This is a genomic window from Enterococcus malodoratus ATCC 43197 (genome assembly GCF_000407185.1).
GTDB lineage: Bacteria > Bacillota > Bacilli > Lactobacillales > Enterococcaceae > Enterococcus_A > Enterococcus_A malodoratus.
The window spans coordinates 634,387-749,729 of sequence record NZ_KE136483.1 but is presented as its reverse complement, the minus strand read 5'-3'; the positions used below and the strand labels follow the sequence as shown (position 1 = coordinate 749,729).

At 38.4% G+C, this 115,343-nt stretch carries 103 protein-coding genes, 1 tRNA gene and 1 other annotated feature (2 of these 105 only partly in view); of the genes, 12 read left to right on the top strand and 92 right to left on the bottom strand.

Translation table 11 applies throughout. The annotated features are described in order from the left end of the window. Together ptsP and I585_RS18985 are read right to left on the bottom strand one after the other, a co-directional pair. Positions 1–604, bottom strand: the beginning of a protein-coding gene (gene ptsP, locus I585_RS18990) for a phosphoenolpyruvate--protein phosphotransferase (protein ID WP_010740407.1). 1,124 nt of this gene lie to the left of the window's left edge; the window shows 604 of its 1,728 coding nt (coding positions 1–604); the start codon lies at positions 602–604; its stop codon lies off the left edge, out of view. After that, complete coding sequence (locus tag I585_RS18985; RefSeq protein WP_010740408.1) at positions 604–870, bottom strand: phosphocarrier protein HPr; 267 nt, start codon at positions 868–870, stop codon at positions 604–606. The genes ptsP and I585_RS18985 overlap by 1 nt, the downstream gene beginning before the upstream one ends. Positions 871–1,306: 436 nt before the next feature. On the opposite strand from I585_RS18985, the gene I585_RS18980 reads away from it, so the two are divergent. Together I585_RS18980 and I585_RS18975 are read left to right on the top strand one after the other, a co-directional pair. Then, entirely contained in the window at positions 1,307–3,529 is a 2,223-nt protein-coding gene (locus tag I585_RS18980) for an ATP-dependent Clp protease ATP-binding subunit (protein ID WP_010740409.1), read from the top strand. Between the two features lie 152 nt (positions 3,530–3,681). Next, entirely contained in the window at positions 3,682–3,978 is a 297-nt protein-coding gene (locus I585_RS18975; protein ID WP_010740410.1) for a DUF1827 family protein, read from the top strand. A 15-nt stretch (positions 3,979–3,993) separates the two neighbouring features. Here the strand turns inward: I585_RS18975 and I585_RS18970 are convergent, their stop codons facing one another. The 4 genes from I585_RS18970 to I585_RS18955 all read right to left on the bottom strand — a co-directional run bounded on the left by I585_RS18970 (position 3,994) and on the right by I585_RS18955 (position 10,299). Next, a complete protein-coding gene (locus I585_RS18970) occupies positions 3,994–5,778 on the bottom strand; it encodes a hypothetical protein (protein WP_010740411.1) in 1,785 nt (594 codons plus the stop codon). Positions 5,779–5,800: 22 nt separating this feature from the next. Further along, positions 5,801–7,378, bottom strand: a complete 1,578-nt coding sequence (locus I585_RS18965; RefSeq protein WP_010740412.1) for a peptide chain release factor 3 — start codon at positions 7,376–7,378, stop codon at positions 5,801–5,803. A gap of 306 nt (positions 7,379–7,684) precedes the next feature. Next, on the bottom strand, positions 7,685–9,061 hold the full coding sequence (locus I585_RS18960; RefSeq protein ID WP_010740413.1) for a hemolysin family protein: 1,377 nt from the start codon (positions 9,059–9,061) through the stop codon (positions 7,685–7,687). 113 nt (positions 9,062–9,174) lie between these two features. Beyond that, complete coding sequence (locus I585_RS18955) at positions 9,175–10,299, bottom strand: AI-2E family transporter (protein WP_010740414.1); 1,125 nt, start codon at positions 10,297–10,299, stop codon at positions 9,175–9,177. Positions 10,300–10,375: 76 nt separating this feature from the next. Here I585_RS18955 and I585_RS18950 point away from each other — a divergent pair, with 76 nt between their 5' ends. Beyond that, the gene (locus I585_RS18950; protein WP_010740415.1) at positions 10,376–10,810 is read left to right on the top strand and encodes a GNAT family N-acetyltransferase; all 435 of its coding nucleotides are present in this window, start codon (positions 10,376–10,378) and stop codon (positions 10,808–10,810) included. Between the two features lie 71 nt (positions 10,811–10,881). On the opposite strand, the gene ntdP is transcribed toward I585_RS18950, so the two are convergent. From ntdP to recX, 3 genes are all read right to left on the bottom strand, one after another. Beyond that, the gene (gene ntdP, locus I585_RS18945) at positions 10,882–11,415 is read right to left on the bottom strand and encodes a nucleoside tri-diphosphate phosphatase (RefSeq protein WP_010740416.1); all 534 of its coding nucleotides are present in this window, start codon (positions 11,413–11,415) and stop codon (positions 10,882–10,884) included. Between the two features lie 97 nt (positions 11,416–11,512). After that, positions 11,513–12,664, bottom strand: a complete 1,152-nt coding sequence (gene mutY, locus I585_RS18940) for an A/G-specific adenine glycosylase (RefSeq protein ID WP_010740417.1) — start codon at positions 12,662–12,664, stop codon at positions 11,513–11,515. Continuing rightward, positions 12,657–13,454: a recombination regulator RecX gene (gene recX / locus I585_RS18935; protein ID WP_010740418.1), complete on the bottom strand. Its 798-nt coding sequence runs from the start codon at positions 13,452–13,454 to the stop codon at positions 12,657–12,659. Before recX ends, mutY begins: the two co-directional genes overlap by 8 nt. 141 nt (positions 13,455–13,595) lie before the next feature. On the opposite strand from recX, the gene rlmD reads away from it, so the two are divergent. After that, positions 13,596–14,969 (top strand): 23S rRNA (uracil(1939)-C(5))-methyltransferase RlmD, encoded by a 1,374-nt coding sequence (rlmD, locus tag I585_RS18930; RefSeq protein WP_010740419.1) that lies wholly within the window; start codon positions 13,596–13,598, stop codon positions 14,967–14,969. Between the two features lie 38 nt (positions 14,970–15,007). Here the strand turns inward: rlmD and I585_RS18925 are convergent, their stop codons facing one another. From I585_RS18925 to I585_RS18915, 3 genes are all read right to left on the bottom strand, one after another. After that, positions 15,008–16,249: an LCP family glycopolymer transferase gene (locus I585_RS18925; RefSeq protein WP_010740420.1), complete on the bottom strand. Its 1,242-nt coding sequence runs from the start codon at positions 16,247–16,249 to the stop codon at positions 15,008–15,010. A gap of 245 nt (positions 16,250–16,494) precedes the next feature. Beyond that, entirely contained in the window at positions 16,495–17,103 is a 609-nt protein-coding gene (locus I585_RS18920; protein WP_010740421.1) for a superoxide dismutase, read from the bottom strand. Between the two features lie 72 nt (positions 17,104–17,175). Next, complete coding sequence (locus I585_RS18915) at positions 17,176–17,643, bottom strand: GtrA family protein (protein ID WP_010740422.1); 468 nt, start codon at positions 17,641–17,643, stop codon at positions 17,176–17,178. 161 nt (positions 17,644–17,804) lie between these two features. Between I585_RS18915 and I585_RS18910 the strand changes: the two genes are divergently transcribed. Then, complete coding sequence (locus I585_RS18910; protein WP_010740423.1) at positions 17,805–18,620, top strand: DUF1189 domain-containing protein; 816 nt, start codon at positions 17,805–17,807, stop codon at positions 18,618–18,620. 89 nt (positions 18,621–18,709) lie between these two features. After that, a complete protein-coding gene (locus tag I585_RS18905) occupies positions 18,710–19,657 on the top strand; it encodes a phosphoglycerate dehydrogenase (RefSeq protein ID WP_010740424.1) in 948 nt (315 codons plus the stop codon). Between the two features lie 12 nt (positions 19,658–19,669). Here I585_RS18905 and I585_RS18900 read toward each other — a convergent pair whose 3' ends face one another. The 40 genes from I585_RS18900 to map all read right to left on the bottom strand — a co-directional run bounded on the left by I585_RS18900 (position 19,670) and on the right by map (position 66,946). After that, the gene (locus I585_RS18900; RefSeq protein WP_010740425.1) at positions 19,670–20,602 is read right to left on the bottom strand and encodes a glycosyltransferase family 2 protein; all 933 of its coding nucleotides are present in this window, start codon (positions 20,600–20,602) and stop codon (positions 19,670–19,672) included. 11 nt (positions 20,603–20,613) lie between these two features. After that, a complete protein-coding gene (locus I585_RS18895; RefSeq protein ID WP_010740426.1) occupies positions 20,614–20,907 on the bottom strand; it encodes a HesB/YadR/YfhF family protein in 294 nt (97 codons plus the stop codon). Between the two features lie 11 nt (positions 20,908–20,918). Further along, on the bottom strand, positions 20,919–21,584 hold the full coding sequence (locus I585_RS18890) for a potassium channel family protein (RefSeq protein ID WP_010740427.1): 666 nt from the start codon (positions 21,582–21,584) through the stop codon (positions 20,919–20,921). A gap of 110 nt (positions 21,585–21,694) precedes the next feature. Then, positions 21,695–22,327 (bottom strand): response regulator transcription factor, encoded by a 633-nt coding sequence (locus I585_RS18885; RefSeq protein WP_010740428.1) that lies wholly within the window; start codon positions 22,325–22,327, stop codon positions 21,695–21,697. A gap of 68 nt (positions 22,328–22,395) precedes the next feature. Then, on the bottom strand, positions 22,396–23,490 hold the full coding sequence (locus tag I585_RS18880) for a sensor histidine kinase (protein ID WP_010740429.1): 1,095 nt from the start codon (positions 23,488–23,490) through the stop codon (positions 22,396–22,398). Next, the gene (gene liaF, locus I585_RS18875) at positions 23,487–24,209 is read right to left on the bottom strand and encodes a cell wall-active antibiotics response protein LiaF (protein ID WP_010740430.1); all 723 of its coding nucleotides are present in this window, start codon (positions 24,207–24,209) and stop codon (positions 23,487–23,489) included. The genes I585_RS18880 and liaF overlap by 4 nt, the downstream gene beginning before the upstream one ends. A 174-nt stretch (positions 24,210–24,383) precedes the next feature. Then, positions 24,384–24,863 (bottom strand): transcription elongation factor GreA, encoded by a 480-nt coding sequence (greA, locus tag I585_RS18870; protein ID WP_010740431.1) that lies wholly within the window; start codon positions 24,861–24,863, stop codon positions 24,384–24,386. A gap of 95 nt (positions 24,864–24,958) precedes the next feature. Beyond that, positions 24,959–26,101, bottom strand: coding sequence for an endolytic transglycosylase MltG (gene mltG / locus I585_RS18865; protein WP_167545852.1), 1,143 nt, complete (start codon positions 26,099–26,101; stop codon positions 24,959–24,961). 678 nt (positions 26,102–26,779) lie between these two features. Beyond that, positions 26,780–28,549, bottom strand: coding sequence for a DUF6020 family protein (locus I585_RS18860; RefSeq protein ID WP_010740433.1), 1,770 nt, complete (start codon positions 28,547–28,549; stop codon positions 26,780–26,782). Continuing rightward, positions 28,521–29,477: a glycosyltransferase family 2 protein gene (locus tag I585_RS18855; protein ID WP_010740434.1), complete on the bottom strand. Its 957-nt coding sequence runs from the start codon at positions 29,475–29,477 to the stop codon at positions 28,521–28,523. Before I585_RS18855 ends, I585_RS18860 begins: the two co-directional genes overlap by 29 nt. Before the next feature lie 145 nt (positions 29,478–29,622). After that, positions 29,623–30,576 carry an NAD-dependent epimerase/dehydratase family protein gene (locus tag I585_RS18850; protein ID WP_010740435.1) on the bottom strand — a complete coding sequence of 318 codons (954 nt, stop codon included), beginning with the start codon at positions 30,574–30,576 and terminating at the stop codon, positions 29,623–29,625. A 12-nt stretch (positions 30,577–30,588) separates the two neighbouring features. Next, complete coding sequence (locus I585_RS18845) at positions 30,589–32,034, bottom strand: oligosaccharide flippase family protein (RefSeq protein WP_010740436.1); 1,446 nt, start codon at positions 32,032–32,034, stop codon at positions 30,589–30,591. Position 32,035: 1 nt separating this feature from the next. Continuing rightward, positions 32,036–32,917 carry a capsular polysaccharide synthesis protein gene (locus tag I585_RS18840; protein WP_010740437.1) on the bottom strand — a complete coding sequence of 294 codons (882 nt, stop codon included), beginning with the start codon at positions 32,915–32,917 and terminating at the stop codon, positions 32,036–32,038. A gap of 26 nt (positions 32,918–32,943) precedes the next feature. Further along, a complete protein-coding gene (locus I585_RS18835) occupies positions 32,944–34,140 on the bottom strand; it encodes a CDP-glycerol glycerophosphotransferase family protein (RefSeq protein WP_034709419.1) in 1,197 nt (398 codons plus the stop codon). Positions 34,141–34,155: 15 nt separating this feature from the next. Beyond that, the gene (locus I585_RS18830; RefSeq protein WP_010740439.1) at positions 34,156–35,589 is read right to left on the bottom strand and encodes an O-antigen ligase family protein; all 1,434 of its coding nucleotides are present in this window, start codon (positions 35,587–35,589) and stop codon (positions 34,156–34,158) included. After that, on the bottom strand, positions 35,586–36,641 hold the full coding sequence (locus I585_RS18825) for an NAD-dependent epimerase/dehydratase family protein (RefSeq protein WP_010740440.1): 1,056 nt from the start codon (positions 36,639–36,641) through the stop codon (positions 35,586–35,588). Before I585_RS18825 ends, I585_RS18830 begins: the two co-directional genes overlap by 4 nt. A gap of 14 nt (positions 36,642–36,655) precedes the next feature. Beyond that, entirely contained in the window at positions 36,656–37,357 is a 702-nt protein-coding gene (locus I585_RS18820; protein ID WP_010740441.1) for an IspD/TarI family cytidylyltransferase, read from the bottom strand. Between the two features lie 15 nt (positions 37,358–37,372). Next, positions 37,373–38,362: a glycosyltransferase family 2 protein gene (locus tag I585_RS18815; protein ID WP_010740442.1), complete on the bottom strand. Its 990-nt coding sequence runs from the start codon at positions 38,360–38,362 to the stop codon at positions 37,373–37,375. Continuing rightward, positions 38,340–39,164 (bottom strand): glycosyltransferase, encoded by an 825-nt coding sequence (locus I585_RS18810; RefSeq protein ID WP_010740443.1) that lies wholly within the window; start codon positions 39,162–39,164, stop codon positions 38,340–38,342. The genes I585_RS18815 and I585_RS18810 overlap by 23 nt, the downstream gene beginning before the upstream one ends. A gap of 15 nt (positions 39,165–39,179) precedes the next feature. After that, the gene (locus tag I585_RS18805) at positions 39,180–40,571 is read right to left on the bottom strand and encodes a sugar transferase (RefSeq protein WP_010740444.1); all 1,392 of its coding nucleotides are present in this window, start codon (positions 40,569–40,571) and stop codon (positions 39,180–39,182) included. Positions 40,572–40,880: 309 nt separating this feature from the next. Continuing rightward, positions 40,881–41,918: an acyltransferase family protein gene (locus tag I585_RS18800; RefSeq protein WP_010740445.1), complete on the bottom strand. Its 1,038-nt coding sequence runs from the start codon at positions 41,916–41,918 to the stop codon at positions 40,881–40,883. A gap of 455 nt (positions 41,919–42,373) precedes the next feature. Next, a complete protein-coding gene (locus I585_RS18795; RefSeq protein ID WP_010740446.1) occupies positions 42,374–45,358 on the bottom strand; it encodes an LTA synthase family protein in 2,985 nt (994 codons plus the stop codon). Between the two features lie 74 nt (positions 45,359–45,432). Next, positions 45,433–47,577, bottom strand: a complete 2,145-nt coding sequence (locus I585_RS18790; RefSeq protein ID WP_010740447.1) for a glycosyltransferase family 2 protein — start codon at positions 47,575–47,577, stop codon at positions 45,433–45,435. 4 nt (positions 47,578–47,581) lie between these two features. Continuing rightward, positions 47,582–50,743, bottom strand: coding sequence for a glycosyltransferase (locus I585_RS18785; protein ID WP_010740448.1), 3,162 nt, complete (start codon positions 50,741–50,743; stop codon positions 47,582–47,584). Between the two features lie 2 nt (positions 50,744–50,745). Continuing rightward, on the bottom strand, positions 50,746–51,951 hold the full coding sequence (locus I585_RS18780; RefSeq protein WP_010740449.1) for an ABC transporter ATP-binding protein: 1,206 nt from the start codon (positions 51,949–51,951) through the stop codon (positions 50,746–50,748). A gap of 14 nt (positions 51,952–51,965) precedes the next feature. Further along, a complete protein-coding gene (locus I585_RS18775; RefSeq protein ID WP_010740450.1) occupies positions 51,966–52,778 on the bottom strand; it encodes an ABC transporter permease in 813 nt (270 codons plus the stop codon). A 352-nt stretch (positions 52,779–53,130) separates the two neighbouring features. Continuing rightward, the gene (locus tag I585_RS18770; RefSeq protein WP_010740451.1) at positions 53,131–53,790 is read right to left on the bottom strand and encodes a DUF2922 family protein; all 660 of its coding nucleotides are present in this window, start codon (positions 53,788–53,790) and stop codon (positions 53,131–53,133) included. 47 nt (positions 53,791–53,837) lie between these two features. Continuing rightward, positions 53,838–54,221, bottom strand: a complete 384-nt coding sequence (locus tag I585_RS18765; RefSeq protein WP_010740452.1) for a hypothetical protein — start codon at positions 54,219–54,221, stop codon at positions 53,838–53,840. A gap of 351 nt (positions 54,222–54,572) precedes the next feature. Then, positions 54,573–55,832, bottom strand: a complete 1,260-nt coding sequence (locus I585_RS18760) for an EpaQ family protein (protein ID WP_010740453.1) — start codon at positions 55,830–55,832, stop codon at positions 54,573–54,575. A gap of 20 nt (positions 55,833–55,852) precedes the next feature. Further along, entirely contained in the window at positions 55,853–57,955 is a 2,103-nt protein-coding gene (locus tag I585_RS18755) for a DUF7657 domain-containing protein (protein ID WP_010740454.1), read from the bottom strand. Further along, entirely contained in the window at positions 57,927–58,793 is an 867-nt protein-coding gene (locus I585_RS18750) for a glycosyltransferase (protein WP_232089441.1), read from the bottom strand. The genes I585_RS18755 and I585_RS18750 overlap by 29 nt, the downstream gene beginning before the upstream one ends. A gap of 9 nt (positions 58,794–58,802) precedes the next feature. Then, positions 58,803–59,648 (bottom strand): dTDP-4-dehydrorhamnose reductase, encoded by an 846-nt coding sequence (gene rfbD / locus I585_RS18745; RefSeq protein ID WP_010740456.1) that lies wholly within the window; start codon positions 59,646–59,648, stop codon positions 58,803–58,805. Between the two features lie 58 nt (positions 59,649–59,706). Then, positions 59,707–60,735, bottom strand: a complete 1,029-nt coding sequence (gene rfbB, locus I585_RS18740; protein ID WP_010740457.1) for a dTDP-glucose 4,6-dehydratase — start codon at positions 60,733–60,735, stop codon at positions 59,707–59,709. Between the two features lie 131 nt (positions 60,736–60,866). Next, positions 60,867–61,439 carry a dTDP-4-dehydrorhamnose 3,5-epimerase gene (rfbC, locus tag I585_RS18735; RefSeq protein WP_099050646.1) on the bottom strand — a complete coding sequence of 191 codons (573 nt, stop codon included), beginning with the start codon at positions 61,437–61,439 and terminating at the stop codon, positions 60,867–60,869. Between the two features lie 11 nt (positions 61,440–61,450). Continuing rightward, entirely contained in the window at positions 61,451–62,320 is an 870-nt protein-coding gene (gene rfbA, locus I585_RS18730) for a glucose-1-phosphate thymidylyltransferase RfbA (protein ID WP_010740459.1), read from the bottom strand. A 152-nt stretch (positions 62,321–62,472) separates the two neighbouring features. After that, positions 62,473–63,210 carry a glycosyltransferase family 2 protein gene (locus I585_RS18725; protein ID WP_010740460.1) on the bottom strand — a complete coding sequence of 246 codons (738 nt, stop codon included), beginning with the start codon at positions 63,208–63,210 and terminating at the stop codon, positions 62,473–62,475. Positions 63,211–63,225: 15 nt separating this feature from the next. Continuing rightward, the gene (locus tag I585_RS18720; RefSeq protein WP_010740461.1) at positions 63,226–64,020 is read right to left on the bottom strand and encodes a glycosyltransferase; all 795 of its coding nucleotides are present in this window, start codon (positions 64,018–64,020) and stop codon (positions 63,226–63,228) included. 15 nt (positions 64,021–64,035) lie between these two features. After that, a complete protein-coding gene (locus I585_RS18715; protein ID WP_010740462.1) occupies positions 64,036–65,154 on the bottom strand; it encodes a glycosyltransferase family 4 protein in 1,119 nt (372 codons plus the stop codon). Positions 65,155–65,242: 88 nt separating this feature from the next. After that, complete coding sequence (locus I585_RS18710) at positions 65,243–66,166, bottom strand: YihY/virulence factor BrkB family protein (RefSeq protein WP_010740463.1); 924 nt, start codon at positions 66,164–66,166, stop codon at positions 65,243–65,245. Positions 66,167–66,181: 15 nt separating this feature from the next. Further along, entirely contained in the window at positions 66,182–66,946 is a 765-nt protein-coding gene (gene map, locus I585_RS18705) for a type I methionyl aminopeptidase (protein WP_010740464.1), read from the bottom strand. A 217-nt stretch (positions 66,947–67,163) separates the two neighbouring features. Between map and I585_RS18700 the strand changes: the two genes are divergently transcribed. Beyond that, positions 67,164–67,607 carry a flavodoxin gene (locus I585_RS18700; RefSeq protein ID WP_010740465.1) on the top strand — a complete coding sequence of 148 codons (444 nt, stop codon included), beginning with the start codon at positions 67,164–67,166 and terminating at the stop codon, positions 67,605–67,607. A gap of 111 nt (positions 67,608–67,718) precedes the next feature. Beyond that, positions 67,719–68,957 carry an aminopeptidase gene (locus tag I585_RS18695; RefSeq protein WP_010740466.1) on the top strand — a complete coding sequence of 413 codons (1,239 nt, stop codon included), beginning with the start codon at positions 67,719–67,721 and terminating at the stop codon, positions 68,955–68,957. Positions 68,958–69,004: 47 nt separating this feature from the next. Here the strand turns inward: I585_RS18695 and I585_RS18690 are convergent. From I585_RS18690 to sfsA, 4 genes are all read right to left on the bottom strand, one after another. Next, a tRNA-Arg gene (locus I585_RS18690) sits at positions 69,005–69,078 on the bottom strand. Between the two features lie 192 nt (positions 69,079–69,270). Next, positions 69,271–70,449: a DEAD/DEAH box helicase gene (locus I585_RS18685; RefSeq protein ID WP_010740467.1), complete on the bottom strand. Its 1,179-nt coding sequence runs from the start codon at positions 70,447–70,449 to the stop codon at positions 69,271–69,273. A gap of 8 nt (positions 70,450–70,457) precedes the next feature. Further along, positions 70,458–71,459, bottom strand: a complete 1,002-nt coding sequence (locus tag I585_RS18680) for a Gfo/Idh/MocA family protein (protein WP_010740468.1) — start codon at positions 71,457–71,459, stop codon at positions 70,458–70,460. Between the two features lie 14 nt (positions 71,460–71,473). Beyond that, positions 71,474–72,205: a DNA/RNA nuclease SfsA gene (gene sfsA, locus I585_RS18675; RefSeq protein WP_010740469.1), complete on the bottom strand. Its 732-nt coding sequence runs from the start codon at positions 72,203–72,205 to the stop codon at positions 71,474–71,476. Positions 72,206–72,455: 250 nt separating this feature from the next. Between sfsA and I585_RS18670 the strand changes: the two genes are divergently transcribed. Next, on the top strand, positions 72,456–72,812 hold the full coding sequence (locus I585_RS18670; protein WP_010740470.1) for a DUF4828 domain-containing protein: 357 nt from the start codon (positions 72,456–72,458) through the stop codon (positions 72,810–72,812). A gap of 35 nt (positions 72,813–72,847) precedes the next feature. Here the strand turns inward: I585_RS18670 and I585_RS18665 are convergent, their stop codons facing one another. Together I585_RS18665 and gltB are read right to left on the bottom strand one after the other, a co-directional pair. Next, positions 72,848–74,284 carry a glutamate synthase subunit beta gene (locus I585_RS18665; protein WP_010740471.1) on the bottom strand — a complete coding sequence of 479 codons (1,437 nt, stop codon included), beginning with the start codon at positions 74,282–74,284 and terminating at the stop codon, positions 72,848–72,850. Position 74,285: 1 nt separating this feature from the next. Beyond that, on the bottom strand, positions 74,286–78,782 hold the full coding sequence (gene gltB / locus I585_RS18660; RefSeq protein WP_371198567.1) for a glutamate synthase large subunit: 4,497 nt from the start codon (positions 78,780–78,782) through the stop codon (positions 74,286–74,288). A gap of 210 nt (positions 78,783–78,992) precedes the next feature. Here gltB and efaR point away from each other — a divergent pair, with 210 nt between their 5' ends. Continuing rightward, positions 78,993–79,640, top strand: coding sequence for a transcriptional regulator EfaR (gene efaR / locus I585_RS18655; RefSeq protein ID WP_010740473.1), 648 nt, complete (start codon positions 78,993–78,995; stop codon positions 79,638–79,640). 233 nt (positions 79,641–79,873) lie between these two features. Beyond that, positions 79,874–81,388, top strand: a complete 1,515-nt coding sequence (gene zwf / locus I585_RS18650) for a glucose-6-phosphate dehydrogenase (RefSeq protein WP_010740474.1) — start codon at positions 79,874–79,876, stop codon at positions 81,386–81,388. 98 nt (positions 81,389–81,486) lie between these two features. On the opposite strand, the gene ileS is transcribed toward zwf, so the two are convergent. The 17 genes from ileS to I585_RS18565 all read right to left on the bottom strand — a co-directional run bounded on the left by ileS (position 81,487) and on the right by I585_RS18565 (position 99,515). Continuing rightward, positions 81,487–84,270: an isoleucine--tRNA ligase gene (ileS, locus tag I585_RS18645; RefSeq protein WP_010740475.1), complete on the bottom strand. Its 2,784-nt coding sequence runs from the start codon at positions 84,268–84,270 to the stop codon at positions 81,487–81,489. Positions 84,271–84,322: 52 nt separating this feature from the next. After that, positions 84,323–84,529: a binding site (T-box leader), on the bottom strand. A gap of 2 nt (positions 84,530–84,531) precedes the next feature. Then, complete coding sequence (locus tag I585_RS18640) at positions 84,532–85,239, bottom strand: DivIVA domain-containing protein (protein ID WP_010740476.1); 708 nt, start codon at positions 85,237–85,239, stop codon at positions 84,532–84,534. Between the two features lie 21 nt (positions 85,240–85,260). Beyond that, positions 85,261–86,043, bottom strand: coding sequence for a YlmH family RNA-binding protein (locus I585_RS18635; protein WP_010740477.1), 783 nt, complete (start codon positions 86,041–86,043; stop codon positions 85,261–85,263). Between the two features lie 12 nt (positions 86,044–86,055). Next, positions 86,056–86,331, bottom strand: a complete 276-nt coding sequence (locus I585_RS18630; RefSeq protein WP_010740478.1) for a YggT family protein — start codon at positions 86,329–86,331, stop codon at positions 86,056–86,058. 13 nt (positions 86,332–86,344) lie between these two features. Next, positions 86,345–86,962: a cell division protein SepF gene (locus tag I585_RS18625; RefSeq protein ID WP_010740479.1), complete on the bottom strand. Its 618-nt coding sequence runs from the start codon at positions 86,960–86,962 to the stop codon at positions 86,345–86,347. A gap of 9 nt (positions 86,963–86,971) precedes the next feature. Next, positions 86,972–87,649: a YggS family pyridoxal phosphate-dependent enzyme gene (locus I585_RS18620; RefSeq protein WP_010740480.1), complete on the bottom strand. Its 678-nt coding sequence runs from the start codon at positions 87,647–87,649 to the stop codon at positions 86,972–86,974. A 14-nt stretch (positions 87,650–87,663) separates the two neighbouring features. Next, positions 87,664–88,902: a cell division protein FtsZ gene (gene ftsZ / locus I585_RS18615; RefSeq protein WP_010740481.1), complete on the bottom strand. Its 1,239-nt coding sequence runs from the start codon at positions 88,900–88,902 to the stop codon at positions 87,664–87,666. A gap of 21 nt (positions 88,903–88,923) precedes the next feature. Then, positions 88,924–90,249, bottom strand: a complete 1,326-nt coding sequence (ftsA, locus tag I585_RS18610) for a cell division protein FtsA (RefSeq protein ID WP_010740482.1) — start codon at positions 90,247–90,249, stop codon at positions 88,924–88,926. Positions 90,250–90,414: 165 nt separating this feature from the next. Then, the gene (locus I585_RS18605) at positions 90,415–91,539 is read right to left on the bottom strand and encodes a cell division protein FtsQ/DivIB (protein WP_016249957.1); all 1,125 of its coding nucleotides are present in this window, start codon (positions 91,537–91,539) and stop codon (positions 90,415–90,417) included. Positions 91,540–91,542: 3 nt separating this feature from the next. After that, complete coding sequence (gene murG, locus I585_RS18600) at positions 91,543–92,634, bottom strand: undecaprenyldiphospho-muramoylpentapeptide beta-N-acetylglucosaminyltransferase (protein ID WP_010740484.1); 1,092 nt, start codon at positions 92,632–92,634, stop codon at positions 91,543–91,545. Positions 92,635–92,643: 9 nt separating this feature from the next. Further along, positions 92,644–94,008, bottom strand: coding sequence for a UDP-N-acetylmuramoyl-L-alanine--D-glutamate ligase (gene murD, locus I585_RS18595; protein ID WP_010740485.1), 1,365 nt, complete (start codon positions 94,006–94,008; stop codon positions 92,644–92,646). 14 nt (positions 94,009–94,022) lie between these two features. Then, positions 94,023–94,985 (bottom strand): phospho-N-acetylmuramoyl-pentapeptide-transferase, encoded by a 963-nt coding sequence (gene mraY, locus I585_RS18590; RefSeq protein WP_010740486.1) that lies wholly within the window; start codon positions 94,983–94,985, stop codon positions 94,023–94,025. 16 nt (positions 94,986–95,001) lie between these two features. Further along, entirely contained in the window at positions 95,002–97,191 is a 2,190-nt protein-coding gene (locus I585_RS18585; protein ID WP_010740487.1) for a penicillin-binding transpeptidase domain-containing protein, read from the bottom strand. Then, the gene (ftsL, locus tag I585_RS18580) at positions 97,192–97,569 is read right to left on the bottom strand and encodes a cell division protein FtsL (RefSeq protein WP_010740488.1); all 378 of its coding nucleotides are present in this window, start codon (positions 97,567–97,569) and stop codon (positions 97,192–97,194) included. Between the two features lie 5 nt (positions 97,570–97,574). Beyond that, positions 97,575–98,528 (bottom strand): 16S rRNA (cytosine(1402)-N(4))-methyltransferase RsmH, encoded by a 954-nt coding sequence (gene rsmH / locus I585_RS18575; RefSeq protein ID WP_010740489.1) that lies wholly within the window; start codon positions 98,526–98,528, stop codon positions 97,575–97,577. Between the two features lie 15 nt (positions 98,529–98,543). Next, complete coding sequence (gene mraZ, locus I585_RS18570; protein WP_010740490.1) at positions 98,544–98,975, bottom strand: division/cell wall cluster transcriptional repressor MraZ; 432 nt, start codon at positions 98,973–98,975, stop codon at positions 98,544–98,546. A gap of 168 nt (positions 98,976–99,143) precedes the next feature. Continuing rightward, positions 99,144–99,515 (bottom strand): DUF3397 domain-containing protein, encoded by a 372-nt coding sequence (locus I585_RS18565; RefSeq protein ID WP_034709415.1) that lies wholly within the window; start codon positions 99,513–99,515, stop codon positions 99,144–99,146. A gap of 228 nt (positions 99,516–99,743) precedes the next feature. Here I585_RS18565 and I585_RS23015 point away from each other — a divergent pair, with 228 nt between their 5' ends. Next, on the top strand, positions 99,744–99,860 hold the full coding sequence (locus tag I585_RS23015) for a DUF4044 domain-containing protein (protein ID WP_010740492.1): 117 nt from the start codon (positions 99,744–99,746) through the stop codon (positions 99,858–99,860). A gap of 26 nt (positions 99,861–99,886) precedes the next feature. Here the strand turns inward: I585_RS23015 and recN are convergent, their stop codons facing one another. The 17 genes from recN to I585_RS18480 form a co-directional block, all read right to left on the bottom strand. Then, positions 99,887–101,557 (bottom strand): DNA repair protein RecN, encoded by a 1,671-nt coding sequence (recN, locus tag I585_RS18560; protein ID WP_010740493.1) that lies wholly within the window; start codon positions 101,555–101,557, stop codon positions 99,887–99,889. A 127-nt stretch (positions 101,558–101,684) separates the two neighbouring features. After that, the gene (locus I585_RS18555; RefSeq protein WP_010740494.1) at positions 101,685–102,143 is read right to left on the bottom strand and encodes an arginine repressor; all 459 of its coding nucleotides are present in this window, start codon (positions 102,141–102,143) and stop codon (positions 101,685–101,687) included. 14 nt (positions 102,144–102,157) lie between these two features. Further along, entirely contained in the window at positions 102,158–102,973 is an 816-nt protein-coding gene (locus tag I585_RS18550) for a TlyA family RNA methyltransferase (RefSeq protein ID WP_010740495.1), read from the bottom strand. Between the two features lie 141 nt (positions 102,974–103,114). Then, positions 103,115–103,999 carry a polyprenyl synthetase family protein gene (locus I585_RS18545; protein ID WP_010740496.1) on the bottom strand — a complete coding sequence of 295 codons (885 nt, stop codon included), beginning with the start codon at positions 103,997–103,999 and terminating at the stop codon, positions 103,115–103,117. Continuing rightward, positions 104,000–104,221 carry an exodeoxyribonuclease VII small subunit gene (locus tag I585_RS18540; protein ID WP_010740497.1) on the bottom strand — a complete coding sequence of 74 codons (222 nt, stop codon included), beginning with the start codon at positions 104,219–104,221 and terminating at the stop codon, positions 104,000–104,002. It abuts the gene before it with no gap. After that, on the bottom strand, positions 104,221–105,555 hold the full coding sequence (gene xseA, locus I585_RS18535) for an exodeoxyribonuclease VII large subunit (protein ID WP_010740498.1): 1,335 nt from the start codon (positions 105,553–105,555) through the stop codon (positions 104,221–104,223). The genes I585_RS18540 and xseA overlap by 1 nt, the downstream gene beginning before the upstream one ends. A 12-nt stretch (positions 105,556–105,567) precedes the next feature. Further along, entirely contained in the window at positions 105,568–106,428 is an 861-nt protein-coding gene (locus tag I585_RS18530) for a bifunctional methylenetetrahydrofolate dehydrogenase/methenyltetrahydrofolate cyclohydrolase (protein ID WP_034709533.1), read from the bottom strand. A 58-nt stretch (positions 106,429–106,486) separates the two neighbouring features. Next, positions 106,487–106,945 carry a transcription antitermination factor NusB gene (nusB, locus tag I585_RS18525; RefSeq protein WP_010740500.1) on the bottom strand — a complete coding sequence of 153 codons (459 nt, stop codon included), beginning with the start codon at positions 106,943–106,945 and terminating at the stop codon, positions 106,487–106,489. Next, positions 106,938–107,363, bottom strand: coding sequence for an Asp23/Gls24 family envelope stress response protein (locus I585_RS18520; protein ID WP_010740501.1), 426 nt, complete (start codon positions 107,361–107,363; stop codon positions 106,938–106,940). Before I585_RS18520 ends, nusB begins: the two co-directional genes overlap by 8 nt. A 167-nt stretch (positions 107,364–107,530) precedes the next feature. Continuing rightward, positions 107,531–108,088, bottom strand: coding sequence for an elongation factor P (gene efp / locus I585_RS18515; RefSeq protein ID WP_010740502.1), 558 nt, complete (start codon positions 108,086–108,088; stop codon positions 107,531–107,533). Between the two features lie 85 nt (positions 108,089–108,173). Continuing rightward, positions 108,174–109,238 (bottom strand): M24 family metallopeptidase, encoded by a 1,065-nt coding sequence (locus I585_RS18510; protein ID WP_010740503.1) that lies wholly within the window; start codon positions 109,236–109,238, stop codon positions 108,174–108,176. Between the two features lie 147 nt (positions 109,239–109,385). Then, entirely contained in the window at positions 109,386–109,622 is a 237-nt protein-coding gene (locus I585_RS18505) for a GlsB/YeaQ/YmgE family stress response membrane protein (RefSeq protein WP_010740504.1), read from the bottom strand. 374 nt (positions 109,623–109,996) lie between these two features. After that, positions 109,997–110,695 (bottom strand): hypothetical protein, encoded by a 699-nt coding sequence (locus I585_RS18500; protein WP_010740505.1) that lies wholly within the window; start codon positions 110,693–110,695, stop codon positions 109,997–109,999. 86 nt (positions 110,696–110,781) lie between these two features. Next, complete coding sequence (locus tag I585_RS18495) at positions 110,782–111,741, bottom strand: IS30 family transposase (RefSeq protein WP_002330482.1); 960 nt, start codon at positions 111,739–111,741, stop codon at positions 110,782–110,784. 136 nt (positions 111,742–111,877) lie between these two features. After that, positions 111,878–112,657: a histidine phosphatase family protein gene (locus tag I585_RS18490; RefSeq protein WP_010740506.1), complete on the bottom strand. Its 780-nt coding sequence runs from the start codon at positions 112,655–112,657 to the stop codon at positions 111,878–111,880. A gap of 2 nt (positions 112,658–112,659) precedes the next feature. Beyond that, positions 112,660–114,084: a family 1 glycosylhydrolase gene (locus tag I585_RS18485; protein WP_010740507.1), complete on the bottom strand. Its 1,425-nt coding sequence runs from the start codon at positions 114,082–114,084 to the stop codon at positions 112,660–112,662. Positions 114,085–114,097: 13 nt separating this feature from the next. Beyond that, positions 114,098–115,343, bottom strand: the 3' portion of a protein-coding gene (locus I585_RS18480; RefSeq protein ID WP_010740508.1) for a beta-glucoside-specific PTS transporter subunit IIABC. Its footprint extends 614 nt past the window's final position; only the last 1,246 of its 1,860 coding nucleotides appear in the window; the start codon falls outside the window, past its right edge; its stop codon occupies positions 114,098–114,100.

The following is a 115,343-nucleotide window of genomic DNA, read 5'->3' as shown; positions in this document are numbered from 1 at the left end:
GAATTTCTAATGAACGAGCCATAATTGCTGAGTGAGACGTGCGTCCACCAATATCAGTAACAAAGGCCTTAACGAAGTTTTTATCTAATTGTGCAGTATCACTTGGAGTCAAGTCATGCGCCACAACCACAACTTCTTCATCGATCATTGATGGGTCTGGTAAAGATACGCCTAGCAAGTGCGCCATTACACGCTTAGTAACGTCGCGAATATCCGCTGCACGTTCTTGCATATAAGCGTTATCATCCATTGCCTCGAACATGCCGATATACATATCTGTTACTTCTTTAAGTGAGCTTTCAGCGTTCACTTTATTATCTTGTATATGTTGTTTGATTTGACCAATCATTTCTGGATCTGAAAGAACCATTAAATGAGCATCAAAAACTTGTGCTTCTTCTTCACCTAAGCTTTTTGCTGCTTTATCCCGAATTTTTTCTAATTCAGCAGAAGAAGCCGCCAAAGCGTCGTCTAAACGCTTTTCTTCGGCAGCAGTATCTTCTACAGTATTTTGTTTGAAAGATAAATCCGGTTGTACTAGCAGATAAGCTTTCGCAACGGCAACCCCGTCACTTGCGGCAATACCTTTTAGTAATTCAACCATTATTCAGATAATCCTTCCTTTTTCATTGTTTCTACGATTGCTTCCATTGCTTCTTTTTCGTCAGCACCTTCAGCAGAAATAGTAACGTCAGAACCTTGGCCAACACCTAGAGACATAACTCCCATGATTGATTTAAGGTTAACTGATTTTCCTTTATACTCTAAGTTAATATCAGAGTTAAATTTGCTTGCAGCTTGCACTAATAAAGTTGCGGGACGTGCATGAATCCCCGTTTCTGCTACTACGTGAAAATCTTTTTTTTCCATATTGACCGTTCTCCTTTATAAAAAAAATGTTTTTTTATGTTAGGGCTTTAATGATAACAACCATCATTTTGAGCCCTTCATTTCCTTAGATTACCATTTTTTCGCAGTGGATACAACAATTTTAATCGATTTATTCCAGCGAAATGTATGCCCTTTCTTAAAATATCTGGTTTGATCGTTAAACTTCCTTATTTCTTCCGTTTTCATTTTTATTCCATAACAACGACTGTCGCTGACACTCACAAAATGTTCTTTTTAGCACTCGAAAAGGTTGATTGCTAAAAAGTGAAACAAACTGTTTGCTTTTATCAGAATTCTCGCTATAATAATTTTAAGGTCAGTGATAGTCAAACAATTGACCAGCGTATCTTTTTACGAGATTCGCTTACTCGATGTACAATGGAAGAAACAATTAACTATTGAAAGGGTGAAAAAGATGCTTTGCCAAAATTGTCATGAAAATGAAGCAACGATTCATTTATATGCAAACGTTAATGGTCAACGAAAGCAACTAGATTATTGTCAAAGTTGCTATCAAAAATTAAAGAATCAAGCTGGAGGTGCGCCACAAATGGCAGGAAATGATCCTTTTGGTTTTGGAAGTTTAGACGATTTGTTCCGTTCAATGTCACAACAAATGCAACAACGACAAGGCGCTGCAGATCAAACACCACCGACTCAATTCGGCGGTGGGAATGGCATGAATAATCAACCCCCTCGCGGAAATGGCGGTGGCGGTTTATTAGATGAATATGGTATCAATATTACTGGTTTAGCTCGCGAAGGAAATATCGACCCAGTTGTTGGGCGCGATGATGAAATTCAACGCGTCATCGAAATTTTAAATCGTAGAACAAAAAACAATCCAGTTCTTATTGGTGAACCTGGTGTTGGTAAAACAGCTGTTGTTGAAGGTTTATCTCAAAAAATCGTTGATGGCGATGTACCGCAAAAATTGATGGACAAGGAAGTTATTCGATTAGATGTCGCTTCTCTGGTTCAAGGAACCGGAATCCGAGGTCAATTCGAAGAACGGATGCAAAAACTGATCGAAGAGATTCGTCAATCAGAAAACATTATTCTTTTCATTGATGAAGTTCATGAAATCGTCGGTGCCGGTGCTGCTGGAGATGGCAACATGGACGCTGGTAACATTCTAAAACCAGCATTGGCTCGTGGTGAGCTACAAATGGTCGGTGCTACAACACTTAATGAATATCGAATCATTGAAAAAGATGCGGCTTTAGAACGTCGGATGCAGCCTGTCCGGGTCGAAGAACCTTCTGTTCAAGAAACGATTGAGATTTTGAAAGGCTTGCAGCCTCGTTATGAAGATTATCATCATGTGAAATACACCGATGATGCAATTAAAGCTGCGGCCGAACTTTCAAATCGTTACATCCAAGATCGCTTCTTACCTGATAAGGCCATCGATTTATTAGATGAAACAGGTTCGAAGAAAAACTTGACGATTCAAATTGTTGATCCAAAAACGATCGACAAAAAATTAGCGGAAGCTGAACAGCAAAAATCACAAGCTTCTCAAGAAGAAGATTTTGAAAAAGCAGCCTACTATCGCGATCAAATCAATAAGCTACAAAAAATGAAAGACCGTCAATTAACGGATGAAGAAACACCCGTCATTACCGAAAAGGATATGGAGAAGATCGTTGAAAAACGGACTGGTATCCCTGTCGGCGAGTTGAAAGAAAAAGAACAAACACAATTGAAAAATCTTGCAGTTGATTTGAAGAAACATGTTATCGGTCAAGATGAGGCCGTTGATAAAGTTGCGAAGTCGATTCGTCGTAACCGGGTCGGCTTGAATAAGAAAAACCGCCCAATCGGTTCATTCCTATTCGTAGGACCAACAGGAGTTGGTAAAACAGAGTTGGCTCGTCAATTAGCTGAAGAATTATTTGGCTCAAGTGAATCCATGATTCGTTTCGATATGAGTGAGTATATGGAAAAACACAGTGTCTCTAAATTGATTGGTTCACCTCCTGGTTATGTTGGCTATGAAGAAGCTGGGCAATTAACGGAGCAAGTTCGTCGTCATCCATACAGCTTGATTTTGTTGGATGAAATCGAGAAGGCTCATCCAGATGTGCTTCACATGTTCCTGCAAATCCTTGATGATGGCCGTCTAACTGATTCACAAGGACGGACAGTCAGCTTCAAAGACACGATCATTATCATGACCAGCAATGCTGGAACCGGTAAAATTGAAGCCAACGTTGGTTTTGGTGCCGCAAGAGATGGTGTTACTCGTTCTGTCTTAGGTCAATTAAAAGATTTCTTTGCGCCAGAGTTTTTGAATCGTTTTGATGGGATTATCGAATTCAGTCAATTGTCGAAAGAAAACTTAATGAACATTGTATCCTTGATGTTAGATGATGTTAACGAAATGTTGGCCTCTCAAAAACTTCATATTGATGTTCCAGACAACGTAAAAGAAAAACTAGTTGATTTAGGTTATGATCCTGCAATGGGTGCTCGCCCGCTTCGTCGGACGATCCAAGAAACCATTGAAGATGGAATCGCTGAATTCTATCTAGATCATCCCGCAATTACAGATCTGAAGGCAAAACTTGATAAAGATGATCACATCGTTATCACGTCAAAACCTGAGCGTTTGGTCAAAGAATCGAAAAAATAATAATTTAGGCCCCTCGTTTCTTTCGAGGGGCCTTTTCCTTTCGCCAAATTATCTAAATTTTCTAATTAAAATGAGCAACATCCTTCTTTTTTCCTAATCTTTCTTATATAATTACACTATGAAGTAAGGTTTTAGGAAGAAGGTGTTTCGGGATGAAACTTATCAATGTGACTAATAGTCATTCACAAATGGTTTATAATCAGCTAGAGAACACTGATGCTAACATGATAAAGGTTTATACAATCGGCAATACTACCGTAATATATACTGATGCTTATAAGCATGCAGAAATCGTATTAAAAAACGATAATCGAAACATTATGCCCTCAGAGATTGACTTTGTACATAAATACTTTAAACGTAAACTAGATGAGGGTACGTATGATTTCGCAAATATTTCTTATCTTGAATCTCCTGGTCTGATTGAAATGTCGATAACAAAAAAATAGTTGAAGCGAAATGCTTCAACTATTTTTTTTATTTATTTTTTTAGCAATAATAGGCAGTTGAAGAATTCCAACAAAAGCAAGAACTTCTATCCACTGAATGACCGGCACCCCTGCCCCAGTATAGATCATCATAAAAAGTTCTTTTCGTTCTGGTGCCCATGAACAAAACCACGACACCCCAATCAAAAAGATTAAATAAGATAACATCAATCCAAACAAAATCAGCAACATTCCTCGAAACATTTTTAACTGCTTTTTTGAAAAAAGACTGCCAATTAAGATAATTAAAAGGCCTATCCCACAAAAAACAATCCAAATTGGTGTTAGCTTTTGATAGACTGTAATGATGTGATTAGACACCCTCGCAGTTCTAGTGGGTTCGACTGGTTTAGACTGAGCAACATTCACATCTCGCCAATTTTCGGAGAATGAATGCCTTAGCAAATTCTCTGCTCTTGTTATATCTTCTTTAGGTCCCAGTGTTCTGTCTGTCCCTTGACCATAATTTTTATAAAAAACATTATAGTCAAATCCGCTTTTCATAAATTCACCGACAAGCGGCAAATCTTTTCTTAATTTTCCATCACCTGTGGCAGTCAGATAAATTTCATTCTTTTTCTTCAGCTTGCCATTTTTATAAGCTGTCGATAATTCTGAATCAACCTTTCGCCAAAACGCTTCTGTCTGCTCTGCATCTTTGTAGTAACCCGCTTGTGTCGCGGCGTCCCTTAACGCCCAAAAAATAATATCACCAGCAATATCCTCGCCACCACTCCAAGGACTGCCATGATAAATCCAATCGATATTTTTTGCGATTGATTTAAGCGTTGGCGAAACAGCCTCCGCTTTCTCCAAAGACCTTTTTGAAACCCAAACTTTACTATTGGTTTGATTTATTTCTGTCCCGTCATCCATTCGAATCAATTGTTTCGAAACATCGCCAAAAGCTCCACCAGTTCGATCGTTGACTAGCGAAATGCCATAATGCTCTTTATTGAGCTTCTGCAAAACCTTAGTCGATGAAATAAGCATTAAGAATGGCAGAAGACACATGATCAGCTTTATTAACTGTTTCTTCGTAAAATAGAATTTTTTGATGGAAGCACGAAGAGTTTTCAGTTTAAATTCTGGATCATTTTCAAAAATAACCGATCCCGCAATTACCGATAGACCGACAATCATTAGCGGTAAAAGCCACAAAGAATCTTCGCGTATGTACCAGTAAAAAGGAAAAATTATTGTCAATCCAAAACTCCATAGAAGAAATGGCTTGAGCCGGCCATTTCTTCTAAAATACAATCCTACCAGACAACCAATTACTAATAATACTGCTGGAACGACAAGAGTATTTCGATAAATACGTGTGCTATATTCACTCGTCAAAGCTACTGGCGAGTATAAAAAGAATGTATAAATAAAAGTTAGCATCCATCGATTATTAACTAGCGGCCGAAGTGCGATTGCCGCAACTGAACTAGCCACTATGTTGAAAATTCCTAAAAGGATTCCGTACGATAGATGTAATTTATTAGCCCACACCATAAAGAGCGAGTAGGAAATTCCTTTAGATAGAGCTTTCGTTGAATACTCCCCTAACCAATTTCCCTTTAGCATTTCTTCGCTGTAATGAATGAACAATTGGTCATCATAACCAGCATATAAGTTGGTGAAATAAGGGGCCTTCGCGCTCAATACTAAACGAAACACGGTCAAAACGATCACTATAGCTAGTAAAATTAAACTACTTGGCCGCTTGATCTTTTTTAAAATACTTGCTGTGTCACTTTTTAGTCTCTGCATCAAAGTTCCCTTTCTTAACATTTTACATCAAGCTCTTTAGTTCTACTTCAGGATACTTGTCCGCGAACCAGCGCATCGCAAATTGATTTTCGAAAAGGAACAGCGGCTGGTCAAAACGATCCTTAGCCAAAATATTGCGGCTTGAGCTCATTCGTTCATCTAATTGTTCTGGATCAATCCAGCGAGCAATTTTATTCCCCATTGGAGTCATCACAACTTCAGCATTGTATTCATTCAGCATCCGGTGTTGGAAAACTTCAAACTGCAGCTGCCCGACAGCACCGATAATATATTCATCCGTTAAGTATGTCTTGTACAATTGGATTGCGCCCTCTTGAACCAATTGATAGATTCCTTTATGGAAGGATTTCTGTTTCATCACGTTCTTAGCAGTGACCTTCATAAATAATTCTGGGGTAAATGACGGCAGCTCTTCGTAAGCGACTTTTAATTTCCCTTCATACAAAGTATCACCGATTTGATAGTTTCCTGTATCGTAAACGCCAATGATATCTCCCGCAACTGCTTCTTCAACATTTTCCCGTGCATCCGCCATAAATTGAGTCACATTGCTCAACTTCATCTTTTTGCCAGTACGGCCAAGCATAACATCCATTCCACGTTCAAAAGTTCCTGAACAGATACGTACGAAAGCAATACGGTCACGATGGTTCGGATTCATGTTGGCTTGGATTTTGAAAACAAAGCCTGAGAATTCTTCTTCGTATGGAGAAACTGCTTCTCCAGTTTCGGTTTTATGAGCATGTGGTTTTGGTGCTAAATCGACAAACCGCTCTAAAAATGTCTCCACTCCAAAGTTTGTTAACGCTGAACCAAAGAAGACCGGCGTTTGGTCACCACGTTCAATTTTTTCGAGATCGAATTGATCGCCAGCCTCACGAACTAATTCTACCTCTCCTAAAACATCTTCATAAATCGACTTTTCTTTTAATGGGTGGTCACCTGCGATCTCACCGTTAGTCAATTTTACAAATCGTTCGCCTTCATATTGCTCTGGGCGATAAAACTCAATCCGTTCATTGTCAATATCATACAAACCTTCTAACCCTTTACCCATGCCGATTGGCCAATTCATTGGATACGATTCGATATCCAACAATTCTTCCAGTTCTTCCAGCAATTCTAATGGCTCACGACCATCACGGTCTAATTTGTTGATGAAGGTAAAGATTGGAATGCCCCGGCGTTTAACAACCTGGAAAAGCTTCTTTGTTTGTGCCTCGATCCCCTTCGCGCTATCGATAACCATCACGGCACTATCAACGGCCATCAAGGTCCGATAAGTATCCTCAGAGAAATCCTCATGTCCGGGTGTATCCAAAATATTTACTCGTTTATCGTCAAAATCAAACTGCATCACAGAACTCGTTACTGAGATACCACGTTGTTTTTCAATATCCATCCAGTCAGACTTCGCAAAGTTCCCTGTCTTTTTCCCTTTTACAGTTCCGGCTTGACGAATCGCTCCGCCGAAAAGTAATAATTGCTCAGTAATCGTTGTTTTACCGGCATCCGGATGGGAAATAATGGCAAAAGTACGGCGGCTGTCGACTTGTTGTTTTAAATCAGGATTATTCATTCTATTGCTCCATTCATTATCTAATATCTTTAAAATTTCAACCCAATCAGTATAGCATGGATTTTACTTGGTTGGAAAGTTGAATCGCTCTTGCACTGACTCTTTTTACTACTGCTCATTTGGAGTGGTTCATCTCATTAATTCGCCCGAATATTTTATTCGCAAAAGCACAAGTTATCATGATTCATTATGTAAAAATTAACGAGTCTGGCTGTTCATCATTTTTCAATCAGACTAAACTGTTAAATAAATAGACAGCTGACAAAAAGAAAACACCCTGCAAAGCAGAATGTTTTCTAAAAATTCTTAACGACGAGGTTCATCATCTTCAAAGTCTTTGGTGAATAAACGGCGACCTTCTTCAGGTTCAGCGTCTTCATGTTCGTCTGGATGAAAAATTGCACGCAGCGTTAAAACACGAGAGCCTTCCATTTCTTCAGAAATCAACGTTAAATCATCCACATCAAAGGAAAGTTTCTCTCCTTCATCAGGAATCGTTCCTAAAGCAGTAATTAAGTAGCCGGCCATCGTATCGACATCGCTCATGTGCAAGTTTAAGTCGAATTCTTCATTAAAATCTTCAATCAACATTTTTCCGTTGATTAAGTATTCATTGTCACCGACTTTTTCATAAAGCTTCTCAACCTCATCAGATTCATCGTCGATCTCTCCAACGATTTCTTCTAATAGGTCTTCTAACGTAACGAGCCCTACCATGCCGCCGTATTCATCAAGCAGAATCGACATTTGGTTTTGGGTTTTCTTCAATTCATATAGTAAGTCATCAATAAAAATCGTTTCTGGTACGAATAATGGTTCTTGCAAAATTTTACGCAATTCAACATTTTCGAAACCAAAATGACGTGCAGCTTTTAACAATGTCTTCGTATGCAATATTCCAACAACTGTATCCTTGTCTTCATCGTATACGGGAATTCTTGAATAGCTTTCATTTAAGATTTCATCAATACTTTCTAATACCGGATCATTGATATCGATCATGAAAGAATCGGTTCGAGGAACCATTACTTCACGCGCTACCTTTGTGTCTAATGAAAAAACACCCTGCAGCATTTCGATCTCGTCGTTATCCAATACGCCTTCAGTCTCTAACATATAACGCATTTCGTCACGGGTCATTTTTGTATCTTCATCATCGAAGGTCATTGGCGTGATTTTTGCCAATAAATTCGTAGAAGCGGTCAACAACCAGACGAATGGTTTTGTGATTACTCCTATTTTACGTACCACACCGGAAGTAAATTGCGCTACTTCTTCGGTCTTGGTCATGGCAATCCGCTTGGGATATAATTCTCCAAATACAATCGAAACATAGGTCAATAAAATCATGACGATCGCAGCCGCAGCCGTTCGTGCAATCGTACTTCCACCTAATAATGGTGCTAAACGAGCAGATAGACTATCAGCCAAGGATGCCCCTGACAAGATGTTGACTAAAGTAATCCCTACTTGAATGGTAGACAAGAAATTATTCGGGTTTTGGATGACCGCTAATAATTTTTGTGATTTCAGGTTTCCTTCTTCTGCCTTTTGTTCTACTCGGTTTTTATTAACCGACACCACCGCAATTTCAGCCGCAGCCAAAAATCCGTTGATTAACGTTAAAATTACTAATAAACCCAATTGTAAGAATAACGACTGACTATCGGGGTCAGCATTCATAATTGCATTCGCTCCTTAATTTAAAGTGTAAAAAAAGTGGCACAAAGGCCACGATAAAATCGTATCACATCACTTGTTTTTATGCAATCATTTCCGAATGATAAAGAAGCTGTCTAACTTAAGAACTCCTGCTCTCGCTCTTCTTGATTGCTTTGCTTAACTATTTTCACTATGAAAACAATCACCGTACGCAAAATGGCATAAACTGGTACACCTAAAAATACGCCAAGTATCCCAGCAAGATTTCCTGCCACTAGTAAAATCAAAATGATCGTTAATGGGTGGATGTTCAACGATTTCCCAATTACATTTGGATAGATCACATTCCCATCGACTTGCTGAACAATTAATACAATCACGATACATAATAAGGCTTTATAGGGCGAATCGAAAAAGGTGTACACCAATGCGGGTGCCAGACCTAAATATGGCCCTAAGTAAGGAATTAAATTCGTCAATCCAGCGATTACTCCAAATAAGAAGGCGTAGTCGACCCCAATCAGCAAGTAACCTAGAAAAGTAAATGTTCCGACGAATAAACATTCGATCGCTTGACCGCTGATATAATCCGATAACGTCTTATTCAGCTGTTTCAAGAGTCCCTTAATATTATCCCGCTGTTTCTCAGGAAACAGCCGCTCAACATTGGGAACCAGTTTGTCCCCGTCCTTCAACATATAAAACAGGATAAAAGGCACTGTAATTAATAATAAGACCACCGTGGTAATCTTGCCTATCACAGAACCCAAACCATTCGTTACCCCAGCTAATGATTTTTGTAAAATGCTTCCTGCCGAAACATCCAGATTATTGATATATTTATCAACATCCAATTCTTTGAAAAGCGGGAAACGTGTCGCATTATCCGCAGCCTGCTGCAGCCAGTCCTGCATATTGCTAATGAACCCAGGAATATTTTTGGCCAAAGAAACCAGCTGCTCAACTAGATTAGGAATAACACTCATAAAGATCAACACGATAATTCCGATCAGCAAGACAAAAATCAGCAGAATCGCAAACAATCGCTTAACGCCCATCTTCATCAATAGATTTACCAAAGGATTTAATAAATAATACAAAAAGCCGGCAATCAAGATTGGCGCAAATAACGTGGTAAAGAATGTCCCAATCGGTTGAAAGACAAAATCAATTTTTGATGAAACCAAAATCAATGTCGCAATGATCAAAATTTCGACTGACCAAAACATTAATTTTGAATTTTTTATTTTTTCAAACATCCATCTACTCCTTTTTTTAGATTTAGTTTATAGTATACATCATGTGGAGAAAAATCCCCTTGAGGAAGGTGTCATTATGAAAATTTTAATCACTAAGGATACGATGAGCGATATATATCTAGATGCGGTTCGAATCCGGCAAAAAGTTTTTGTTCAGGAGCAAGGCGTTCCTGCTAATTTAGAAATCGACGAAAATGAAGCCTATTCCGTTCATTTCGTTCTTTATACGGACGATCAGAAGCCGGCAGCTACTGTACGCTTATTACCGCTAGATGACCAGACATTCAAATTGCAACGCATGGCGGTATTAAAAGATTACCGCGGAAATAACCTTGGTGCAGAAATCATCGCAGAAGCAGAACTGTTTGCTAAACAACAGCAATTCAAAAAAATCGAGCTTGGAGCACAATTAACCGCAGAGAAATTTTATCAAAAACTAGGTTACATTGCCTATGGCGAAGTATTTCAAGATGCGGGAATTGATCATGTGCATATGAAGAAAGAGTTGTAACAGCTGGTTCACCTGCGAATTAGAACTATCAAAAAAGGCCATACCATTTTATTGGTTATGGCCTTTTCTTTCTACTTTCGCGACAATTGCTTGTAACGATCATACCAGATATCAATATAGCCTTGGGAAAAAGGCCCCTTCTCATTGTTAATCCAGTCCACTAAGATCTTGACATTTTCCTTGAGGATATAATCAATTTCTTTGGAATAATGCATCTGTTGACTATGGGCTTCATATTCATCTACGTCCAATAGGCGTTTTTCGCCATCCGGAAAAACCTTGACATCCAAATCATAATCAATGTACTTTAGTGCCTCGTCATCTAATACATAAGGTGATGCTAGATTACAATAATAAGAAACTCCCTTCTCTCGAATCATTGCTATTATGTTGAACCAGTATTTTTGATGAAAATAAACGATCGCTGGTTCGCGAGTGACCCATCTTCTGCCATCTGATTCTGTGACCAATGTGTGGTCATTCAAGCCGATCAGTGAACACTCGCTTGTTTTTAATACCATGGTATCACGCCACGTTCGATGCAAACTGCCGTCGTGCTTGTAACTTTTGATCGTTACAAACTCTCCTTCTTTTGGAACTCCCATAGCTACCCTTCCCTCAGCGAAAATGACTTTCGCATTTGTTTGGGTGTTATCACACCGACATCAGAATTATTATAGCAATAAAATTTAAGATTGCCTACTAATCTTTGTCGTCTGCTAGATTATTTTCAAAAACTTCCAACATTTTTTGTTGTGGTTTTGGAAAAACATACTTCGAAAATTCGGCTGGCTTAACCCAATCCCCTTTGAGCGTTAACGGTGCGGCACTCCGGCCGTAGAAAACAAGGATGTGCCAGCGTAGATGACTGAAAACATGTTTGACCTCTCCAAGCACTTTTTTCTGCCACACGATCGCTTCTTCTGCAAAAAAATCAGGACTGTCTTCGGCTACTTGCGTACTGGAAAACAAATCCCACGCTGCAGGATCGTACTGATTTTTCAACTCGTTGAAACGCACTTCAGTGACTTCTTCTAATGGAAACAGCCACATCTTCGCTAACAGACCGCTTTCAGCTCGTTTCTGAAGAAGGATTTCTTGCTGCTTATTTTCAATAATCCCTGCGATATAATAAACATCTTTGGGTTTTTGTTTTTTCGATTTAATTGGAAAAGCCGTTTGGCGATTTTCACGATAAGCTTGACAATACTTCTGAATTGGACAAATTTCGCACTGCGGATTTGTCGGCGTACAAATACTTGAACCCAAATCCATCATCGCTTGATTGAAATCGCCCGGCTGATCTTGGCTGATAATCTTTCGCATCGCTTCATCAAACTCATTACGACTGCTAGCTTTGGCGATATCAGCCTCGATGCAAAATAATCGGCTGACTACGCGCATCACATTGCCGTCGATTGCCGGTTCGGGAATTTCAAATGCGATACTGCTGATGGCGCCGGCTGTATAAGGTCCGATCCCCTTTAAAGAACGGATTTGCTCTACAGTTGTCGGGAATTTCCCACCAAATTCTGTCACGATCTGCTTCGCGGCCGCTTGTAGATTCCGCGCACGCGAATAGTAACCTAAACCTTCCCAGACTTTCAGTAATTTATCTTCAGGTGCATCAGCTAAATTCTGAATCGTGGGAAATTCTTCCATGAAGCGATAGAAATAGTCGATCACCGTATCAACGCGTGTTTGCTGCAGCATGATTTCTGAGATCCAAATTCGATAAGGATCTTGATTATAGCGCCAAGGCAGATTTCTTTTTTCCTGCTGATACCATGTGAGAAAATCTGTTTGAAATGCATTTACTTCTTGTTCCGACCAATGTTCCCAACCCTTATTCATCCTCTGCCTCTTTTCCGCGAATAAAGGCATCAATCTGATCAAATTGGAAACCTTTCTGATACAAACTTTGCTTGACCTTTTGTTTACGTTTGGCAGGTTCAAATCGCTGGTTTTTGCGCCATAATTTGTCTCCTTGCAATGTCAGCGCATCGCTTTCCTGCTCTTGAATATCAGAAAAATCAATCTCAGCTAAAACATTTTTACTCGTATCGCTATTAAAACCTTTAGTCATTAAAAGCTGCTGAATTTTCTGCTGTACTTCTCGCTGACTGCTGTGATGAAACTTCCTTAACGCTTTTTGAGCCGTATGCAAAGCGACTTGAAACTGTTCCTCCGCCTCATATAGATAAAGAGCCTGCTGAATATCCTCATCCCTCAACCCTTTTTGTTTCAATTTCTGTTGTAAGACTCGAGGGCCTTTGTCCCCTAAACGCATTTGCGTGCGTACATAGCTTTCACCGTAAACAAGATCATTTACCAGGTTCATTTCCTTTAGGCGGGCAACGATTTTTTGCCGATCCGATCCTTCGATTTCCTTGTCTTTCAAATAGGTACGAATTTCTTTCTCCGTTCGTAATTGATAACTTAAATAATTTAGAGCCAGCTGAAATCCTAAATCTTCCTTGCTTTCCTGTTTGATTTCATCCAGCGTTTTTTCATCCAACTCTTGGCCTTTGAGCAAACGATGACGCACAACTGTATCTTCCGACAGCCGCAGCTTATCACCATTGGAGAATTCTACTTGATAATAAGGGCCGCGCCCTTGGCTGATCTTTACTACCGTCAACATGTTAACCCCTCCTCGCAAAGATTAATTCTATCATAGAAAACCGACTGATCGCTAAAAATATGCTAAAATGATACGCGTACGAAAATCACTTGATTTTACATATAACCCATTACTTTCTAAAAATGTGAAAGGAGCCACTCCATGGCTGTTCAACTTAAACCAAATCAAACGTTAACGTTAAAAATAAAACGTCTCGGCATTAATGGCGAGGGTATCGCTTATTATAAACGCTTAATCATCTTCGTCACTGGCCCTCTTCCCAATGAAACGGTCGTCGCAAAAATTACGAAAGCCACTCCGCGTTTTGCGGAAGCGGTCCTAGTTAAAATTACGAAGAAAAGTCCCGATCGAATCACGCCTCCTTGTCCTGTTTATGAAGAATGCGGAGGCTGCCAATTACAGCACCTCGCGTATAGCAAACAACTGGACTTCAAAAAAGATTTATTGCGGCAGGCATTGGAAAAATATAAACCTGATGGCTATCAAAAATTTGAACTGAGAGATACGCTTGGCATGGATGAACCCTGGCATTATCGCAACAAGGCACAATTTCAATTACGCAAAAATAAAAAGACCCAACAAGTAGAAGCCGGGCTTTATCAAGCGGAGTCCCATCAATTGGTGCCTATCAAAGACTGCCTTGTTCAAGAGCCTACTACTCAAAAAGTCATTAATACCGTAACGAGTTTGCTAACAAAATACGATACACCGATTTATGATGAGCGCAGCAATTCCGGTATCGTACGTACCCTGATGGTTCGTATTGGAATCGAAACCGGCGAGGTTCAGTTAGTTTTGATTACTAAAACAAAAAAATTGCCGCAAGGAAATGCCTTGATCCGTGAAATCACCAATCGCTTGCCAGAGGTCGTTTCCATTATGCAAAATGTTCAAGACAAAAAGACTTCGGTCATCATGGGCGATGAAACGATTCATCTTTGGGGCAAAAATGCTATCAATGAGAAAATCAATGAAGTAAGCTTTGAACTTTCTCCGAGAGCCTTTTTCCAATTAAATCCGCAACAAACCAAGGTGCTTTACCAAGAAGCCATTCAAGCCTTAGACTTAACGACTCCTAAAACAGTGGTGGATGCCTATTGCGGTGTCGGAACAATCGGTCTTTCACTGGCCAAACAAGCTAAAGAAGTTCGAGGAATGGATATCATCCCACAGGCAATCGACGATGCGAAAGCAAACGCCAAAGCGATGAACCTGACCAATACCCATTACGAAGTTGGAACGGCTGAGAGCTTATTGCCTAAATGGTTGAGCGAAGGATTTGCACCTGATGCAATCGTAGTCGATCCTCCACGAACAGGATTGGATAATAAGCTGCTAAAAGCGATCCAAGAATCACCTAGTCCGCAAATGGTCTATATTTCTTGTAACGTTTCTACCTTAGCGCGTGATCTTGTTAGCCTCACGAAAATCTATACGATCGACTATTTGCAATCTGTCGATATGTTTCCACAGACTGCTCGCTGTGAAGTCGTCGTAAAACTAACCCGTAAGTAGCTAAAAGGCGTGACCAAAAATGGTCACGCCTTTTTCATTTAATAACCGGTTGCCGGTTGTCCATACGTATTTTGCTGCTCCACATTGGGATCTGTCGCTCCGCCGTACCCGCCTTGATTCGGATCGACATAATTTGGATCAGTGTAACCTTGATTATTTTGAGTCGTATCATCGTATTGCTGTGTGCCATCACCGGCAGTTGATGAGTTCCCGTATGCACCACTATTATCATAATTGTCGGCACTATCATACCCAGGGGCAAATTGACTAGTGTCATCGCTAGCCTTGCCATCAGAGTCATCGTAAAACAGACTGTTTGCATCAGTTTCCTTCAAATTAGGCAATGTTTCCGCCGTGGTGATTCCCAGTTGTTTCTTCAAAGTATTCTGGATAGATAATAATTCATTTGTCCCTAAAATCTGATAGTAGACTTCGTCAATCATTTGGCTCTTACCAACTAATTGCTTTTGTTTGATCGTATCGAAAGCCGGCAGATAATTGGTTCCGATATCCATCATGTCGTCCCAGGTTAAATCTGTCTTCATATTCTTTTCGACAGCTTTTAAAATTTTCTTGTAATTTCCTACACCGTTAATAGACATCGCCTTGCGTAGAATCTTTGTTACTACTTCACGTTGCCGTTTTTGCCGGCCGACATCGCCTTCTGGATCTTCATAGCGCATCCGAGCATAAGCCAAACCTTTTTCTCCGTTTAACGTCTGCTTTCCCTTTTCTACGTGAATACCATCTAAAGTAAAGTCAATCTTATTATTAACTTCAATCCCGCCAACGGCATCAATCAAATCCTTTAATCCGCGCATATTGATCGAGACATAATGATCCAAAGGAATGTCCAGCAGTGTTTCAATCGTGTCCATCGACATCTTCACGCCGCCAAAAGCATACGCGTGATTCAATTTATCGTTAGACCCATATCCGACGATCTTAGTAAGAATATCTCGGTCGAGGCTGACAATCGTTGATTTTTTTTGCTTCGGATTGATGGTAACGACCATCATACTATCAGAACGGCCTTGATCCGAACGGCCAAGGTCTCCTGTATCAATTCCGGCAAGCAAAATTGAAAAAGGTTCTGCGTTGTCGATGTTAGGCTTGTCTCCGCTATCTCGTTTCAAACTTGTTCGTTTAACTGTCTGACGAATGTTATCGACCATCTTACTCGCATCATTCGTCACTTGAACAGCGTAGTAGGTTATTCCACCTATAAACAAATTCAGTAGGACTAGCAATCCTACGACAATCTTTTTCCAACGACTCATAGTACACCTCTATCAACGATTTTTTACGTTTCATTTTCTCATAAATTGGGCATCTGTTCAACCGCAGCTAAAAACAATTAATCTTATATAATGGAAACTTAAAAAATAATAATTTCAATCCTACCCTTTAATCACGATTTATACCATAAAAATATGAAGATTTTTGGAAGGTCCAGAAAAATCTATACAAAAAAAATGGAAAGACCAATATTATCAGTCCTTCCATTATAACTCATTCGATTCAATTATTTAGCTGCTGCCAAATTTTCGTTTGCTTGATCCCAATTTACAACATCCCAGAAAGCAGCGATGTAGTCAGGACGAACATTTTTATACTTCAAGTAATACGCATGTTCCCAAACGTCTAAACCAATAATTGGTGTTTTACCATCTGTTAATGGGTTATCTTGATTTGGTGTTGAAGTAATTTCTAATTTACCATTGTTCAAGACTAGCCAAGCCCAGCCAGAACCAAAGCGGCCAGTTGCAGCTGTTTTGAATTCTTCTTTCATTTTTTCAAAGCTGCCGAATGCTTCATCAATTGCATCTTTGATCGCACCTGTTGGTTTTCCGCCAGCATTTGGCGCCATGATTTTCCAGAAGAAACTATGATTTGCATGACCTCCGCCATTGTTGCGAACAGCCGTACGAATATCTTCTGGCACTTCATTCAAGTTCGTTACTAATTCTTCCACTGATTGTTCTGCTAATTCTGGATATTTTTCAATCGCAGCATTTAAATTGGTTACATAAGTGTTATGGTGCTTGTCATGATGCAAATGCATCGTTTCAACATCGATATAAGGCTCCAACGCATCGTAGCCATAAGGTAGATCTGGTAAAGTATAAGCCATAGTTCATTTCCTCCTTAAAATATCTTACAAATCAACTGTATCAAACAATGCACCGTTCTTCAAAAGATATGCCTACTGTGAAGAAGAATTCGTTTTCTCGTCTTCAATGATCTCGACTTTTTTAAAAATAAACAACTTGCTGAAGGCATAATTCGCAACAACTACGACGACTTGCGTGATGATTTTCGCGATCAGGTTTCCCGTATGCAGCATATCGATAAATAGGAACATACAAGCCATGTCCATCCCAAATGAAAGGATTCGATAAAAGATAAATTTACCAAACTCCCAAGCCAACGCCTGAAAGCCCTCGGTTTTCGATTGAAAAACCCAAAGTTTGTTCGTTACAAAGGCAAATAGTACCGAACAAATCCAAGAAATCGCGTTAGAAACCGGCCAATTCAAATGAAAGGCCTGATAGGCCAACGCAAAGGTCACGATATTCACAACGGTCGCTAGCCCACCAAAAAATAAGTAAATGAATACTTCCCAAAGTTTTTTTTCTTCCAAATACCCTTTAAACTGCTGATAGATTTTCATGATTACTCGCTTTCTTATTCTACTCTTCTTAAAGTAAGATAGCGAAGCCCGCAAAAATAGTCAATTCTTTCTTGAAATCTTTTTACATTTTTACAGATCGCCTTGTTATTTCAAGCTCATTTCGCTACAATGGCTCTTGTATAAAAGATTGGAGCGATCACATGACTTTTCGTCAATTAATCAAAGGATCCCTTTTTCGCTTTGAGGATCTAAAATCAGCAAAAGATACGCCCTTTTGGAAATCGATCGTCTATTTAATCGGTCTAAGTCTGCTTCTGGCGATTCCGAGTGTTTATCAAGCCCTTCAAGTAATGAATCAAATGAAAACAGACAGCTTGAAGATCGTAGAAAAGATTCCCGATTTTAAAATTGAGAACGGCGAGATTGAAACAACAAAACCTGAAAAAGGGTTCATCTATCAAACCAATTCAATTATTTTAACTTTCGATCCTGAAGGTAAACGTACCCAGCAAGATGTCGAAAAGGATCTGGTTGGAAATTATTTCAGCGTTGGACTATTGAAAGATCAGGCAATAGTTGTGTTGCCAGACTATGGCGGGGTTAGTTCAGCGATGTTTGGCGATAACGTGTTGAAATTTTCTTACAAACAAGCACCGTTAAAAGGTATGACAGGCGATAAATTAAGAGCTGGTTTAGAAGATTTGAAACTACCGGTTTGGACGCCGCTAGTGATGTTGTTAGCCGGTGTTTACCCCTCCTTCATCAATCTATTTGTTACACTCGTCTTTGCAGGGATTGCGGGGATGATCGTAGCAAAATTGAGATTGCGGCGGGTTACATTCTTTGAATGCTTCAAAACGATTATTTTCTGTGCGACAATTCCAACTATCTTAGCAACGATTGTTTTATTGTTCCAGCCTAATTTCGATTCAAGTATTTTGATCACATTCATTAGTATGTTCATCTTCTTCCGTGTGACTCATTATTTTCCGAAGATCGAATTGCCGACTAAGTAACTGCTTACGATTCTGTAAGCAGTTTTTTTTCATAAATTTTGTTAGAATAGAGCCGAGATTTCCAGTAAAAAAAGAAATGAGGGATCACCATGACAAAACCAATTATTTTCTTGCAAAGAGAGTTTCGCGATGAATTTATCGAAAAAATCCAAATCCTCGCTCCTGATTATCAAATCAAAACAGAATTAACAGAGGATGACCTTCCTTCTGTCGAAATTTCAGTCGGTTGGCCAAAAAAATTCAGCGAACGGCTTCTATCTTCTGATCAGCTAAAATGGGTCCAGTCCATTTCAGCTGGCGTAGACTATCTGCCCTTAAATGATTTTTCTAAACGAGAAGTTTTATTATCAAACGGCAGCGGCATCCACGCCCTTTCCATCAGCGAGCATATCATTGGAGTCTTGCTTGGCTATTATCGCGGATTGAATGAATCAGTCAAAAAGCAAGAACAAAAAGTATGGGCACAAGAATCAATCCATTATGATCAACTATCAGGAAAAAATTTACTCGTTGTTGGTACTGGACACATCGGTCAGCAACTTTCGAAATCGATTCATAGTCTAGGCGTGAACGTGTACGGGATTAATACGACTGGACATCCTGCCGAAGGATTCGTTGAGACCTATTCCATTAAAAATATGGCAAAGATCGTCCCTGAAATGGACATTGTAGTAGGAATTTTGCCAGGAACTCACGAAACCTATCATATTTTCAACAGTGATATTTTCGGAAAAATGAAAAAGACCGGTATCTTCATCAATGTCGGCCGCGGTGATACCGTGCACACTAAAGAACTGATCTCTGCCCTTGAAGAAAAACAATTCGCTTTCGCTGCTCTTGATGTCTTTGAGGAAGAACCATTACCGGAAAGCAACCCATTGTGGACCTTTGATAATGTTCTGATTACACCACATATCTCTGGTATGACAGTAGATTTTCAAAATAAATTTATGAAGATATTTTTAGCTAACTTGAAGAGTTATCTATCTGATAGAGAACTATCTGTTAACCAAGTGGAATTGACGCGAGGGTACTAAAAAAGTTGGAGCTTATTGCTCCAACTTTTTTTCAGTCTCTTTAACAATATAAACCGGTCTTTTTTTCGTCTCCATAAAAATCTTGCCAATATACTTTCCAATAATACCGATGCACAATAGTTGAACACCGCCAATAAAAAGTATAATCGTCACTAATGACGGCCAGCCAGATGTTGGATCGCCAAAAATCAACGCACGAACGATGATGAACAGCATCGCAATTCCCGAAGCAATACAAGAAAAGGCGCCAACAAATGAAGCGATATTTAGTGGCACATCAGAAAAATTGACAATACCGTCAATCGAGTAATTAAATAATTCCCAAAAAGACCAAGAGGTTTTACCAGCTATACGCTCTTGATTTTCAAAAGAGATATACTCCGTTTTGAAGCCTACCCAACTAAACAATCCTTTTGAGAAGCGATTATGTTCGGTCAGTTCTAAGACTGCGTCCACCATTTGACGTGTCATCAAACGATAGTCACGAGCGCCATCGACCATTTCAGTCTCGCTAATTCGATTGATTAAATGATAAAAGGCCTTAGCAAACAGATTTCGAATAAGAGGTTCTCCTTTTCGATCTGCTCGACGTGTACCAACACAATCAATGTCTGTTGTCTCAATCATTTCAACCATCTGCGGCAATAATTCAGGAGGGTCCTGTAAATCAACATCCATCACAGTAACCAGTTCTCCCTTAGCCGCTTGCAAGCCTGCATAAAGTGCCGCTTCTTTACCGAAATTTCTAGAAAATGAAATGTACCGGACAAAATCATTGTCGCGTGCAAGTTCCCGCAATACTTCTAATGTCCTATCCTTTGATCCATCATTGATAAAAATATATTCAAAGCCATGAGAGACTTTTCTCTTTACTTTTTCCATCTCTGCAAAAAAAAGAGGAATGGCTTCCTCTTCATTAAAGCAAGGGACAATTACTGATATCATTCAAGTCACTCCTAAATTTGGTTAAAGTCATACTTAGGTTCGTCTAATTCAGTATCGTAATCAACAACTAGGTCATAACCTTTAAAAAACCATTCGTCTGCTTCTTCAATAAAAAAATGTTGATCCTCAAGAGTTGTCTCCACAAGTGGGCTTTCCGGAATATCCACCGACATACCAACTGAAAAACCATCGTGAACTTGAGTCTTGCCATATACTTTTCCATAAAACTTTATTCCTTGACCCTCACCTAATTCGAGTTCGCGTTTGAACCACTCTTGAGCTTTTGGCGTTATAGTCAATTTCATTTGATAATCACCTATCCATTCATTTTTTCATCTAAATAGTCTACGTCTTCGTCACGACCAATCACTACTAAATGATCGTCTTTCAGTACGACTTCTTCTGCTGGAGGCGTAACGATAGGGTCTTGATGGTCACGTCGAATAGCTACTACATTTAAGCCAAATCGCTGACGAAAATCAAGTTCATCCAAGGTTTTGCCATAAAATTTTCGATTAGTTACGTTAATCTCAGCCAAAGAAAATTCATCTGAAAGCTCTAAATAATCCAAAATATTTTTAGAGACTAAATTATGAGCAATTCGCTGCCCCATATCACGCTCTGGATGGACCACACGATCAGCGCCAATTTTTTCTAAAACACGAGCATGATACTCGTTTTGCGCTTTTGCTAAAATATTCGGTACACCCATTTCCTTGACCATCAACGTCACTAAAATACTTGCTTGAATATCTTCACCGATCGCAACGATCACATGGTCAAAGTTACGGATTCCTAATGACCGTAACGTCATCTCATCTTGTGCATTGGCTACAACCGCGTGAGTCGCAATATTCATATACTCATTTACTTGATCTTCACTGCTGTCAATCGCCAAAACTTCTTGACCAGATTCGACTAATGTCCGACAAATACTCCCGCCGAATCTTCCTAAACCAATAATGACAAAACTTTGCTTCATGATATCTCCTCGTGTATTAATATTGTATTTACATTGCCTGCTACTAACACCCTAAAACTTACAATTCTCAGTATAACAAAGAGCGGGTTAATAAAACAGAGATGGACTCTCTATTTTATTAACCCGTGTTTGAATGCATAGATTGCTGCTTGTGTACGATCTTCTACTTCTAGTTTCGCTAAAATATTCGAAACATGCGTTTTTACTGTTTTCAGTGTAATGAATAGTTCATCCGCAATTTCTTGATTGCTCATTCCTTGGGCAATCAGCAACAAGATTTCTTGTTCTCGATTCGTCAATTCTTCATGAAGGACGTGACGATTACGATTGGACAGTTGTTCCATCATTTTAGTCGTTACTTCGGGTTCCAAGACCCGTTCACCATTATACGTTTTGCGGATGGCATTGGCGATCTCGTGCGCCGTTGATGTTTTTAGTAAATAACCAGATGCACCAGCTTCAATTGCTGGGTAGACTTTTTCATCATCAATAAAACTGGTTACGATTAAGATTCTTGCTTCTGGCCATTCTTTTAAAATTTTCTTGGTTGATTCGATCCCATCCATTACTTCCATCACCAAGTCCATCAATATCACATCTGGTCGAAGATCCATGGCCTTCTCGTAGCCTTCCTCGCCGTTTTCGGCCTCCCCAACGACTTCTACATCCGCTTGAATCGATAGATAAGAAGAAACGCCCAAACGAACCATTTCATGATCATCAACTAATAACACTCGTATCATCCTCTGCCTCCTAATTCCTATTAATGTATTGATTAACCCTTCCAGAAGTTAATCTGATTTTTCGTTGCCTACTCGTTCACAGTCAAGGAATCCTCATTAGTTGGACTGGCATCCTCTACAACAGGTACCTTGATCTCAACACTGGTTCCTTGTCCTTTAAAACTAATAATTTTTGTTGAACCACCTACACCAGCTATACGTTCACGAATATTCCGTAATCCATAGCTGCCGGCATGTTCGTCTTTCTCCTCAAAACCAACGCCATCGTCAATGACGCGCAATAAAATACTTTGTCCTACAATTTTTAAATAAACTTCCAATTCATTTGCTTTTGCATGACGCAACGTATTAGAAAGCAGCTCTTGGACCACTCGGAATAATTGATCCTCGATGCTTGCAGAAACACAAATATCTTGTACATCCCATTTTAACTGAATTTGAATCTTCGTTTGCAGTTCTTTTAGTAATTGCTCAATTCCTTGACGCAAACTTTTTCCTTCTAAGCTAATTGGGCGTAGATGAAGTAATAACGCACGCATTTCTGATTGAGCAGCGTTAATAATATCAGCCACCATTGCTAATTGCTTTTTATAAGGCTCTAGCTCTTCTGAATACTGCGACTGCTCATTTAGGGCTGACATCATCATCATCGCCGCAAACAGCTGCTGTGAGACCGAATCGTGCAGCTCTCTGGCTAAACGATGCCGTTCTTCCTCTAAAATCTTTTCCTTCGTTGTACCATCTACCATTTGAGGCTGACTGCTCAGTTGCTGCAGCTCTCGCGACATACTCACTAGTTTTTCTTTGATTCGTTTGATATCATGATCCACCAAAAGCATCTCTTTGTTTTGCGAGATTGCCACATCTAAATAGGGCTGATCATAGTTGCCTGAAGCCAGACTTTGCAATTTTCCTTCAATTTTTCCCAGTTGCCGTTTTTCCAAAAAAGTCACAAGAAAATAGACGACTGCGCTCACAGTTAGGGAAATCACGATGATGTGAACGAATAAAGGAATATAGAAAATTCGTGCAATAAACAATTGCCCAAATAATTGCCGTTTTCCAATCGCATACATATATAAAAATAGTGTCGTTAGAATCAATAGAAAGGAGATAAGTCCAGAGTAGAGGGAAATTTGTAAACGAGAGTATTTCCCCATCATACACGGATCACCTCGACATCTCCAACCAATGTATTGGTCACTATTTTCAATCTACGAGGACTTTCGTCATAATCCTCACTGTAAATCTTGAACGTTTCATTACGTAAAACTTGCGTATCCTCATCAAAATCGACTTTTCCATATAGTGTCGCATGCTCAAAAAGAATTCCGATACCATAAGGAACCAAAATCCGTGTCCGTCCAAATCCTTTACGAACGATCACGATGCTATCTTCTTTCGGTAATAAGGTATTTCCTAAATCAACAATTGTATCTCCAGCTAAAATCGCCACATTGATATCATCCCACTCAAATACTTGTGTGCCGATCCGATCATTTCCAATCCAGCTTTGTTTTTTTCGTTCACCATTGTGACTAGTTGGATCAGTTGTCTCAACCATCACAATACTCTTTTTATTTTTCAAAGAATGATTTGGCATGGAAATCCCTGCAATTTCAAATCCCTTGAGGCCAAGGAATATTACTGCAAAAATCAACATCAACCAAGTCGCAGGACTGTTTACTAAACAAATGATTAGAATTACTGAGCCTAAGATCAATTGAAATTTTCGACGACGATGTTTTCGCAATGCCCAATATATATTTAATACACCAAAGAGCAGCATGATTAACATCGCAGGATTTGAAGATAATTGCCATAATAAGAAAATTGCAAGTAAGGCTTCAATTACAATGAAAAAGCGCCACGGACTTTTCATTTTGTCTTTCCTCCCAACTTTTTTATCTATACCTTATTCTACTTTTTTTAAGATTCAAATACTATCGGTCTAAAGTCGCAAAACGATTCCTAATCTGAAGCGGACTCGTTATCGCCTATTCCCTCAAACACTAATAAAAAGAAAAGAGGCGACCAGCGCCTCTTTACCGTATTCTTAGTTTTGTTTCACATTCGTGATCTTAACTTCCATATTTCCACCTGGAGTCGCGATTGTCACAACATCTCCAACGCTTTTGCCAATCAACGCTTGAGCGATTGGTGAATCATTTGAGATTTTACCAGTTAGTGGATCTGCTTCCGCCTTCCCTACGATAGTGTATTCTTCCTCTTCATCATCAGGCAGTTCAACAAAGGTAACGGTTTTCCCGATTGAAATTTCATCCGAGTCAACATTCTCGTTATCGATAATTTGTGCGAAGCGGATCATATTTTCCAAAGTGTTGATACGTCCCTCGACAAACGCTTGTTCATCCTTAGCAGATTCATATTCGGAGTTTTCAGATAAATCGCCAAAGCTGCGAGCGATTTTAATTCTTTCAATAATTTCTCCACGTTTTACTGTTTTTAATTCTTCTAATTCCTGCTCTAGTTTTTCTTTTCCTTCCAGAGTCATTGGAAATGTTTTTTCTACCATTCTTCTTCTCCTTCAATCAACAAAATTACGAAAGGTAATCCTTTATAGATTTAATCCACAAAAGATTACCACGTAATTACTATATTGTAAATTGTTTATTTCTCTTTATTGACATATTTTTCAACCAATTCCATATGCTCTTCGTAAGTCTTCGCATAATAAACTTTACCAGTTGAGATATCTGCGACGAAATAGATATAATCATTCTCGGTTGGATCAAGAACTGCAAGAATTGCTTCCTGACTCGGATTATCAAACGGTCCAGGCCCATAACCCGCATTCGTATACAGATTATAAGGTGAATCTACTTCAGTATCTTTGATTGTTACAACCTCTTTATGTTCACCTAACGCATAAAGAATCGAAATATCTGATTGTAAAGGCATCTGCGCTTTAATTCGGTTAAAGAAGACTTGTGCGATCTTCTTACGGTCGGATTGCGTGACCCCTTCTTTTTCTACCAACGATGCTAGAGTCATCACTTCTTGAACCGTTAACCCTTTTTCTTTAATTTGACTATAATAAGGGGTTAATATTTGATTCGTCGTATCGACCATTTGGGTCACAAGATCTTCTAGGCTTCTATTCTTGTGTACATTATAGGTTGCCGGGAACAAATAGCCTTCTAAACGATAACGCACATCTTTGGCATTAGCAGCATCTCCCAATAAATCAGGATATTGTGCCTTCAATTGATCGAAGAATTTTTCATCCTTCATTACTTTGATGAAATCTTCCTTCTTAAAGTCCGTCTTCTTAGCGACCAAACCGGCAATTTTATCAACATCATAACCTTCAGGAACTGTTAGTTTCGAAGCATCATCCAATGGTTCGGCACTTCCGCCCTGTTGCAATTCCTTACTAATTTGATCCAATGTCATATTAGGGGAAAACTGATAATAGCCTGCCTGAAAATTCGTTAAATTTTTAAATTTGGTATAGAAATTAAAGACCATTCCATCACGAATGACATCGCCATCTTGTAAAATATCCCCAATTTGACGATTTGACGAACCGCTCGGCACTTCCACCTGAACTAATTTTTTATCATTCTTATCTAACGGCTTCAACCCAGCACTTACATAATTATAGCCTGAGATTGCCAAGACTCCAGCGACAATCAAAATACCGATCGTCAATATATAAACAATTTTACGGACGACTCGATCCTCTTTGCGACGTTCTGCTCGTTTCAAGTTGCTCTCCTCACTTAAATCCCCTTCAAACTCCTCATCCATATGACGAAGTTCCTCAAATTTCTCTCCTAAACGATGAAAAATCGATGGTTCTTCCTCAACTTGTTCATCATTTTTAGGCTCATTAACATCTTTCGGCTTTGATTCCTCTATAGAAGGAACAGCTTTAGTTGTTTTTTTAGTACCTGAATGACGAACAGTTGGCTGCTTAGTTTCAGCCTTTGAAGGTTCTGTCTTTTGCTCTTTCTTATTAATAGTTTTCTTATCTTCAGCTGCAGGTTTTTCTACCTTTTTCTTTATCTCAGCTTTTGATTTAGACTCACTATTGGAACTCTTATCTATCGAAAGCTCTTTCTCTTTCGGAGGTTCCTCTTTTTTAACTTCTTTTTCAATTGGTTTAGACTTCTGCTCAGAGGCAGTAGTGTCTTTCTTACTTTGCCTATTGCCAAATAAACGCTCATAAGACGAAGCTAAGTCGCCATCATCGTCAGTGTCCTTTTTTGCTTCAGAGGTGCTAGAACCTTCAGTAGGCTTTTTTGTAGACTCTACTTCACGATTCTTTCGACCCTCTTCTAAAGCCCGCATGATCTGCTCTTTAAACGATCCTTCTTCTGAGTGTTGGTTTTGATCCTCAGACAAAAACAACTCCTCCTTACTTCATGTCATAACTTAAATCATTATACATGAAATGAAAGAGGAGGGAAACGATTTATTGAATAGTTAAACTTTATTTTGAGTTTTATTTTCATTAAGAACAAACACGAGCATAACTGGAAAAATGAGCATGTACGGGTAAATATACCTTACCAAGGCTACCGGACCTAGTATTAATGTCCCATAGTACATTGTTAAGAAAACCAATATGAAATAACTATCTTTAAATCCCTTGTATATTGAATAAAGGAACAAAAGTATAAACATCCATACAATGAATCCCGGTGCAAACAACAATGATACGATGGATAACTTTTTATAGGAGTGTTCATAATAGAAGTTATTTATAATTTTCTCTCGTGTCTTGGGAAACCAGCTCTTTTTATCGAAATTTCCATATATTTCAGTGTCTCTACTTTTTAATTCTATAATTGGTATTTTATAATGATTATCCGGAAATTGGAAATTAGGATCCCAATATCCTTGAGTTAACATCAAAAAGGCATCTATATAATTTTTTTTGTTTCTCAAACCAATTTTCATCCATAGTTTTATAAAGCCCACTGTAGAATTCTGCTTTTTCTGTAAAGTAAACCGACCTTTGACATAATCTGATATCCGAGGATTATAATTTTTGATATTTTCCTCAGGAACGTATGCAAAAAGTTCCTTCTTTTCTTGTTTTGTGAAGGAATCAGGATTATGAATGTAACTTCTTGCAAGTTGTTGTAAAGGTACACTATACATTTGCCCTTCCATTCCAGGTTTTGCGTTGGTAATTGTTATCAGTGCTTGGTTGGTTACCATTGTAAAAAAACTACCTATCACAAAAACAAAAATTAAATTTTTTCGTATTTTTCTTTTTTTTATTAATAGTAAAAACGGGATAGTAGCCAATAATGCATAAATAGCATTATTTCTAAATAATCCCACCATTATGATGATAATAATCAACTCAATAGCTCTTTTTTTGCTTAACTCTTTTTTCTCTAGAGTATAGTACTCACACAATTTGAAAATTAAGAGTAAGAAAAACGTTGAAAACAAGGTGTCTTTAGTTATATAAATTGGCGTCAGCAAATTTAAAGGGAAAAACAAATAGTAAACAAGGATTAGATAAAATAAAAACTTATTTATTCTAAAAGTAGATAGCCGACTACATATATACGCATTTACACAGATACAAACCAGCATTTGAAACATTGTATGAATCGCCGCTCCAAGATAATAATTTCCGGTTAATTTACCAATTAAAACTATAAAATTGAGTAGCAATGTATGTATCACCGGATGATGCTCTGTAATACTATTGTTCATTATTTGAGATATCTGCATAGCAGCGTCATAAGTGAATATACCTGGCCAAAATATTAACAACATAGGAATCCATGCAATTAAGAAGATACAAAATAGAAAAAGAAAACTGTACTGTCTGTTCAGTATATTTTTATCAGTTTTACGATTTTTGTATTTTATTAGATTAATTAATACTGAATAAATTAAAACAGCAACTCCAAATACTATCACCAAATTTTTTATTATACTAAAAAAATTATAAGATAGCCCTCCATAAACGGATAGATCTCTACCTAATTTCAAACATATTGACAGAAGTACTGCTGGGTAAACACAATACCTGAAATCCCTCCGTCCAACCTTTTTTAAAGAACCTTTATACCAAAAATAAATTGGGACAATTAAGATCAACCAAATAAGGGAAGACTTAATCATGGTAATATCCGACAGTGGCAAAGTATAGGGAAGACAAACGGAAGTAATAGTCGCTAAAATAAAGACTAAAACATTATCAATATGGTCCCTTTTTATATCTATCATTTTTTTCTCCATAAATTTTATATAAGTTCAACTCGTAATTTTTTTTGTCATCAGTCACGACAGTATCTAAAATTAACCCGGTTACTAACAATAATAAAGATAATATCATTAAACCAGTTGCTAAAATTGCAGACGGAATTTTAGTAATAAATCCGTTTCGAATGAATTCACTAATTACAGGTAATCCAGCCAATAATCCCAAAATAAAAAATAGAGCGAACCACATTGAAAAAAAGAAAAGTGGCTTATAGTCTTTACACATTTTAAAGATTGTCATCAAAACTTTAATTCCATCAGAAAAAGTATCTAGTTTAGATTCGCTTCCTTCTGGCCGGTCTCGGTAATCAATAGGTATTTCAACTAATTTAAATCTCTTATCTAAAGAATGAATCGTAAATTCAGTTTCAATTTGAAAACCGCTACTCATGACCGGGAAGCTTTTAACAAATAACCTATTAAAACCTCTGTAGCCAGTCATCACATCTTTGATATTGGCTTTATAAAGCCAATTAATTGAATTTTTAACTAAGTTATTTCCAAAGTCATGGAAAGCTCTCTTATTTTCATTAAAGTATGTTCCATTAGATAATCTATCACCAATTACCATGTCTGCACGGTTTTCTTTTAAGGCTTTTAATAACTCGTGGCAGGCTTCTGCTGGATAAGTATCATCGCCATCTACCATTAAATAGAAATCTGCATCAATGTCAAAGAACATTTGACGAATTACATTTCCTTTACCTTGCCTTGGTTCCTTTCGGACGATTGCTCCCTCATTCAAAGCAATCTGATACGTATCATCCGTTGAATTATTGTCATAAACATAGATATCTGCACTTGGTAGTTCTTTTTGAAAATCATTAATTACCTTTTTAATTGTCATAGCTTCGTTATAACAAGGAAGCAATATTGCAATACTGTCTGTCATTTCACTAATCTCCTTAAAATATACGCTAATACTAGAATACAAGAGTTCCCTAATTATTTCTATACGTAATTAAACGAAATTGACGTATCCATAAAAAAAGGACATTAACCTGAAATTATGGACTAATTCAAGTTAACCTCCCACATTAAATCAATTTTTCTGATTCCAAATATTTCTTCATGCCTTCTTGAACACTAAAGTTAGATTTATAACCTAATCCCTTCAATCTAGAAATATCAGCAACTGAATCTTTAATGTCGCCTTCTCTCTCAGATTCGTTCTTAACACTTAACCTTACGCCTAATGCCTCATCAATAACTTCAATCAACTCGTTTAAAGTAATCGCACTACCGGTTCCAACATTAAATTGTTTACCTAGAGCATCCTCTTCACTTGCTACGAGTAACAATGCCTGAATGACATCCTCAATGAAAACAAAATCGCGAGATTGCGAGCCATCACCAAATAACATAAACGATGCATTCTCTTCGTTCTGTATCTTTTTATAGCGGTCAACCAGAATTGAAATGACTCCACTATATGGAGATTCTGGATTCTGGTTTGGCCCGTAGACATTAAAGAAGCGTACCGCGCTTGTATTTACACCATATAGGTGGTTATAATCCAACACGTATTGCTCAGCAGCAAATTTGTCAACTGCATACGGAGTCAATGGACGAATAACTGATTCTTCTTTCTTGGGTAACGTGGGCTCGTCACCATACACTGCAGCTGAGGAACTGAAGACTAAACGCTTCAAATCCTTTTGGTATTTTCTGATTAACTCTAACAACATCAGAACACTTTCAAAATTGATTTGATGCGTCTCCACAGGACGCTCAACCGAATCAGCCACACTAGCAATTGCTGCTAAATGGAAAATGTAGTCAAACGTATTATTTGAAAGGACTTCTTCCATTAATGCTTCGTCTGTAACTGAACCATTTATAAATTTGAGATTTGAATTGCTATCTAAATTCTCTTCTTTTCCCATAGACAGATCATCAACTACGATTACTGAATTTTCCTTAGATAAGTGATTTGCTAAAGTTGAGCCGATGAAGCCGGCACCACCAGTGATTAAATATTTATACAGCATATACTTTGCCCCTTACTTAATTCTCCTTGATACCCATTCTCTAGAATTTTGGATAATCCCGTTTTTAGAATATCTAAAATAAAGTAGCGTTATCGCTAAATAAAGAATAATACCAATTCCTATTTTTGCCAATAGTCTAATAAAAATTGAAAATCCATCTAATGGTAACACATTCAGAACAAGCATCATTATTACACCAGAAATTAGAAATACTATAAATGGACTAATGAATATTTTAAAAGAAATTTCCTTACGAGCAGAAAAAATTTGATAGATTGCAAGTACGCTTTCCGATAAAAATGTCGCAATCGTAGCACCTACTAAACCTAGAGGCTTAACTAATAATAAATTGACAATTATACTAGTTATCGCTCCAAGTAAAACAGATATAACAAAGGGACGATCTTTTGACTGAGGAATTAAATATTGAGTTCTAATAACATTCCCCAATGCATAAAAAGGTAAATATAATGCTAATCCATTTAAAACTAATATACTCGCACTAAAATCTTTTCCATAAAACAATGGAATAAAATCTCTCGAAATTCCTAATATCCCAAAAGCAAATGCTATTGATAGAAAAAGTGCAAAAATGATTGATGAGTTAAGATATTTCATTGCTTCCTTTTTTGCATTTTTCTTTTCATAAATTGCCGACATCTGCGGCAACATTACTGTTCCTAAAGCAGCAATGATCCCCTTAGGCATAGATAAAATCTGACTTCCCGCATTATAAAAACCAACATCCTTGATACTGCTCAAGTTTCCCAAAAAAACCGAAGTAAAGCTTGTATAAATTGTAGCAGAAACAATTGGAATAAACAAAATTGCGGACGGTTTAAAGTGTTTGGAAACTTCTGTTAGCCGAATTTTTTTATAGAAAATATAGTTTTTTATTTGAAACCAAGTTATTACAAATCCAGCGATAGCACTACCGTTCATAATTAAAGTATATATCCACAAATCATTCTGATTTTTTACTAGCAGAAAAATGAAAATTAATGTCGATAATTTAACCAGAATGTTTCTAACAATCACGATATTAAATTGTTGAATTCCATAGAAAAACCAATTTATATCTAACATATAGCTAACAATGAGGAAAACTTGTAATAGAGCGATTTCTTGATATTGTTGTGCAAAATTAAAAACGTAAATCAAATAAAGAAGTATACAAAATATTCCACTAAAAAGTTGTATCCCAAAAATCTCAAAAAAAAGAATACTGCGTCTCTCTATATCCTCTCCAACTTTAGCGATAGAGCGATTTCCATAGTGATCTACACCTAATTTAACAACTAAAGCGAAGTAGATCGCAATCGAATAAGTATAATTATAGATACCAATTTTTTCTGCTCCCAATATTCGAGCAATATATGGCATTGTCAATAATGGAAAAATAATAGAAAACACTTGATAAAATGCATTTGAGAAGAAGTTCTTTGCAATATTTTTCATACTATTCTTCATCTCCTGCATCTGCGGCCCACTTAATCAGAAATTCACTATACGTTCCTGCATCATAGTGAACATCCTTGTAGGTTAACTTATGAATATTGGTAAGCTCACATAAATATAAAAACTCATTTTCTCTGTAATTCTTATTTAGTTGAAATTGTAAAATGTGAGAATTTCCATTAGTTTGTCTTGGTACTTCTTCCCATTCAAGTGGAAAACTTCTAACAACCATACTAAAAAAAATGTGGAAAAGATAATAATTGACAAGTACATTATGTTCTTCCCAATACTCTAACAACAACCTTCTAGTTTCAGAAATAATAGGATTATTTTTTTTGGCAGATAAAAACCAACTTGAGATTAATATAGGAGTATCATTATTATCATTAAACGTAGTTCTGAATGCAAATAAATCCGCATCATCAATACATTTATCCAAAGGGGCAGTGAGTAAAACAGTCGCATCAATCCATATGCCACCAAAACTAGTTAACAAATCAGCACGAACTATATCAGAGAACTGCGCATTTGAAATAATTCCATTTTTCCATTTTGATATAATGTAGTCTGGTAAATTAATAAATTCATCAAGATTATCTTCATTCAAAAAAATAATTTCTTTACCCTTACAGTTTTTCTTAACAGACCGGAAACACGCACGAACGACCTCCGGAGACTGTTCAATTCCCTGTAACCAACAAATCCAAACATAATTACTGGAAATCATTTCTTCCCTTTTATACTGTGGCTTATATCTTTTTTTTAAATAATTATATGCATTAAAGGCTCGTCTATCCGCATCCAAAGACTTAGTATATTGGAGTCTTGGCCGATAAACTATTGTACCAAGATGTAACTTCTCGATTAGTTTCGCTAATTCCATTATTTTCAAACCTATCTTATAAAATTTTAAATGCCCATCTCATTAACAATCCTATCCCCTAATTCTTTACTAGCTTCTCCTGATTCAAAAACCTCATATTGTTCATTAAAATTATCAATTGAAGTAGAGTAAGTAGCTTCGTTAAAAATTTCAACTTGTTCAATAAGCTGATTCATACTTTTTGAAACGGGAAACGGCAAATCTTCTAAATCCAATACCAACCCACGATTCTTCATATAACTATCATAATCATAAGCATACAAGAAACATTTCTTTTTTGAAATTAACATCTCTCCAAAAATTGATGAATAATCAGTAATTAATATTTCTAGTGCACAAAGTAGTTCCTGTGTATCTGGATAGTCATTTGCATCTATTATATAATCTGTACTTGTTAACTCATGAATTAAAGTAGCATGTTTTTGAATATCATTAGGGTGTAATCTTAATAAGATGATAATGTTAAAATTGAATCTGAGCTCAAAAGTACTCTTAAGTCTTCTAAGGTTTTCTAAATCAATTTCAAGAGTCCCGTCTTCCCTAAACGTTGGAGCATAGAGCAAAATCCTTTTACTCCTATCTATTCCATAATAATCATATACTTTCTCGATTATTGAAATATCGTTTTTTACAATAATGTCGTTTTTAGGTATCCCATTTCTGTAAAACTCCCCAGCATACCAAAATGTATACCGTAAATCTTTAAACAATTTTGAGTGTTCGAACACCAAAAGATCACACATTAAAGAATCCTTTTTTGCTACTCGTACATATCTCTTGCTAAGAGTTTGTTCAATATCATGTTCTATGCGCTTTAGTCCGAAACCAGCATGCCAAGTTTGAAGATAAAATTGCGTTTTACGCTTTCTTGGATGAAAGTTTTTTCTACAATTATCAATCCAAATTTTTGCAGTATGTAATTCCAATAAAGCATTTAAAGAATTATTTCTTACTAACCGAATTTCTTTGGGAAATTGGCTCGACCTAGTTTGAATAATTTCCGGTTTACACAACCAAACTATATCCAAGTCAGAATGATTCTTTAGCAAATAATCAATAATGTATTTAGGATTTTCACCGTATGCTTTCCCCCAAAAGTTTGAAACGACTATTTTATTCTTTTTAACAGGAAAAAAGATAAGGATCGGATAACACAAATAGAATGTCACATAGTCTATAACTCTAAAAAAAACGATTCTAACTAATTTTAATTTTGACCTCAAAAAAACACTTCTTTCTTAAGAAAACCTATGTTCCGAATTCTTTTTAGGAAAATATTGATGAACCAATTGTCCCAATAGCAACCAAAATATAAACGCACCAATTTTATTGACTAAAATAATCTCTGACGAAAGAACAGCATTAATACTGATTGCAGCGATAATTAAAATATCGTAGAAATAAACAGTTTTATATAGAGTTTTATCTAGGAAAACAGCTTTAATCGCAGTAAAGGCCTTGTTAATGTAGAAGGAGAAAAACGTAATGAACCCGATTGCTCCAGTTCCAGCAAGTGTATGAATTACAAAGCTATGCAAAGAAAGCCCAGTTTTCGCAACATATGTTTCCGGTAAAAAAGCTTTCGCATAGCTTACAATACCTTCGCGTGATGGCCCAACACCAAATAACACATTTTGTTTAAACATCAAAAAACCGGCTTTCCAAATCCCAAAACGGCCATTTGATAAATCATCTGAATCCGATACATCGTTTCTTGTCAAATTAACTGCTTTCTCTTTGTTATCAATTCTAATTTTATTCTTTATAGTCTCTGTCTTCAGGCTTTCGACAAAATCAGGAATTAGTGTCAATCCTTGTTTTACCACACTCAAAATAAGAAAAACAATTCCCGTACCAATAGTACTCAAAATTAAACTCATTATTATACTGAAAGACATTGACTTCTCTTTTTTCACTAAGTATTGATTCATTAAAGTAAATCCAACAATGAAGACGACCGCTAGCGTTTCTACCAGTCCTGTTCTTGAACCTGATAGTAGAATGAAGCTCAAACAAAATAAGCTATTGATATAGAGAAAAATGCGAATAATTCTGTTCTTTATTTGTTTTTGGAATAAAAACATACAAGATAGTATTATCGAGACTAAACATATTGTTGCAGCAAAGTTGGGGTCAGAAAATACACCAAAAAGTCTATTCTCTAAGAACCCAATTCTTAAAGGATGAAATCTGTTAGGTAATTTAACACTGTATTGCATCTGTAGAACAAACATTACATTCGACATAGCAACCATTACAAACCAGAGTGCAATTAGTATCTTGGAAAAAATATCTACTATATATCTAGACTGAGTTCTATTATGGCCAAACTCATATATCACCAGTAAATATATGCTTTCATTCAACAAAATTTTGATGTTTGATCCGAGACCATAATGATAGTTTAATAAACTCGAAATTCCCATGATAATTAAAAATAAGAATAGAAGGATATTATACGTAAACTTTCTCGATTTGATCATTTGAAGTAAATCATACAAGATAAAAAATATTCCAATTAACCCAGCAGGCACCACCAATATAGTATTCAGGATTTTTGGTATAAAATCATATGGCCCAAACTCTTTTAAAATCAAAATCGTTCCAAAATAAATTATATAGAATGAACGGAAACGTTCAAAATAAGAATGAAGTTTTGTATCTACAATCATGAAAAAAGCTCCTCTTTCAATATCTCAATTGTCTTTTCTAAAGATTCATCAAAGTCAAATTTGGGAGTCCAACCAAGATTTCTTATTTTTTTATCATCTAATAATGCGATTGTGGCCGTTGAAAAACCCTTTTTCTCGGTTTCATCAGGCAGCTCAAATATGACTTTCGAATTTGAGTAAGAGGCAATAGTCTCAGCAAATTTTTTTAAAGTGACATCGCTATTTCTCCCCTTGATATTGTATGCTTCTCCTGTAACGCCCTTACTTAATAAGGCTAATAAGGCGGAAACAACATCTCCAACATAGCTATAAGAAAATAACTGATCCCCTTTACTTTTTAAAACAACATTCTGATTATTCACTCCATTAAAAATGAACTGAGTAGAGGCTTTTGAATCTCCCTTGTCAACTGTCGGTCCAAAAACGCGACTTATTCTTGCAATGACGATATCAAGATCGTACTTAGAAATATATGCTTGACAGAGAGCCTCGCTAGTCCTTTTAGCCTCGCTATAACCAGCTCTCAATGTGTTACAGTCAATATAGCCCATGTAGCTTTCATCAAAATATTCGACATCTTTTTTATTTTCACCGTAAATCTCAACGCTTGAAAAGAAAATTGTTCTCGTTACTTCTTTTTCACGAGCGAACTCTAAAATATTTTGAGTTCCAATAATATTCGTAGTAATTGTACCAATTGGATCAGTTGCATAGGCTTTAGGGTGCGTGTTACTAGCAGCTTGAAGAATGTAGTCGCACTCTAACCCATCAGGCATTCTTTTATTAATATCAATTTCAACTACACTAAAGAAATCATCTTCAATATAGTTTGGAAAAGTCTTAGATAATTTATCTATACTTCTACCTGCTCCGATTACAGTATTTTCTAATCCATATTTCTCATTAGCATACATTAGTACATCGATAAAAAAACGACCAATCAATCCTGTAGCTCCAAATATCAAAAATCTTTTATTCTTAATATCCAAATTCGCTAAATCCTCAGAGACTATCGAAATATCGTCCATATAAAGTTTGTTGGATAGAAGCAAAATATTTTCATCTCCTAATCATTCATTTTAAGGTAAGCTTTAAAGAGCTCTAAATCATCAGTAGTGGTCAGCTTAATGTTTTTGTCTGATCCGGCAGCAAAATGTAACGTTTCGCCTAACTCGACCATCATGGTATTAGTATAGGAGGAATCCGTCATACCTATATTCTCTTCAACAGCTCTGTTATAAGAACTCAGTAATGACCCGTACTTGTACGCTTGAGGAGTAGAAACTCTTTTTATTGTATTTCTATCAATATATGATGTCGTTGTTTTTTCAGTATCCTTAATAAAGATTTGTTCATTATAAGGCAGTGAGGTAACCGCATTGCCGTACTCCTGACACTTAACGATTACATCAGATAGAACTAGTTCATCTACCAATGGTCGAATCCCGTCATGAATAATAATCGTATCTTCAGCATCGGAATAGTCTTTTAAAAATTGGACACCCTTATTTATTGACTCTTGTCCAATCTTTCCACCCTCAATTATCCATTCCACTTTTTGAATTCCAAACTCTTTGATATACCCCTGAAGTGTTTCTTCCCAACCAGACTTACAAACAACTAAAATTCTATCTACCAATGGATGGTGTTCAAAAGACTCTAGAGTATAAATTATTATCGGCTTATTATTTATCATAATAAACTGTTTGGGTATAGATTGTCCCATTCTCTTGCCCACTCCACCAGCAATTATTACTGCAGTTATCATATTGTTCATCTCCTACTATTTCTTTAGAATTTGTTTGTATAAAATAGAATATAAATTTGGGTTAACTAGATATAAGTATAGTGCAAGCCTTTTAGTATAAGAAACCTCTCGACTACCTTTTATTTTTTTTAAAAGACTTCTGATCTCCATCTTAGAAGTATTATAAAAATGATTTCTTTCCGGATTATCTTTCTTAGAAAGGCCGATTTTAAATCCGGTTGACAGATATCCATCTATTAACCTTGCATTAGCAAGGTTAATAAATTCTGGAAAATCTTTAGTCACCTCATCCAGAAGAACTTTCCTCTGTGTAATGTTATCATATTGCTTAGGATTAAAATCTTGATAAACAATACTATTGCTATTTTGAAAATAAAAAATTCCTGCAAAATCAAGAATATCGATTGTTCTAGCAGCCCTAAAAGTTTGATAAACTGGCATCATATCTTCATACAATTTGCCTTCAGGAAATTCGACATTATCAAAAAGTTTCTTTTTGAAAATTTTATTCCATGCATAGAAATCAACAGCCTTACTATTGAAAAGTAATTCAATTGCTTCAGCGTTACTACAGCTTATTTGCCTATCACCAATAAATTCAATTGAATTCGCTTCAGTCTTTCCTTTCTTCAAGCCAAAACACACGATATCTGGGGTATTAATTTGGAAATCGTTCATTACTTTATCAATACACCCAGGTAAATAATAATCATCACTATCTAAAAAGGCCACGAGATCCCCGCTCACCCTTTCCAAACCGTAATTTCTTGCAGAGGATAACCCTCCATTTTCTTTATGAAAACAATAAATCTTCTCGGATGTTTTTGTGAGTTCTTCACAAATTTGTCCACTACTATCAGTTGAGCCATCATCGATCAATAGCACTTCTATATTTCCAAAATCGTTATCAAACAGGCTTTGAACAGCTCTTTCAATAGTATCTTCAACGTTATAAACTGGAACCACTATAGACAGCTTAAAACTATTTTCTGAGTTTTCTTTCATATATTTGTCCTCTAATTTTATTGGGTAAAAGGCTCACTATAATATGAGCGGAACAAGAGATTAAATAATCTGAGACAGATCCTAAACCAGCACGATAAATCGCCCTACGTCCTTTCAAACCATTTACAAAATATTTTTTTCCGCCTCGCCTTGCGTACATATTCTCACCAGTTCTTGCACAAACCAACGATTCCTGAATATTTTTGCCTATATATCCTGCTTTCAACAACCTCGCCCAAAGATAATAATCTTCGAACCCCATCATAGGTTGATAATTTCCAACATCCAATACAGCCTTTTTCTTAAACATTACCGTCATATGATTAAAGGGATTCCTTTTTTTTGAAAAGTTTCGAATTTCCTTATTTGTTTCCGGGACAATTCTTCTTCCGACAATACTTTTTGGTGAATCGTAAAATTCATCAATATTAGATCCAATAATCGTTAGTTCGGGATCATTAACAAATTCAGAAAATTGTCTTTCGATTCTTGTTGGCAGCATAATATCATCTGTATCCATGCGAGCAATTAAATCATACTTGCAAACTTCCACACCAATGGCTAATGCCTTTCCCAAACCAACATTATTATCCAATGGTACTACTTTTAATAATTCCAAATGCTCACTTTTAAAATCAACTATCACTTCTTGCAATTCAGGTGTGATAGGACCGTCTAAAATTAGAACAATCTCTTTTACTAAAGCCGTCTGATTGAGAATACTTTTAAGAGACTCTCTGAAAAATTCTGGTTTTTCCTTAATGTATACGGACATCAATATACTAACGTCTACCCTGTTCAAAAAAGAACACTCCTTCTAATCAAGAATTTTCTCCTTTGGAAAATCCATTTTATCTAACGATGTACATATTTCCTCTTCTTCTAAGCCTTGAGAGGAAACCTTATCAAACAGAATCTTGATCGTTTGCAACAAGATTTTTAAATCCAACATAATGGAATACTTTTTGATATACAACAAATCGAATTTCAATTTACTATTATAATCTGAGGCATATTTTCCATAAACTTGCGCATAACCAGTAATTCCTGCACGAACATTGTGTCGCAAATAATAATAAGGATTTTCTTGATTGAACTGCTCCACAAAGAAGGGCCGCTCCGGGCGCGGACCGATGATTGACATATCTCCCTTTAGGACATTGATCAACTGAGGCAATTCATCAAAACGAACTGCACGGATAAATTTACCAACTGGAGTCACTCGAGCATCGTTGCTTTTGGCTAGCACTGGTCCAGATTTAGACTCCGCCGTTGCACTCATCGAACGAAACTTATAAATTGGAAATTCTCTTTGATCCTGTGTGATTCGAACTTGTTTATAGACAATTGGTCCCGGTGACGTTGCTTTTACTAGAATAGCGGTAATCAGCATAAATGGAGAAGCAATCACCAATAAGATTAGCGAAACTACAATGTCAAAAAGTCGTTTAAGCATTACATCTTCTGAAGGGATCTTGAACCCCGAAGATTCAATAATACTTTCATCCTCAAAATTCATGATATTTGGATTTATTGTCACCAAATTTTCAAACGTCGTGTTTAGGAACAATTTCTTTTCTTTCTTAGTAACAAGTTGATACACTTTGATTTTTTCAGATTCCTCAATCTCTGATGCTAAATAAACAACGTCTACATCTTCAATGATCTTAATTAGATTATCGTAATAATGATCTAGTACGACTGACTGTACTTTATGTTTATTATTTTTTTGCGAGGCAAAATTTTGAATTGCTGGTGCAACATCCTTTTCAAAACCAAGAATCGTAACATTCTTATCAGAGCTTAACCTCATATACGCTTTATAAATAATCGTACGATAGATAATAAGCAAGACGGTTCCTAGTAAAAATGAAATTAAAATAACCGTTCTAGGAAAAGCAAACCATCGACCAGCAAAGGTAATAATCATAATCCCAAGTGCCATCAAGAACTGACCAATAACTGTCACGAAGACGATATCACTGACAATTCGATTGTAAAATACATAAGTACCCAATAAAACATTCAATACTATAAAAAAGACTGAAATAAATAATGCGGAACTCTCAAACGTCTGAAAGTTTCTTTCTGGGATGGTTCCGCCAAATTTTAGCCAAAAACTAAAAAAGACTGATAAATTATAAACAACCACATCCATCAAAATGATAAAGATGCGACGGGCGGCACTCCATTCACCACTTTTATTCATACAAACACTCCTAATCCACGAAATAATCCATTACACATCTTACCATACAGGCAAAAAAAAGAGTAGCTTTCCTAAGAAAAGTAATGAAAAAGAAAAGAACAAAAAGCAGCCAAATCATCTAATTTGACCGCTTTTCTGACACCATTATCATAAACATATTTAGTTTTTTATAAAAGACTAATTTTATTAGATTTCTAGAGTTTTAGATCTGATTAAATTGAATTCTCAAATTTCTATTTATTATTATAGTTATCTCTTATTATTTTTGAAAATTTGCATACATCTCGTGCTAATCTATTTCAATTCGCTTCAATGTGATTCCGTAATTCTTTTCCCTATTAACTCCCTAATCAGTTTGGCCGTTTGCTGCATTATTAGTGCTAATACTGATGTAGCTATAATAACTAAACAGGCATACAATAAACGATTTCCCACAAAAATTACATCACTGCGAAACAACTGAATAAATAGTCCTTGGTACAAATACATCTCGAAAGAAAATCTTTTTACTAAATGATACAGCGGACTTTTGAAAGTCACTTTATAGCTAAAAAGTATTACAAGAGCAACAAAGAAAATGACTGAGCATGATCGAACTACGGGATGATAAAAAACTTCATCCATGTAGACAAATAGACTGAACAGAACTGCTAATATTCCGATAGATATTCGATAATTTCGAAAAAGAAGACCGGTAACTTCTTTTTCCCTTGCCCCCCAAACTACTCCAAAAGGGAAACAAAAAACAGCATTAGTCCACCATTCACCATAATTTTTCCATTTCGCTATCAAAAGCACGATTATAATGCTTATTAACAACATAAAAAAGAGGAGCAAATCATTTTTTTTTGAAATATAAGCACTAATAAAAAAAGCAATATATAAGTATATGATCATTATAGTAAACCATCCATTACCCACGAAAGGATTCCCATTTACCAGTGAATACATGGCAGTAAAAAAGTTTAACTCCCCAATTAAGTTACGATATATGAAATAAATTACCATTGCTAGCATAAAGGGAAGAAAAATTCTCATTACCTTCTTTTTAAAAAAACTATCTAAATATGATTGACCTCTTTGCTGATATTGTTTAATTAGCCCATAGCCAGAAACAAAGAAAAACAACCCTACTGCTAATCTTCCAGCAATTATCAATCTTGAGGATAAAAAAGAATCAGGATAATCCCTAAGAATTTGCGATAAATGATGTAAAATTACAAAAAAAACAGCGATTATCTGTAAATTGCCCGTAGTTTCAACAGATAAACTTTGATTAGAGTAATCTGAATTTGTAACTATACTTGAAATTATAAAAAAAACGATTATTAAAAAAATGAAATCCATCCTTCGTCCACCTCAAATCATAGTATCTATATTGTATCAAAAAGTACCAATTATTATAAGGACCGATCAGCGTAAATTGAAAAATACGACACAAAAATCGTGTCGTATTCTCAGTTAATTTTTATTTAGATATGTCGCCATTAACACAAGCCAGTTTAGAGTAAGTTTTATTGCCTTTCTTTAAAGCATCTTAGATCAACTCTATTAGGCAACATTTTTCTCCATCGTCCCTTTGATAGTATTAATGATTAATCTAGTATTATCATTATTAAGCTTAGTTACACTATGATAGTCAAAAAACTTCAAAAAAATGCCTTCAGCGATTAATCATGATAGTTTATTTACAGAGAATTTATACTTGAATTTTACTTATGCAAAACTAACGATGATTTTCTATGATATTCAAATTAAATAAAGTAAAAAATCAACAATGACAATTCTTCAATTATTTTGGATTAATCATAGACTTTTTGAGAAGCCCACTCTGCTGAATACTGTTTTCCTGCAACTAAATCGTATTGAATCAACATATAATCACTCAGCAGTACTTTTTGCTTTTTAGATAAGTTTTTATCACTAGACACTATATTTTTATGATTCACAAATATTTTCTTTTCATTATCTTTACTCTTGTCGCTGGCATCCGGATCATTTGTAGTTGCTGGGAGGTCTTTTGTAACTTCAGTTAGTAATGCATAGAATGGTGTAACCTTTATATTCGCTTGTTCAAGAGCCAATGCAGGAAATGTATATGGCGAAACCAGTTGATAAGTATCTTCACGCTGCTGATTTTGTATAAATGAGTTATTATAAATAAAATAATCTGTTTCTCTATATGTCAATGGATTTTCTTTAATTTCATCCGCATTATAAATCCCTGGAAAATGATCACCATACCACACCAAAGTAACGGGCTTTTCAATTTTATCAAGCTCACTAATAAAATTAGCCAATGCGATGTCTGAATAGTTTAGCCCTTTTAAATAGGTCTTCATAGCTGATCTATTAGACTCTGAAACAGCATTTCCGCTAAAATCAAAATTATTTTCTTCATAATAGTCATTGTAAAGCGTATGATTTTGCATCGTAGAAAGTTGAATAAATTGAGTTTCATTATCATTGTCATTAATTGCATCTAATGTTTCCTTATAGGCTGCTTCGTCAGAAACATACGGATTTCCCCCAATTTTTTCTGTATATTTTAATCCATCTGGACTTTCAAGGTAGTGAAAACTATTAAAACCAAATTTTTCAAAAACATCAATGCGGTTATAAAATGACCCTAAATACGGATGTATAGCCACTGCTGTATCGAAAAGGTTCAAAATGCTTGGAGCCACATCCTGTTTATTTACGAGTTGTGTATATGGACTTGGCAAAGTTGCATCCAAATTACTCAAGTCCAAACTAGTAAGTGTTTGCCATTCCACGTTTGCAGTACCACCTCCGTAAGCCGACGACAACATTAGACCCGAAGTTGTTCGCTTCGAAAGATCTCTAACAAACGGTATTGGATCAATATTTAGTGTCATATTAGGTAATCTTGAGGGGTCACTAAAACTCTCACTTAATACAAAAACTACAGTCTGATCTTTAGACCAATCGTCTCTACTTTCATTAATCCTTTGTGCACTGCTGGTGTATTTTTTCATAATTTTTTCTAAATTTTCTTTTGAATATCCTTCTGGTTCAGCCATCGCTTTTCCAACAATATTGTTTATAAACTGAACTATAGGACCATTTACAGACGCTCCCCATTTTTGGTTATAAAACATACGATTAATACCAAATAATTGAAAGAATAAATTGGATGGCGAGTTCGGTTGGTTTACCCATAAAAGCCCAGATAGAAAGACACTAATTAATAAAATACTGATGAACCTTTTTCTATTATTAATTCTTAAATTGTATGTTTTACTAGCACGTCGCTGGATTAATAATGTTGAAACTGCCAATATGATTAGAATTATCACAGCAACCGTGATAATTATTGGACTAACCATGCTCAATATCTCATCAAGATTGAAAATGAAAACTAAATCGGATGGAAGAATCGGCTCCCGTCTAAATTCAATTTTTAAAACATTTGATATAGTTATGAGAAGTTCAATTGTTAAAGTAAAACTAAAAGCGTACCAAAAACGTTTTGTTAATAGGAAAACCAATAGAAAAAATAGCATAATAATAATTAGATTCAAAACTAACTGCGCTTGACGAAGTGTAAAAATCACTAAAGCTGTTCTAAATAATGAGGGTATAGTTTTTTCTTCTGAAAACAACAACATTTGCATGGCCGTAAACAAATAAAAAAATATCCCAGTGTAAATTATTTTACGTCTGGTAAATAGCCATCGTTCAATCTGAAAAAAGCATTCGACTAATTGGTTCCAATCAGAGATATCTCTCTTCATCTTTATTTTATTAAGGACTGGAATTCGGGAGATCATAACTATAATTACACAAATTACAGCGGAAAGAAAAATATAGAGTATAGCTATAAAAATAATTCTTATTGACCAATCTAAAGCGGAATCTGGAAACGCTTCTTTGTATTTTTCTGAAATAAAACTAGTCATCGGTATCCAATTAATTAGTATCTGTGTAACTACTAAATAGTAAGAAATATTTTTAAAACTAGTTTTGAAGAAGTTAAATTTTCTATCCATAACCTGCAACAAGATAAAGCAATTTATCGAAAAATACACGGACAATAACGACCAAGGCATACTGAACCTATTTGCAGTACTAACATCCTTATGAACAATAAGTGAGACTTGAGTCATTAATAATACTAAGAGAGCAATAACCAATCCACTCATAATAAATTTCAGGAAAATATTTCGATATTTGTCTATAATCTTATAGCGTTGACTTCCATATCCCACTAAGAACAAATAAGCAATCCACAGAACCCCTTTTCCTTCTGAAAATCCAAACAAATCTTTTCCAAATAATGTTGGGCAAATGACGAAAAGTATAGACGTTAAGATGAGCATATTCTTCATTTGTGAATTAGAAAGTTTATTCAAATTAGTTGCGAAAAAAGGACTCAATAGAAAAATGAGCATAAATGACACAGCGAAAGGAAACATGTTTTGGCTTATTGGAAAGAAAATTTTCCAGTAAACGCTTAAATTAAACGACTTACAAAATATGTTGATCGCAAATGTAATCGTTAGGTAAATCAAATAAAAACCAGGTAACATCTGTAATAGCCGTTTCCCTTTAAATCTGTCAGCTTGATATCCTAAATATAGAGCTAAAATATTCCCTCCGATCGCAGTAAGCCCTAATAAAATATTATATACATAAAATCTTTTAGGATTTTGGGCAAATTCAGGGGCTACGGTTACTGAATTAAGAACGTGCTGCACGATCATAAACACAGTTGCAAAAGCTATTGTCATGATTCCATATTTATTCTGATCTTTTGGCTTCAATTTTATACCTCCTTTTTTATAAATATGACTTCATACTGGCATTTAGTATGAAGTCAATATAAGTAATTTAAAGCTCACTCCCCAACCCTCACCGAAAAATCTCCGCCAACCCTCGTCAAATTGGGATTGTAATATGGATCATTTTCAATATAGCTGGTCCAAGTGTCTTCCATGTACTTGGTTTCTTTTTCGAAGCGGGCTTGTTTTTCTGGTGTATTTTCGTATCCGCGGGATTGGGATTCGAAGTGATACAGTTCTACGCCATGCAGCCACACGTTATTATGGCCTCTTTCGTATTCCTTTAAGCATAGATCAACATCATTGAAGGCCACAGTCAACTCTTCATTGAATCCGCCGATTTTAGCAAAGTCTTTTGCACGAATCATTAGACAAGCTGCTGTAACCGCTAAATAATCAACGTTAATCTCAAGTTTTCCAAAATAGCCGAAGTCTCCGCGTGGGAAAGTATGGTGGCCGTGTCCGGCTGCACCGCCCATGCCTAGAATAACGCCGGCATGTTGAATTGTATTGTTTGGATAGTATAATTTTGCGCCGACACAGCCGATACGTTCAAGCTGTGCGAAAGACACCATTTTGGTCATCCATTCAGGTGTGATCACTTCGGTATCATTATTCAGGAACAGCAAATATTTTCCTTTAGCGACTTTTGCAGCTAAGTTATTGATGCGGGAATAATTGAATGGAATATCGATTGATTCCACCATAAAGCGTTCACCTAACTGTTGCTGATACTTAGCATAAAGTTCATGCATTTCAGGTTGATCGCTGCCATTGTCCGCCATAACGATTTCATAATTCGGATAGGTCGTCTTTTTGATGATTGAATCTACGCATCGTTTCACATCGTCATAGCCGTTGCGCGTAGGAATGATTACACTGACTAACTCTTCCGAAAGTACTTGGTAATCAACATCATATAAGCCATTTCCTGCCGCATGGTTAACAGTTGCTTCGATTCCACGGCGTTCGATAGCAGCTTGGACAGCTTTTAATCCAGCGTCAAAGGCATAGCTCTTTGTTGATTGATCTGCTGCTGTTGAACTTGGTAGAATACGCCAATAATATAAAACCTGCGGAATGTGCGCAATTCGTTCGTCGGAGGTTTGTTCGGTGAAGCGCAAGACTAGGTCATAATCCTGTGAACCTTCATAGCCTACACGGAACCCGCCGATTTTTTCCATGATCGAACGACGATAGACTCCTAAGTGTGAAATGTAATTCGTTCCCAGCAATAAATCCGGTGACCAATCTGGTTTAAAGGCTGGATCAAATCGTTTGCCCGCCATATCGATCTTGTCTTCGTCACTATAGATCAAATCTAAATCAGCATTTTTATTCAAAAATTTTACAACCTCATAGAGAGCAATCGGCGCTAGTTCGTCATCGTTATCTAATAGGGCGACGAACTCACCTGTCGCAATTTCTAATGCAGAATTTGTTGCCTTAGAGATATGACCATTTTCGGAACGAAAAACGATCTTGATACGCGAATCTTTTGCGGCATATTTTTCTAGCAACGGTCTCACGGACACATCAGTAGAATGATCGTCGGCCATACATAGTTCCCAATTGGGGTAAAACTGATTTTGAACCGATTCGATACATTTCGCCAACCATTTTTCCTCGACATTATAAACCGGCATCAAAATAGATATCACTGGCTGATAATCAAATGCTTCAATTTCTGCCTTGATTGTATCTACATTCCAATTCTCATTTTCAGCAATCCATTGTTGATAGCTTTCATCAGATTGTTTGTCCTGCTCCAGCCGGATCCGGCGCAATGTATTTTTTAAACCATTACGCTTCAAGTAACCTAAGCCTTTGCGAGCCTTACCATACAAAGCATGCATTTGTGACGGTTGTTTGGGTTCTTTAGCAATATTTTCATTTGGAACATACGATTCGTTAATAGTATGCTCTCCGAAATGAAACGCCAATGAGACCTTCTCTGCCGGATTCACTGCTTCAATAGTGATATCAAAGCCCATTTTTAGACTGGCACTGGTTTTATGAGCAGCAGCTACGTCTGAACGAGGATACCATTCGATTTTCTCACTTACCACATTTCCAGAGTGTATATCGAGCGTAGGCACTTCTTTTGAATCTAACGCCAGCGCCCACCCTTTGATCTCTAATTGCTTCGTCTCTGGCTGAAACCTGCATTGATCAATGCAAACTTGTTCATTTTTTGCCATCGGATTAACCTCCTATGCTGAATTGATTTGGATTGATCAATGGATCGTTCAATTCTTGAGAGTATTTATTGGTCAAAGCATCATAAGCTTCTTTTTTGATATTGAAGTGATTTTCGCCTGGATGGCGTACTTCAAAATAAGGATCGAAAATCAGTTTCTTGTTTTCTTTTGCTAAGCGGATCGAAAAGTCGATTCCTTTGATCGCAGTTGGCAAGGTCAGATCAAAACCATTCAGCAAGAAGAAAGTCTCTTTACTGATAATGACCACATCTTCGGTCGTTGTATAAATTTCACGCGGCAAGGCTGGGCGGAAATACGTTCCAATCGTTTTGTTAGATAGTCCTTGCTGCTCATACACAACACGCTCGTGTGCTGGATCAATAATCACACCGCAATTCAAGATAGCTTCATCTTTGCTAATCACTTTGCCTGTGACTGCACCAACATTCGGCAAACGAACAAAGTTCATCGCTTCTTTTAGCCAAGTGATTTGAGTAGGAACAAGTTCTTCGGTTAAGAATACTAAGAATTCCCCGGTTGCTTCTTTCGCTAAGTCATTTTCATTCTTACTAGAAAACGTACGAATACGCTCATCGGTAACTGCGGCATTATTGGTTAAGATTTCAAATTTAGACCAATCCGTCGTTAATAGTTTCATCAATTGTTTCTCGCTTGATTTGCCGCTTAAAATGATTGAAACTTTTGGTTCGCTCTCATATTTGAAATCGACCTTATAGGCACCATAATTTTTCGTCATTGATACAACACCATCTAAATTGCGCCGTTCAATAGCCGCTTGCACCGCATTTTGTCCAGCCACATAGGCATATTCTTTACTCTGCGGGTCCATCGCTACTGATGTTTCGATTGTGCGCCAGTGATAAAGGATATTAGGAACATGGTAGATTTCTTTTGCCGCTTCGGTGGCCCGTAAAACAAAGTCATAATCTTGACTGCCATTAAACTCGGTTCGTAACCCGCCGACTTTCTCTACGATCGAACGTTTCACAACGACAAAATGAGTAATATAGTTGTGTCCCAGTAATAATGTTTCATTCCAATTAGGTTTGAAGAATGGGTCAAACCGTTTGCCGCTCATCGATAACTTGTCTTCATCGGTGTAAATAAATTCTCGACTCTGATCTTCGTTCAAAGCATTAACAACAGCCAATAATGCTGTGTCAGCCAAAATATCATCATTGTCCAAGAACCCAATATAATCCCCCGTCGCAATATCAATTGCGGAATTTGTCGCCTCTGAGATATGTCCATTTTTTTCACGCAGAACAATTTTCACTCGTTCGTCTGCAGCCGCTAGTTCTTGTAGTAGCGGTTTGATATGGGCTTTTGGCGAGGCATCATCTGCCAAGCACAGCTCCCAATTTGCATAAATTTGATCCGTCAATGATTTCACACAAGCACGCAGCCATTTTTCATCGACATTATAAACCGGCACAACCAATGAAATCTTTGGTTGGAAGGCTAATTCTTTTGAAGCCTCGATTAGTTGTGCACGCGTTGGTTCCTCAACCTTGGTCATCCACTCTTCATAATTTGCGCTTTGTTGTTTTGAACGTTGATAATTCTTCACCGCTCCAGAAAAGCCATTTCGTTTGATGGAGCCAAGTAAATGACGAATTTTTCTCGCCACCGGTGTATTTACCTGTTGTGAATGCTTCGCAATAACTGGATAAATCTGATCTTGATCATCTAGAATAAATAATTTTACTGCATCCAGCACTTGCATATTTTTAGCCGTTAAAATAAACCCAAACTTCTCAGTCGAGTCGATGCCAAAAACTTCATTCACATCTGGGCGATAAATCGAATTGACCTGCAGCCGATTCATTGATTCAGCCAATAAGTACTTCAATGGCGTTTTCGTCGCTTCGGAAAATCCCCAGCCCTTGATGATTGCTTCGTTTTCGGACTCGTTATTTTCGATTGATTCGATCGTCAGTTTGATTCCTTCCATTTCAGCGCTTGGTTCTACGTAAGGAATATTATTTAGCTGATAGTTATAATGGTCCAGATAGTTCAACTTCAATGTTAGCAAACGGTTCTTTTCTTTTTCATTTGCTACATCTTCCATCACTTTTATTTCTGACGGGAAAAATTCTTCTTCATTCAGTACATTGACGTTTACAGTAAATGATTTACCCGCAACCATCGCACCATCCACGATCACATACGGTTCCTCTAGTACTGCAGGGAACATAAATAGATCCTCTTGATACCAAGAAGCGTTCGTCTCTTTGACGGTCAATAATTTATTATCAACGACAACCGATAGTTGAATTGCCGCAGGAACCTTACCGATTACGATCCGTAATTGGTCTGTATGCTCTGGTGCTTGATGTTCTGTAACCTTATTTTCCCCGGTTTGATTGTTGAGAATGTAAGGTTCAATTTCAAATTTACCATCAATTAAATAAGCCAATTGTATCTGCTTATTATAATTTGAATTAATCGGTTCGACCCGTTCTGGTCGTTCAACCGGCTCTTTCCGCAACGCATAGAAGTACTGATAGACTTCGCCAAAAGGACGGTTTTTGAAATCATAGCGAACCATTTCCGGCAATTCTTCATAACTTGCTGATAATTCATTCTGACCAACCTGCGAATAGGTAAAATCCTCACGGCGGATGGATAAGCCAATTCGTTCAAACAGCTCTTCAAAACCATGCTGAGTATAAAAACTATTATGGGTCCGATCCAGCAGTCCATATTGTTTCCAGTCTAATCGGTTGTTGAATAAATCAATCATCACTGAATTGTGTGCCAAATTTGGGAAAGTTAATAGTATCTCCCCATTAGGTGCCAGGAATTTACTTGCTTCTTCAAGCGCCTTTTCTGAATCCGTCAAATGCTCTAGAACATCCGCAAAGATAATAAAATCAAACTTCTTATCTGCAAAATGATCATTCCATTTGTATTCTTCGATATTTCCTAAAAAGCCGTCCTGGGCAAAGCCCATGACGTGCTCAAATAAGACCGGATCAAATTCGACGATCGATACTTCACATTTTTTTTCGTTGATCAAATATTGTGTCATTCGGCCATTACCAGGACCAAATTCTAAAACGTAAGAACCTTCAGTGATCTGACTGATGATTTTCCCCACACTTGTATGCTCTTCAAGCGATAAATCAAAATCATACTTCATAATTAAATCGTATCCTTCCACTTATGATCCAAAACGACGATGCCTTCACCGACATATTTGCCAGAGATGAACATGGTCAAATATCTTGTTTTATAAACCAACGGCACGGTCGCATTTTCTTCAAAAACAGCTACGTCGAAGTAATACTCGCCGCCTAGAAGTGCCATCTTTTCATATTCTAAATAGAAGACATTCTCCCCTTTTTTCCAAGGAATCGATTCTTCGTCCAATAACGTGTTCAAACCGCAAACATAATTGTTGTCGACTGTACGAATCGCCACACCTAATACAGGCTTCTTGATCGAGTCATCTTTTACATTATAAGTCACTTTCACAACAACCTTGCTGTCTTGTTCAATAATTTCTAAAGGTTGCAGGTCGCCATCCAATAGTTCAGCCGATTTTACTTCTACGATATCGTAAGCAGAAAAGTCTTCTGAAGTAGAGTTGTCACGGTCAATGGTTTTCAATGATTTTTTCTTCAAGAAGTTTTCGTAGTTCTCTGTAATATCCATTGTTTCGCCTTCTGCTTCAACAACACCATTTTTCAACCAATACACTCGGTCACAGAAACGACGAACCGCATTTACATCATGAGAAACGAATAGAATCGTTTTTCCGGCATTCCGCAATTCGGTAAATTTTTCCATACATTTTAATTGGAATTCCAAGTCACCAACCGCTAATGCTTCATCGACGATCAAAATATCAGGATCGACGTTGATCGCCACAGCAAAAGCAAGACGCACAAACATCCCGCTTGAATAGGTTTTGACCGGTTGATATAAATGGTCGCCAATATCAGCAAAATTGATAATATCATCAACTTTATCCATCATTTCTTCACGAGAAAAGCCTAGAACCATCCCGTTAAGGAAAATATTTTCATATCCGCTGTATTCTGGATTGAATCCGGAGCCTAGTTCCAAAAGTGCTGCGATATTTCCCTCGATTTTTACTTCGCCTTCTGAAGGTGTCAAAACACCCGTAATGATCTTTAGAATCGTTGATTTACCAGAACCATTTTCTCCGATAAATCCGATCATTTCGCCTTTTTTTACTTCTACATTCACATCATTCAATGCGTAAAAAACTTCATGATAGGTTTTTCTTGTTGGGCTCAGCGCCTCCTTCAAACGATCAGAAGGCTTTTTATACATATCATATTTTTTAGTTAAGTGGTTAATTTCGATTACTGTTTCAGTCATTTAAATTTATCTCCTTATAGAACATCAGAAAAATGTGGTTTCAAGCGTTTGAAGACAATGCTGCCGACCACTAATAGAATCAAAGTCACAACCCAGAAATAGATCGTTAACAACGGTTTTTCCCAAAACCATTGTTCACCAAAGAACGCGTCTCGGTATCCTTGGACCACATAAAACATAGGATTGAATTTTAAAATAAATTGGATTGTTGGGTGGGCCGCAAATTGATTGATACTCCACAGTACCGGCGTTCCCCACATTAGTGCCTGCATAATCACACCAATAAATTGATTGATGTCCGGGAAAAATGGCTGAATGGAAGAAGTAATCCAAGTCAGTCCTGTTAAAAACATCATCATCGCGAAAAGATAGTAAAGCAGCTGCAACATGTGCAGATTCGGAATCGCGTGATTAAAAATCGCTACTATCAAAGCGATAGCGATGAAAAAGATATGCATAAATAATCCCGAAAATAATTTAACAGATGGCAAAATGCGAATATTGAATACGACTTTTTTTACTAAATAGCTATATTCGCGAAAAACATTCGTTGCTGAACCTAATACTTCTGAAAAGTACATCCATGGTACCAGCCCTGTTAATAGAAAAACAATGAATGGATATTTTCCATCCGTCATCGCTGCCTTGAATCCGACCCCGAAGACAAACCAATAAGTAACTACCATCACTAACGGATTAGCAAAGGCCCAAAAAATTCCCAGAGCCGACCCAGCATAACGCGCTTTGAAATCATTCACTGAAAATTGTTTTAGTAAGGTACGATTTTGAAAAATTTCTTTAAAAAAACTAAGTAAGTCTTTAAACATTTTTATTCCTCTCATCTAACGCTTGATTTATTATTTCTACAGTTGATTAACGTTATTATTCTACAGAAAGATATATGTAAAAGCAAGATTATTAAGAAAAGCTTCGTTAATTCCAACTGCCTCGCAAGGCCTTATTTTCTTTACTCGCTGCCGCTAAAATGACCTTATCGCTTCGATTGTTGATTCATCACATGTAACATAGATTTTTGATACTCTTTGTCTATCGATGCCTACGACAAATAGCCCGCCATTTCGGCGAGCTAAAATTTTTATTAAATTTTCTTTCCAAGTTAAAAATTCTGACTTTCTCCCATACCAACGTTGGATTTTCTAATGGGAAAAATGCAGCGAGCTACTCTCGCTTTCGGATTCGATCTAACAATCTTTTTCGTTTTTTCTTTGGTACATCTGGTGGAGCCTGCGCGATTTCCATATCCTGTGTTTCTGACTTCTTAAGTCTCTCTGTCAAAATAAGCCTCGTAGGCAATTCATTGTCCTCAATCTGAATATTTCCCAATGTATAGTCGTTGGGCATACAGGAAACAACTATTGACAAAGCATCGCTTTGAGTTAGTTCTCTTGGATTTACTTGTTCAGGTAGTTCGATGGTTTGGATCAATACATCGGGTTCTGGTTTCTCTTCCAAGACAACGAAATCATGAGCCATCTGAACCTCCTCCTGCTCGCGAATAGCTTGTCTAGGCTCTTCAACTACTGATACCGTTTCTTCTATTTGAACGTGTGATTCCGTATTGCTTAATGAGGAATCCGTCAATTCAACATGCGCATCGATGCGATCATCAAAAATAATCGTTTCTATTGTTTTGATTAGCGTCGCGTGACGAACCTTTTTAAATAAGCCGACACCATTCTTTTCAAATAGGTTCAACTTAGTCAATTTTGTTAAAGACGCTTTGATCTCTTCTCCGGTCTTCGTCAGATCGAAATTTTTCAACTGTAAATAATGGATTTTCCCATTACTTTTTTCGAATTCTGCTTTTAATGTGGTCATCGTCTCTTTCCTTTCTATTTTATTTCATACCGTTACTAGGTTCTTCGTCATGAACCGACTAATCCTGCCAAAGGTTCTTTAATAAATTGAGTATATAAAGTCCGGAGCTTTTCAGCGATATACGTTTTCGCGGGAAATAATTTAATAGATAATAGCCGCCATTCTTTTTTCTCGAAATATTCAGCAAAGTAAAGATAGTATCGTCGCATTGCCGCCGTAGAACGTGTGCGTAAGAAAATGTGTTGGACTAACTCCATCAGCATCATTGAAAAGTCTGCCTCGCACAACTCTTCTCTCACTTGAAGCGCTATCAATATTTCAATCGCACCATTACCGTCATTGGTCGTTTGGTAATAATTGTTTACTCGCTTTTCCAAGGTCTTGCGTGTTAAGGTAAAAAGCTGGTTTCTGCTTAACCCATATTCTTCCATATGTTCTTCCTTCTTTTTTAAGAATTATTTTCACCTGAGATCTCTATACACATAAAATAAGCCTTTTATAATGGGATTTTCAACACCATATTCTTTATTTTGAATTAAAATAAAAGTCTTGCCGCGATCTATTACCGTATTATTAATATACTCTCTCTTCATAAATAACAGCCGATTTTCTAATTCTCATATTCATTCTCCATAGATAATAGCTTTCTAATCTTTAAATGATTATCATCGATACTTATTTAAAACAAAAAAACATCTCAAACGAACTCTTTAACAATTGAGTTCATCTGAGATACTTCATTTTTCTATTCTACTAGGACAACTCGTCCGAAACCTAGCCTTTTAGCCTCGTCGGCTTTTGCGTGTCGGTCTCACCTCAAACGCTTCTTCTTCCGTTGGATCGAAAACATTTACCGAGTAATCATAAAAATCCTCATCTATTGGATTCTTTTGCCAAGCAAGTCCTAATAAACAAAACGTAATCGGAATCCAATATGGCGCCATCAATGTATCTTCCATCGTTGACTGCATAAGTACAGCAAAAAAAGCAATAATGAAGCTTAGTTGCGTTGCCTGTGTATCCTCTTTAACGATGATCAGCCAAACATTATATAAGATAAACATACTCATCAACACTAATCCAACTAAACCAAATTGACCTAGAGTTGCATTGTAACTATTATGATTTCCTAGAATCTGTTGGCCACGCTGAAACGTAAAGGGCGGCATGCCTACCAAGAACTGTTCCTTCACTTCAAACAAGGTATCGTAAAAATGTTTCCAAATATCTTCCCGTCCGGTAAACAAATCGATGCTGCTGGAGTTTGCCAAAAACAACGACAAAGGAAAGATGCCAATCAGAAAAACACTGTAGCCGATTCCGTATCCCCATTTGACCTTTTCTTTCAAAAAATTGGGCCATACATCAAAGAGTACAAACACTACAACTGCAATAAATGCAGCCTGTGATTGAACGACCCATGTACAAGCTAACGCAACAAGGTAAACTGGGTATTTTAAAATTCTTGCCCAGCTTCGTTCAAGTGACTGCAACAGCGTCGCCGCCAAAAAACTTGAGCACATCACACTGCTGCCGATGGTATTCGTATTGATCCAAATCTCCTGCAGCTTATTGCTTTTATCCCAAATGCTCATACCCGCAACTGGATCAGGAATCTCCGTAAATATTCGATAAGCTGTGATTAATAGAACCATTCCCATCAAACCAGCAAAGATCAGCCGTAATTCTTTTGTAAATTCGACTAATTTGAAATCCAATACTATCAAAATAATCAAAGCGATTGTAATATCCTGCAAGAAACCCGCCTGTCTTAGCTCATCAAACTGATGAAAAAAGATAATTGAAAGTATCCCGACACCAATCCAAATCAGATCCCCCAGCTTCAGACGATAAACGTTTAATAGCAAAACGATCGTTGCTCCGATAGGCATATAACGATTCATATTAGCATAGATATTGAACATTCCTTGAGTTCCAATACCCTTTGTCCAAAGGAAAAAGCACAGCAACGTCATTCCAATCAGAATACACGCACTAATTAAATTTAATAGATTTGATGTGCTTCTTTTTATTTGTATCATTTTTTTCCTCCGAACTTCGATTAATTAATATATCCATCTTCAGCTGGTGCTGGTTGAGGGATTTCTTGGTAATTATTCGTTCCGCCAATTGGGGCAATATCTACATCTGCTTCGGCTTGTGCTTCATCCGAAGTAAATGTTAAGCGATAAATCGTCCACTTATCCTTATCTGGACCATACAATTTTTCAAACTGCGCGTAATTCAATGCATTATAATCTTCAAGCGGCCGGTTACTGATTACATATTTAATCCCCAGCTTTTTACAATCGGTAAAATTAAGATTGACCGTAAAATTATCTGGTCGGTCCAAACGAAAATCCGTCTTTCCCTTATCAATAAATGCTCGTACGTGTGCATATCTATTATAATACTTTTCATTCTTATGCTTAGGATCAATTTTGTGCCATAATTTCATATCTGGGTAAAAACGGACTGAGTTGATCGTCTTGACTCCTAATGCCGGCGTAAAGTTGTAAAGATTATCTTCTGACAGCCATAGTGCATTCGGATCTTCTTTTTTGATCTTAACGATTTCTTCAGCCAATGTTTTCTTGTCAATTGCCCCTGTTCCATGAACGATTGGGTTCACCGAAATCCCGGAGACCAAAATGAGAATAGTCATTGCCAGTATAAAAAACTTCTTTAGTTTAAACAACAAAGCAAACATGATTAAAGCAAATACTACTAACGTCATAAAAATTTCAAAGTTATTGAAATACAATCCCATAATAGAGGATGTTACCGAATGAGTTGCCATAATCATAATAAGTCCTAAGAAAATCAATTTTATCCACCAAGGAATTTTTGTATATTCCCAAATAAAATTGATCATCCATAAAGACAGTAAGACAGCGCCGAAACCTAACGTTACTAAGCTGCGCGTGCTGGTTACATACGTCAGCATTAAAACTTTCGCAATGCCATGACTATAGCCAAAATATGTCCAGCCAAAAATAAAGAGACAGAACAGACCTAAGATTGCTCCCATGTATTTTTCTTCCCTGCCCTTTTTAGAAAAGAAAATAAATGGTGACAATAGGACTGTTAATGGAAGGAAGTTGAAGTAGGACGCAACTTCGCCATTATTCGTTCCATGGAAATTAAAATTATCAAACGGAATTTTCCAGTTTGTCAGGAATAAGAAGAAATCAGACTGCGGTCTTCCTCCGCCTTCAGCCTCTCGATGTCCTGGATAAATCGTATTAAGCGTCGCATCAATCGCGTCTTTTGATGTACTATAAAAATGGAAAAGAACAAAACCGATAATTCCCAATCCACCAATAATAATCGGCAGGTCCCAAATATCTAAAACCAGTTCTTTTCTGAAATGGATCAACGTTCCAAACAGCCAGAACAAAATCAGATAAACCAATGGTACCTGATGGGCCGGGTACAGCACCAGAACAAAACCAATCCCATTAATGACAATCAGCGCCATCATAAACAGCCGCATCAAAACATTTTCATGCTTCGCAATAAAATAATAACTTGCCACCATGATTGCCAATGTGAAAAACATCAGATCGCCCACATGCTGCATAAACCACCATTGAATTGACGGAGAAAAAGTAATCCAAAACGAGCCCAGCAACGACAAATATTTGTTGCGTTTCGTTAAAATCATAACCAGCTCAAAGCTCAATAGCAGCATACTGATGATTTTAAATCCCCAATAAAAAGAGAGCCCGCGTTCTTTTCCTAAAAAGAAAAAGCCCCAATTAAACGGTTTGCCGATCACAGTTAAATCCTTCACCGGTGAATTGTAGGCGATGATCATATTTTGCCCTTCTTTACCGTACTGCTTATTTACAACTGGATAGTCGCTTTCTGCTTGCGAGAAATAAAAAGGTGTTTGAACCATCCATTCATCTGAACGAACCTCACGATTTTCACCGAAGATCACATCCGATTTCTTATCATCACTTCGCTCAGAAACAATTTTGTCCCAAGAACCGATGGAACTCCCATTTAGATTTAATGCGATAATTATAATAAGAAAAAGTACCCCAATGATATATCGAAAACGAATAAATTGATCAATGAACCATAGAAAAGGATTTACTTTCGGTTTTTCATTATATGACGGTACTTCCCTAGTTCGCTTTTGTGTTCTTGATTCCATTATTTCCTCCTGAGAATAAAAATTTAAATGTGATCGTCCCATAATTGAATTTTCCAGTAATAAATTGTTTGCATCCTCGAAGAAATAGTTGTCTACGATACCGCGCAAGTAATTGTGTTTTATATAAAGAATAATAGCATTTTTCAGCCTGTAAAATTGCTCGATAGCGAGAAAAATTCATACTGTTGGCATAATCTAACACCGATAACCGATGATTCAGTTCACTTGACAAGATATTGATCTGGCGTTTTTCACTGAGAATACGCCAACTCATCCAATGATCTAAATAGTCCAACGGAAAAACTAGATTGTATCCACCTATCTCCCGTAAAAAACTCATGCGCAGTGCCGTCCCCGAATTGATTATCATCACGTCGCTTGAATAGGAATGATTGCTTTGAGGTAATACTTTATGTAATGGACGTAATGTATCGCTGCGGACTGGTGAAATCTGCTGTTCATGATCTTTAATAACTGGAGCTATCGCTGCTACTGATTTTGGCACATTGGACGCCTTCGTTATCAGTTCTTCTAGATACTCTCTTGTGAGTGTCGTATCTTGGTCCAGGGTCAATAACCACTCTGACTCTTTAGCGCTTTGATCCGCTGCGTAATTGTATGCTTGAGCCAACCCAATATTTTTAGGACTGTGGTAATAACAAAAACGTTTATCTAATCCTTGCGGCACACTTGCCTGTTCGCTATTATCAAAAATCAGAACCCTTCTGATTTCTAAAAAGTTATTTGAAGCAAGAAGTTTGTTCAAACTTGTGATCGTAGACGAGTCTGAAAATGTCATCTTATACAAAACTATCACTAATTCGAACAAACTTTTCACCTCCAATTTTTATTGTTTCGCTTCTAATTCAAGAAAACTTGCTAACGCTTCTTGCCAAGTCGGAATTTCAAAGCCTAGAGCTTTGGCTTTACTTAGATCCATAATTGAATATTGCGGACGAGTTGCTTTTTGCGGATACTCTTCTGAAGTTACAGGAGCAACTTCTACTTTTGTATCTTTTAGGATCTCTTTAGCAAATTCGTACCAAGAACAACTATCTTCATTTGATAAATGATACACCCCGAAAGGCGCCTTCTTCTCAATAACAAAAGTCATGAACTCAGCTAATGTACGTGTCCACGTTGGACGTCCGAATTGATCATTGACAACTGTTAAGCGATCATGAGTCTTAGCCAAATTCTGCATTGTATAAATGAAATTATGTCCGTAAATACCAAATACCCAAGAAGTACGAATGATATAATAATCATCCATGATTTCTTGAACGGCTTTTTCCCCTAAAAGTTTAGTTCGGCCGTATTCACTTAATGGATTCGTTGTATCATCCACTTGATACATGCCATCTTTTTTCTTCCCATCAAAAACATAGTCCGTACTAATGTAGATCAACGTTGAACCAGCGGCTTTGGCTGCTTCTGCCACATTACGTGTTCCTTCAACATTGATTAATTCATCTAATTCCTTGCCTTCATCTTCGGCTTTATCAACAGCAGTGTAGGCTGCACAATGATAAATGATTTCTGGCTTCATATCATTAATAAATGTATTTGTTGCTTCTTTATCGGTAATATCTAACTGATCGGCATCTGTTGAAACATAGTCCAGTTTCTTTTCATCCAGCAATTGACGTAGCTCAGTTCCTAATTGTCCGTGTCCACCTGTAATTAAGATCATCTATATCTACTCCTTTTCTCAAAAAAAGGCAGGATGCACCTGCCTGATTCAATTTGTATTATTGGCCGTTTTTCGCATAATTGCTTTCAACAGCTTCTTTTTCAGCACGCCACCAATCTTCATGCTCGGTATACCATTTGATCGTATCTTTTATCCCAGCTCGGAAGTTAGTGAATTCTGGTGTCCAACCTAATTCCTCACGTAATTTAGTAGAATCGATTGCATAACGCAAATCGTGTCCTGCACGATCTTTTACATGATCGTAAGCATCTTTTGATTGGCCCATTTCTTCTAAAATGATTTCCATGACCGTTTTATTGTCTTCCTCACCATCGGCACCAATCAAATAAGTTTCTCCGATTTTGCCTTTAGTTAAGATCGCCCATACGGCTGAAGAATGATCATTCGTATGAATCCAGTCGCGTACATTTTTACCATCACCATATAGTTTTGGCCGAATACCGCTCAAAACATTTGTGATTTGACGTGGAATGAATTTCTCAATATGCTGATACGGTCCATAATTATTGGAACAGTTTGAGATCGTTGCTTGCAAGCCAAATGAGCGAACCCAAGCTTTAACCAGCAAATCTGAACCAGCTTTAGTTGATGAGTAAGGACTTGATGGATTATAAGGCGTTTCCGAAGTAAATTTTTCGCCTGCGCCTTCACCATGTCCTGGCAAATCTTCTCTTAGTGGAAGATCGCCATATACTTCATCAGTCGAAACATGATGATAACGAACATTGTTTTTACGACACGCTTCAATCAGTGTGTAGGTTCCAATAATATTTGTTTGTACAAATGGAAATGGATCCTTCAATGAGTTGTCATTATGAGATTCAGCCGCATAGTGAACAACTGCATCCGTATCTTGGACTAAACGTTCAACTAGTTCAGCATCTGCAATATCACCAACAACTAATTCTACGCGATCTTCGGGAAGACCAGCAAGGTTTTCCTTATTTCCTGCATATGTCAATTTGTCTAAGACTGTTACATGGATTTCTGGATGATTGTTTACAACATAATGAACGAAGTTTGAGCCGATAAAACCCGCTCCGCCTGTTACGATAATATTTTTCATCTATACTTTACTCCTATTTCGTATTAAAGTACTCATTTTTCTAAAATCTAAAAATAAGTTTGATTCTCAACACGCAGATCATTCAGTTAGGCCTTTGCTTCTTCTATTCCACAAAAACGGAACTACTATCCTTAAATTTCACCATATACGAAAGGATTCTCAGCTTCGAACTCTTTCAACGTTGGTTGTTTCGCGTCTTTTTCAGATGTGATCGCCTTTTCAATATCAATTGGCCAATCAATCGCCAAATCTGGATCAGCGAATGAGATTCCTCCGTCGGCCTCCGCGTCATAGTAGTTGTCACATTTATACATAAAGTTAACATTTGGAGTCAACGTTACGAATCCATGAGCAAAACCGCGAGGAACTAGTAATTGACGGTGGTTGTGTTCTGAAAGGATATAGCCTTCCCACTTACCATACGTTGGACTGCCTTTACGGATATCTACGATTACGTCAAGAACCGCACCCGTTACGACACGAATCAATTTGGTTTGTGCGGAGCTGCCTTTTTGGAAATGCAATCCCCGTAAGACGCCCGGCTGTGTTGATAATGAGTGATTATCTTGAATAAAATCAAAATCAATCCCAGCAGCCTTAAATGCTTCCACTGAATAACTTTCAGTGAAGAAACCGCGATGATCGCCAAATACGGCAGGTTCAATAATCTTAACATCTGTTAAATTCGTTTCTGTTACTTTGATTTTTCCCATGCTTAATCCTCTTTTGCTAAACGTAGTAAGTATTGTCCGTACTGATTTTTCTTCAATGGCTGAGCCAGTTCAATCAAGTTCTCTTTAGTGATATAGCCCATTCGATAAGAAATTTCTTCTAGACATGCTACCTTTAAATTTTGTCGTTTTTCAATCGTTGAAATAAACGTTGATGCTTCTAATAGAGACTCGTGAGTACCAGTATCTAGCCAAGCAAATCCACGGCTCATTACTTCAACTGATAACTTATTGCGTTTCAAATATTCCTTGTTCACATCAGTGATTTCCAGCTCACCACGTTCTGAAGGCTGGATGTTTTTCGCAATCTCAACCACATCATTGTCATAAAAATATAACCCTGTTACAGCATAATGTGATTTTGGTTTTTCAGGTTTCTCTTCAATTGAAACAGCCTGCATCTCATCATCGAACTCCACCACACCAAATCGTTCAGGATCATTGACGTGATAACCAAACACTGTTGCGCCTTCTGTTTTCTTCGCCGCACGCTGCAGCATCCGTGATAGTCCATCACCGTAGTAAATATTGTCTCCTAAAACTAAGCAGACGCTATCGTCCCCAATGAACTCTTCACCAATAATAAAGGCTTGAGCCAAGCCGTCTGGACTCTCTTGTACCGCATATTCGATGTGAATACCTAATTCGTGTCCATCACCAAAAAGATTTTCAAAACGCGGTGTATCCTGCGGTGTTGAGATAATCAAAATTTCGTTGATTCCCGCTAACATCAATGTAGACATTGGATAGTAGATCATAGGTTTATCATAAACTGGCATTAACTGTTTCGAAGTTGCTTTGGTTAGAGGGTACAAGCGTGTACCGCTGCCCCCGGCTAAAATGATTCCTTTCATACTTACGCTCCCTGTTCCTAATAGTGTATTTATTTTTGCCACAAAAGGATTAAGACGATCAGTAACTCAAACTGTAACAGATAGAACTGTCATCCTTTTTTCTGCATACGAACACATTATACCTGATGTTGAGTATTAGAAAAATCGTTTTGCTACTTTTTTTTAATTTCTTTTATTCTTTTTCGGACTAGCTGCAAAGCATTCCAGCGCCATTTGAACTGTTGAACCCGTGATGCGGTCGTCTTGATCTCCGATGCATTTAATCCATGGCGACGGTAATAAACCAATTGTTCAGGAATAAAAACAACCCCCCGATAATAATCCGCAAGCAGTCCAATCCACATATCATGCATGGGTACTTCAGCAGGAATCGGCAAAACAATTTCTTTCAACTCAGATCTGAAGGCCATCCCTGCACCAATATAACTGCTTTTCACAATGTTATGCCAAAACCCGGAGTGAGTATGGCGCATCGCTTGATAGGAAGGTACTAAGATTTCAAGATCATTATCCACGATAATTAAATCAGAAATGACCACTTTAGTTTTCGGATTCTCAAAATACGGCAGCGTCTTTTCAACTTTATCAAGATGCCAAATATCATCCTGATCGCTCAGAAAAATGATTGGATGAGCACTTTGCTGGATAGCATTCGCAAAATTCGCGATTAAACCTTTTCCGTCATTTTGAAAAAGTCTCACTCGCGGATCTTTTGCCTTTAACTCTAATAAAAATTCCCACGTTCCATCGGTTGAATGGTCGTCGGAAATAATCAACTCGTCATGTTCTGAAAGTTGTGGGAATATGCTGTTCAATTGTTCCTCAATAAAGTGACGGCCGTTGTATGTCGCCATACAAACGGAGATTCGCGTCTTGGGCTGCTTTTGCATTCCCTACCTCCAAAATTAAAAAAATTGCCAGCCCCACTTTTGAAAATACTTTCTCATGGACTGTAAAAAGATAAAAAACAGTTTTCGACTCTTGACCGCTCCACGTTCGTATAAGTGAACGACTGTAAATTGCGGGCTATAAACCGCCTTGTATCCAGCCTGTTCCATTTTACGACAAAGGTCATTGTCTTCAAAATACATGAAGTAACGCTCGTCAAAGCCATCGATCTCATTGAATTTCGCCAAATCGGCCACCATAAAGCTGCCGGAAATCATTCGTACCAAACTATCTTGATCATCCGGTAAATCGCGGCACTCAAATTTAGCCAAACGTTTTGCAAAGAGCTTTTTAACAAACTTAAATGGAATGAAACGCAGCATGTAATCAAATACATTCAAATGATTGCGTATTAAATATTGTGTCGTTCCATCTTCATTCAAAATTTTTGGCGCCAGCAACCCGCATTCTGGTTGTTCAGCCAAATGATTTGTCATTTCTTTTAAATGATTTTCAGAGAGGATGATGTCTGGATTAAAGATGATCCCATAGCCATCAGTTCCCAAAAGGTTGGCGTTATGACCGAACCCAAAGCCTTTATTCTCTTCGTGGAAAATTATCTTTATGAATGGATAAGCAAGATAGCTCTCTAAATGCTTGCGATAATCCGCTTCTGAAGCATTATCAAAAATTCTAATTTGAATCGTCTGATCTTCACCTAACGTTTCAATCAGTGAGTCCAAACTCAAAAAGATCTTGTCACTGTTGTGGGTCACGATGCTGACAGTCACATTCGTATCATTCATATTCATAACGGACGCCAACACTCATTTCTTAAAATATTTATGCAATACTTGCGAACGGTATTCCTTGTTTCCGAAGAAACGGAAGCTTTTCGTAATAAAGCTGTATTTTTCACTGATTAATCCAATAAGTTCTAATAAGAATGTCAAAGCAAAAACCATCGCGACAATCAGAACAATCGTCCCAACTTGACTTGTATAGTTCAGTAACAATGCCGAAAATGAGAACAACACAGCGATTGCATAAATCGTCAACACGGCACCACGATGGGTAAACCCAAGGTTTAGCAGTCGATGATGCAGATGCTGTTTATCCGCAACTGAGATCGGCATATTTTTAGCCTTCCGACGAACCATTGCAAAAAAAGTATCCGTCACTGGAACACCTAAGATGATCAACGGTGTGATCAAAGAAATAAACGTGACATTTTTTAGTCCCTGTAATGTCAGTACAGACATCATAAAGCCCAAGAACAATGCCCCCGTATCCCCCAAATAAATCTTGGCAGGATGGAAATTGTATGGAAAGAACCCCATGATACTTGCCACTAAACAAAAAATTGCTAACGAAATATAAACGGTTGAAGAATGCAGGAAAAAGTATCCAATCACACCAATTGTCGTCAAACTGATAATCGATACTCCTGATGCCAAACCATCCAAGCCATCAATCAAATTCAGTGCATTGGTAATACCAAAAATCCAAAATAATGTTGCTGGCAAACTCAGCCATTCAAGATTGATTCGACCAAACAATGGCGCCGTGAAAAAATCAAACTGAATATCTGCATAAAAATAAATGACCAATCCAGCTAGGAGGATTCCGACACTTTTTTGTCTAGGAGTCAGTTCATACTTGTCGTCTAAAAGACCTGTAATAACGATGATTAAGCCACCGATTAAAATCTTGCTGATATAATCGAATGGAATCACGTTGCGAAATAGAATTAATGAAGAAATAGCAAAAGTAATAAAAATCGGCAGACCACCCGCGCTAGGCATCGGCACTTCATTCATCCGACGCGCATTAGGATTATCAACCAATCCTGTTTGCACCGAAATTATTTTAAAAATCGGGGTCAAAATCAACGCGATCAAGAAGGTCAAAAAATACTTAATGATCAGCCCGAGTGATACTAACATATTGCCACCTACCTTTTTAACTAAAATTATTATATAGGATTCAACGCTCTTTACAAGGTTCTTCTAGAATCTTTCAAAAATCTTGAGATTATTTTTTCTTTTTAATGAAACGATCCTTCAATCTATTGAACCATTTGTTGACTCGATTAGAGCCTTCTGTAACCTCTTGCCCCGTACGATATTCCTCGATTGCCACATTTAATACGCCGCCAAATATGATAATCGTCGCAGCAAAATTCAACCAAAACATCAAAACGATAAAACTTCCAATGATTTGATAACCGGAGACGCGCTGCGCGAAGGTCTGAGCATAGATGCTAAACCCTTGTGCCAGAACAATCCAGCCAACTGTCGCAAATATCGTTCCTGGCAGAGCATATTTAATACGCACATGCGCATTAGGAATGACGATATATAAACCGCCCAAGATAACCAGCAGACCTATCAACGTGACAGGCCACCGCAAAGTCAAAAAGGTATCAATAATATCAGGTGAAAAACGTAATAATTGCTGTAATGCGTCCAAAATTACTTGCCCTGCACTAAAGAATAGCGCGACAGCGATAATTGCCATCATTAAAATACCGACGATCCCTACCGATACGATTCGACTGATAACAAAGTTCCCTCGGTTCTCAACACCATAAGCCCGATTCAAGGCTGTTTGCAGTGCATTGATGCCTCGACTAGATGACCATAATGCCGCCAAAACTGAGATAGACAGCATACCGCCGGAAGTATTTTCCAATAGTCCAGTAATCGCTGGCTTCAAAAAGCTGAAAACATTTGGCGGAATAGCCTCGCTTAGGTAAGGCAAAACCGTTGCTGGTGTAATATTGAAGTATGGCAGCAGATTGCCGACAATGATCAATATTGGAAAAAAGGACAGCAACAAATAATAGGCAACTACCACGGAGCGGTCGCCTATTTCTGTCTCTGCTAAATGTTTTTGGATCGATTGGATAAAATCCATTAGTTTTTTATTCTTCTTAATTTTATCTATTGGTCCCATAAATCCCTCGTCGTTTTAATAAGTTCCTTCTTCGCCTTGTGAAGTCAAAATTTTTGGTCCTTCTTTCGTGATCGCCAAAGTGTGTTCATATTGCGCACACCAGCCGCCATCACGTGTATAAGCAGTCCAGCCATTTGGATCCATCTTCATTTGCCAAACACCGGTATTGATCATTGGTTCAATCGTGATGACCATACCTTCTCTTAAGCGTAATCCTTTTCCGGCAACACCATAATGCGGGATCGCTGGTTCTTCATGAATCGTTGGGCCAATGCCGTGTCCAACAAAATCACGTACGACTGAAAAACCTTCGCCTTCAGCATATGTTTGGATTGCATGCCCGATATCGCCGATTCGATTTCCAACCTGTGCTTGTTCAATTCCTAAATACATGGCTTTTTTAGTTACTTCCATCAAACGTTCGATTTCAGGTGAGACTTCTCCTACTGCATAAGACCAGCAAGAATCTGACATAGCCCCTTTGTATTCGACACACATGTCCACTTTGATTAAATCACCTTTTTTTAAGGCTTTATTTCTTGGGAATCCGTGACAAATCTCATCATTGATACTGCAGCACGTCGCATATTCGTAGCCTTCAAAACCAATTTGTGCAGCGATACCGCCGTGGCTTTCAATAAAGTTTTTAACAAATTTCTCAATTTCCATACTCGTGACACCGGGTTTTATAAAATCCCGTAAATGGCGATGGACATCAGCCAATAATTCGCCTGACTCATTCATCATTTCAATTTCACGGGGTGATTTTAACGTAATCATGCTCTCGTCTCCTTATTTCTATTAAAATGTATTTATTATTCTGGTGAAAATATTTTCGTAGATCATCCAGTAAAATCTGGACGAACATCCTTTTTCATCTTGTCCATTTTAACATAACCCCATAAAGCGAACAAATGGTTAGAAGTCTGCGTTTTCCTTTTGAATTAAGTTTGGTATAATTGGCTTAAATTTAGCTTAAAGCTAAGGAGGAATTTTTTTGACATTAGCAAAAATCGTTTATGCCAGTATGACTGGAAATACCGAAGAAATCGCCGACATTGTCGCTGAAGCTTTCGAAAATCTGGATTTTGAAGTAGAAATCGATGAATGTACACAAGTCGAGGCGGAAGATTTTCAAGACGCGGATATTTGTGTCGTTGTAACATATACCTATGGTGAAGGCGATCTGCCTGATGAAATCGTTGACTTTTATGAAGATCTGCAAGAGCTAGATCTAAGCGGAAAAATTTTCGGCGTCTGCGGTTCAGGGGATACCTTTTACGATCAATACTGTAAATCTGTTGATGACTTCGATGCAGCCTTTGAAAAAACTGGCGCAACTCGCGGGGCCGACAGTGTAAAGGTTGAGATGGCAGCAGAGGAAGAAGACATTGAGAATTTAGAAGCCTTCGCAAAGAAAGTTGCTGAAGCAGTGGCTTGATTTAGCTCAAGGATGTACCAAGACTATTTGGTGCATCTTTTTTTGAACGCATTTTCTTTTGAGAAAATCTAAGAAATGCTAGAATGAGATTAACGAAACGGAGGGATAGGAATGGTCTTACCTAATTTTGATACATTGTTAAAAAAATACGCTCACTTGATTGCAACCGTTGGTGTAAATGTCCAAAAAGAAGACACAGTTGTCGTTTATGCCAGTGTTGAACAAGCACCCTTGGCCCGACTTGTCACAAAGGAAGCTTACCAATTAGGTGCCGCAGAGGTTATCGTTCAGTGGAATGATGACGAAATCCAACGAGAGTTTTTGAGCCATGCCGCAGACGATCGGATCAATGAAGTTCCCGCCTATAAGGTGGATGAGGCAAATACGTTTGCTGAAAAACGCGTAACTCGAATCAGCATTGTTTCGCAAAATCCAGATGCCTTGTTGGGCGTAGATACAAAGCGCGTAGCTGCCTTCCAATCAGCACGAGGAAAAGCCTTGCAAGCCATAATGGAGGCCACGCAATCGAACAAATTGCGTTGGACAGTCGTAGCCGCTTCTAGTCCCGCTTGGGCACAGAAGGTTTTTCCTGAACTAACATCAACAGAAGAACAGGTTGATAAACTTTGGGATGAAATCTTCAAGACCACACGCATTTATGCAGATGATCCCATCAAGGCTTGGGAAAAACACGACGCAACGATGCGTGAACAAGCTGAACGTTTAAACAAAGAACAATTTTATGCCCTTCATTACACTGCTCCTGGCACAGATATCGTGATTGGTTTACCAGAAAATCATGTTTGGGAAGGCGCTGGCAGTTTTGCTGCAGATGGCAAAGAGTTTATGGCTAACATGCCGACAGAAGAAGTCTTCACTGCACCCGATCGCAATCGCGTTGATGGCGTCATTACTAGTACAAAACCATTGAGTTATGCTGGAACAACCCTAAACGAAATGAAATTCACTTTTAAAGATGGAAAAGTTGTGGAGTTTTCTGCGAAAGATGGTGCCGATGTCTTGGCCTCATTATTAGATATCGACGAAGGCGCCAAACATCTGGGAGAAGTTGCCTTAGTCCCAGATCCTTCACCTATCTCTCAATCGGGAATTACATTCTTTAATACGCTTTTTGATGAAAATGCGTCGAACCACTTAGCACTTGGTGCCGCTTATCCTTTCAGCGTTGAGGGCGGAACTGAAATGTCTAAAACGGAATTAGCTGATGCTGGTCTAAATAGCAGCCAAACCCATGTTGATTTCATGGTGGGATCTGCACAGATGGATATCGACGGCATTCGTAAAGATGGAACTAAAGTCCCTATCTTCAGAAATGGTGATTGGGCTTAATGAAATCAAAAATACCCACTTAGAAAATTTTCTAAGTGGGTATTTTATGTTCTCGACTGGAATCGAACCAGCGACCTATCGCTTAGGAGGCGATCGCTCTATCCTACTGAGCTACGAGAACATGCCTATATCATTGTAGCGATTTTAACTTATTTTAGCAAGATGGCTAACTTAAATTTAATGAAGTTAGCCGAAATAAAGAAAAGAAAGCGCTCGTCAATTGTTACTAATTAATGAATTTTTCTCATCTAAGAATTCAAATCATTTTCGTTCATGATGGACTCGATTAATCTACTAAAAAAAAAGAAAAGACTTATTTACGTCTTTTCCCTTTACTCTTTTTGCTTTTCTTCTTTTTGGGATCACTTTGCTTTATCGGTTCTTCCGTTAGTAATTCTCCTCCGAATAAATAGATCGGTGCTAACGTCAAATTAAGTTTCTTAGCTATTTTAGTTAAATCCGTTTTTTCTTGTGGTGTGACAAAAGTAATCACCACTCCCGTTTTCCCCATTCGTCCTACGCGTCCTGCACGGTGCAGGTAGCTCTCTTCACTCAATGGAACATTCGCATTAATCACAAATGGCAAAGACTCAATGTCTAATCCGCGACTGGCTAAATCTGTCGTCAACAACCCTAACGCTTGATGCTTTTTGAATTGTTCGATCGCACTTTTACGAGACATTTTTGATTGATCTGACGCAAGACTCACAACCGGTAAATGATGGAAAAGTAATTTTTCCTCGGCACTTCCCATATCGCTTAACTGATTAAAGAAAATCATTCCCCAAAAAGCAGGCAGATTCAGCAGACGGCGTAATTGGTCGACTTTTTTTCGATCGCTGGTTTCCAAATAGAAATGCTGTACCTCACCTTGGCTATCGTCTTCCTTTGAAACATCTATTACCAATAAATCAGATTCAAAATTATTCAATTCATCTAAAACAGTATCCGCCGTGGCAGAAAAATATAGATGCTGAGCGTCGTTATCGCTGGCTTTCAGAATTTTTTGAATCAGTTGCAGACTTTGCCCTTGAATTAGTTGATCGACCTCATCAAAGACCAAGGTTTTGATGTTTGGTGTTTTGATTTTTTTAGCTGTGATTAATTCTAAGACACGGCCTGGAGTACCAATCAATAGTTCTGGTTTTTTCTTTAGTGCGTCTTGTTGCCGTTTTACATTGGCGCCACCAATCAAAGGCTGTACTTTCATGCCTGAACCAGCCAACCACTTACGAGCCACTTCAACCACTTGCATCGCCAATTCCTGTGAAGAAGTTAAGATTAAAACCTGACTAGGCTTACCTGCCTCAAGTTGATTGATTAGCGGCAATAAATAAGCCAGCGTTTTGCCGCTGCCGGTCGGAGCAATCCCAACAAGATTGGCGCCTTCGATAATTGGTGTATATACTTTTGATTGGATCAATGCAGGTTTTTGAAAGCCTGCCTCGTTCCAATTTTCTTGTAAAAATGGGACAAAATCCTGATTATTCATAATTTCCTCTATTTCTCGTCGGCATCAAAAATAATGCCCGCACTTTTTCGCATATCATAAATTACTTGGTTCACGTTACGGGACAATTCAACCCACGCTTCATAATCGGTACCTAACTTGCGATCGGTTGGATTTAAGATTACTTGTGCAAACTCTGCTGCTTCTTCCACCATCGGATTTTCCAATTGATGAACGTTTAGTTTTTCTCTGCGTTGATGATTACGATCATGGAAAATTGCCTCATCGATCGAATTGACTGCATTCAGTACCAGCGTTCCATTTGCCAGATAAATTTCTGATTGTTGGAAACTGTCACCGATCTTGCCTGTTCGAATAGTGATGTCAAAATTTTCATAACGCAAAATACCCGTTCCAATTCCATCAACACCGGTCGAAATTTTTTGTCCAAAATAAATGCTTTCTTTCGGCATACCAAACCAAGCCAAGGCGGCATAGATTGGATATACGCCTAAGTCCGCTAATGCTCCTCCTGAAAAATGAGGTGAAAAAATATTGGGTTCTTGACCATCCAACACTTGATCATAGCGTGAAGAGTATTTCATAAAACTGAAGTCCGCACCAATGATCTGGTCCTTCATCGGTAGAAAATCAGCTACTACTTTGAAGGCTTTCTCATGAATATTACGGGCTGCTTCAAAGAAAAAGACCTTTTTCTGATTCGCTAGTTCAATAATTTCATCCATTTCCTTAGGTGTTGAAAAGGCCGGCTTTTCTACGATAACATTTTTTCCAGCTAAAATTCCTTGCTTCGCTTGTTCAAAATGCAAGCTGTTTGGTGAAGCAATGTAGACTGTATTCAAATGTTCGATACCGAAAAAAGTATCCAGATTTGTCGCATATTCAACATCACCATATTTTTCACCAAACTTTTGTGCCGTCTCTAAACGTCGTGAATAAATTGCGGCTAACTGGTAACTCCCTGTTTCATGTGCTGCTTGAACAAATTGATCGGTGATCCAATTTGTGCCGATGATACCTAAATTAATCATGCTTTTTCCGCCTTTCATTGATTTGGATCAATAAATTTTTGTTTCAAATCAAAGGGAACAGCCTCTTTGATCGAAATAGTCTCCTGATCTACCTCACAATTATACGCTAAAATCCGTACGCCGTCTGCCTCAGCCTTACCCACTGCTTCATAAAGCGCTGGCTGCATCTCACGGTGTATCGTGGCTGCTGAAATCACCGGAAATTGTACTACGAATAAGACATAACAGTGATAGCCCATGGTTTGGGCTAATCGCAGTTCTTCTACATGTTTCAGTCCTCTCACTGTCGGTGCATCAGGAAAAGCACCTATCCCGTGATTTTCCAATGTCATACCCTTCACTTCTACGAATCCTTTTTCCTGCTGATCCGTTTCAAAATAAATATCGAATTTCGAATGTTCAAAGGTGTATTCTCGTTTTAAATAATTAATTGAGCCTTTTAAATCTGGTAATTGAACCTTGCCAGCTAAAATCCCCTCAGCTACTAGTGCATTTGGTATTTGCGAATCAATATTGATCCACATCTCCCCTTTTTTGACCGCGATCAAATCATAAGCCGTTTTGCGTTTTTCTGATGGCTGATGATTTACAGACACCAGGGTATCAGGCAGTAGTAATTCTTTGCTACGTCCTGTGTTTTTTACATGGGTAATAATTTCTTCGCCTGTCTCCACTAATCGACAGCGAGCGATAAACCGATTGCTTCTTTCAATAAAAATAGCCAAGTGAATTGCTGAATACTTCATTTTTTATCAAAATCCTTCTAAAAAAAGTTAAATAGTCCTTAAGCCTGATGGAAAGATGACAGACTTTATTATATAGTATAACAAAGCCTGTGTGAAAGGATTTCAGTAATGCTTTTTCAGTTTCTTCGGAGAAAGTTGATTATCCCTAAATAGGACTAGGTGAAGGATATTTAACGGAAAAGCCCTTCGGCTCGAAAAAACACTGTTTTTTTGAAAATTGTATCCGTTAAATTGAGAAAGGAGTTTTTTGATGAGATTGAAATGGCCCGTCTTCCTCAGCGCGACGTCGCTCGGTGTGGCAGCAGTGAGTTCAAAATTTGTTCGCAAACGTGAAGCGAAGGACCTAAATAGCATTTATGTCGGTTCTTGGGAGTTCACTCATCCGAAAGAACACAGACATCACACCATTACGATTTACCCGGATCTTTCAATTATTCTAGATGGCAGCGCCATCATCTACCAGCTCATTGAGCTAAGTGAGCAAAAACTAGCGATTCAAGATCAATACGGCTATCATTTATTGATCAAAACAAAAAATGGGACACCCGATACCCTTTATGACGAATTGGACGATGTATCACTACCCATTATTCCTGTAAAAAAATAGCAAAAACGGATGCCAGAACTTTGGCATCCGTTTTTTTATTGATGAATCAATGATCGCAACAGTTGATCCACATTTTCTGCAGCTTTTCGTCCTTCGCGAATTCCCCAAATCACAAGACTTGGCCCCCGTCTGGCATCCCCAGCTACATAAACTTTTTCATTATTCGTGGTGTAATCTTCATAAATCTCTTGTACATTGAAAGCATCTAATAAATTCTTCTCGGCTCCTGTGAAGCCCATCGCCAATAGAACTAAATCGGCTTTTAACGTTTTCTCAGTTCCCTTGATTGGCTGGAACCGATTATCGACTTCCGTTGTTTCAATCGCAATCACTTGACCCCGTTCAGCACCAATAAAAGCTGTTGTCGAGGTGTTATAGGCTGTTAATTCCGGATTTCCCACAGCACCCTCTGCTTGTCCGTACCCTTGACGATTAATCATCGAATATTCTGGCCACGGATTATTGTCTGTACGACTTGCCGGTAATTGAGGGGTAATCTCCAATTGTTTAACAGAAGCAGCACCTTGGCGAATCGCAGAACCAATACAGTCGTTCCCTGTATCTCCCCCGCCGATCACGATCACATGCTTTCCTGCTAATTTTTTATCGACTACCTTTTTCCCATGCTGCAAGACCTCTTTGGTACAGTCAGTTAAATAGTCCACCGCAAACTGAATGCCATGCAACTCACGTCCATTAATTTTTAAATCACGAGGAACACTGGCACCACTAGCAATAACGACCCGATCATAACGATCTTGTAATTCATTTGCCGTGATATCTACTCCAACCTCAGTATTCAAAACGAAGGTGATACCGACTTCCTCCATCACATCGATTCGACGCTGAACGATTTCTTTATCCAATTTCATATTAGGAATCCCATACATCAACAGGCCGCCGGCACGATCACTACGTTCGTAAACTGTTACCTGATGTCCTAGTTGATTTAAGCGCCATGCCGCGGAAAGACCAGCCGGACCCGAACCGATGATCGCCACTTTAAAGTCTGTCCGTTCATTCGGCAGCCCGTCTGCTTTGACCCAGTCGTTTTCAAAGGCATTATCGATAATAAAGCGTTCATTATCATGAATTGCTACACCTGAACCGTTTAATCCTTCAGTACAAGATTTCTCGCACGGTGCTGGACACACTCGACCCGTCATTTCTGGTAATGGGTTGGTTTTCGCCAAGCGATCAAATGCGTTCTTAAAATCACCGCGGAAAACAAAATCGTTCCATTCAGGAATCAGGTTGTCATTAGGACAACCTGAGACTGCTCGTTTACCACCGTAAAAAATACCAGTATGGCAAAATGGAATGCCACAGTTCATACAGCGAGCTGCTTGTTCTTTGCGTTCCTCGAGACTAAGCGGCGTTTGTAATTCTTCCCAATCCTGAACTCGTTCATCGACTGGTCGATAAGGATTGTCCTTACGCGGATATTTTAAAAAGCCAAATGGATCTGCCATGTTAGCCACGCCCCTTTCCAGCCGGTACCGTTTGTTCGCCGATCACTTCGACGAAGGCTTTCTCGATCAATTCTTCACCAGATAAACCTGTCTTCGCTAATTCCTCCGTCACACGAACCATCTCGTGATATTCCCGCGGATATACTTTAACAAAATGTTTTTGGGCATTTTCCCAATCATTTAATAATTCAGCTGCTTTTACTGAGTCAGTGTAAGCTAAATGCTTCTCGATCATTTCCTTCAAGACTGCATCTTCACCAGTTTCACCCAATTTAAAGAGGTCAACCATTTCCAAATTGCATTTGTCAGCAAAAGTATCGGTTGGATCATAGACATACGCAACACCACCGGACATCCCAGCGGCGAAATTCCGCCCCGTTGGACCTAAGATAACTGCAACACCACCGGTCATGTATTCACAGCCATGATCACCGACACCTTCGACAACAACATTCGCCCCGCTATTACGGACACAGAAACGTTCGCCGGCTTTTCCACGGAAATAGCCTTCCCCGCGATTTGCACCGAAGCAGACCACATTTCCGACGATTGGCGAATTTTTGACATCATAGGCGGCATCTTTGGGCGGTACAATAATCACACGTCCTCCGCTTAAACCTTTAGCCACGTAGTCATTGCCCTCACCGATCAATTTCAATTCCATTCCTTGCGTGATAAAGGAGCCAAAACTTTGCCCCGCGATCCCCGTATAGGTGTATTTGATTTGACCTGGTGTCAGCTCATAGTTGCCAAAACGCTCTGCGATCCAGCCACCCATTCGCGCACCGACTGTTCGATTAACGTTATTGATTGGATAACCCATTTCCACCTGCTCACCATTTTTGATGGCACCTTCAGCGAAATGATCCAACTCAGGCCATTCACGTTTTTCTTTGAATGGATCTTCCGTTTTACGTTCGATGCCGACACTCGTCGATAAGATCCGTGAGAAATCTAGTGATTTGGCTTTGCCTTTTGCAATAAAGCGCGGTTCCAAGACTTCTGTATGACCGATCATTTCATCGATACTTCTGAAGCCTAATTCAGCCATAATTTCTCGTAAATCTTCCGCTATAAAATACATCATGTTGATCAAGTGCTCCGGTTTGCCGACAAAGAATTTCCGCAATGCCGGGTTTTGTGTTGCCACACCCACCGGACAAGTATTCAAACTGCAGACACGCATCATTACACAGCCGATCGCAACTAAAGCCAGCGAAGCAAAACTATATTCTTCTGCACCAAGTAGGATCGCCATCGCAACATCGCGACCAGTCATCAGCTTTCCATCGGTCTCTAACGTCATTCGTTGACGTAAATTATTCATTGCTAATGTTTGATGAGCCTCAGCAACACCCATTTCCCATGGTAAGCCCGCATCACGAATCGAGTTTCGCGGCGAAGCGCCCGTTCCGCCATCATAGCCAGAAATCACGACAACATCTGCCCCAGCCTTTACTACACCAGTGGCAATCGTACCAACACCTGTACTCGAAACCAACTTGACATTGATCTTCGCATACGGATTAATCGCTTTTAAGTCATAAATCAATTGCGCCAAATCTTCGATCGAATAAATATCATGGTGCGGCGGTGGTGAAATCAATCGTACACCCGGTGTGGAGCCGCGAATCTCTGCTACCCAAGGGAAAACCTTATTCCCCGGCAATTGTCCACCTTCACCTGGTTTCGCGCCTTGTGCCATTTTGATCTGTAATTCTTCCGCACTCATCAAGTATTCCGCATTTACCCCAAAACGACCAGAAGCAACTTGTTTAATTTTACTATTGAAGTTTTTGCCGTCCGCCTGTGGTTTGAATCGTTTGCGATTTTCTCCGCCTTCACCGCTATTGGATTTAGCGCCGATGCTGTTCATGGCTTCCGCAATACATTGATGCGCCTCTTCACTTAATGAACCATATGACATCGCTCCAACTTTGAATCGTTTCACGATCTTACTAGCCGGTTCTACTTCGGATAGTTTTACTGAAGGTCGTTCATTTTTGAACTCCCACAGCGCGCGTAAATTCGTTGGTTCGTCTAACGCCTCTTGGTTCATTTCCGCGACATAATGCTTAAACAATTGGTAATCGCCTGCACGGACCGCTTGTTGGAAATTATAGATCGTCTTTGGATTGAACAAATGATGTTCGCCGTCTGCCTTATACTGGAAGCTTCCGCCTGAAGCCAGCAGATCATTTTGCTGCGGTCCATACGCCAATTGATGACGCTGCAAGTATTCTTCCCCAATTTGATGCAATGATAACCCGCCGATACGACTAGCTGTTCCCGTGAAATATTTATCTGTAACAGGCTGACTGATTCCAACTACCTCAAACAATTGCGCGCCATGGTACCCAGCAATCGTTGAAATCCCCATTCGAGACATCACTTTCACGATCCCTTTTTCGGCCGCTTTACGATAATTTTCTAAGCCATTTTCAATGGTGAAATCGTTCAGCGTGGCATACGCACCATAAGGATGAATCCCACTGGCACCATAACCAATCAAAGTCGCAAAATGGTGAACCTCACAAACCTCTGCGGAATCAACCACCAGGCTTGCCAATGAAGCTTTTCCCTTTCGCACTAAATGATTGTGCAATCCGGATACAGCTAATAAGATCGGCATCGCCATTTTTGCTTGTTCTGAACCGCGATCACTTAAAATCAAAATCGTTCCGCCATTGTCGATTGCGGATTCCGCCTCTTTAAACATGTGTTCCAAGCCGTCTTCTAATGCATTGTGGCTGCCGATTGAATATAACGTTGAGATAGTTACCGCTTTTTGCTCTTTAGTATTTAGCTGAGCAATTTTTAGAAAATCAGCCGTACTAAGAACGGGACTCTTAATTTTTAACTTCTGACAGTTATGAGCATCATCTACTCGAATATCGCCATCACGCCCTAAAAACATCTCTGTCCCGATTACCAATTGCTCGCGAATCGCATCAATCGGCGGGTTGGTCACTTGCGCAAATTGCTGTTTAAAATATGTGAAGAGCGATTGCGGTTGATCACTCAAAACTGCTAAGGGCGAATCATAGCCCATTGAAAGTACCGGCTCTTCACCTTTTTCCGCCATCTGTAATAGCGCCCCGCGAATAATCTCGTCGGTATAACCATTTAATTTCCACATTCTTTGTAATTCTTTTTGAGTCATTGCCGTATCTTTGAATTCAGTTTCAGCAAGCTGTGACAATTCAATCCGATTTTCGGCTAACCACTCTTTATAGGTATGCGCTTTTGCATACTTTTCTTTGATTTCTTGATTGCGATAAAATTTTCCGGCAATAGTGTCAACTAGGATCATATTCGCCGGTCCCAAAACACCCTTTTCAATCACATTCGAGGGTGCAAAATCGACTACGCCAGATTCTGAAGCCACTTGAACGAAACCGTCTTTAGTAATTGAATAGCGGGAAGGCCTCAAGCCGTTCCGGTCCAAAGTTGCTCCAACCATTTCTCCATCTGTGAAACACAATGCCGCTGGTCCATCCCATGGCGCCATAAAACTAGCATTGTATTCTTGAAAAGCAGTCATTTCTTCCCCTAAGCCGGCCTCTTCTGACCACGCCTCTGGGACCATCATCATCAATGCGTGAGGAATATCACGACCGTTGCGATATAAATACTCCATACAGTTTTCTAACTTAGCAGAGTCAGAATCTTCTTCGTTATAAACCTCGATACCGTGACTCTTCATCCAATTTTCTGAACCGCGCAGCGTATTGATCTCTCCATTATGAGCTAAGAAACGGAAGGGTTGCGCCCGATCCCAACTTGGAAAAGTGTTAGTAGAGAAACGAGAATGTACGACTGCGATACTTGCCGCAAAATCCTCATCCTGCAAATCATCATAAAAGATTCCGACTTGATAGGCATGCAGCATTCCTTTATAAACGATCGTTTTGCTGGAAAGACTGCAGATCGCCATTTCCCCCGAGTGATACGTTTTTTCTAACTTGCGGCGTAACCGATACATGCGATCTTCAAAATCACGATCCGTCTGAACCTCTAACGGCCGCTTTATGAATAATTGCACAAAGCTGGGCATGACCTTTTGAGCGCCCGGTCCGCAATTTTCATATTGAAATGGAACATCCCGCTGCCAAGAAACTAAGTAGCCCGCAGCTTCGATTTCTTTTACAAGTGCCTGCTGCAAACCGTTTTTGTGTTTTTCATCCGCGGGTAAAAAGAACATTCCTACCGCATATTGACCACGATCAGGTAATATTGCCCCTGCCGCTTTTGCTTCTCGTTGAAAAAATTTGTCTGGAATTGTCGCTAAAATTCCTGCACCGTCACCAGTTTCAGGTTCTGCACCAGTTCCGCCACGATGGTTCATTCGTTCTAACATCGTTAGTGCATGCTTCACCAATTGATGTGAAGCGTTGCCTTCCATCTGAGCAATAAAGCCCATACCACATGCATCCTTCTCAAATGAGGGATCATACATGGTCGGGGCCTCTGTTACTTGTTGCTTTGTCATTGACATCAATCCTTTAAATAGTTTGACAATTCTCATTTATTTTTAATATACTACCTTTTTTTAAAAAAATAGGCAAGTGTTCTTAGAATATTTTTTTAATTACCTTTGTTATTACCGATTCATTTCTTTAAAAAGAAAAGTCCAATCAAATGGAAAAAATGGGATTTATTTGGTAAACTTAATCTGATATGCTTCGTTATGAAAGGATGAACATCAATGACACCGAATCGCGAAGATTACTTAAAATTAATATTAGAATTAGGTGGCGACAAAGAAAAAGTTAGTAATAAAAAAATCGTCGCTGGTTTGTCCATTTCTGGAGCTTCTGTCAGCGAAATGATTAATAAGCTTGTTAAGGAAGGACTTGTTGAACACTCCCCTTATCAAGGCGTACAACTAACACCGGCTGGTTTAGAAAAAGCCAGCACCCTCGTGCGCAAGCACCGTTTATGGGAAGTATTCCTAGTTGATCATCTCGGCTATTCATGGAATGAAGTCCATGATGAAGCAGAAGTATTAGAGCATGTGACATCTACACAACTTGAACAAAAATTGGATACGTACTTGAATCATCCAACCTTTTGCCCGCACGGCGGCATGATCCCGCAAGAAGATCAAATCGTCCATGAAAAAGATCGTCAGACTTTGGCAAGCTATCCAGAAGGAACAAACATCCGGATCGCTCGCGTCTTAGACGAAAAAGACCTGCTTGATTACTTGATGGACCTTGGCGTTAAGATCCACGAAGAATACACAATCACAAATATTGCTGCCTATGAAGGACCAATTACTTTACAAAATGACCAAAAAGAGGTTTCAATTAGTTATAAAGCAGCGTCAACCATTTTTGTTGATTCGTTGTAGGAACGACAAATAACCATCAAACTTATTTTTCTCTCTTCAGAAAAATAAATTCATTAAATCGAACTAGGATGCCAGTCCAACTTTTCGCAGTGAATGCAGTTATGCATGCTTAAATTTGGATTTTTTCAACTTTTGGGGCTACACTCTTAGTTGGATGGTATACGTGGGGAGCATCAAACTTATTTTTCTCTTCAGAAAAATAAATTCATTAAATCGAACTAGGAGTGAATTGTATGGAACAGGCAGCATTATTCACCATTTTTGGTGGAACCGGCGACTTAGCGAAACGAAAACTTTACCCTTCGTTGTTTCGTTTATATAAAAAGGGCAACTTAGCACAACACTTTGCTGTGATTGGGACCGCTAGACGGCCATGGAGCGACGATCACTACCGAGAAATCGTTCGTGAGACCATCAAAGACTTAAACGCAACTGAGGAAGAAGCGCAAGAATTTTCTAATCACTTCTATTATCTTTCCCACAACGTGAATGACACAGAACATTATGATCAGCTGAAAGAACTAGCGGATCAATTAGATGAAAAATATTCGTTGCAAGGCAATCGGGTTTATTACTTGGCCATGGCACCTCAATTTTTCGGTACCATCGTCAATCATCTGAAGTCTCAGGAAATTTTGACAACAACGGGATACAACCGTTTGGTGATTGAAAAACCGTTTGGCTTTGATTATGATTCAGCCAATGAGTTGAATAATCAAATTCGAAATGTTTTTCCGGAACAAGATATTTTCCGAATCGATCACTATTTAGGCAAAGAAATGATTCAAAATATTTCCGTCATTCGTTTTGCTAATAATATCTTCGAATCCCTTTGGAATAACCGCTATATCGAAAATGTTCAGATCACTTTCTCTGAAGCATTAGGTGTTGAAGATCGCGGAGGGTATTATGAAAACAGTGGTGCGCTAAAAGATATGGTCCAAAATCATATCCTGCAAGTCGTTGCTTTATTAGCGATGGAAGTACCGACCTCGTTCTCAAATAAATCGATCCGCGAAGAAAAGGTTAAAGTTTTACAAGCAATTCGCCGCTATGATTCTGAAGAAGTTTTGCAGAATTTCGTTCGTGGTCAATATGACGCTGGCGCGTTAGATGATAAACAATTTATTGCCTATCATGACGAGCCAAATGTCGCAGAAGATTCCTTGATGGAAACTTTCGTTGCTGGAAAATTCTTGATCGATAATTTCCGCTGGTCTGGCGTTCCCTTCTATGTTCGGACGGGTAAGCGAATGACTGAAAAAGGTACACGTATTAATATCGTCTTTAAACAAGTTCCAGTAAATGTCTTCAACTTTGAACAAGAGGTAGCCGATGGTGAAGAGTTGCCACAAAACATTTTGACGATCTACATTCAACCAACAGAAGGCTTTTCGCTAACTTTAAATGGAAAGAAAATTGGTCAGGGCTTCAACACTGAGCCAGTAAAATTAGATTTCCGTCAAAGTGCTGAAGTGACTGAAAACAGTCCTGAAGCTTACGAAAAATTATTGTTAGATGCCTTAAATGGTGACGGCACCAATTTCTCTCACTGGGACGAAGTAGCAAACTCATGGGAGATCGTTGACCGAATTCGTAACACTTGGGACCAAACGACACCAGGTTTCCCAAATTATTCAGCTGGGACAATGGGACCACAATGTGCCTTTGATCTTTTAGCCAAGAACGGACACGAATGGGCTTGGCAGCCAGACCAATGGTACCGTGAACGCGGACAATTAAAATAAATCGTTTAAGGCTGGGAGAACTTCTCAGCCTTTTCTTTACACAAAGAAACCCGGGCCGACAATTCGATCCGGGTTTCTTCTATTATATATAGATACTTTTATTCCAATCCTTCGGCTACAGCTTCAGGATAGTTTTCCTCTACGATATGCGCACATGAAGCACATAAAGTTGGTAATTTTTCATCTTCACCAACCGTTGTTCGCACTTGGCGGCAACGATCGCAAACTTCGCCGTCAGCTTTTTCTACTAAGATCGCTACATCATCAAATACCATCGCATTTTCTGGTGTCTCCTCTTTCGAAATGCTAAATGAATCTGGTGATACGATCAATAATTGTGCAAGGTCTGCATCTAGCGCTGTTAACATCGCCGCAACTTGCTCATTTGGATAAATCGTTACTTTCGCTTCTAAAGATTTCCCAATCACTTTTTCGTTACGTGCTTCTTCCAAAGCTTTCAACACTTTATCACGGAAATCCATGAAGGCTTTCCACGTATCCAACAATTCGGCTTGGTTAGGGAATTCTTCATAGCTAGGCAATTCCGCTAATTGAACATATTCATCTTCCTCTTTCAAATATGTCCAGATTTCTTCAGTCGTATGAGGAATGATTGGTGTCAACAATTTCGTCAATGCTACAGCCGCTTGATAGAAGACTGTTTGCATGCAACGACGTTCGTAGCTGTCTTCTGCTTGAATGTACACAACATCCTTCGCAAAATCCAAGTAGAATGAAGACAAATCAACCGTCAAGAAATTCACAACGGTTTTATAGATTTGCGTGAAATCATATTTATCATAGCTTTCACGAATCGTTTTAACGACATCATTTAAGCGTACAAGCATATACTTATCAACTGAACGCAATTCTTCGTAAGCTACTGCATGTTCTTTAGGTTCAAAGTCCGTGGTATTCGCTAATAAGAAACGCATTGTATTCCGAATTTTACGATAAACTTCCGAAACCTGATTCAAAATATCCATCGATACTCGTACATCAGCCTCGTAATCAACACTGCTGACCCATAGACGTAAAATATCCGCACCCATCTGTTTGATTACTTTATCTGGAACAATTGTATTGCCTAAAGATTTACTCATCTTACGGCCTTCTCCATCCAAAGTGAAGCCTTGAGAAAGAACAGATTTGTATGGAGCCACACCATTAATTGCCACACTTGTTGTGATACTTGAATTGAACCAGCCACGATATTGGTCAGAACCTTCCAAATACATGTCAGCTGGGAACGTTAAGTTTTCACGTTGACGTAAGACTGCTTCATGTGATGAACCAGAATCAAACCAAACATCCATAATATCAGTTTCTTTAGTGAACTCGCCATTTGGTGAACTTGGATGGGTAAAGCCTTCAGGTAATAAGTCTTTTGCTTCCCGTTCAAACCAGACATTTGATCCATGCTCAGCAAATAATTGTGCTACATGTTCCGTTGTTTCTGGTGTAATGATTGCTTCTCCGTCTTCTCCATAGAAGATTGGCAGCGGTACACCCCACGCACGTTGACGAGAAATAACCCAGTCGCCGCGATCGCGGATCATGTTGTACAGACGTGTTTTGCCCCACGGAATGATCCAATCTACTTTTTCAATTTCGTCTAAGATATCTTGACGGAATTTATCAATCGAAGCAAACCATTGTGGTGTCGCACGATAAATAATTGGTTTTTTCGTCCGCCAGTCATGCGGATAGCTATGCGTGAAGAATTCTAACTTCAACAATGCGCCATTTTTTTCTAATTGATCTGTGACCATAGGATTGACTTTATCGTAAAATACTCCTTCAAACCCTGGTGCATCAGCTGTCATTACCCCGCGATCATCAACAGGTGAGATAATATCGTTGCTATATTTTTTCCAAGCAAAGTAATCATCTTCCCCGTGCCCAGGTGACGTATGAACCAATCCAGTCCCTGCATCCAATGTGACATGATCTCCTAAAACAACTAGTGAGTCACGATCGTAAAATGGATGTTGTGCTGTCATGTATTCAAGATCTTTTCCAGAAACCTCTTTAATGATCTTAGGATCTTCCCAGTCTAATTCTTTAGCAACCGTCTCTAATAGACCCTTCGCAATAACATACTTTTTATCAGCTTCTTCTACAACAATATAGGTATAAGCCGGATTTACCGAAATCCCTTGGTTCGCTGGTAATGTCCATGGTGTTGTTGTCCAGATAATAAACGAAGTATCTGTATCTAAAATGCCCTTACCATCCTTGACTTTGAAAGCCACAAAAATTGAAGGAGATTTCACGTCTTTATATTCAACTTCAGCTTCTGCTAATGATGATTCACTTGATGGTGACCAATAGATTGGTTTCAATCCTTTATAAATGTACCCTTTTTCAGCCATCTTACCAAACACACGAATCTCAGCAGCTTCATAGTCAGGTGTCAAAGTCACGTAAGGATTTTCCCATTCACCAGCAATTCCTAAACGTTTGAAATCTTCTCGTTGCTTATCAACTTGTGACAATGCATACTCTTCACATTTTTTACGATATTCAGCCATCGTCATTTCTTTACGTTTGATTCCTTTGTTTGCTAAAACCTGCTCGATTGGCAAACCATGTGTATCCCAACCAGGAACGTAAGGTGCACGAAATCCAGTCATAGATTTTGAACGAACAATGATATCTTTACTAATTTTATTTAAAGCATGTCCAATATGAATATTCCCATTAGCATAGGGAGGGCCATCATGTAAAACAAAGGTTGGTTTTCCTTCATTTAATTTTTGGCGCTTCTCATAAATTTTATTTTCTTCCCACTCTTTTTCCCATTGACCTTCGCGGTTTGGTAAATTACCGCGCATTGGGAAGCCGGTTTTTCCTAGTTGAAGGGTTTCTTTTGTCTTCACTATTGATCGTCTCCTTTAAAAATATTTCTACACAAAAAAACAAGCGCATCCGCTAAGGGACGAGCTTGTCGTGGTACCACCCAAATTTGAAACTCAAAAAGTTTCCTCTAACCATCTTTAACGCAATGACGCGTTGATTGCTACTATTATATAGTTCACAATCAAATGATCTAGAGGATCTTTCCGATTAGAGGGTCTGCCGAACTTTCACTGTCATCGGCTCGCTAAAAGAATCTAATCAGCTTTTCTGTTCTAGATAGCTTAATCTTCGTCTGATTTAATCAATTCAGGAATATCAATCGTTAATCCCATATCTTCATCTTGAGGTTCAGGAGTGATGATTGGTTCACCTGAGTCTACTGCAAGCGAAGCATCATTGTCAAGTTCGTTCGCTAAAACTTCCTTCAGAATTTCATGTCCATCACCAACGTATGAAGACATTGGCTTAAGCACTTCTTCCCAATCGCCGCTGCGCGCTTGATCGATTTGTGTTTCTAACAACAATAGTAATTGTTGGTGGAACACACGTGTTTTCTTCTTCAAGTCATTTGTTTCAGCAGCCAATTGACGTGCTTTAGAAGTTGCATCAGTTAAGATTTCTTTCGCTTTGTCTTCAGCTGTTGTCGTTAACAAGTTCGCTTTTTGCATTGCATTAGAGATTAGTTCATCTGCCCGGTTTTGAGCGGATGTAACAATCACTTCAGATTCCTTGCTAGCTGAAGATTTAACCTTATCAGCAGTATCTTGGGCTACAACGATTGATTGATTCAAAGCTTCTTTCAATTCATTGAAGTATTCCAGCTTTTCTTCTGAATGTTTCAGTGATTTTTCTAATTCACGATTTTTTGCGATACTGTCCTCATAGTCACGGACGATCATATCTAAAAAATCATCGACTTCATCTTGATTATAACCACGCATCTTGGTGGAGAAACTTTTGTTTTGAATATCTAATGGAGTTAATGCCATTTTTTTGTTCACCTCATAAATTTATTTTCGTAAAACGCCTAAGCGCAAACGAAATTTTTCTTTCTTTGTTTTTCCTTCTAGACCTTGAATTTGAATTCGTCCGAATCCACGAACAGAAATAACATCTAATAAATCAAGTAAGTAATCCGGCCGTTCATTAACCGACCAATTTACTTTAACTTTATTAGCTTCAACTAACTGTTTTGAACGTTGGCGTGAGATGTTATAAACGGTTGAAATAATCGCGTCTAATCTCAGTGAAGTAGCCGTCGTAGTTTCTTCGACCCAACTATCCTTGGGAATAATAATATCTGTGTACGGACGTTCCTCTAAATGAACGGTTACACGTCCAATTTTAGTTACTTGATTCTCGATATAACTAGCGGATTCTTTTGCTAAGAAAATTTGCCAACGATCGCCGTCAGAAATAATATCACCAAAATAGTCTCGCTTGATTCCCGCATTCATCAGTGTTCCCAAAATCTTTCCATGAGAAAGCTCGGTAAACTTCTGCGGATAATTAATCTCAATCATTACTAACTCAAAATCATCTAATTGAGGTTCATAATAATCTGGGTAAATCATACAACGACAACGTTCCGCATTTTCATATCCGCCATAAAACGAGAATTTCAATTCGCTGTTCTCACGAATCAAAGTTTCCAATATATATGCCTGTCGAGGGTCTAAAAAATTCGTTAAATAAGGAGCATATTGGCTTTCAACTTGTTCTAACCAATCGCCAACACTTTCAACAAATGGATGCTCTTCCGGTCTAAAATGTTGATAGACATTTGCATTCATATTGCCACCTCCTTAATAAATAAGATTAATCAGAATTTTTTGTAAAACCTCCATCGCAATATTCAATGCTAAGATAGCTGCCATAATTGAAAAATCGATTCCGCCAAATTGTAAAGGCAAACGTCGAAACAAATCAAGAAAGGGCTCACAGATTCGACCTAAAAGCTGGCCAAATCTCGATTGATAAGCTCCTGGGAACCATGACATCAATGCGTAAACTACTAAAAGAATCGTATAGAGATAAACCAATCGATTCAAAATATTAAAAAGTGTAATAATCAGTTCCAAATAAGCGGCTCCTTTACATTTCTAATCCATAAATGTCGTCATCAACCATAGAACTCAATGTAGAGCTGGTAATTTCAACATTCGTTGGTGTGCATAAAAACATTTCATTTCCGACACGTTTGATATCTCCATCGATCATAAAGACTGCGCCGGTTAGAAAATCTACGACGCGGCGTGCTTTCATTTCATCTAGAGATTGGAAGTTGATTAGGACCACTTCACCTTGACCCACTCGTTTTGCGATAGTCATCGCTTCGTTGTAGGCTCTTGGTTCAACTACTGAAATACGGTCTTTTCTCTTTTCTTCCACCCTTGGTGCAAGTCGTTGTGCCCGAGTGTTATTGTTTGGCATAGAGACTACTTTTTCATTTTTCTTCGGCATACTTTCTGCTTTTTTCACTACATTCTCAGCCCGTCTATTCATCGGTTGACTATTCACCACTGGCTGAGTTTTTTCCTTTGGACGTTCCTGTTTTTGGTATGTAGGACGTGCCGTCACGCGTTCTTTTTTCTTAGGCGTGCTTACTGGGCGGCTAACCTGCTTTTTTGGTGCAGGCGCTGCTACTTCTTCATACATGTCATCATCTGCTAAACCAAAAAAATCAGTGATCTTTGCTAGACTAATTCCCATTAACTTTACCTAACCTTTCCTAAATAGTGCCGTTCCGATTCGAACAAAGGTGGCACCTTCTTCAATTGCCGTTTTGAAGTCTTGGCTCATTCCCATACTCAATTCTGTGCATGGCGCATACTGCAAGTTTAATTTTTTCATACTTTCTTGAAGCCGTTTCAAGGTAGAAAAAATATCGCGGACCTCTTGCTGACTAGCCTCATAAGGAGCCATTGTCATCAAGCCAATCACATTTATCTTGTCTAATCCTTCTAACTCTTCGATAAAGGAAGGAAGCTCCTTTGGCTGGATACCATGCTTTGATTCTTCCCCCGAAACATTTACTTCAATGAAACAATTTATTTGGTGTTCTGCACGTTTTTGAATTTCTTGTGCCAAACGTAAACTATCTAATGCATGAAAGTAATCAATCTCATTTATAATCAATTTTACCTTGCGACGCTGTAAATTGCCAATAAGATGCCATTTAATCTGTTGATTTTGCGAAAGACTTTGCTTTTTTTCAAGTAACTTATCTACTCGATTTTCTGCTAAATCTGTTACACCTAATTCAACGAGTTCATTTGCTGCATTGGAGTCGACACTCTTGGTCACCGCAACCATGGTAATATCTTCCGGGTTACGTGAAACAAGAGCACACGACTCCTGAATCTCTTGCTCGATTCTATGCAAGTTTTCAGCGATCATGTGCTCTCCCCCTCTTATTTTCTACGGCGAAAGAATGGTGGTGTATCAAGTTCTTCGTCTTTTTCAGGTTTTACTTCTTCACGATTGAAAGTTTCGAACTCTTTCTTTTCGATGTTATCAAATTGCGTTTCTTCAACCTTTGGACGGATGTTTTCTTCTTTACGAATATCCCATTCACCAAAAGCAGATTGGCCTTCATTATTTCTTGCAGGCTCAATATCTAAATTTTGCTTTTGCGGAACTGATTGGATTTGACTAGCACGTTGTGTATTACGTGTAGCCTTACGCTCCTTTTTTGTTGGATCAATTCCTGTCGCAATTACTGTAACGCGAATTTCATCGCCTAATTCTTCGCTGATTGATGTACCTAAGATGATGTTTACATCGCCTGTTGCCGCACTTGCAACAATATCAGAAGCATCTTGTGCTTCAAATAGCGTCATATCTAAGCCGCCAGTAATATTTAATAGTACTTGTTCTGCTCCATCGATTGATGTCTCTAATAATGGAGATGAAATAGCTTTTTTCGTTGCTTCAACTACACGATCTTCACCACTTGCTACACCGATACCCATCAAGGCAGTTCCTTGATTAGCCATCACTGTTTTCACATCGGCGAAGTCCAAGTTCACGTAACCAGGAGCAGTGATCAAGTCTGAAATACCTTGAACCCCTTGACGTAAAACATTGTCTGCTTCACGGAATGCTTCAAGCATCGGAGTCTTTTTATCAACAACTTCAAGTAAACGGTTATTTGAAATGATTAATAACGTATCGACATTCTCTTTTAATAATGAGATACCTTCTGCAGCAAAACGACCACGTTTTGGTCCTTCAAAGCTGAATGGGCGTGTAACTACACCAACTGTCAGCGCGCCAAGGTCTTTAGCGATTTTCGCAACGATCGGAGCAGCACCCGTACCAGTACCTCCGCCCATGCCGGCTGTAATGAAGACCATGTCTGCACCCTCTAAGGCATCTTGGATTGCTTGTTCACTTTCTTCTGCTGATTTTTGACCAACTTCAGGTTGTGATCCAGCACCTAAACCACGAGTATATTTAGGGCCTAATTGAATAACTGTTTCTGCTTTTGAATTTTTAAGGGCTTGTACATCAGTGTTTGATGCGATGAACTCAACGCCTTTGACGTTTTCCTCGATCATACGGTTGATGGCATTGCCACCGCCACCGCCAACACCGATAACCTTAATAACAGCACCTTCGTTAATATTGTTATCTATTGAGAATTCCATGTTTTTTATTCCTCCTACAGATTAGTCAAAAATATTAGAGAAGAAGTCCTTAATCTTCCCGGTTACTTTTTCTTCATTTTTTGGTTTTGTTTCTTCTTCATAATCATTTGATGCTTCGTAATCATCGTATACAGGTGCTGTTGATACTGCATTTGTCTGTGGTGAAGAAGATAAAGACACTTTTTCACCCGTAACAGCTGATTTCGCTAAATGGTAAACATCGCTTAATTCAGCTGAATAATTGACGATGCTGATGACATTTGTAAAGACCGGATTTCTCAAGCCCATTTGATTTGGCACATGCAATTTAACTGTCGTACCAAAAATATCTTCGGCCAAGTCGACAACGCCCGGCAAGCTTGCAGCTCCACCAGTTAAAACAACTCCGCCCGGCAAATCAAGTGCTTCAATCTCAGCTAAAGATTCTTTTGCTTTACGGAAAATTTGTTCTAACCGAGCTTCGATAATCTCAGCTAAATACCGTTCATCAACTTTCACTGGTTCTGTCTTCCCAATGACATCAACTGGAAAATCCTCATCAGCTGATGTACGGCTAGGATACGCATCCCCATAATTGATTTTTAAAGCTTCTGCATTATTAAATGATGTATTTAAAACGATGGAGATATCTTTTGTAACGAACTCTCCACCTTCTTGATCTACGTGAGTGAATTTCAATTGTTTATCGTGCATAACTGCCGTTGTAGTTTGTCCGCCACCCATATCAATTACGATCGTTCCAAAATCTTTTTCACCATCAGATAATGTCGATTCTGTTAAAGCTAGGGATGTAATCACTGTTTCAGCAACAGATAACCCTGCCTTTTCTACGCATTTTGTAATGTTATGAATGATTGTTTTAGGACCAGTAAAGACTAAACCGAACATTTCAAGACGAACGCCGATCATTCCTCTTGGGTCTTTAATTCCTTCAAAACCGTCAACAGTAAATTCCTGAGGTAATAGCGCAACAATTTGTCTTTCAGGAGGAACAGAACGAACCATTGCTGCTGAAGCGACATTACGAACATCTTCATCCATAATCTCTTTTGACTCATTGTTAACAGCGATCATCCCCTGACAAGTCTCAACTTCTAATAAGTTGGCAGGTAATCCTACGCTGACACTTTTAATTTGAATCCCAGCTTTTTCCTCGGCCTGTTTTACTGCCCGTTGAATCGCTTGTACTGTTTTATCGATGTCTACGATAATCCCACGGTTGATTCCCTCTGATTTTGCGTTTCCAACACCAATGATATTCATTTGGCTATCGATGTACTCGGCAACAACAACTTTTATCGATGTTGTCCCGATATCAAGGCCTACATACATTCCTGCTTTTGCCATGAATGGGATTCCCTCCTATTTTCAAATAAATGCTTTATTCAGATTTAATATTTTAAGTTACTGTTAAGCATGAAATATAATTTTTTGCAAGTAATTCACTGCCTTCAATTTTAACACATTTTGCCTAGAATGAAAAAGAAGATTCAACATTTTCTTGTAATAAATTTAATCATTTCCAACAGCCGTTCCAGATTGATCTGTCGAGTTTTGTGTCGCATCCTCTGTATCGGATTTTTCATCGTATGGATAGCTGTATATCCCAGCCTCCATATCTACGACACCTTTAATTTGTTTGTCATTCATTTGTTTAGCGATTTGGGGATAATATTTCATTTTTTCTCCCAAATCATTGATACTTACCAGAACTTTATTTCCATCATTCATGAAAATTTCCAATAGTTCTTTATTTTCACTCGTTGGTGCGTATTTTATCTGAGAAATTCCCTGTTTTACTTCTCCGGATAATTTTTTATACCCTTCTAATACCTTTAGAATTCGTTTCGAACCCGTAAAACTTTCTAAGATAGGCAAATCACCATTATTTTTTGGGACTTCGATTGGAATAATTTTTCCATTTGAAATAACCGGAGAATACTTCCCATCACTTTCCAAATAGGCAACTTCAGGATACTCTTTGATTTTCACTTCAAAACGATTGAGACCGTCAATGTGAACTTCCGCGTTCTCAATTTGCAGCTTCTGTTTCTTTAATCGTTTTACATTCGCTTCACGATCAAAATACTGACTCCAAAGATTATCGCCAATAGTAAAATTGAGTTCTTTTTCTATTACTTCTGCCGAAATATTCTCGTTGCCTTTTACACTCACTCCGCCCAGCTTACCCAACGGCGAAATATAATACAATAGTAACACAGCAGGTATCGAAAATAATCCGATCAGAATGGAAGTTCTGCGTAAGAGGCGACGATTGCGTTCATGTCTGATATTCGGTAATCGGTCTAAAAAGGAGCCATTTTTTGGTCCATTGGATACCGCTTCTGTCTCATCTTCCTCAATAACGGCATCTACCACTTCTGAATCTGGCTTTTTAGGTTCTTCCTTTTTTTCAATGACAGATTCATTAGTGCTTGCCGTTTCGACAGATTGTTCAGGATTTTTCTGTGGTACTTGTGATGGCTCAGCTTCACCATTTTCAAGATTTTTTTGTTTTAAGTATTCCATGTTTGCTAATTGCCATGGAGTCAAATTTTCTTGTTTTGGTTTTTGTTCTTCTTGCTGCTCCTTATTTTCTTCTGGAAACTCTTCACGACTAATGATCCTCACCTCCAAAAATTATCCGACGATCTCGTTTACCAATGACCATAGACGTTCCGCCGCGTCCGGTATTCCTTCTTGGCGGGAGGCTTTCGCCATCGCCTCTCTTTTTTCAGAGTCGTTCATAATTTCATCTACTGCATCTATCAAACTCTCACCCGTTAAGTCAGCATCTGGAATCATTTTTACAGCACCAGCATTAACCAAACTTTGAGCGTTCTTTGTTTGATGGTCATTTGTCACATATGGGCTTGGGATCAAGATTGCCGGTAATCCCAAAGCTGTAAGTTCTGCGATTGACGTTGCACCGGCACGTCCAATCAATAAATCAACATTTGCCATAACATCAGTCATATTTTTAATGTACGGTTGCAATGATAAATTTCGGTTGATTTTTTCTACGTCGAATTTCTCTTTTATTTCGTTATAGTACCGATCACCTGATGCGTAGAGAACCTGATAATCTTTTTGTGAAAATTTGGGTAGTGCCTGAATAACTGCTTGATTGATTTTAAGAGCTCCTTGGCTTCCTCCAAAAATCAATACGGTAGGAATATCTGGTAATAAACCATATTGCTCCAAAACTTCCGATTTGCCACTAGTCACAACTTCTTGTGCTCTTGGATTGCCCACTAAGACAGTTTTGCTTTCTGGAAAATATTGAGCTGCATCAGGGAAACAAATTCCCACTCGGTCAGCAAAACGACTTAAAAATTTATTTGTCATACCTGGAACACTATTTTGTTCATGAACAATCGTCGGAATCTTCATCCGAGCGGCTGCATAAACCACCGATCCAGAAACATAACCACCCGTTCCAATTACGACATCGGGTTTGAATTCTCGCAGAATTTCTTTTGACCGCTTGATACTCTCAAGAAATAATTGAACCGTTTTGATATTATCGAGCGAAAGCTTCCGCTTAAACCCTTGAATTTTGATTGTTTTAAAAGAGATGCCTGTCTCAGGCACGATTTTATTTTCCAACCCACGATGAGTACCTACATATAAAAATTCAGAATCAGGCTGGATCTTTTGTACGTAGCGGATAAATGCCAAGGCTGGATATATATGTCCACCCGTGCCGCCGCCTGTAACAAGTATTCTCATTTCATTTCCCTACTTTTCTAATTGCTTTACAGCATGCATAAATTTATCTCCGCGAATTTCGAAGTTAGGATACTGATCCCAACTTGCATTTGCAGGGGATAACAAAATATTATCACCGGCCTCACTTTGTTCATAGGCCAAAGGAACTGCCGTTTCAACATTTGAGGTCATAATAATTGTTTGAATCCCGGCACGCCTTGCAGTATCAGCCAATTTATCCTTCGTTTCGCCAAACAGAATGACAGCCTTGACCCCTTCAAAAGCCGGAATCAATTCATCAAACCCATTTCCACGGTCTAAGCCACCGGCCAATAAAATCAAACGGTCATTATCAAAACCGCTTAAAGCCATTTCAGTAGCTAAACTGTTCGTTGCTTTCGAGTCATTGTAAAATTTTCGTCCGTTGATTGTATCCACGTATTGAGTTCTATGTGGTACACCATGAAAATTGCTCAATGCTGTTCGAATTCCTTCGTTAGAAACACCTTTTAGTTTTGCAACGATGATTGCTGCTAACGCATTTTCAATATTGTGTGCACCTGGTACACCCAGTTCAGCAGCCTCCATGATTTTTTCTTCTTCATAATATAAACCACCGTCTAATAAATAAGCCCCATTAGCAATTTTTTCCTTTGTTGAAAAAGGAATAACTTGCGCCTTAGTTTGTTGGCTCATTTCTTGTAATTCCTTAGAATTCCAATTTAGAATTAGATGACCATCTGCGGTCATATTTTCCTGAATCGACCATTTAGCCGCTACATAGTTTTCACGTGTTTTATGGTAGTCCAGATGTGCCTCATAAATATTAGTAATAACAGCGATCTGTGGCTTGAAGTCTTTTATTCCCATTAATTGAAAACTAGAGAGTTCCATAACGATATCATCTTCTGCCATTGCTTTAGCAGCCACAGCACTAGCAGGAAAACCAATATTTCCAGCTAAATGTGCTTTCCCTGCTGAACGTTCTTGGTTCAACAATAGACCGATCATGGTAGTAGTTGTCGTCTTGCCATTCGTTCCAGTGATACCAACGATTGGACATTCTGCGACTTGGTAAGCCAACTCCACTTCGGTCAAAATTGGGATATGCAATTCTTCAGCTTTCGCTACTAAGGGATTATCATAAGGAATTCCTGGATTTTTTACCATCAATGAAAAATCCTCATCCAGTAACTCAATTGGATGATGACCTGTAATTACTCGAACACCCTGTTCCAATAACTCTTGAGCTTCAGGATTTTCTTCAAACGGTTTTCCATCGTTGACCGTAACAAATGCGCCCAAGTCATTTAATAACTTGGCCGCACTAAATCCGCTCTTCGCTAATCCTAATACTAATACTTTTTCATTTTCATATTGTTTAATTTGTTTCATTTCCTAGTCATCTCCTACAGTACGATCAATAAAACAATAATGGAAGCAATGAGGCCGATTGCCCAAAACACCGTGTCGACCTTCCACTCCGACCAACCGGACATTTCAAAATGGTGATGCAGTGGTGACATTTTAAAAACACGCTTACCTGTCATTTTAAAGGAAGTGACTTGAATAATCACGCTTGCTGTTTCAAAAATGTAAACTAACCCAACTAGCAACAGAGTCCATTCTTGGTGTAATATGATTGACACAGCTGCCAACAACCCACCTAAAGCCAGAGACCCTACATCTCCCATAAAGATCTTTGCTGGTTTTCTATTGTAAGGAAAGAAGCCAACTAAGCCGCCCATTACAGCTAAACAGACGATCAATACTTCATACTGCTGTTGATTCCATGCGATAATTCCGTATGTCGCAAAGGAGATTGTTCCTAACCCTGACACCAAACCATCGATTCCATCGGTAAGATTTACTGCATTTGAAAAACCAACCAGCCAAAAAATCACAAACAAGCCATAAAGAATGTTCAGCGGTAAATCAATCCCAAAGAAATTCAATGTATTAGGATAACCTTCCATCCGATAAACAACATAGAAGATAATCGCTACGACAACTTGTGCGATGAATTTTTGACTTGAAGTCAATCCTTCATTTTGCTTCTTCGCTAATTTGATAAAATCATCCAAAAAACCGATGATCCCATACAACAATAGAACAAATACTAAGATCATTAAAGAAGTGGTCATTTTATGTGTCCACAAGCTAAACCAAATAGTCGTGATGACAGCAGCGGCTAAAAATCCTAGTCCGCCCATTGTAGGCGTACCCGCTTTGGAGTTATGCCATTTCGGACCTTCGTCGCGAATTTCTTGTCCTTGTTTCCTCATTCTAAAATAACCAATTATAAAAGGCATCCCTGCGACAGTAATTGCGAAACTACTGGCAAAAGCGATAAATAGTTGTGCCGGTTGCATTTTTTTCTCTCCAGTCCTAACCTAACGTAATTTTCAATTTCTTTTTCGATACTTCTGCGTAAGGCGCTATATTTTGTTTCGTACAATAGCCGTCCCCTTTAAAGGTTACGTCAATATCTAACAAATTCGCCAATTTTAAGATATCTGCCTTTGACCAGCCTCGAACATCAGGCATTTCTTTCTTACCATCCGTTAACAAGATCAAGTGCTCGTTCGCCATGACTTTTTCACCTGGCTTCGCAGATTGTTTGATTACTTTTTCTCCATCACCAACAACGACTGCCGTCACTCCACGTTTGTTAGCATCAGCCGCAGCTTTGGAAGTTGAGAGATTCCGGTAATCCTCTACCGTAACCTTTGTATTACTTTCTTCATCTGAGGAATCAGAAGTATTATTTTGGAATTCCATTGCACGAGTTAGTAATGGATTCGCGATTTCTCCCAGAATGCCTTCCTTATTTTCTTGAGGCTGTTTAAGCGTCAAGTACAAAATATATTCGGGATCCTCTGAAGGTAGCATCAATGCAATCGAATAGATATAATTTGTGTCACCTGTAAGATAAGTACCACCACTTGCAATTTGCGCAGTACCAGTTTTAGCAGAAATATGATAACCGGGAACCTTATATTGATCGTAAGCAGAACCATAGTTTTCACTCTCAACGGTATCTCTCATATACTCACGTACTTTTTGAGCCGTTTCAGCCGTTATGGGTTCTCCAACAACTTCCGGTTTTGTGATAATTTCTTTTCCTGTATTAGGATTGGAAACTTTCTCTATATAATGAGGTTGCAGCATTTTTCCATCATTTGCTACAGCAGTGAAACCACGCATCATTTGGAAATTTGTTACCCCAATTGCTTGTCCATAAGAACTCATTGCTTGGTCGACGATATTGCTCGTCGGTAATGTTCCTTTTGACTCTCCAGGCAAACCGGAGTAGGTACTTTGACCAAAACCAAAACGTTTTACGTATTCTGGCCAACGATCACCTAATCTTTCTTCCAGCTTAACCATCCCAACGTTACTAGACCAAGAAAGAGCTTGACGCATCGTCAATATTCCTTTTTTACCCAAGTCCCAATCATTGATAGTCGCATCGGCAACTTGAATTTTGCCAGACATATAGCTCTCGTTTTCATTAAACACACCTTCGTTGACTGCGGCCGCCGTCGTGAAGACTTTCATCGTCGAACCTGGTTCATAACTATCTTCTATTAAGAAGTTTCGCCATGCATCAGATTCACCCAAGCCTTCTTTAGTCTCAGGGTTAAATGTCGGACGTTGAGACATCGCGAGTATGTCCCCTGTTTTTGCTTGCATTAATGTCGCAGTCATTTCAGTTGGTTTGGACTCAGAGTTAACTTTGTCTAACAGCGTTTCTAAATAGCTTTGCAGTCCAGCATCTAAAGTCGTATAAATGTCTTCTCCATTTACCGCTTTCTTCTCTTCTGCAACACTACCGGGAATCGGACGTTGATTTTCATCTTTTTGATAAACAACTTTCCCGTTTTTACCTTTTAGAACATCATCATAAGCAGCCTCGACACCCATCATTCCAACGAGTTCTTCTTTCTTATCCGGCTGGGCATAACCAATAAAATGAGAGGCAAAATTACCATTAGGATACATCCGATCCGTATGTTCTGTGAAATACAATCCTTGTACCTTAGCCTTCTTCATTGCATCTTCTATGTTTTGCTTGGTTTCTTCCGAGATGTTTTTCCCTTTGTTACCAAACTCAACTTGGTAATACTTACTAGTTCCATCACTATTTATACCGCTCTTCAACGTTTTTAAAACTGACTTTTCTTTAATTCCTAGATACTTATGTAAGATAGAGGCCAATTCGTCAAAATTTTTCTCTTGTGCGTACAATTTTTCTTTTCCTGAAACATAGCTTTCAGAGAGAATCGCGTAGACAGAATAAGATGTCGCATCTTCAGCGATTACTTCCCCGTTACGATCATATATTGTTCCACGTTTAGCTTTGACGACCTGACCACCGTGATACAATTCTTCCGTCTTAGCCTTCAACGAGGTACCTGCCACATGACCGCCTGCCACAACGTAAATCATACGAACGGCAAACAAAAAGAACAATCCAATACTCGTAGCAAACAAAATAACGCCTACTTTTTTGCGATTGTTCATCGGAGTCAAATTCTTTTTTCGGATTTTTCTTTTTAGCCTTTTAAAGCTCATTTACTTCACTTTCCTTAAATTCGCATCATTGATCGAAAGACCAGCCTTTTCAGCTACTTCTTTCAAACGATCAGAACGAGATAATTCACTCTTTTCTTGTTGCAATTGTGTCGCTGTTTTTTCTTTTGCATCAATATCAGTTTGAATACTAGTAATTTCATTCTGGGTTTTGCTGATTTCATTCCGGTAGTTGACCATCACGATTGATAGACCAACCAGCATCACTAAGAAAGCCAACACAGCAAATTTTTCAACTCGTGTGATTTTCTTTAAACGATCACCAGGAGAAACGAAGACTTTGAAAGAATCTGGCGTTTGGTGAATCTCTTCTTGCTGAGAATCAAATTGGAGCTGTTGATTGTTTTTTAATTCTGCCATAATTCCTATCCTTTCTTCACTTTCTCGGCGATTCGTAATTTCGCACTTCTCGCACGATTATTATCATGTAATTCCTCTTCAGAAGGAATGATTGGTTTTCGATTAACCAATGTTAACACTGGCTGAAATTCTTCAGGAACCACAGGTAAGCCTGGAGGCATGTCCTTCGGTGTACTGAATTCTTTAAACATCGTTTTTACAATACGATCTTCTAATGAATGAAAGGTAATTACACTAACCCTTCCTTCAATTGTTAATAGATCAATCGCCTGCTCAAGAGAACTTTCGATTGCACCTAATTCATCATTTACAGCAATACGAATGGCTTGGAAAACGCGTTTAGCAGGATGTCCGCCTTTTCGTCTTGCAGGAGCTGGAATAGCCTCCTTGATTACGTCCACTAATTCACCCGTTGTTTCTATAGGTTTTTCCTCGCGTCTGCGCTCGATCAATCGAGCGATTTGCTTGGAGAATTTTTCTTCGCCGTAACGAAAGAAAATTTTTATTAACTCGTGATAAGAATACTCATTTACAACTTGATAAGCACTTAATGGTGCATCTTGATCCATTCGCATGTCCAATGGTGCATCTTGGTGGTAGCTAAACCCACGCTCTGCTTCATCAAGTTGCGGTGATGAAACACCAAGATCATACAGAATTCCGTCAACTTCTGTTACCCCTAAACTATTCAGTTCAGTAGTAAGCTCTCTAAAGTTAGCTTTAACAAAGGTCACCTGATTTTCTGAGACATATTTAGCTAAGCGAATCTTCGCATTATCGATTGCATTCTGATCTTGATCAAAAGCATAAAGATGTCCATTTGCGTTTAACTGACTCAGTAAATACTCACTATGTCCAGCCCCGCCTAATGTACAATCAACATAAATACCGTTTGGTTTGATTGCTAGACCATCAACTGTCTCATGAAGCAAAACGGTTGTATGTTGAAAGTCTGTCATTGATAATCCTCTTCTCTAAAATCCAAAATCGACCATTGTTTCTGCAATGTCATCAAAACTAGCTTCTGTTTCTTTCGTAAATTCATTCCAACGTGATTGATCCCATATTTCTATTCGATTGGCTACGCCAATGATCACACATTCCTTTTCAAGCGAGGCATGACTGCGCAAAGACACAGGAATATTAATTCGTCCTTGCTTATCTATTTCACACTCAGTAGCAGCGGAGTAAAAGAAACGTACGAATGCACGCGCATCTTTCTTAGAAAGCGGCATTTCATTCAATTTTGTTTCTAGTTCGTTCCATTCGGTTAAAGGGTATCCAAACAAACACCCGTCCATTCCACGGGTAACAACAAATTTCTCGCCTAATTGTTCACGTAATTTTGATGGAACGATCAATCGACCTTTTGCATCAATATTATGTTGAAATTCTCCCATGAACATCTAGACTCCACCCCTTTTTACCACCGCATGAGTTTAGTCTACCACAATCCCCCACAATCTACCACATTTTGTAAAAAACAAAAATAACACTTTTTTGACCTTCACTAACCATACTGTTTTATCAAGCTATATCCGAATAATACAGAGTTTTTTTAGAGTTTTTTTCAATTATAAGGCATTAATAACACTAGTGATAATCAAAATAAAATAGACTAAAACTGATAGTAAAAATGTTAAACGCCAAAACATTTTGAAAAAACGACCATACATGATTTCACGATAGCGATACGCTTGAAAAACCACGACACTAATGCCCAATAATAGAATAGTTAGTAAAAAATATGGTAAAATTGAAAACGAACTGATACTTTTCGATATTTCGTGCATTCCAACAATTAAAAATGGCACTGTAATATCCGGTGTTTTCAAATTGAAACGTTGTTTTAATTTAAAAGTTGTTACGATATAATCAGACGCTAAAAAGACGATAATCGGAAAAATGTACCATAACAACAATACTGGTGAAAATGATGCCAACAAACACAGTCCTTCCTCTTCAAACTACTACCTTCACTATACTGCATTATCGTTACATTCGTGTTTCAATTCATTTAAAATATAAAGGATTTAGCAAGTTTTAACAATTGAATTCGCAATATTGGTGCGAAAAGATTTCTTAGTATTTTTTAAAAGTTTTTTTCAGTTATTTGCGGAGTTCTAATAAATGGAGTATGATGAATTTGAAATTTCTTTGAGGATGGTGACATCATGAATAACAAAAAATCCACTAGTACATTTTCTAAAGTTACAAAGATTGTTATTTGGACCATGTTAATTTTAACAATCGGTTCTTTAGTCTTGAGTAGTTTACTGAGTATTATGTAAGCAAATAGCCGGAGCAAATGCTCCGGCTATTTTTTTGCCAATTGCAATAATTCTCTTGCATGCTTGACAGTCAAGTCTGTAATTTCGGTTCCTGCTAACATGCGAGCGATTTCTTCTATCCGTTCCGTCTCCGATAATTCTTCCACCCTAGTCAACGTACGTCCATCAATTACTTCCTTACTGATGAACAATTGCTGATCAGCTTTGGCCGCTACTTGCGGAAGATGGGTGATACAAAGTGCCTGTGAATTTTGGCCTATTTGAAAAATTTTATCGGCAATCGCCTGAGCAACACGTCCACTTACACCAGTATCTACTTCATCAAACACAATGCTGGTCAACCCTTGTGTTTTTGAGAAAATCGTCTTCAACGCCAACATAACTCGTGAAATTTCTCCACCAGAGGCGACTTTGACTAACGGCTTTAACGGTTCGCCAGGATTCGTTGTGATGTAAAACTCTACCTCGTCAATTCCTTCCGATGTAAAATTATCCTCGTCGAACTTCACTTCAAAACGAGCGTTTTCCATATACAAGTCTTTCAATTCGTGTTGGATCGCAGTTTCCAATTTTTGAGCCATCTTTTTACGTGCTAGCTGCAGCTTTTCTGCCAAGCCCTGCAATTTTCTTTCCCTATCGATTAGTTCTTTTTCAAGCTTTTCCAACTTATCACCCGAAAAATCCGAGGTCAAAAGTTCTTGACTAATCTGATCATAGTAGCTCAATATGATCTCTATAGAATCGCCATATTTTCGTTTCAATTGATGAATCAATTCCAAACGCTCGTTCACTAAGTCGAGTCGCTCTTCATCTAACTCCAACAAATCTAACTGACGTCCAATCTCACTTACAGCATCTTGTAATAGATAGTAAGCACTGTGTACATTGTCAGAAATATTTTCATAATCTTTATCTAATGAAGCAATCGTTTGGAGCTCTTGACTGGCAGAACCAATCATATCTAAAGAACTAGTTTCTTCACTAGCCATTGCTTGGTAGCTGTATGAAAGACTATCAACAATTTTTTGATAGTTCATAAGTTTTCCACGTTCTTCTAGTAATCGCTCTTCCTCGCCAAGAGAAAGTTCTGCATTACCTATCTCCTCTTGTTGAAAGGTCAGCATATCAATCCGCTGCACAAAAGATTGTTCATTTCGTTTGAATTTTTTTATCTGATTTGCCAAGGTTGTGTAATTTTGGTAAGCCACTTGATAAGCCATTTTAGTCTTTTGAAAAGCTGCATCACCAAAACCGTCTAATAAACGTAAATGAGAATCTGGATGCATCAATTCTTGATGGTCATTTTGCCCTTGAATATCGACCAAAAATTGTCCGATTCTACGCAAATTAGCCAACGTGACGATTCTTCCATTTACACGAGAGACGCTTTTTCCTGAGACATTTAGATCTCGTTGAACAATCAACCCCGCTTCATCGACCTCAATTCCAAGTTCTTCCATCAATACCTGAAACTCTTTTTGGGTTGGCAAATCAAATAGACCTTCTACCAAACATTTTTCACTGCCCTGACGAATATACTCAATCGAAGAACGAGCACCTGCCAACAAACTGACCGCATCAATAATAATCGATTTCCCAGCACCCGTTTCGCCGGTTAAAGCCGTCATTCCATCAGTGAAACCTAAATGTAACGAAGAAATGATCGCAAAATTTTTGATTGTCAATTCTTGCAACATTTTGTATTCTCCTTATTCCTATTAGTTGTAACTATTTTTTTCTACAAACAACTATTTCTAAATTACAGCAAATGCAGCAAAAAAATAAAAAGCTGAATAAACATCTTACTTCTTCTGATACATACTATTAATTATTTTGACTTTTTTCAGCAATTTCCTGTTGAATGTTTCTAGCGTCCTCATCCGTTCGTGCAATCATCAAAACGCCGTCATCATCATTCAAAGTTGTAAATAGGCCTTTTGCAAATTGCTTTTCCAATAAATTGGCACAAGCTGAGGCATTGCCGGGCAGTGTTTTCACATTAATGAATTTCTCCATTTGATCTACTGAAATCACGGCCTCTTTCAAAAGATCAGCTAATTTCCCGTCCACGTCTTCTTGATCTTTACGAGGTATACTATAGCGATAGCCGCCATTTTGCGCTGGAACTTTTATCAACTTCATTTCTTTGATATCCCGTGAAATCGTAGCCTGCGTTACTGTTATCCCTTGTTGTCCTAGAATCGCCACAAAATCTTCTTGCTTCTTCACATCATACTCATTGAGTAGTTGCGTTATAATACGGTGTCGTTCTTGTTTCCGCATTCCTTCTCCTCCATTTATTTATCTAATTGCTGATGAGCTTCTGATACAACATTTGCCAGATCAATTTTTGGATTTAAAGTACCTTCTTTAGACGCTTTTTTCAGGTGAGCTAAGAACTCAATATTCCCTTCCCCACCGGTGATCGGAGAAAACGTTATTTCTTGTACATCAAACCCGTGTGTTGTAGCAAAGTTCGTAATTTCTTCTAGTACCATCAAATGTGTCTTCGGATCTTTGATAATTCCTTTCTTTCCAACGTATTCTTTTCCTGCTTCGAATTGCGGTTTGATTAACGCAACTACATCACCGTCTTTAGTCAATATTTCATGTAACGGCGGCAAAATTAATTTTAACGAGATAAAAGAAACATCAATTGTTGCGAAATCCGGCTGCCCTTGTTGAAAGTCTTCTAACTTGGAATAGCGAAAATTCGTTCGCTCCATCACTACAACTCTCTCATCTTGCCGAAGTTTCCATGCCAATTGATTGTGGCCAACATCTAGTGCATAGCTTAAAGTTGCACCATTTTGCAATGCTACATCAGTAAATCCACCAGTAGAAGAACCAATATCTAATAAAATTTTCCGATCAATGTCTACATCAAAATCCTTGAGAGCCTTTTCCAATTTCAGCCCTCCACGAGAAACATACGCTAAGCTTTGACCTTTGACTTGAAGTTTAGTCTCAATCGAAATCTTTTCACCAGGTTTATCTAGACGTTCATTTTTTTGATCATACACTAATCCAGCCATTACACCGCGTTTTGCTTTTTCTCTAGTTTCAAATAGCCCTTGATTAAATGCTAATACATCGACACGTTCTTTTTTCATGTTGTTTCTCCTAATTCATTTTAAGGTATTCATTCTTTAAAGGATCTTCAGATATCATGCATGTCACCATACCAAATCTTTTCGTGCAAACCACTGAATTAATTATTTCCTGCATAGATAGACTTGCATTCACTCAAAGAATCATTCTTTTAAAGTAAAAAGTGCCAATAATTCTTCAAAAACTTTGGGTTGAAAGTCTGTGGTTTTGGCTAATTGTTGGACTACTGCTTTAGCTTGTCTCAATTCGTCAGTTAGTGCTTGTTTGGCACCATCAAGACCTAACAATCCAGGATAAGTGCTCTTATCTAATTTTTCATCCTGTCCAACCTGTTTCCCCAGCTCTTCCGCATTACCAACAACATCTAAAAGATCATCCCGAATTTGAAAAGCTAATCCGATGTGTCCGCCGAGTTTCTCAAGAAGTTGGATCACATATTCTGTTTGGTTAGCCAAAATTCCACCAGCAACGAAAGCATAGGTTAAAAGTGCCCCAGTCTTTTCGCGATGTATTAATTTCAAGTCGTTTAATGGTACATGCCGCTTCTCAGCAGCCATGTCACCTGCTTGCCCGGCAACCATTCCGCCAATCCCTGAAGACTTAGCCAAGAGTTGGATCAATAATACATTTTCAGATGGGCTTAGTGTCGTTTCACTGATTAGTTGAAAGGCACCTGTTAAAAGGCCATCCCCAGCTAAAATGGCTAAAGCATCACCGAAAACCTTATGATTAGTAGGCTTGCCGCGACGTAGATCATCATTATCCATTGCTGGCAAATCATCGTGGATCAACGAATATGTATGGATCATCTCCAATGCACCTGCTATCTGACGAACAGGTACCGATAATTCTTTTTGAAATGCCTTGACGGTTGCTAAAACGATTAGTGGGCGAATTCGTTTTCCGCCTGCCTCAATTGAATAAAGCATACTTTCTTTCAACTCTTCATGTGTGGTATACGTGTTGATGAAATCGACAATTTCTTTTTCAACTCGAGGTAACTCCTCAGCGGAAAGCTCCTTCAGCATTTAGGCTTCCTCCTCACCTGTGAATGGTACTTCTTCATCTTCACTCATCATTTTGGTCAAGGTCTTTTCAGCTTTAGTTAAAGTATCTTGACATTGCTTACTCAAAACCATTCCTTTTTGGAAAGCTTCCAAAGCCTCTTCTAAAGGGACATCGCCGCGTTCAAGCTGTGTCACAATAGTTTCTAATTGTGCAATTGATTCTTCAAAGGTTGTATTTTCCATTATTCTTCTCCTTCTTCGATTTCTAAAATTGATGCCTTAACGGTGCCGTCAACAAAATGAACGGCTATTTCTTTTTCCTTTAAGTCTTTCACTGAACGGATTACGTGATCCTTTTGGGTCGTATAAGTAAACCCTCGTCCCATCGTTTTCAGCGGACTTAATAAATCGAGAGACGTGATAGCTTGTTGCACTCGCCGCTGTTGATTTTCTAAATATCCTTGCATCTGCTGCTGTAGTCGTTCTTGCAAATAAGTCATTTGCTGTTCGGTTTGTTTTACACGATTTATGGGATTTGATTGTCCTAAACGATTTCTATATTGCATCAATTCTCGTTCTCGTTGATTAACTAAAACAGTCATGTTTTGTTGCAGTTGCTGCGTCAACCGATCTAGTTGAACACTTTGTGCTTCATATAATCGATTTGGCTGTCTAAAAATATATGATTGCTGTAGTCGTTCAAAACGTTCCTTTTTTCTTTGCAGCTGGTGTAAAAAGGCCTGCTCTAACCGTGCTTGTTTTTCTTTGATTCGCAAAATTTCTTCGGATAAAACTGGTACTGCTAATTCTGCTGCAGCTGTTGGAGTCGCTGCTCGTACGTCTGCAACTAAATCCGCGATCGTCGTATCCGTTTCATGACCAACGGATGAGATGATTGGAATTGAAGAAGCCGCAATCGCTCGTGCAACAACTTCTTCATTAAAAGGCCATAAATCCTCAATCGATCCGCCCCCGCGGCCAATGATCATCGTATCAAAATCCAACGATTCAGCCTTTTTTATATTTTTGACGATATCAGCGGCAGCTTTTTCTCCCTGCACTAGCGTTGGAAACAAAACTAACTGCGCGATAGGATATCGACGCTTCACCGTTGTAATGATATCCCGAATAACTGCACCGCTAGGACTGGTAATCACTGCAATTCGCTTTGGATAATGCGGTAAAGGTTTCTTTGGCTGTGAAAACAGCCCTTCCTTATCTAACTTCTCACGTAATTCAGCTAGGGCTTGATACAACGCTCCCACACCATCAGGCTCCATGTGATCAATATAAATTTGATACATTCCGCTAGCTTCATATAAAGCTACACGTCCTACAACCAAAACCTTCATGCCTTCTTTAGGAGTAAATTTCAGTTTTTGAAAAGCCCCTTTAAACATAATAGCGTTGATTTTTGAACGCTCATCTTTCAGGCTGAAGTATTGATGATTGTTTGGTCGCATACGGAAATTGGAAATTTCCCCAGTCAAATAGATCCGTTCTAGATAGGGGTCAACATCGAATTTACGTTTAATGTATTTGTTCAGAGCACTTACAGTCAGATACTCTTGTGTCATGTAAACACCTCTTTATTCTTCGTGATTCAATACTTGGCGTTCGCAGCATTCAACTGTTTGCTGCATCAACATTGTAATAGTCATAGGACCAACTCCGCCCGGAACAGGTGTAATATGGCTGGCAATTGGCTCGACTTCATCGAACTTCACGTCGCCAATCAGTTTGCCGTCCTCGTTACGATTCATACCGACATCAATTACCACTGCTCCAGGTTTGATAAATTCCTTCGTAACAAAATGGCCTTTACCAATGGCGACAACTAAAATATCCGCTTTACTAGCAACTTTAGCCAAATCTTCAGTTTTCGAATGAGTCAATGTTACTGTGGCATCCGCCCCTAAAAGTAAAATGGCCATTGGTTTACCAACGATGTTACTACGACCAATCACAACCGCCTGTTTTCCAGCTAAAGGGATTTCGTATTCTTCAAACATTTTCATAATGCCATACGGTGTACAAGGGATTGTGTGAGGCATACCCGCAAATAAACGTCCCATATTCATTGGATGGAAACCGTCAACATCTTTTAAAGGATTGATTGCAAGCAGCACCTTTTCTTCATCAATATGTTCTGGTAACGGTAATTGCACTAATATCCCGTGAAACTCATCCGATTTGTTAAAATACTCGATTTCTTTGATCAATTCGTCTTCGGTGATCGTAGTAGCGTATCGTTTTATTTCCGAATGTATCCCGATTTTTTTTGCAGCCCGTTCCTTATTTCTAACATATATTTGACTAGCGGGGTTCTCACCTACTAATAACACGACTAATCCTGGATGGATTCCTTTCGCCGCTAATGTTTCGACTTTTGCTGCGGTCTCTTGCTGAAGCTTTTCTGCTAATTCTTTACCATTAATAAGTTGTGCCACGTTCATTCCCCGCTTCTTTCTCTGTATAGTTTAAATAAAGCTGGGAAAAATAGCTTAATTAGCTATTTGCCCCAGCTTCATCGATCTCTTTCATTACATTAGACAAGATTCCATTGACAAACTTTCTTGATTGATCATCACTGAAAGTTTTGGCTAATTCGATTGCTTCATTTAAAACAACTCGATTGGGTACTTGAGTATTGTATAACATCTCATAAATCCCTAGTCGCAAGATAATCAAATCCATTTTTGCAATTCGTTGAATCGACCAGTTAGAACGCAGATGTTTTTTGATAATTTCATCTAGCTCCGCTTGGTGTTCTACAACTCCGCCAACTAATTCATCCAGATAGACTGGAACGAAATCTTCTTCATCTTCGCTGACAAAGTCTTGTTGATCAATGCTTAGTGCATGATTGATGGCGTCTTTTTTTGTTAATTCTTGATTGAAATCCAATGGAAATAATGCCTGCAAGGCCTTTTCCCGAATCTCATGACGTGATAATTCTTTACTCATTATTTTCCTCTTCATCATTGAATAATTCTTCTAGGGTCGGTTGTTCCAGTTTTTCAGCAACAACACCCACAACATGAATGTTCACTTCGCTTAATGCGACATCTGTCATGAACAAAACTTGCTGTTTTACTCGTTCTTGCATTGCCATTGCTACTTTTGGTACAGAAGTGCCATAATCAAAATAAGAATAAATATCGACTTTTAAGCCATCTTCATCATTTTTGAGATATACACCTTTTCCGTGAGCCGACTTACCTAGTAATTCAGTTACGTTGCTTGCTAAAGAACCCCGCATACCATAGACACCGTCGACTTTTGAAGCCGCGATTCCGATAATTACTTCAATCACTTCTGGTGCAATGATAATCTCACCAAGTTCAGGGCTCTCGCCTAAAACTAAATTTTTTTCATCTGCCATTTTACTCTCTCCTTATTCCTCCAAATGTAACTATTTTTTCTTACAGAAAAAATAAGTCTGATGTTCGTGTCATAGACCATCCAACAAAACACTAAAAACTCTATTATACAATAGAAGTTTGATTGATTTTGAACCATACCTTTTTTAAGCAAGTTGGAATGGTCTTCTTATGCTCGAGAAACGTAGCTGCCGTCTTGTGTGTTTACGATCAGCTTGTCCCCTTGATTCACGAAAAATGGTACATTAACGGTCAAACCAGTCTCCATTACAGCAGGTTTCGAGCCGCCAGACGACGTATCACCTTTGATATTTGGTTCTGTTTCGGCAACTTCTAAAGTTACAGTATTAGGCAAATCTACACCTAAAACTTCGTTGCCATACATGATGACAGTCAATTCAGTATTTTCTAATACATAAAACATCTCTTCAGCAACTTGCTGCTTCGGCAATTCGATTTGTTCATAATTTTGCATATCCATGAAAACATAATTGTCTCCATCATCATAAAGATATTGCATTTTTTTATTATCAATCTGCGCTTTCGCTACTTTTTCACCGGCGCGAAAAGTCTTTTCTTGAACCGCACCAGTACGTAGATTTTTAAGTTTTGAACGAACGAAGGCCGCACCTTTACCCGGCTTCACATGCTGAAAATCGACAACGCGCCAAATGCCGCCATCCACCTCAATAGTCAAGCCAGTTTTAAAGTCATTTACTGAAATCATGATACTTCCTCCTAATTCAATCTCTACAGATTTGGTTCTAGTTTATCATTTCTTGTTTACTTACGCTACCACTACTCTATTACGCCTATAAAATGATGAGCTCTTTTGGCGACTGAGTTAAAATTCGATTGCCATCTGCTAAAATCACAAGATCATCTTCAATTCGAACACCGCCAAGTCCGGCTATATAAATGCCGGGTTCATCCGTAATGACATTGCCGACATTTAAAGTATCTTCGTTGGAACGGCTAATGTTGGGACCCTCATGGATTTCCATTCCAATACCATGACCGGTAGAATGCCCAAATGCATCACCATAGCCTGCTTCGGTGATAAAATCACGAGCTACTGAATCCAAATAGGATCCTGTCACCCCAGCTTGTGCCACTTCGATCACTTTTTGTTGTGCACTTAAGACAATCTGATAAATATCCTTTAATTCTTGACCCGGATCACCAATCGCAAAAGTTCTTGTAATATCTGAGACATATCCTTGATAAATGCAGCCGAAGTCAAGTGTGATCAAATCTCCCTGCTCGATCCTTTTCTCACTAGCAACACCATGAGGCAAAGCTGACCGTACACCACTGGCAACGATTGTATCAAATGAGGTTCCCGTCGCACCAAGTGAACGCATGAAAAAATCCAATTGATTCGCTACCTCAATTTCAGTCATTCCTGGACGAACCATCTTTAAGACATGTTCGAATCCTTCATCTGCAATTGCACAAGCTTTCTCAATAATCGCGATTTCCGCATCATCTTTTTGTTCCCGCAGCTTTTCGATAAGTCCGCTGGCTGGAGCCAACTCTGCATCAATTACTTCTTCAAAAACAGAATATTCCGCGTAAGTCATAAAGGCATCTTCAAAACCGAGTACGTTTATGCCCTCACTTTCCATCAACTTGATGATCTCACCCACGATATCTCCTTGATGCTGTAAGATCGTCATTCCTTGGACTTGTTCGCTAGCTTGTTCTGTATAACGGAAATCAGTAATGAAGAACGCTTTGTCTAATGTAATGAATGCCACACCAGCTGTTCCTGTAAAATTAGTCAAATAACGAAGATTAGCTGGACTTGTTACTAAGTATGCATCAATTACTTCTTTTTCCATTAATGCACGCAATTTTTCAATTCGTTTTCTCATTCTTATCACCCATCTTACATTATAACAAAGAGTTTCAAAAATCAGAACGAACATGACTATAAAATATGAAGTACTCGATATCTTTCTCTGTTATGAAATTACACAAAAAAAACAGAAGTCGAACATTCAACTTCTGTTTCATCTGATTCATCGCCGGCCTGTAAAAAACGAAACAACCGCTACTACAACTACCGCGCCTAAAATTGATGGTACTATCGCCATACCTGCGAGCTGTGGTCCCCAATAGCCAAAAATTGCCTGACCAATATAAGAGCCTGCTAAACCAGCGATAATATTGAATAAACAACCCATTTGCTTGCCACGTCCAGAAATTCCACCGCCAATCGCACCAATGATTGCGCCAACAATTAATGTCCAAATCATAATTATTCCTCCTAAGTCGTATAAACGAATTTATTTTTTTACCCACAAAAATGAACCTGATACCTACTGTATATGTCGCGGAACATCTTGTGGAAGTGTTGATAATTTTGTTGCTACGTAATGGAATTGTCGACAAAGCCAAATTACAAAACTGATCTTTAATAATTCATTTTGATGAACCTCCAGCAAAGTCATTTCATCTCTATTGACAAATGGATTATCGTTATTGTCAAGTACTCAAAAGCAGTTTCTAAAGAAAGTTTCGCAGTTGTGAAACTCCCAAAAACATTGGTATAACGGCATTTGTATCATTGTAAGCGGCTAAACTAATTGATAAAACCGCTTTTTTTGTATCCCCTGTGAATAACTTTTCTTTAGGTCAAATCGGATCTTAGTTTTACGCTGTTTTTCTCCCAATCCACTGTCCCTAGCCTGTATGGGAAATTACCTATCAATGAAAAACTTCCAATTTCTGGTACATTGATTTTATTCATTCTTGCGCTTCCTTTGGCCAAATACCCTGTACCCATCTTTAACATATCTTTCAGATTGAGGTTGCTTCCAGAATATTCTTTGACGGTCCCATAATTATTAGTAATCGATGACAAGCGCGGTCTAACTGTCTTGCGCTTCATCAAACGAATGATATCTTCTTGACGCTCAAACACATCAATTCGACCATCTTGATCAATCTGATAACTGATGTAGGCATCGATCTCAGCCAGTGTCATCCGATGTTCGCCCTTTGTAAACTTTTGACCAGATTTCAAAGCGACAAAGTCTTTATAAACAGTTATCGGCATTTTTCCATCTTCTTCAAGCCCCGCTTCTTTCACGCCGAGCAAACTATCTTCTTTTCTTAAGATTAAATATTTTTTTACTTCTATAGAAAAAGCCATTGAAAAATAGGTTAAGAATTTCTCGATTGGGACTTGGCTGTACAATTCGCCGAGTGTCAATTTTTGAATTTTTATCTCTGGTGAAACCCGCAGCAAACTGTTTACGCCACTAGTCAAATCATAAACAAAAAAACTAGAAAACTCTTGATCTTCAAAGACAAACAAAACTTTCATGTCGATCTTCCTCTCTGAATTAAGTTTATAAAAGATCGTAGAAAAAAACATCCGCCGTAAGTCTGAGGTTTAAAAAATCTTAATTGTCAAATTAAGTTAGACAAATCATCAATACTTACGTAACTCAAAAATACTTCCAAAGGTGTTCGATAATCCAGTGATTTTCTAGGAATATTATTTCGTTTAGATGTGACAGATTGAATAAAAGATTCATCTACTGAATTGAAATCCATAGATTTCAATAAACCATCTCTACGTAACAATCCGTTAGAATTCTCGTTTAGGCCTCTTTGAGACGGCGTTCCTGGATCAGCGAAATAAATGGCAATATCATTGGCATTACTGATTTGTTTCCAATTTGAAAATTCCTTTCCACAATCAAAAGTGATGGATTTGAATAGATTTTTCGGTACAGATTCAAACCAATGATTTAATTTTTTTTCAATATCAATCGCTTGTCTACCACACGGTTTCAATGTGATGATAACTTTTGATAATCGTTCAACTAAGGTAATTACAGCACTTTTATGTTTCAGACCTACGATAGTGTCACCTTCAAGGTGACCAAACTCATTTGAGAATTGGCTATAATCTTTTTCACGTTCATGAATAGAGCGGCGGAAAGCTTGTTTTCCACGCCTTTCTTGATGTCCATTCGGTTTACGCTTGCCTTTCATCGGTAAGTCAGAAGGATTAAATAGCCCCTTTTTGAACATACGATAAATGGTACGAGCAGAACAACGAATAGGAAACGCTGCACGACCAACAATCACATCGGGTGTCCATCCTTGAACAACCTTTCTTTGAATATATTCTGATTGTTCCTCGGGTAAAACAAGCGGGCGTCTACCACAGTTTGATTTGTTTTTCTTATACTGTTGATAGTATTCTAAGGCTGATTTTCCTTGCTTGAAGAATAGGTATACTTTATGGATCGTTTGTCTTGAACGATTCAAGCAATGCGCAGTTTTCGCAACAGATTGATTTATTTTGAAATAAGACTCTATCATTACAAGTTCATCCGTTGTAAGATGGGTATAGGTCATTTGTACTCACTCCTTATAATTCTTTGGTCAGAACTATTTTGAGTGTAGCACAAATGGCTTTTTTAGTTGTCTAGCTTAATTTTACAATCGGCGAAACAAAAAACTTTCGATAAGCTGCTATCGAAAGTTTCTTGTTTTAGTCTACATATTGTGTGTCATTGATTTTATCGACTGAATATTTATTGTCCTTATACCTAAGGGTCGTAACACTGCAATTATCGATGGCTTCCCCTTGATATTCGCCAGGAATCAGCATTTCTAATAAAGTAGGTATCATACTGCCAGAAGAAACAATTAAAACAGTTTTAGCATTTTTCTTTTTGGCATCAGAAACAACTTTATTCATCGCTGCCTGCCCTCTTTTAGTGATGTCGTTATAAGTCTCCGCGACTTTTAATGAGTCGCTTTCAGCAATAGCATCTGCCACGCCTTCATCGCCTAATTTGTTCACCAGCTTGTCGTAATCTGTCCAATCCTCATCGAACTTCAGATCATTTGCCTCAAAAATAGGTGTCCACATCTCAGCGTTCGTTTTCCCCTCAAATCCACCGTAGTTCCATTCCTTGAATCCATCATGTTCAGAGATTTTTGGAGTTTTATTTTTATTCTGAGCAAGAATCAATTTGGCCGTATTCCGTTGACGACCTAGATCACTCGAATAAGCTAAGTCAAATGAAATCTTCTTCAGTCCATTACCAACTTGTTTCGCTTGCTCGATTCCTTTGTCTGTTAAAGGGGAGTCCGCAAAACCTTGAACTTGTCCAGTCGTATTGAAGAATGTTTTTCCGTGACGAACAAGATAAATGGTTACCTCATTCTTTTTATCAGAAGTTTTTTCTTTCGCCTGAGCGGAAATACCGCCAGTCAATCCGATCCCTAAAAATACTACAAACAACAATCCCAAAACTTTTTTCATTTCTATAGATCCTCCCCATTACTTTTGATAATCTTCTGATACCAATCAAAGGAATCTTTTTTGGATCGTTCCAAACTTCCTTTTCCTTCATTATCCAAATCCACATAGATGAAGCCATAACGTTTGCTCATCTCACCTGTGCTGGCACTAACTAAATCGATTGGTCCCCAACTTAGATATCCGATACATTCGACAAAGTCTTCTTCCACTGCTTGTTTGACCGCTTTGATGTGTTTTTGCAGATAATCGATTCGATAATCGTCATGGACTGTCCCGTCTTCGATTTGGTCGACTGCTCCTAAGCCGTTCTCAGTAATGATGATCGGTAATTCGTATTTTCGATACAAGTAATTCATCACATAACGAATGCCTGTAGGATCAATTCCCCAGCCCCATTTCGACTGTTCTAAATATGGATTTTGAATGCCGCCAAAAAGGGAGGTTTCTCCTTCTACGGGAGTATTCGGTTCAGAAATACTGGACATATAATAATTTAAGCCAATAAAATCAATCGATCCTTTGGCAAAATCTTCTGCATCACTGGATTGATTTTCTAGATCGATATTCAATGCTTGATATTGTTTCATCTTGTATTTGGGAAATTTTCCATTACACATGGCATCGACTTGGTAATAATCTCGGTCATTATCTAGGAAACTTTTTAACACATTGTCAGGCTGGCAATCATAAGAATAGATTGGATTCAGGCCAAAGACACAGCCAATTTTATTCTCTGGATTGATCTCACGTGCTAAACGAACGGCCTTCACACCAGCCAAAGTCATATTGTAGCCAATACGTGCTAAATCAACTGCTGGATTCTTCATCTCGCTATATTTTAAACCAGCAATCAAGTAGGTAAAAATATCAGATTGTTCGGTTTGCGGGTCAAGATGATTCATCTCATTAAACGTCACCCAATACTTGACCTTGCCATCATAGGCGTTAAGAACGGTCTCACAATAATGGAGATAAAAATCAATCACTCGACGATTTTTCCAAGAACCATATTCGCGTACTAAATGGATCGGCAGCTCAAAATGATACAGCGTCACGATTGGTTCAATATCATTTGCTAGTAGCTCATCAATCACATTTCCATAAAAATCAATTCCTGCTTGATTAGGCTCTTGCTCATCACCTTTAGGAAAGATTCGCGACCAATCGATTGAGATGCGTAATGCTGTAAAACCCATTTCTTTGAAGAGTCGAATATCCTCTTTATATTGATGGTAAAAATCAATTCCTAAATGGGAAGGATAGTCTAGCTTAGGATCGATTGTCTCAGTAATCGTGCGAGGTTCTTTATTTGAACCCTTTGTGACAAAATCCATAATCGCTGGCCCTTTACCATCTTCTTGCCAAGCTCCTTCACACTGATGTGCGGCGATACTGCCGCCCCAGAAAAAATCTTTTGTAAGTGTCATTTGTTTCTCCCTTCTATAGAATGACTGTCAGCAATTCGTCTGCTTGGCCATTACTAGCTGAAATAACATCAAGGTAATCATTGGAATTCGTTACAACCACGATGATCACTGGATCAAATCCCGCTTCTTCCACTTTGTCCGCTTGATATTTCGCCAGAATATCGCCCTTTTTCACTTCTTGTCCTTGTTCTACAAAGCCTTCAAAATACTTTCCTTCTAAATTTACTGTATCAACGCCAATATGAATCAGTAGTTCCACACCATTTTTAGTCTTGATGCCATAAGCATGTTTGGTTGGAAAAGCAACTGTTACTGTTCCTTCAACTGGTGAAATGATTGTCTCTTCAGCCTGAACTGGTAAGATACCGACACCTTTGCCTAATGCACCAGAGGCAAAGGCCTTATCGCTGACTTCACTCAATGGAATCGCTGTTCCTTCCGCAATTTTACCGATGCAGACTTGTTTCAATCCTTGGTTGCTTTCTAATGCTTCGACTAATTCTTTTTCCTCTAATTCTTCTTCAGACTCTTCTTTTGGAATACCGACACCATATGCAACCGCGGCCGCTCCAACGAAACCAACGATGACACTGATTACCATCCAAATAAAATTACTCGTTCCGCCAGCCAAGTAAGTTGGTAAAGCTGCCAGTCCCCAAACAAATCCCATCGTTTTAACACCGGCCAACCCAGCGATTAATCCACCAAGTCCCCCGCCAATAATAACGGCCAAAAACGGACGACGATATTTAACAAAGACCCCGAATACTGCCGGTTCAGTGATACCCATCAAGGCACTAAAACTAACCGTACCGAACATTTGACGTTGGTGTCCTTTCTTTGCACGTAGGAAATAACCAAACATAGCGCCACAAACTGCAATATCGGAAATCGTTGCCGCATGGTTAATGATTGGGTCATAGCCTAATGTTCCTAGGAAGTTCAACACGATTGGATAAGTAAAATTGGCTGCGCCTAGAACAATCAAGAATGGTTGGAAAGCCGCGTAAAGCATTACAACGATCCAGTTTCCGATTGTATTCATCAATACATTGAAGAACGCGTTCACACCGTCACCGATCAAAGTTCCAATTGGACCGAAAACGACTAAAATAACTGGGAAGGTTAACACCAACGATAGCGCCGGTACTAAGAAATATTGTAATCCGCTTGGAATGATTTTTTTCAGATACTTTGTCACGATACTCAAGAACCAAACACCTAGCAAAATTGGAATGAAGGTATTAGCATAACCAATC

Coding starts and splice junctions, on each gene's coding strand:
- I585_RS18790 (WP_010740447.1), bottom strand. CDS start 47,577: ATGGCAAAAAATGAACAAGTTTGCATTGATCAATGCAGGTTTCAGCCA.
- rfbD (WP_010740456.1), bottom strand. CDS start 59,648: ATGATCTTAATTACAGGTGGACACGGACAATTAGGAACTGAGCTACGT.
- I585_RS18830 (WP_010740439.1), bottom strand. CDS start 35,589: ATGATTGTAGATACAAAACTTCATTCTTATTTTGAACGTTTCCGTTCA.
- recX (WP_010740418.1), bottom strand. CDS start 13,454: ATGTTGACGGTAGTAAAGATCAGCCAAGGGCGCGGCCCTTATTATCAA.
- I585_RS18640 (WP_010740476.1), bottom strand. CDS start 85,239: ATGGCATTAACTCCATTAGATATTCAAAACAAAAGTTTCTCCACCAAG.
- zwf (WP_010740474.1), top strand. CDS start 79,874: ATGGAACAGGCAGCATTATTCACCATTTTTGGTGGAACCGGCGACTTA.
- I585_RS18885 (WP_010740428.1), bottom strand. CDS start 22,327: ATGATACGAGTGTTATTAGTTGATGATCATGAAATGGTTCGTTTGGGC.
- I585_RS18555 (WP_010740494.1), bottom strand. CDS start 102,143: ATGCGGAAACAAGAACGACACCGTATTATAACGCAACTACTCAATGAG.
- I585_RS18695 (WP_010740466.1), top strand. CDS start 67,719: ATGGTCTTACCTAATTTTGATACATTGTTAAAAAAATACGCTCACTTG.
- mltG (WP_167545852.1), bottom strand. CDS start 26,101: ATGGATGAGGAGTTTGAAGGGGATTTAAGTGAGGAGAGCAACTTGAAA.
- I585_RS18765 (WP_010740452.1), bottom strand. CDS start 54,221: ATGGAAGAATATGGGTTAAGCAGAAACCAGCTTTTTACCTTAACACGC.
- I585_RS18680 (WP_010740468.1), bottom strand. CDS start 71,459: ATGATTAATTTAGGTATCATCGGCACAAATTGGATCACCGATCAATTT.
- I585_RS18520 (WP_010740501.1), bottom strand. CDS start 107,363: ATGGCAGATGAAAAAAATTTAGTTTTAGGCGAGAGCCCTGAACTTGGT.
- mutY (WP_010740417.1), bottom strand. CDS start 12,664: ATGAATAAGGGTTGGGAACATTGGTCGGAACAAGAAGTAAATGCATTT.
- I585_RS18625 (WP_010740479.1), bottom strand. CDS start 86,962: ATGGGAATTAGTCTAGCAAAGATCACTGATTTTTTTGGTTTAGCAGAT.
- murG (WP_010740484.1), bottom strand. CDS start 92,634: ATGAGAATACTTGTTACAGGCGGCGGCACGGGTGGACATATATATCCA.
- I585_RS18505 (WP_010740504.1), bottom strand. CDS start 109,622: ATGATTTGGACATTAATTGTTGGCGCAATCATTGGTGCGATTGGCGGT.
- I585_RS18485 (WP_010740507.1), bottom strand. CDS start 114,084: ATGACACTTACAAAAGATTTTTTCTGGGGCGGCAGTATCGCCGCACAT.
- I585_RS18960 (WP_010740413.1), bottom strand. CDS start 9,061: ATGAATGCTGACCCCGATAGTCAGTCGTTATTCTTACAATTGGGTTTA.
- I585_RS18770 (WP_010740451.1), bottom strand. CDS start 53,790: ATGACCACATTAAAAGCAGAATTCGAAAAAAGTAATGGGAAAATCCAT.
- I585_RS18780 (WP_010740449.1), bottom strand. CDS start 51,951: ATGACTGAAACAGTAATCGAAATTAACCACTTAACTAAAAAATATGAT.
- I585_RS23015 (WP_010740492.1), top strand. CDS start 99,744: ATGAATAACAAAAAATCCACTAGTACATTTTCTAAAGTTACAAAGATT.
- I585_RS18905 (WP_010740424.1), top strand. CDS start 18,710: ATGACAAAACCAATTATTTTCTTGCAAAGAGAGTTTCGCGATGAATTT.
- mraY (WP_010740486.1), bottom strand. CDS start 94,985: ATGCAACCGGCACAACTATTTATCGCTTTTGCCAGTAGTTTCGCAATT.
- I585_RS18970 (WP_010740411.1), bottom strand. CDS start 5,778: ATGCAGAGACTAAAAAGTGACACAGCAAGTATTTTAAAAAAGATCAAG.
- I585_RS18550 (WP_010740495.1), bottom strand. CDS start 102,973: ATGAAAAAAGAACGTGTCGATGTATTAGCATTTAATCAAGGGCTATTT.
- efp (WP_010740502.1), bottom strand. CDS start 108,088: ATGATTTCAGTAAATGACTTTAAAACTGGCTTGACTATTGAGGTGGAT.
- ftsL (WP_010740488.1), bottom strand. CDS start 97,569: ATGGCAGAATTAAAAAACAATCAACAGCTCCAATTTGATTCTCAGCAA.
- I585_RS18815 (WP_010740442.1), bottom strand. CDS start 38,362: ATGAAAGAAAACTCAGAAAATAGTTTTAAGCTGTCTATAGTGGTTCCA.
- I585_RS18855 (WP_010740434.1), bottom strand. CDS start 29,477: ATGACAGACAGTATTGCAATATTGCTTCCTTGTTATAACGAAGCTATG.
- I585_RS18715 (WP_010740462.1), bottom strand. CDS start 65,154: ATGTTAGTATCACTCGGGCTGATCATTAAGTATTTTTTGACCTTCTTG.
- I585_RS18620 (WP_010740480.1), bottom strand. CDS start 87,649: ATGATCGCTGAAAACTTGCATAGAATCGAGCAAGAGATTCAGGAGTCG.
- I585_RS18545 (WP_010740496.1), bottom strand. CDS start 103,999: ATGCTGAAGGAGCTTTCCGCTGAGGAGTTACCTCGAGTTGAAAAAGAA.
- I585_RS18880 (WP_010740429.1), bottom strand. CDS start 23,490: ATGATGGGGAAATACTCTCGTTTACAAATTTCCCTCTACTCTGGACTT.
- mraZ (WP_010740490.1), bottom strand. CDS start 98,975: ATGTTCATGGGAGAATTTCAACATAATATTGATGCAAAAGGTCGATTG.
- I585_RS18760 (WP_010740453.1), bottom strand. CDS start 55,832: ATGATACAAATAAAAAGAAGCACATCAAATCTATTAAATTTAATTAGT.
- I585_RS18685 (WP_010740467.1), bottom strand. CDS start 70,449: ATGAATAATCAGGATTTTGTCCCATTTTTACAAGAAAATTGGAACGAG.
- liaF (WP_010740430.1), bottom strand. CDS start 24,209: ATGAAAAGTCCGTGGCGCTTTTTCATTGTAATTGAAGCCTTACTTGCA.
- I585_RS18920 (WP_010740421.1), bottom strand. CDS start 17,103: ATGGCTTATACTTTACCAGATCTACCTTATGGCTACGATGCGTTGGAG.
- I585_RS18500 (WP_010740505.1), bottom strand. CDS start 110,695: ATGAAAGTTTTGTTTGTCTTTGAAGATCAAGAGTTTTCTAGTTTTTTT.
- rlmD (WP_010740419.1), top strand. CDS start 13,596: ATGGCTGTTCAACTTAAACCAAATCAAACGTTAACGTTAAAAATAAAA.
- ftsA (WP_010740482.1), bottom strand. CDS start 90,249: ATGGCAAAAGCAGGAATGTATGTAGGCCTTGATATCGGGACAACATCG.
- I585_RS18495 (WP_002330482.1), bottom strand. CDS start 111,741: ATGACCTATACCCATCTTACAACGGATGAACTTGTAATGATAGAGTCT.
- I585_RS18775 (WP_010740450.1), bottom strand. CDS start 52,778: ATGTTTAAAGACTTACTTAGTTTTTTTAAAGAAATTTTTCAAAATCGT.
- I585_RS18900 (WP_010740425.1), bottom strand. CDS start 20,602: ATGATATCAGTAATTGTCCCTTGCTTTAATGAAGAGGAAGCCATTCCT.
- I585_RS18975 (WP_010740410.1), top strand. CDS start 3,682: ATGAAACTTATCAATGTGACTAATAGTCATTCACAAATGGTTTATAAT.
- ftsZ (WP_010740481.1), bottom strand. CDS start 88,902: ATGGAATTCTCAATAGATAACAATATTAACGAAGGTGCTGTTATTAAG.
- I585_RS18845 (WP_010740436.1), bottom strand. CDS start 32,034: ATGAAAAATATTGCAAAGAACTTCTTCTCAAATGCATTTTATCAAGTG.
- efaR (WP_010740473.1), top strand. CDS start 78,993: ATGACACCGAATCGCGAAGATTACTTAAAATTAATATTAGAATTAGGT.
- I585_RS18980 (WP_010740409.1), top strand. CDS start 1,307: ATGCTTTGCCAAAATTGTCATGAAAATGAAGCAACGATTCATTTATAT.
- I585_RS18950 (WP_010740415.1), top strand. CDS start 10,376: ATGAAAATTTTAATCACTAAGGATACGATGAGCGATATATATCTAGAT.
- I585_RS18925 (WP_010740420.1), bottom strand. CDS start 16,249: ATGAGTCGTTGGAAAAAGATTGTCGTAGGATTGCTAGTCCTACTGAAT.
- recN (WP_010740493.1), bottom strand. CDS start 101,557: ATGTTGCAAGAATTGACAATCAAAAATTTTGCGATCATTTCTTCGTTA.
- I585_RS18720 (WP_010740461.1), bottom strand. CDS start 64,020: ATGAATATGAATGATACGAATGTGACTGTCAGCATCGTGACCCACAAC.
- murD (WP_010740485.1), bottom strand. CDS start 94,008: ATGAAACAAATTAAACAATATGAAAATGAAAAAGTATTAGTATTAGGA.
- gltB (WP_371198567.1), bottom strand. CDS start 78,782: ATGTCAATGACAAAGCAACAAGTAACAGAGGCCCCGACCATGTATGAT.
- I585_RS18850 (WP_010740435.1), bottom strand. CDS start 30,576: ATGCTGTATAAATATTTAATCACTGGTGGTGCCGGCTTCATCGGCTCA.
- I585_RS18820 (WP_010740441.1), bottom strand. CDS start 37,357: ATGATAACTGCAGTAATAATTGCTGGTGGAGTGGGCAAGAGAATGGGA.
- xseA (WP_010740498.1), bottom strand. CDS start 105,555: ATGACACAAGAGTATCTGACTGTAAGTGCTCTGAACAAATACATTAAA.
- greA (WP_010740431.1), bottom strand. CDS start 24,863: ATGGTAGAAAAAACATTTCCAATGACTCTGGAAGGAAAAGAAAAACTA.
- I585_RS18860 (WP_010740433.1), bottom strand. CDS start 28,549: ATGATAGATATAAAAAGGGACCATATTGATAATGTTTTAGTCTTTATT.
- I585_RS18490 (WP_010740506.1), bottom strand. CDS start 112,657: ATGAAAAAAGTTTTGGGATTGTTGTTTGTAGTATTTTTAGGGATCGGA.
- I585_RS18540 (WP_010740497.1), bottom strand. CDS start 104,221: ATGGAAAATACAACCTTTGAAGAATCAATTGCACAATTAGAAACTATT.
- ntdP (WP_010740416.1), bottom strand. CDS start 11,415: ATGGGAGTTCCAAAAGAAGGAGAGTTTGTAACGATCAAAAGTTACAAG.
- I585_RS18710 (WP_010740463.1), bottom strand. CDS start 66,166: ATGGGACCAATAGATAAAATTAAGAAGAATAAAAAACTAATGGATTTT.
- rsmH (WP_010740489.1), bottom strand. CDS start 98,528: ATGACAGACTTTCAACATACAACCGTTTTGCTTCATGAGACAGTTGAT.
- rfbB (WP_010740457.1), bottom strand. CDS start 60,735: ATGAAAAATATTATCGTAACAGGCGGAGCGGGTTTTATCGGCTCAAAC.
- I585_RS18670 (WP_010740470.1), top strand. CDS start 72,456: ATGAGATTGAAATGGCCCGTCTTCCTCAGCGCGACGTCGCTCGGTGTG.
- I585_RS18635 (WP_010740477.1), bottom strand. CDS start 86,043: ATGAATGCAAATGTCTATCAACATTTTAGACCGGAAGAGCATCCATTT.
- I585_RS18910 (WP_010740423.1), top strand. CDS start 17,805: ATGACTTTTCGTCAATTAATCAAAGGATCCCTTTTTCGCTTTGAGGAT.
- I585_RS18895 (WP_010740426.1), bottom strand. CDS start 20,907: ATGAAATTGACTATAACGCCAAAAGCTCAAGAGTGGTTCAAACGCGAA.
- I585_RS18985 (WP_010740408.1), bottom strand. CDS start 870: ATGGAAAAAAAAGATTTTCACGTAGTAGCAGAAACGGGGATTCATGCA.
- I585_RS18755 (WP_010740454.1), bottom strand. CDS start 57,955: ATGGAATCAAGAACACAAAAGCGAACTAGGGAAGTACCGTCATATAAT.
- I585_RS18665 (WP_010740471.1), bottom strand. CDS start 74,284: ATGGCAGATCCATTTGGCTTTTTAAAATATCCGCGTAAGGACAATCCT.
- I585_RS18800 (WP_010740445.1), bottom strand. CDS start 41,918: ATGGATTTCATTTTTTTAATAATCGTTTTTTTTATAATTTCAAGTATA.
- sfsA (WP_010740469.1), bottom strand. CDS start 72,205: ATGAAGTATTCAGCAATTCACTTGGCTATTTTTATTGAAAGAAGCAAT.
- I585_RS18785 (WP_010740448.1), bottom strand. CDS start 50,743: ATGAAGTATGATTTTGATTTATCGCTTGAAGAGCATACAAGTGTGGGG.
- I585_RS18955 (WP_010740414.1), bottom strand. CDS start 10,299: ATGTTTGAAAAAATAAAAAATTCAAAATTAATGTTTTGGTCAGTCGAA.
- nusB (WP_010740500.1), bottom strand. CDS start 106,945: ATGAGTAAAGAATTATCACGTCATGAGATTCGGGAAAAGGCCTTGCAG.
- map (WP_010740464.1), bottom strand. CDS start 66,946: ATGATTACGTTAAAATCACCCCGTGAAATTGAAATGATGAATGAGTCA.
- I585_RS18725 (WP_010740460.1), bottom strand. CDS start 63,210: ATGCAAAAGCAGCCCAAGACGCGAATCTCCGTTTGTATGGCGACATAC.
- I585_RS18585 (WP_010740487.1), bottom strand. CDS start 97,191: ATGAGCTTTAAAAGGCTAAAAAGAAAAATCCGAAAAAAGAATTTGACT.
- I585_RS18915 (WP_010740422.1), bottom strand. CDS start 17,643: ATGAAAATCTATCAGCAGTTTAAAGGGTATTTGGAAGAAAAAAAACTT.
- I585_RS18805 (WP_010740444.1), bottom strand. CDS start 40,571: ATGAATAAAAGTGGTGAATGGAGTGCCGCCCGTCGCATCTTTATCATT.
- I585_RS18510 (WP_010740503.1), bottom strand. CDS start 109,238: ATGAGAAAACGAATTGAAAAATTGCGTGCATTAATGGAAAAAGAAGTA.
- rfbA (WP_010740459.1), bottom strand. CDS start 62,320: ATGAAAGGAATCATTTTAGCCGGGGGCAGCGGTACACGCTTGTACCCT.
- I585_RS18965 (WP_010740412.1), bottom strand. CDS start 7,378: ATGAATAATCCTGATTTAAAACAACAAGTCGACAGCCGCCGTACTTTT.
- I585_RS18890 (WP_010740427.1), bottom strand. CDS start 21,584: ATGAAGCAAAGTTTTGTCATTATTGGTTTAGGAAGATTCGGCGGGAGT.
- I585_RS18840 (WP_010740437.1), bottom strand. CDS start 32,917: ATGGAATTAGCGAAACTAATCGAGAAGTTACATCTTGGTACAATAGTT.